Raw genomic sequence first — 115,343 nt, forward strand, 5'->3', positions numbered from 1 at the left:
AAATCCTGCGCGCCGTGCTGCGTGCCGCTCACCTCCTGACCGTGGATAGCCAACCATGACCGACACCGCACTTTCCCGCGACCAATGGCTGGCCAAGGCCGGCGTCTTGTTGATCGTCGATGAGGTACTGCCGCCATCCGGCCCGGTGGCCAAGGGCGGCACGCCGACCGTGAAGCCCAAGGAGTTGGGGCTGTTTATCGCGGTCAACGATGACGGCTTGGTCTACGCGTTCAACGGCCATGTGGATTTGGGCACCGGCATTCGCACCTCGCTGGCGCAGATCGTTGCCGAGGAACTGGACCTGAACATGGATCAGGTCAAGATGGTCCTGGGCGACACCGAGCGCGCGCCGAACCAGGGCGCGACCATTGCCAGCGCGACCTTGCAGATTTCCGCGATCCCGCTGCGTAACGCGGCCGCCGAGGCGCGGCGCTTTTTGCTCGCGCGGGCGGCAGGGCGCTGGGGTGTGAGCACTGGCAGCCTCAAGGTCGAGGCCGGCATTATCCAGGCGGCAGACGGACGCACCACCACCTACGGCGAGCTGGTCAGCGGCCAACATGATCAGCTGCGCATCAGCGGCGATGCGCCGTTAAAAGCCATCGAGGATTACCGCCTGGTCGGCAAGGGCGCCGCGCGCGTGGACATCCCCGGCAAAGCCACCGGCGAGCTGACTTACGTGCACGACATGCGTGTGCCGGGCATGCTCCACGGCCGCGTGGTGCGCCCGCCGTATGCCGGTTTGGACTGCGGGGATTTTGTCGGCAATAGCCTGTTGAGTGTGGACGAGGCGTCCATCGCGCATATCCCCGGGATTGTCGCGGTGGTGGTGATCCGCGATTTTGTCGGCGTGGTCGCGCTGCGCGAAGAGCAGGCGATCAAGGCCGCCCATGAGTTGCAGGTGCAGTGGAAACCCTGGAACAACGCCTTGCCGGACATGAGTGACGTCGAGCAGGCCATCCGCGACAACCCTCGCGTGCGCCGCACGGTGCTGGACCAGGGCGATGTCGACGCCGCACTGGCGGCTGCCGCCCAGCGTATGCCGCGCAGTTACCTGTGGCCCTATCAAATGCATGGCTCGATTGGCCCTTCCTGCGGCGTGGCGGATTACTCGCCAGCCGGCAGTCGTGTGTGGTCAGGCAGCCAGAACCCGCACCTGCTGCGTGCTGATCTTGCGTGGCTGCTGGAGTGCGATGAAACCCTGATCGACGTAATCCGCATGGAAGCCGCCGGCTGTTACGGGCGCAATTGCGCGGATGACGTCTGCGCGGATGCCTTGCTGTTATCCCGCGCCGTGGGCAAACCGGTGCGGGTGCAACTGACCCGCGAACAGGAACACCTGTGGGAGCCCAAGGGCACCGCGCAGCTGATGGATGTTGACGGCGGCCTCAACGCCGACGGCAGCATCGCCGCCTACGATTTTGAAACCAGCTACCCGTCCAACGGCGCGCCGACCCTGGCGTTGTTGCTCACCGGCCGCGTCGAGCCGGTGGCAGCGATGTTCGAGATGGGCGACCGCACCTCGATCCCGCCCTACGATATCGACAACATGCGCGTGACCATCAACGACATGGCGCCCATCGTGCGCGCCTCGTGGATGCGCGGCGTGTCAGCGTTGCCCAACACCTTTGCGCATGAATCCTATATCGACGAACTGGCCTTCGCGGCGGGTGTCGACCCGGTGGAATACCGCCTGCGCTACCTCAAGGACGAGCGCGCCATCGACCTGGTGAAATCCACCGCCGAACGGGCGAAATGGTCACCGCGCACGGCGCCGATGCAAACCGCTAACGAAGACCATCTGCTGCGTGGGCGCGGCTTTGCCTACGCGCGCTACATCCACAGCAAGTTCCCTGGCTTCGGCGCGGCGTGGGCGGCCTGGGTGGCGGATGTGGCCATCGACAAACACACCGGCGACGTGTCGGTGACGAGGGTGGTGATCGGCCACGATTCGGGGATGATGATTAACCCGGCCGGCGTGCAGCATCAGATTCATGGCAATGTGATCCAGTCCACCAGCCGCGTGCTGAAGGAGCGCGTGACCTTTGAAGAGTCCACGGTGGCGAGCAAGGAGTGGGGCGGTTATCCGATCCTGACGTTCCCCGAAGTGCCGCAGATCGACGTGCTGATGATGCCTCGCCAGGACCAGCCGCCGATGGGCGCCGGTGAGTCGGCCTCGGTGCCGAGCGCGGCGGCGATTGCCAATGCGATCTACGACGCCACCGGCATTCGCTTTCGCGAGTTGCCGATCACCCCGGAGCGGGTGTTGGCGGCGCTGAATGCCGGCACGCTGGGCGAGCCGGCCAAGTCGCCGCACAAACGCAAGAAGTGGTGGTTCGGTGCGCTATTCGCAACGTTGGGCGCCGTGCTGGCCACGGCCTGGCCGTTCCACAATGAAATCGCGCCAATTGCGCCACCCAGCGCCGGCACCTGGTCCAAGGCCACGCTGGAGCGCGGGCGTTTGCTGGCGGCGGTGGGCGACTGCGCGGTGTGCCATACGGCGCCGGGCGGTGCCACCAATGCCGGTGGCTTGGCTATGCAAACGCCGTTCGGCACGCTGTACAGCAGCAATATCACCCCGGATGTGCAGACCGGCATCGGTGCCTGGTCGTACCCGGCGTTCGAGCGGGCGATGCGCGACGGGATTGGGCGTGACGGGCGTAATTTGTACCCGGCGTTTCCCTATACGGCGTTTCGCAATATCAATGAGGCGGACATGCAGGCGCTGTATGCCTACCTGATGTCGCAGGCGCCGGTGAGCCAGGCGCCGACGCCGAATGCGATGCGCTTCCCGTTTAATATCCGGCCGTTGATGGCGGGGTGGAATGCGCTGAATTTAAGGCGCGGTGAAATCACGCCGCAGCCTGAACGCAGTGAGCAGTGGAATCGCGGTAATTATCTGGTCAATGGCCTGGGGCACTGCGCGGCATGCCATTCGCCACGCAACCTGATGGGCGCGGAGAAGGGCGGTAAAGCCTTCCTGGCCGGCGGCATGGTTGATGGCTGGGAAGCACCGGCATTGACGGGTTTGTCCAAGGCGCCGACGCCCTGGACCGAAGACCAGCTGTTCACCTATTTGAGCACCGGCTACTCCGACGCCCATGGCGTGGCGGCAGGCCCGATGGGGCCGGTGGTGAGTGAACTGGCGAAGTTGCCCAAGGCGGATATCCGCGCGATGGCGGTGTACCTGGCGTCGCTCAACGGCGAGGCGACGGCTGAGGCGCAAACCGTGGCGGCAGCGACGGTGCCCAATCCGAATGGCCGACGCGTATTCGAAGGCTCTTGCAAGGCCTGTCACGCCGACGGCCTGGGGCCGAAACTGTTTGGGGTCAGCCCGTCATTGGCGACCAATACCAATGTGCACAGCGATCAGCCGGATAATTTGATCAAGGTGATTTTGCAAGGCATCAGCAACCCGGCGACCCAGGATCTGGGGTATATGCCAGGGTTCAAGGACAGTTTTTCGAATACGCAGGTGGCGGATTTGGTTGCGTACTTGCGCGGGCAATTTGCGCCGAATGCGCCGCAGTGGAAGGGCTTGGAGCAGAAGGTGGCGCACTTGCGGGCCAACCCGGGCACCCACTGATATTCCAAAACCGGTGAAGATCAAATGTGGGATTAGAGCCGGTTTCTACAGTGAGTTAGGGGAGACCCCCCTCAGCACCAGGTCAGTGATAAACCCCAGCCAATCCTGCTGCTGCCCTTTGTCCGTCAGGTCTTCACCCAGAAACGAACTGAGCGTATGCCGGTTGGAGTTATAGAAGTAGCACAGCGAAGCGATCATCAAGTACACGTGCTTGAGGTCGATGTCCTGGCGAAACACGCCCTGGGCCTGGCCGGCCTCAATAATCGGTTTCAACACGCCGACCGCTTCGCCCGACAATCGGCGCATCTCGCCGGACTGTTGGGCATGTTTACCTTGGTGCAGGTTCTCGATGCTCAGGATCGCCACGAATTCCGGGTGCTTGACGTAGTAATTCCAGATAAACGCGACCAAATCCTGCAACGCCTGCACGGGCGCCTCCAGGTTCAGCTTGAGCTTGCTTTCGGCTTTGTTGAACTGCTCGTAGATGTGTTCCAGCACGCAGATGAACAGGTGTTCCTTGCTGCCGAAATAGTAATAAAGCATGCGGTCGTTGGAGTCGGCTTCCTTGGAGATGCTGTCGACGCGCCCACCGGAATAGCCGTCGCGGGTGAACACCTTGACCGCCGCCTGCAAGATGCGCGCACGCGTCTGGTCGGCCTGTTGAGCCCGAATGCCGGTCTTCTTGATCACCATTTCCACGCGCCTTGCAGCCAGTCTGGGCGCGAAATATAGCATGGACATTTTCTCGGCCGTTCTGTGACCGACAAGTTCTGTAACAAAAACGCCATTGCGCTGGGGGGTGGATCCAAGTCGGGCTATTTTGGTGCGTCTTAATAACTAGAGTAGCCATGGATGAAATACCAACCTTTGAGCCGTACCTTAATCGCGACCGCCCTGGTGTTGACGGTCAGCGGTGTACACGCCGCGTCCCAGGCCCCGGTGGCCGGTGAAAACGGCATGGTCGTTACCGCCCAGCACTTGGCCACTCATGTGGGTGTGGACGTGCTCAAGGCCGGTGGTAACGCGGTGGATGCGGCCGTGGCCGTGGGCTACGCGCTGGCCGTGGTCTACCCGGCAGCCGGTAACCTCGGCGGCGGCGGTTTCATGACCGTGCAGTTGGCGGACGGGCGCAAGACCTTCCTCGATTTCCGCGAAAAAGCCCCACTGGCGGCGACCGCCGATATGTACCTGGACAAAGACGGCAAGGTCATCGACGGCCTCAGTGCCAAGGGCCACCTGGCGGTCGGCGTGCCCGGCACGGTGTCCGGCATGGAAACCGCGCTGAGTAAATACGGCACCCTCAAGCGCGCCCAAGTGATTGCCCCGGCGATCAAGCTGGCGGAAAACGGCTTCGAATTGGAGCAGGGCGATATCGACTTGCTGCACACCGCCACCGGCGAGTTTGAAAAAGACAAAGACCTGCGCGGGATCTTCCTGCACAACGGCCAACCGCTGCAGGTCGGCCAGAAACTGGTGCAGAAAGACCTGGCCAAGACCCTCAAGGAAATCTCCGCCAAGGGCACCGACGGCTTTTATAAAGGTTGGGTCGCCAAGGCATTGGTGGATTCCAGCCAGGCCGGCAAGGGCATCATCACCCAGGCTGACCTCGACAAGTACAAGACCCGTGAACTGGCGCCCATCGAGTGCGACTACCGTGGCTACCACGTGGTCTCGGCACCACCGCCAAGCTCGGGCGGCGTGGTGATCTGCCAGATCATGAACATCCTTGAAGGCTACCCGATGGCCGACCTCGGCTATCACTCGGCGCAAGGCCTGCACTACCAGATCGAAGCGATGCGCCATGCTTATGTGGATCGTAACAGCTACCTCGGCGACCCGGACTTTGTGAAGAACCCGATCGCCCACCTGCTGGACAAGGACTACGCCGCCAAGCTGCGCGCCGCCATCGAACCGCAAAAGGCCGGTGATTCCCAGGCGATCAAACCGGGTGTGTCGCCCCATGAAGGCAACAACACCACGCATTACTCCATCGTCGACAAGTGGGGCAACGCGGTATCGGTCACCTACACCCTCAACGACTGGTTCGGTGCCGGCGTGATGGCGAGCAAGACCGGGGTGATCCTCAACGATGAAATGGACGACTTCACCGTCAAGGTCGGCGTGCCGAACATGTACGGCCTGGTCCAGGGCGAAGCCAACGCCATCGCACCCGGCAAGGCGCCGCTGTCGTCGATGAGCCCGACCATCGTGACCAAGGACGGCAAGGCCGTAATGGTCGTCGGCACGCCAGGTGGCAGCCGGATTATCACCGCCACCTTGCTGACCATCCTGAATGTCATCGACTACAAGATGAACATCCAGGAAGCCGTCGACGCGCCGCGTTTCCACCAGCAGTGGATGCCGGAAACCACTAACCTTGAGACCTTCGCGGTCAGCCCCGACACCCAGAAAATTCTGGAAAGCTGGGGCCACAAGTTTGCCGGTCCGCAGGACGCCAATCACCTGGCTGCGATCCTGGTGGGCGCGCCGTCTTTGGGTGGCAAGCCGGTGGGCAACAACCGTTTCTACGGGGCTAACGACCCGCGTCGCAACACCGGGTTGTCGCTGGGTTACTGAGGCGTGAGGTGGTGATGCAGGTGGGCCAGGGACAGCGCCAGGCTGTCATGGGATAACTGGGTGGCGGCGCCTTCGGCACTGTCCCTGGCTGCCGGCATCACACGTTCGAACATGTGGTTTTCATAGGCCTGTACTGCCGCTGAGCAGTCAGGTGTCTCAAGCAGGTGCCGCGCCAGTTCGGCGGCATCGAGCATCGCCGCATTCACACCTTCGCCGCCAAACGGCGACATCAGGTGCGCGGCATCCCCAATCAACGTCAACCCTTGGCGGTGGTGCCAGCGATGGCCCACCGGCAAGGCGTGGATGTGCCTGGCCTGGACGGTGGTGTTGGCCGCGTCAAATAACGCGAGGATGTCCGGGTGCCAGCCTTGGAACTGAGCTTTGAGCGCAGCCAGGCTGAGGTGGTCAGCTGCCCAATCGGTCGGTACCCGGAAGATCGCATAGCCGCGCAGGTGCGCATTGGCATTGCGCTGCACGGTGATCGCCTTCGCGCCACCTTCTACGTCCAGCTTGCCGCGCCCGACCAATTTGGCGATGTGCGGGTGCTGCCGGTCGACATCATCAATGCCGAATTCGATAAACGTCAGCCCGCTGTACTGCGGCAGGTAGGGCGACAGCAGCGGGCGGACTTTGGACCAGGCGCCATCGGCGCCGACCACGAGGTCGAACGGGCCATGAGTGATGCTGTTTTCATGCAGCGTCCAGCGGGCATTCCCGGCGGGGCGAATGGCGTCGATGCCGACGCCCCAGTGCACGCAGCCTTCGGGCAGCGCATCCAGCAGGATCTGGCGCAGGGCGGTGCGGTCGACTTCCGGGCGATCACCGGTTTCGGGGTTTGGGTCTTCGAACAGCAGGCGCCCGTGTTGATCCATCAGCCGCGAGCCTTGGTCTTCATAGCGGGCGATTTGCTGGAAGGCCTCTTTCAGGCCGGCGTGCTGCAGCGCCAGCTGGCCGGATTCGACATGCAGGTCCAGCGTGCCGCCCTGGGGCCGTTCCAGTGGCCCGCGTTCGCGTTCGAACACGCTGACGGCCAACCCGTGACGCTGGAGGATTCGCGCCAAGGTCAAGCCGCCGGGGCCGGCGCCGACAATGGCGATACGCAGTGAGGTGGGCATGGAGGTTGTCCTTGGCGATATGTATAGGAGCCTATATAGTTAGTGCATAGGCTCCTATGGAAAGTCAACGACAGCATGAATGAACACGTAATCTCACCCAACCCGATGCAACAGATCGGCCTCGCCAATCGCGGTTTTATCCGCCTTTACGAGGGCCAGCTGCGCGCACTCGGCTTTGCCGTGGCACAAATTCCGGTCCTGGTCGCGCTCAAACACAGCGATGGCTTGCCCCAGGCCGAACTGGTGCGCATCGCCCGCGTGGAGCAATCGAGCATGGCGCAACTGCTCGGGCGCATGGAGCGTGATGGCATGATCCAGCGCATGGTCGACCCGACGGACAAGCGCAGCCGCTTGATCACCCTCACCGACGCCGTGCGCGAACGCATGCCTGCGGCCTATGCCGTGATGGTGCAGGGCACAGCGCAGGCGTTGGAGGGGTTCAGTGCCGAGGATGAGGCGACGTTACTGGGGTTGTTGCTACGGGTGAATGCCAACCTGGAGCGCGCCAGCGAAACCGCGTTGGCGTGAGTGTGGGGGCGTCGATAACCCAGCAATGATTGACAAGGCCTCGGCCTGATTACCGGCCCAGCATCAAGCAAGCAGTTGCGTCACCGCTGCAAAGGCCTTGGCGCGGCGCTCTTGCCAGTTACCGCGAATCACCACGGCGGACTGTTGATGCTGTTCGATCCAGTCCAGGCTGCCCTGGAAAAACGCCCGGCGATCCGCCAGTTCGGGTTGGCAACGCTGGCCGTCGGCGGTCCACTCCACATCTTCCGGCGACAAAAGCAGGTGCAGGTCGTAATGCCGGGCCAGCAGTTCATCGTCCAGCCACGCTGGGTAGTCGCCGAACAGGGTCTGGCTCCACAGCTTGTTGGTCAGCAGGTGGGTGTCGAGGACGAGCAAGTCGGGCTGCTCGGCGCGGGCGGCGTCTTCCCAGGCCAATTGGCCACGGGCGATCGCCGGGATATCCGCCAAGGTGGTGTCGCGCTGGTGATGGTCGATGAAATACCGCACGTATTCGCCGACCATCAGCCCGCCGAAGTGCGCGTGCAGTTCGGCTGCCAGCCAGCTTTTGCCGCTGGACTCGGGGCCGGCCAGTACCACGACTTTCATGCGTGCAACGCCGGGTCGGCGCGCCATTCACGCCAGCCTTGCACGGCGATCACGGTGAACAGGGCGTAGAGCGCGGCGGTGAGGTACAGGCCTTTGTAGAGGAACAGCCCGACGAAGATCACATCCACGGCGATCCACAGCGGCCAGCACTGCACGCGTTTTTGCGCCATCCACATTTGCGCCACCAGGCTGAAGCCGGTGAGGGCGGCGTCGAGCCACGGTTGGGCGGCGTCGGTCCAGTGCGCCATGGCGGCGCCGAGCAGCAGGCTGAATACGGCGCCGACGAACAGGCTGGTCATGATCGCAGGCCAGCCGAGGCTGGTGACCTGACGGCCTTGCTTGACGGCACCGGCGCGGGTCCATTGCCACCAGCCGTAGAGTTGCAGCGCGGCGTAGACCACTTGCAGGAGCATGTCGGAGTAGAGTTTTACGTCAAAGAACACCCAGGTGTAGAGCAACACCATGACCAGGCCGATGGGCCAGCACCAGGGGTTTTGTTTGACCGTCAGCCAGACAGCGATCACCCCCAGGGCGGCGGCGAACAATTCAAGCCCGGACATGGCGGTTCCTTGGGAGAGTGGGAGAGGGCGGTGATTGTAACCAAAGGTCGGGAATCTTCAATCGGTGATGGGGTGGGTTTGTTAGGTGGATTGAGTACATATCCATTTCTGCGGTAACGGCCACTTAGGGTTCCGCTTTTACAGCGGCTCACTTTTTGAAGGACCAAAAAGTAAGCAAAAAGTCCTCGCCCCACCACTCGGCACCTCGCCTAGGCTCGGTGTGCCCGAACGAAGGCTTGAATCCGTGGGCCGCCGCAATGGGCCATCCCTGGCCCAGTGCGGCTAACCCGGCGTCCTGCCGGGTTACCCACGGATTCAAGCCTGCGTTCGGCCAGCGTGGTTGATGGGGCGATCCCAGATCAAGATCAAGATCTACAGCACGGCGGCCTAGTAGCCGACCTGAGTGGTAGAAGCAAAAGCACAGCAAGAGCAGGGCAAAAGCCCATCTACCTGATGTACTGAGATCCAAAATGTGGGAGCGGGCTTGCTCGCGAATGCGGTGGGTCAGTGACACATGAGCTGGCTGATACACCGCCTTCGCGAGCAAGCCCGCTCCCACATTTGATTGAGTTTAGCTTCAATGAACAGGTCGGCTGTCAGGCCGCCGTGCTCTTGCTTTTGATCTTGCTTTTGATCTTGATCTTAGGCGCCCCGTTAAACCACGCTGGCCGAACGCAGGCTTTGGAGCGGGGGTAAACCGGCAGGACGCCGGTTTAGCCGCGCTGGGCCAAGGATGGCCCATCGCGGCGGCCCCCGCTCCAAAGCCGGAGTGAGGGCACACCGAGCCTAGGCGAGGTGCCGAGTGGTGGGGCAAGAGCCCTTTTGGTTACTTTTGGGGCTCTTTTCCAAAAGTGACCCGCCGTAAGGGCGGAACCCATATCCGCCATCACCCAAATAACGGATATGTACTCTACCCTCTAAAAAACAGCAGCTAAACCTTGAACTGCCGCAGCAACCCACCCAACTGCTCACTCAACCCACGCAAATGCTCACTCGCCACGCTCGACTGCTCCGCCGCCAACGCAGTGCTGTGGGACAAACCGGCCGCCTGGGTGACGTTCTGGTTGATGTCCTCCACCACATGCGCCTGTTGCAACGTCGCGCTGGCAATCGACGCATTCAGCCCGTTGAGGTTGCGCAGCGCCTGCCCAATGGCAGTGAGGCTAGCACCGGCCTGGCCGGCCTGTTCAATCGTCAGTTGCGAGGCGCTATGGCTGTCGCTGATCACCTTGACCGCCGCTTCCGAGTGCCCTTGCAGACGCTCAATCATCACCTGGATCTCAGCGGTGGATTTCTGCGTACGCTGAGCCAGCAATCGCACCTCATCGGCAACCACAGCAAAACCACGCCCCTGTTCCCCGGCGCGCGCAGCTTCAATCGCGGCGTTAAGCGCCAGCAAGTTAGTCTGGTCGGCAATCGATCGAATCACCTCCAGCACGCCACCAATCTGTGTGCTTTCGCTGGACAGGGTGCGGATCACTTCCACGGCCTGGTTGATGGTGCTGGAGAGCTGGTCGATCTGCTGCAAGCTGCCGTCGATATTCACCTGGCCCTGCTGCGCCTGGGCCTGGGCATCGCGCATTTCGCTGGCGGCGTGTTCGGCGTTTTTCGCCACGTCCTGCACACCGTAGGTCACTTCGTTGATGGCCGTCGCCACCAGCTCCATCTGCTGCGACTGTTGCTGGCTGCGGTCATGGGCCTGGCTGGCGTTGTTGCCCAGCTCCGTCGACGACTGGCCCAAGGCGTTGGCGCACACTTGCAGTTGGCCGACCACCTGGCGCAGCTTGGCGGTAAAGCTGTTGAAGTGCTGGGACAACTGGGTGACTTCGTCACGCCCGTGGGTGTCGAGGCTGCGCGTCAGGTCGCTTTCGCCACTGGCGATATTGGCCATGGCGTTCACCGCCGCCTGCAACGGGTGCACGATGCTGCGGGCGATCAACAGGACCAGCACGGCCATCACCAGCGCAATGCCCAGGCCGATCAGCGAGGCGTTCCACACCTGGCCTTTGAACTCGGCCTGCACGTCATCCACGTACACGCCGGAGCCGATGATCCAGCCCCAGGGTTCGAACAGTTGGATGTAGGAGGTTTTCTCCACCGGCGCTTCGGCACCCGGCTTTGGCCAGCGATAGTTGACGATGCCGGCGCCCTTGGCCTTGGCCAGGATCACGAACTCGTTGAACACCGCAAAACCGTCCGGGTCACGAATCGCCGAGAGGTTCTGGCCATCGAGCTTGGGGTTGGCCGCGTGCATGATCATCACGGGCGTCAGGTCGTTGATCCAGAAATAATCGTCGTGGTCGTAGCGCAAGCCACGCACGGCGCTGAGGGCCTGCTTTTGCGCGACCTCGCGGGTCAGCACGCCGGTTTTCTCGAGGTTCTGGTAATAGGCCAGCACGCCACTGGCAGTCTGCACCACGTGTTGGGTCTGCAAGCGCTTGGCCTGGTAGAGGTCGCCATGGATCTGCTTGAGCATCAACAGCCCCAAGGTCAGCAGCATCAACACGGCGACTATCAGGATCAGCCAAAGACGGCGGCTGATCGACATGTTGCGCAAACTGTTCATCGTCCTGTCACTCCCTGCTTTTTATAATTGTGTGCTGCATCGACAATTCCGGCTTGTCTGATAGGCTTTCGGCCTGTAATCGAAAAACCTGAGTACTCCCTGATTTTTCACGAAATTTTTGCAGGCCGATGTTGAAAATCAGCCGCGCAAAATTGAGTGCGCTTGCGTCAGTGAACATTAAAAAGACAGTCAAGGCATGCCACAGCGCATGACCTTTGGGGGAAGCATGGATTTTTGGACCGCCATACAGGCATTGATTCTAGGCGTTGTGGAGGGGCTGACCGAGTTCCTGCCGATTTCCAGCACCGGCCACCAAATCATCGTCGCCGACTTGATCGGCTTCGGCGGCGAACGTTTTGAAGCGTTTAACATCATCATTCAATTGGGCGCGATCCTGGCCGTGGTCTGGGAGTTTCGGCGCAAGATCCTCGACGTGGTCATCGGCTTGCCGACCCAGCGCAATGCTCAGCGTTTCACCGTCAACCTGATGATCGCGGTGCTGCCGGCTATCGTGCTGGGGGTGATTTTTGCCGACCTGATCAAACATTACCTGTTCAACCCGATCACCGTGGCCACCGCGCTGGTGGTGGGCGGGGTCATCATGTTGTGGGCCGAGCGCCGACAACATGCGGTGCACGCGCAAAGCGTGGACGAGATCACCTGGAAAGACGCGCTGAAGGTCGGCCTGGCCCAATGCCTGGCGATGATCCCAGGCACCTCGCGCTCCGGCGCCACCATCATCGGTGGCCTGTTGTTCGGCCTGTCACGCAAGACTGCCACCGAATTTTCGTTCTTCCTGGCCATGCCCACCATGGTCGGCGCGGCCGTGTACTCGGGCTACAAGTACCGTCACCTGTTCCAGCCGGATGATCTGCCGGTGTTTGCCATCGGCTTTGTCACCTCGTTTATCTTCGCGATGATTGCGGTCAAGGCCTTGCTCAAGTTCATCGCCAGCCACAGCTATGCGGCGTTTGCCTGGTATCGCATCGCCTTCGGCCTGGTGATCCTGGCGACCTGGCAGTTCGGCTGGATCGACTGGTCGGCGGTCAAGCCATGAACATTCAGCACCCGCGCCTGAAGGCGCTGATCTTTGTATTGCTGTGCGCCGCGCCGCTGCTGGGGGCGGCACTGGTGTGGCATCGCGGTGAGACGGTGATTCCGCTGGCGGCCTATGGCGTGGTCAGCGTGATGGCGTTTTTGCTGTACTGGGGCGACAAGCGCAAGGCGCAATCAGACGGCCCGCGCGTGCGCGAAAACATCCTCCACGCCGTCGAGCTGGCGGGCGGCTGGCCGGGGGCGTTGATCGCCCAGCAAGTGTTCCGGCACAAGACGCGCAAAGTGTCGTACCAAGTGCTGTTCTGGGTGATTGTGTTGCTGCACGAGGTGTTCTGGATGGATCAGTTGTTTCTCGGCGGCACGCTCGTTTCAATCCTCTAGCCGCAAGCCGATCTGCGTGCGCTTGGGCAGCTTGCTCACCACCAACTGGTGCGAGCGTTGCAACAGCCCGCGCAGTTCCTCGGCGCCCAGCGGGTAGGGCGTGTTCATGATGACCCACTGCGCGCGCGCCAGGTACGGCGCCGGGTGAATGCCGGGGCGGTCCACATGGCCGAGGAACAACGCCTTGTCGACCTTGAACGCCAACGACTCGCCCCGCAGGTTCTGCAGGGCGAACATCTTGTTGCCGGCAATCGAAAAGACGCGCACGCCGCCCCATTTATAGTCTTCCCGCGCGCCGGGCAGGCTCAGGCAGAAGGCGGCGACTTGGGCTTCAGTCATGTTCATAGCAAGCGGTCTCCGCAGCCCTTGAAGGCTTCTTCCAGGTAGTCGATCCAGGCTCGAATGGCCGGCAGCACGCCGCGCCGGTGCGGGTAGACTGCCTGCAGCCAGCCACCCGGCGATGACCATTGCGGCAGCAGTTGCACCAACTGGCCGCTGGCCAATTCTTCTTCGCAATACATCATCGGCAGCACGGTAAAGCCCAGGCCTTTTATGGCGCAGGCTTTGCGCACGATGAAGTCGTCGATGCCCAGGCGCGCTTCCAGTGCCAGGTCTTCGCTCTTGCCTTGTGGGTCGATCAGGCGCAGGTGCACCAGGCGGTCGGCCTCCAGGGCGCCCAGTACCGGCAATTGCTTGAGGTCGTCGAGGGTGTTGATGTGCCGCTCGCGGATGAATTCCGGGCTGGCCACCAGGAGGGTCTGCGCCTGTCGCAGGCGCTTGGTCACCAGCAGCGGGTCTTCATCGCCCGACTCGCGCACGCGCAGGGCCACGTCGATGCCTTCGGCGACCAGGTCGACGCGGCGGTTGACCAAGGTCATCTCCAGCTGCACCAGTGGGTGAGCGGCGAGAAACCCCGCGACCATGTCCGGCAGCATGTGCTGGGCCATGCCCACCGGGCAGCTGACCCGCAGTCGCCCGCGCGGTTCGCTGGACATGCTGGCTACGGCCTCGTCGGCCATTTCCGCTTCCAGCAGCATGGCCTGGCAATGGCGCAAGTAGCGCTCGCCGACGGCGGTCAGGGTCAATTGGCGTGTGGTGCGTTGCAACAGGCGTGCGCCGAGGCGTTCTTCCAGCTCGGCAATACGCCGTGACAGCCGCGACTTGGGAATCCCCAGCAGCCTGCCCGCCGCCGCAAAGCCGCCGGCTTCGACGACTTTGGCGAAATAGTAGAGGTCATTGAGGTCTTGCATGGGCAACCTATTGTCCTGTCAGTGGGACGAATCATCCGCGTCTGGCGAGGGCAAATCCACTACAAAAAAAGCGAGCACCTTATGGGCACTCGCTTTGGCAGTGGTTAAGCGCTTAGAACTGTGCGCCGGCCATCAGCACATACTTCACATGCACATACTCTTCGATCCCGTAATAGCTGCCTTCGCGGCCATAACCGGACTGCTTGATGCCGCCAAACGGAATCGACGCAGTGCCCACCGAACCCGAGTTGAGAATCACCATGCCAGCTTCCAGCTGGCGCGACAGACGCAACGAACGCCCCAGGGCGCTGGTGTAGGCGTAGGCAACCAGGCCGAACTCGGTCTGGTTGGCGCGGGCAATCACTTCCTGTTCATCCTTGAACGAATAAATGGCGAACACCGGGCCGAAAATTTCTTCGGTGGCCAGCGGTGAGTCGTCCTGCAAACCGGTCAATACGGTCGGCTCGTAGAACAGCCCACCTTTGGCGTGGGGCTTGCCGCCCATCAGCACCTTGGCGCCGGCGGCCCTGGCGTCTTCGACCAGGCGCACGACTTTGTCGAAGCCCAGTTGATTGACCAGCGGCCCGACCACAAAGTCTTCGCGCAGGCCTTGATCCACGTCGATCTTGGCGACGGCGGCCTTCACGCGTTTGATGAAGTCTTCAAGGATGCTGTGCTGCACAAAGATGCGGTTCGGCGAGATGCACACCTGGCCGGAGTTGCGCAGCTTGGCACTGACCAAGCCCTTGACCGCCTCATCGAGGTTGGCGTCCTGAAACACGATAAACGGCGCGTTGCCGCCCAGCTCCAGGGTCATTTTCTTGAGGGTGGCCGCGCATTGCGCCGCGAGCAATTTGCCCACGCCGGTGGAGCCGGTAAAGGTGATTTTGCGAATGCGTGGGTCACCGGTGAAGATCAGGCCGATTTCCTTGGGGTCGCCGACCACCACTTCCAGCACGCCGGGTTCGATACCGGCCTTGCGTGCGTATTCCAGCAGCTTGAAGGCGGTCAGCGGCGTGTCTTCGGCAGGCTTGATCACCATGGTGCAGCCGGCTGCCAGGGCCGTGGCGACTTTGCGCGTGATCATCATGAAAGGGAAGTTCCACGGCGTGATCGCCGCGACCGGGCCGATGGCTTCCTTGGTCACCACCACGTTGGCGTTGCGGTCGTGGGTGGGAATGGTGTCGCCATACACGCGCTTGGCTTCTTCGGCGTACCACTCGATAAAGCCCAGGCCGTAGTCGATTTCGCCACGGGCTTCGGTCAGGCACTTGCCGTTTTCGCGGCACAGCAGCTCGGCGAAGGCTTCCTTGTCGGCCTTCACCGCGTCGTGCCAGCGGCGCAGGATCTCGCTGCGCTCCTTGGCCAGCCTGGAGGACCATTCAGGGAAGGCCGCGCAGGTGCGGTCGACCGCCGCCTTGACCTCGGCTGAGGTGTTCTTGGCAACGCGGCCGATTTCTTCGCCGGTGGCGGGGTTGTAGACGATAAGCATGAGGCAATCTCCGGGGGCTGAATGGGCTGTTTCAGGCTACGGAAACGCGCGCCGGGAGCGAATATCCATTCCAATGTGCTGATTGCCTATTCCTATGAGCGCGTAGCCACGGCGACGTTTGCGCAGTAACGTGCGGTTTTCCCCAGGAGCCTTGCAGCATGGGCCGCACGCAACGAATCATCGAGTTGATGGGCAGCTTGGCGCCTGTCGAAGGCTATAACCTGACCGCGCTGGACGACGTGCGCTTCCTGCGTTCGAATCGGCCTTTGCACCGGGTGCCGGTGCTCTACGACCCAGGCATTGTGATTGTCTGCCAGGGGCGCAAGCGCGGTTACCTGGGCGACGAGATTTACCTGTATGACGCCCAGCACTACCTGGTGGTGTCGGTGCCGGTGCCCTTCACCATGGAGACCGAGGCCACTGAAGAAGAACCCATGCTGGCGGTGTACCTGCGACTGGATTTCACCCTGGCGGCCGAGTTGATGCTGGCATTGGACGACTTCCCCGCGTCTGTCGAGGCCAAGCCCCGAGGCATGTATTCATCGCCCATGGATGACAAGCTCAGTGAGTCGCTGCTGCGTTTTCTGGAGGCCATGAATACGCCGATGGAGGCGCACATCCTCGGCCCGTCGCTGGTGCGCGAGATGTACTACCGGATCATCACGGGCGAGCAGGGCGGTTCGATGCGCGCCGCGCTCAACCGTCAGGGCCAGTTCGGCAAGGTGGCACGGGCGATTCGCAAGATTCACGGCTGCTACCACCAGCACCTGGACGTGGAGGAACTGGCACGGGAGGCGATGATGAGCGTACCGAGTTTTCATGCGCACTTTCGCACGGTCACCGACACCTCGCCGATGCAATACCTCAAGTCCACGCGCCTGCACCAGGCGCGTTTGTTGATGCTGCGCAACGACATCACAGCTGCCACGGCGTGTGCTCAGGTGGGCTATGAAAGCGCCTCGCAGTTCAGCCGAGAGTTCAAGCGCCTGTTCGGGCGCACGCCGCAGCAAGAGATTCAGTGGATGAAACGCACGTACGCGTTGCCTGCGCCTACGGCGGCGTCGATTTATGTGTCGTCGCATTGAACAGGGTCAGCAGCAATGCCAACCCTGCAAACGCCGCACCGGTCAGCGCCTGGCCTTGCCAGCCATGGTGCTCCGAAGCGAATGCACCGGCGGCCGAACCCAAGGCGCCGCCGATAAAGTAGACCACCATGAACACCGTGTTCAGGCGGCTGGTGGCTGACGGTTCCAGCGCCAGTACGCGGGTCTGGTTGGCCAACTGGTTGGTGCGGTTGCCGAGGTCGAGAAAGGTCGCCGCGATCAGGATCGACCACCACCAGCCGCTGAGGCCCAGGGTGTAGATCAGCACAAACGCTACCAGCACCGTGGCGATGCCGGCGCGCTCCAGCAAACGCCCATGGCGCCGGGTTTGTTGGCCGATGGTCGATGCGCAGAGGATGCCGACGATGGCCGACAGGCCCAGCAGCCCCGCCTGGGCGCTGGAAAACCCATACGGCGGCAACGCCAACAAGGCCGCCATCGAGCCCCAGAACACATTCAACGCGCCGAACACCAACGCACCTTTTATGGCCGATTGGCGCAAGGTCGGGTACTGGCGGGCCAGGCCCCACAGGGATTTGAGCAAGGCGCCATACGCCAGTTTGCTGGTCGAGATCGACACCGGCATGCGCGTCAGGATCGCCATAAACAGCAGCACATCCAGCGCCGCCGCCACGGCAAACATGCCGCGCCAGCCCAGCCAGCCGCTGACCACGCCGCTGACGGTCCGGGCCAGCAAACCACCGGCCGACAAGCCGCTGACCATCAAGCCGAGCACCGCGCCTTTCTGTTCAACGGTACTCAGGTCCGAAGCGGCAGGGATGATCACCTGCGCACTGATGCCCGACAGCCCCAGCAGCACGCTCGCCACCAGCAGCCAGGTATACGACGGCGCCGTGGCCGAGGCCAACAGAGCAAAGAAGTTAATGCACAGCACGGCCAGGATCAGCGTGCGCCGGCTGATGCGGTCGCCCAGCGGCACGAACAGCAGCAGGCCGCTGGCGTAGCCCAATTGCGTGAGCATCGCGATTTGCCCGACATGCGCGGTGGATACCTCGAAGGTGTTGGCAATCAGCGGCAGCATGGCTTGGTTGTAGTAAATCGTGGCGACCGAAAACCCGCAGCAGATGGCGAGGATAAGGGTCAGCCCCTTGGTGAGGGCGGGCGTGTGTGGGTGCATGGCGTGGCCGGTGGCTGCAGGAACTGCCGGCGAGAATGAAGTGAAGCGTGGGGGAAATCCAGTGCCGCAGAGGATTGGGCAATACGCATGTTGGATTGGGTTTTCGTCCATAAATAGATTGTCCTGCCGGCAGGACGAACAATCACATCTGAGCTGTCTAGTCGACTATTGGCTTCATGTGTAGGATTAACCTCACTCGGTCGCCTCATCGCGATCCTCACTTGGAGATTCCGCATGAAACTGTTGCATATCGATTCCAGCATCCTCGGCGACAACTCGGCTTCGCGTCAGCTCAGTGCTGGTGTGGTCAAGGCCTGGCAAGCGGCGGAGCCGGGTGTGGAAGTGACTTACCGTGACCTGGCAAGCGAAGGCATCAGCCACTTTTCCGGCTTGACCCTGGGCGCCCTGGGCACCGCTGCCGAATTGCGCGACGCCATGCAACAGCACGAGGCTGAACTGAGTGCTTCGTCGCTGGCCGAATTCATCGCGGCTGACGCCGTAGTCATTGGTGCGCCGATGTACAACTTCTCGGTGCCTTCGCAGCTCAAGGCCTGGATCGACCGCATCGCCGTGGCCGGCCAGACGTTCCGTTACACCGAAGCCGGCCCTGAAGGCCTGTGCGGTGGCAAAAAACTGATCATCGTGTCCACCGCCGGCGGCCTGCACGCCGGCCAGGCAAGCAACGTCGGCCACGAAGACTATTTGAAGCTGGTGTTTGGCTTCCTGGGCATCACCGACATCGAGTTCGTCCGCGCCCAAGGCCTGGCCTACGGTGAAGAAGTGCGCAGCAAGGCCCTGAGCGACGCCAACGTCGTCATCAACGAACAATTGTTCGCCTCCGCGTAAGGCTTGTGTAAATTTCGCCTTTGCCCGGTTCCAATCTGAAACCGGGCGCCTAAACTCTGTATTGTGGTCGCCTGAAAACGACCGGAGTACGGAGTTTTTTCGTTTGCCCGCTGTCACTACCTTGGCCCAGGTTATGCACGTATGGGTTTATCAACCGGTGCGAGCGCCTTGAACCATGGACTTTTCATATAGACATGCCGCTGGTGTTAAACGTGGCCGCGCAGCAAAGGTGGACATCCCCATGATGCGTCTTTGTGCTGTTTTGGTTCTCTCCCTGCTCGGTGGCCTGATTTCAGTGCACGCCGCCCCAGCGCCGCACCCGCATTGGAGTGTGGGCTTCCATCGCATGACCTTTCTCGACCCGCTGGATTCGCAGCCGATGAAGGCCATCGCGTTTTATCCGTCGACCGACGATGAACACACTACCCAGCTGGGCCCCTATCACGTCGCCGCCAGCGAAGACTCCAAGGTCGCCATTGGCCGCTTTCCGATGCTGATGCTGTCCCACGGCAACACCGGCACACCGCTGGCCCTGCACGATTTGGCGACGTCCCTGGCGCGCAAGGGGTTTGTGGTGGTGGCGGTGCTGCACCCTGGCGACAACTACAAGGATCACAGCCGCCTGGGCACCGTGAGCAACCTGTATGGGCGGCCGATCCAGATCTCCGAAGCGATTACCGCCACCCTCGGCGACCCGATGCTGTCGCCGTTCGTCAACGTTGATCAGGTGGGCGTGATCGGCTACTCGGCCGGTGGCGAAACCGCGTTGATCCTGGCCGGCGCCAAGCCGGACTTTGACCGCCTGCGCCGCTATTGCCAGGAGCGTCCGGAAGATCGCGATGCCTGCACCACCAAAGGTGAGCTGGTGGTCGACCGTGACGACCTGCAACCCCAGGCCGACCCGCGTATTCATTCGTTGATGCTGATGGCGCCGTTGAGCTTGATGTTCGGCCGCCACACCCTGGCCGATGTGCATGTGCCGGTGCTGCTGTACAGCGGCGATGGCGACAAATTGGTCGCCGTGGACAAGAACGCCGCCGCCCTGGCACGCAAACTGCCGGAACCACCGGACTTCAAACTGTTGGCGGGGGCAGGGCACTTCGTGTTCATGGCGCCGTGTGACAGCGACCAATTGGTGGCGATGCCCGCTATTTGCACCGACGCCGACGGTGTTGACCGTGAAGGCATCCACCGCGACCTGATTTCAGAGGCGGGACGTTTCTTCTCCCACACCCTGGGCCAATCGACCCGAGCCGGTTTACAGACCGCCGATCAGTAAGCGCGGCGCTTGAGTAGCACGGTCAGGGCCAGCGCCGTGACCGACAGCAGCGCGGCGCAAAAGAAGATCCAGCCGTAGCCCAGGTTCAGGGCCACGGCGCCCATCAATGGCCCGGCGATTGCCAGGGCCAGATCAAAAAACACCGCATACGCACTCAACCCTGCGCCACGGCTGCTATTGGGTACCTGTTTGATGGCCTCGACGCCCAGCGCCGGGTACACCAGCGACAAGCCGAACCCGGTGAGCCCGGCGCCAATCAAGGCCACACCTGTTGAGGGCGCCAGCCACAGCAGCGTCAGGCCCAGGGTTTCGATGGTCATGCAGGCAATCGCCGCCGTGAACCCGCCAAAACGGCTTATGGCCGAGATAAACACCAGGCGCGACAGGATAAAACACAGGCCAAACACCGTGAGGCAGTACGCCGCGCCGGCCCAGCCGCGATTGAGGTAATACAGGGTGATGAAGGTGGTCAGCGTGCCGTAGCCAATCGACGCCAGGCACAGGCTGGTGCCAAACGGCGCGATACGCCCGAACACCGCCCAAAACGGCAGCCGCTCGCCGCGTACCACCGGCACCGAGGGCTTGTTGCGGATCAGCACCAGGCCCAACGTCGCCAACACGGTGAGGGCGATGCCGAGGCTGGTGTAGCCATAGTTGGCGACCATCACCACGCCCAGCGGCGCGCCGATGGCGATGGCGCCGTAGGAGGCGATGCCGTTCCACGAAATCGAGCGCGCCGTGTGCTCGGCGCCGACCGCGCCCATGCACCAGCTGATGGTGCCCACGCCGATCAAGCCTTGGGCCACACCCAGCAGCAGCCGGCCGACGATCAGGATGCCCAGGCTCAAGGCGGGCAGGCTTTCGAACAAGGTGGCGAAAAACGTCAGCACGCCACTGACCAGAATTCCGGCCAGGCCCAGCACGATGGCGCGCTTGGTGCCGACGTTGTCGGACATACGCCCGGCCATCGGGCGGCTGAGCAGGGTGGCCAGGTACTGCGAACCGATGGTGACCCCGGCGACCACGGCGCTGAAGCCCAACTGCTCATGCACATAGCCTGGAATGACCGCAATCGGCAGGCCGATGCAGATGAAAGCGATGAAGGTGTAGAAGACGATGGAGACGATCTGCAGGGTGATCGACAGGGAGCTGGGGGCGGCGGCAGGCATGGTCACTCGTTCGCGGGCGGGCGGTGACGGCATGATGGCAAGGGCGCGGGGGAAAAGGAAGCAGGCTAACTAGTTTGTTTGAGGGCTGGGTTTATTGTGGCGAGCGGGCTTGCCCCGCGTTGGGCTGCGCAGCAGCCCCAATAAAAAACACCGCGTTCTGCCAGGCAAAACGCGGTGTCTGATTTCAGGGCCGCTTCGCAGCCCAACGCAGGGCAAGCCTGCTCGCCACAACAAGCCAGCTCACAGGGCAAGCCTGCTCGCTACAGTGGCGTTACTTAGAACACCACGCCTTGGCTGCGCAGGTAGTCGTCATAGGTGCCGCTGAAGTCAATCACGCCGTTGGCGCTCAACTCGATGATGCGGGTGGCCAGGGACGATACGAACTCGCGGTCGTGGCTGACGAAGATCAGCGTGCCCGGGTAGTTTTCCAGCGCCAGGTTCAGCGCTTCGATGGATTCCATGTCCAAGTGGTTGGTCGGTTCGTCCATGATCAGCACGTTCGGCTTTTGCAGGATCAGCTTGCCGAACAGCATGCGGCCTTGCTCACCGCCGGAAATAACCTTGACCGACTTGAGGATCTCGTCGTTGGAGAACAGCATGCGGCCCAAGGTGCCGCGAATCATTTGTTCGCCCTGAGTCCACTGACCCATCCAGTCGAACAGGGTGACGTCGTCTTCGAAGTCGTGTGCGTGGTCCTGAGCGTAGTAGCCCAGTTCGGCGGCGTCGGTCCACTTGATGCTGCCGGCGTCCGGGGTCAATTCATTGACCAGGGTGCGCAGCAGGGTGGTCTTGCCGATACCGTTCGGGCCGATGATCGCAACACGCTCGCCGGCTTCAACCTGGAAGCTGAAGTCTTTGAACAGTGGCTTGCCGTCGAAACCCTTGGCCATTTTTTCCACCATCACTGCCTGGCGGTGCAGCTTCTTGTTCTGATCGAAACGGATGAACGGGCTCACGCGGCTCGAAGGCTTGACCTCGGCCAGCTGGATCTTGTCGATCGCCTTGGCGCGGGAGGTGGCCTGCTTGGCTTTCGAGGCGTTGGCCGAAAAGCGGCTGACGAACGATTGCAGTTCGGAGATCTGCGCCTTCTTCTTGGCGTTGTCCGACAGCAGTTGCTCGCGGGACTGGGTCGCCACGGTCATGTACTCGTCGTAGTTGCCCGGGAACAGGCGCAGCTCGCCGTAGTCCAGGTCAGCCATGTGGGTGCACACGCTGTTCAGGAAGTGACGGTCGTGAGAGATGATGATCATCAGGCTGGAACGCTGGGTCAGGATGTTTTCCAGCCAGCGAATGGTGTTGATGTCCAAGTGGTTGGTCGGTTCGTCGAGCAACAGCACTTCAGGGTCGGAGAACAGCGCCTGGGCCAGCAACACCCGCAGTTTCCAGCCTGGGGAGACTTCGCTCATCGGGCCGAAGTGCTGTTCCAGCGGAATACCCAGGCCCAGCAGCAGCTCACCGGCACGGGATTCGGCGGTGTAGCCGTCCATTTCGGCGAATTCGGTTTCCAGCTCGGCCACGGCCATGCCGTCGTCTTCGCTCATTTCCGGCAGCGAGTAGATGCGGTCGCGTTCAGCCTTGACCTTCCACAGCTCTTCGTGGCCCATGATCACGGTGTCGAGCACGGTGAATTCTTCGTAGGCGAACTGGTCCTGGCGCAGCTTACCCAGGCGTACGTTCGGCTCCAGCATGACCTGGCCGCCGGACGGATCGAGGTCGCCGCCGAGGATTTTCATGAAGGTCGACTTGCCGCAACCGTTGGCACCGATCAAACCATAACGGTTGCCGGCGCCGAATTTGACCGAGACATTCTCGAAGAGCGGCTTGGCGCCGAACTGCATGGTGATGTTAGCTGTGGAGATCAATTACTTTACCTATCAATGGGTTGCGAGCGTGGCGGCAGGAGCCTTCAGGCATGCGTCAACAGCGACATCAAGGCGCGAAACCCGGTCGCTGAGCAGAAAATTTTGGATGTGTGTTGGAATTTGGCGCGCATTGTCGCATATGTCAGGTGACAGTTGTAATGCGTGCGAACGATGGTTTTGCCAATGTCTCCGGCATGGCCAGCCATAACAGCGCCAAAGCCAGCGCCGCAACGGCGGCCAGGGTCAGGAAGGCCGCGTTGTAACCGGCCTGTTGCACCACGAATCCGGCCAGGCTGGTGCTCAGCGCCGCACCCAGGCCAAACACCGTGGACAGTGCGCCCAGGCTGACATTGAAGCGGCCCGTACCTTGGGTCAGGTCCTTGACGATCACCGGGAACAGCGCGCCGAAAATCCCCGCGCCGATACCGTCAAGCATCTGCACGGCCACCAGCCAATAAGGGTCGCTGGACAAGGTGTACAACACGCCGCGCAGCGGCAAAATCATGAAGCCAGCCAGCAACAGTGGTTTGCGCCCCCATACGTCGGCTTTGCTGCCCACCAGCCAGGCCATCGGCACCATCACCAATTGCGCCGCGACAATGCACGCCGAGGTCAGCGGCGTGGCCATTTGCAGGTTGATCTGCGACAGCTTCTGGCTGACCAGCGGCAGCATCGCGGCATTCGCCAAGTGGAACAGCGCGCAGCAAATGGCGAACAGCAACAGCGGGCGGTTGGCCAGCAACACTTTCATGCCGGAAGGTTGTTCATGCTCGCTGCTGTGGGCCGGGTCGAAGCCGCGCGCGACTTCGTGGTCAATCGCCGAGGCCGACACACAACTGACCGCGACGATACTGGCCAGCGCCATAAACGCCATCAGGTAAAACACCACTACCGGGCCGAACAGGTAGGCCAGGCCGCCCGCCAGCAGCGCGGCCACGGCGTTGCCGGCGTGGTTGAAGGTTTCATTGCGCCCGGTGCGGCGGGTGAAGGCGCGCGGCCCGGTGATCCCAAGGGAGATGGCCGAAATCGCCGGGGCAAACACCGACGCGGCGACCGCACTGGCCGCCTGGGTCACTGCCACCCAACTGAATGAGCTGACAAACGGCAGCACCAGGCAACTGACGGTCACCAGGATGGCGGCTACCGCGATCACTGCACGCTTGCTGCGCGTGCGGTCGATCAATGCGCCCGCTGGGCCTTGGGTGAGCAACGCGGCGATGCCGGCCAGGGTCATGACCACGCCGATGCTGGCCGGGTCCCATTTATGCACAGCCAGCAGGTAGATCGCCAAGTAGGGGCCGAGGCCGTCACGCACATCCGCCAGGAAGAAATTCAGGCTGTCCAGGGACAAGGTATTGCGCAGGTCGGAGTGATTGGCCACGGCGATATCTTCGGCAAGGGTATTCAGGGGCTGAACACTCATTGGCTTAGTGACCTGCGGGCCTGGCTGGAAGTTTCGCGCCCCGGAAGGTTTCATCCGAGCGGTACTTGGATTATTTTCCATAGCCCGCTGTACTGACTCTCTGGAGACGCAATGGACATGCCCTCAGCCCAACAGGCTATCGCCAGCAACAAAGACGCCTGGGATGCATCCGCCAAACTGCACAAAGACACCGCTAACTGGAAAGCACTGCTGGAATCGGTGGCGCTTGCCGACTTTTCACGCCTGGACCCCACCATTACCGCACTGCTGCAAGAGGTCGGCGTGGCCGGCAAGGACGTGGTGCAACTGGGCTGCAACAACGGGCGTGAAAGCCTGTCGCTGTTCAGCCTGGGCGCGCGCTCCGTGGTGGGCGTGGATCAATCCCGCGCCTTCCTTCAGCAAGCACAGGAACTGGCTGAAGTTTCGCCCCACAACCCCGAATTTATTGAGGCCGACATTTATCAACTGCCCGAGCGTGTGCACGGGCGCTTTGATATTGCCTTGGTGACCATTGGCGTATTGGGCTGGATGCCGGATGTGGCGGCGTTTATGCACCATGTGGCAAGCACGCTCAAGCCCGGTGGCACCTTGGTGATTTACGAAACCCACCCGTTCCTGGAGGTGTTCGACCCGCTGGCCGCCAACCCGCTTTTGCCCGCCACGTCGTACTTCCAGCGCGACCCCTTGGTGTTGCAGGAGTCAATTGTCTACGAGGGGCTGGATGAAATTCCCGGACCTACGTCCTATTGGTATGTGCATACCCTGGGCAGTGTGGTGAGTGGGGCGATTGCGGCGCACTTGCAGATTGAACATCTGCAGGAATACCCGCATTGCAACCGTGAGGAACTGTACGAGCAGTATGAGCACCAGCCGGCCCAGCTACCGCTATGTTTCACCCTGACCGCGACCAAGCGCCACACCTGAGCAGGGTTTGCGCGCGCAAAAAAAGGCCCGCCAGGAGAGGCGGGCCAAGTGATTCACTGGAGTAGGTAGGCCTCACCCTATAGGCCAGAAAGTGAAGGCCGTGTGAAAACCGTGTCGCACATTCGGATGCTCCCGAATCAACCCCTGCGTACAAACGTGCGCATGGTTTGCCCAGGCCCGGTGCTGAACACTGTCGGGCGGGGCATGCCTTCATCGGCGGCAATAAACACAAAATCATCGCCTTCAAGGCGGTAGCTGGCGGGCAAGGGCTTGCCGGCGTCTTCGCCTATCGCGTCAACCCAGGTAATGCTCTTGGGCGTGGTGGTGCTGTCGAGGGTAAATCGGCCGGCCAGCAGCAACTCGTCGTCTGTCGTGCGCACTTCAAAGCAGTCGCCGGTGATGGTGGTCAGGGCACCTGGAGCTGTGTGGGCATCAACCGGGTTGAGTACGCCGCTGTCTTCGAGCGCGGTTTGCTCCCAACTGCCTTGAAGTGCCTGGTAATCGCTGTTTGAAAGGGATGACATACAAAATCCATTTTGCTGAAGGAAAGTTCTTGCAGTGCAGCATGGCGCGCCTGGCAAGACAAGTGCGGGTGTTGATCCAGCACAATGAGTGGACAGCTTTTCACAATTCTTAATTAACCTTTGGTTACAAACTGTGGCTAAATAACTGCCAATGGTCATGAACCGGTGCTCCCATCGCCGGTCGTGCCGCGTATTTGTGAATTGTGATTTCAGGCGCTGCTTATTCAATCCTCGGCCGTTGTGGGCACGCAGGAGCAGCCTGTTCTCTCTACTGACGTGTGACGAATCCCTTGAAACTCATCATTGTTGCTCTCTACGTTGCCTCCATCGCGTATGTTCACCTGCGTGGTCGGGTGCGACACAAGCTGGGTCGCCAGCTTAGTGACCACTCGACGTTCCTGGCGCCGATCAACTGTTTCCTCTACTTATTCTCCAAGCAGCCAAGCCGCCCGTTCCTGTCGCCTGCCGACTTTCCTGACCTGAGCCCATTGCAGGAGCACTGGGAGGAAATCCGCCAGGAAGGCCAGAACCTGATGCGCATGGGCGAGATCAAGCGCTCGGAGCAGTACAACGATGTGGGTTTCAACTCGTTCTTCAAGTCTGGCTGGAAGCGCTTTTACCTCAAGTGGTACGGCGACAGCCACCCGTCGGCGATGAAGCTCTGCCCGCGCACTACCGAGTTGGTGCAAAGCATCGGCTCGATCAAGGCGGCGATGTTCGCCGAGTTGCCACCGGGCTCCAAGCTGGTGCGCCACCGCGACCCGTACGCGGGTTCCTACCGTTATCACTTGGGCCTGGACACGCCTAACGATCCTGGCTGCTATATCAATGTGGATGGCGAAAGTTACTACTGGCGCGACGGCGAGCCGGTGATGTTTGATGAGACATACATTCACTACGCGGAAAACACCACGCAGCAGAACCGCATCATCCTGTTCTGCGATATCGAACGGCCGATGAAGTACAGCTGGGCGGCGGCGTTCAACCGCTGGTTCAGCCGTAACGTGATGGCCGCGGCGGGGTCGCCGAACGATGATGGCGACAAGACCGGCGGCCTGAACCGTGCGTTTACCCGCCTGTACAAGATTCGCTTGCGTGGCAAGGAGCTGAAAAAGCGCAATCGTGCACGTTACTACCTGGAAAAGTGGGCGATTTTTGCAGGTTTGGCGCTGATCTTCATCCTCATCTAAAGCCCTCTTGGGCGCGATTTACTGCGGTGGTGTCGCGCCCAGCTTGTCCCACATCTTCTTGCTGATCTTCTGCCGGTTGGCATAACCGGCCCACGGGTCGTCTTTCAACGTGTCCAAACGCTCGTGCAGGTTGGCGACTGTCCACTGCTGCGCGCCGCGCAAGCCTTTTAATTCGTCCCGACTGACCGGCACTGACACCGGCAGGCCAGGTCGCGCCCGTACCGAGTAGGCCGCCACCGTGCTGGCGCCTCGGGCGTTACGCAGGTAGTCGATAAAGATCTTGCCCACGCGGTTCTTGCGGCCGGAAGTGGCGGTAAAACGTTCGGGCAACTGCACGGCCATGAATTGCGCGATGGCTTTGGCGAACGCCTTCACCGTGTCCCAGCCATCCCGGCGCCCCAATGGCACGACCAGGTGCAGACCTTTGCCGCCGCTGGTTTTTACGAACGCCTCCAGACCCAACTCGTCGAGCACCGACAATGTCAGTTGCGCCGCCTCCAGCATGGCTTTCCACGGCAGCGCCGGGTCCGGGTCGAGGTCGAGCACAAACAGGTCGGGCGTTTCGATTTTGTCCGAGGTCGCGCCCCAGGTGTGCAGCTCGACGGTGCCCATCTGCACGGCGCCGATCAACGCTTTGCTGGTGTCAATCTCCAGCAGGCGCGCATGACCCGGGTCCAGTGCCTGGTCCAACTGCTTGATATGGGGAATGGCCAGGTGCTCGGAATGTTTTTGGAAGAACTGTTCGCCTTCAATGCCTTCCGGCGCGCGCAGCAACGACACAGGCCGATGGCGCAGAAACGGCAGAAGCCACGCGCTGATGCTGGCGTAGAAGTCGGCCAGTTGCTGTTTTTGCGTGCCGCTTTGTGCGTCGATCACGCGGTCCGGGTGGGTGATGGTCACGCCGCTGCCAGCCTTTTTCGCGGGCGCCGGCTGTGTGAAAGATTTGGCTTTGCGCGGCAGCTCATGAATGATCTGCGCCACCGGTTTGTCGCTGCGCAGCGCAATAAATGAGGCCTGGCGTACCACGCCTTCACGGGTCCATTCGGCGAAATTCACTTCACCCACCAGCTTCGGTTCAACCCAGTGCACGCCGCGCGCCTGGGTGCTGGTCAGTGGTTTTTGCAGCGGCGAGGTCTTGCGTTCCAGGGGCGCGAGTTGCGCGTAGATGTTCTTCAGCGCCGCCTGATCAAAGCCGGTGCCGACGCGCCCGGCATACACCAGCCCGGAATCGTCATTGACCGCCAGAAGCAGCGCGCCAAAACCACTGCGCGAACCTTGCGGACGTGTGTAGCCGACAATCACGAACTCCTGGCGCAAGCGACATTTGAGCTTGATCCAGTCGGCATTGCGACTGGACACATAGTGGCTGCCGACGCGCTTGCCGATCACGCCTTCCAGCGCCAGGTCGCAGGCACTTTCGAAGATGTCACGCTGGTTGGCAGCGAAGGCTTCGGAGAAACGCAGCAATTTACTGCGGCTACCCGACAACGCCGCCTTGAGCGCGGCGCGGCGTTCTTCCACGGGGGTTTTGCGTTGATCCTGGCCGTCGAGAAACGGCGCATCGAACAGGTAATACACGATGTCCAGGCTGCGGCCGATATCGAAGGCATTTTGCAGCGCCTGGAAGTCCGGCAAGCCATCGCCGTTAAGGCTGACCACTTCGCCGTCCAGCCAGCTGTCTTTGAGCTTGAGCGCTTGCAGGGCCTTGACCTGGCGCGGCAGGCGGTCGGTCCAGTCATGGCCGTTGCGCGTGAACAGGCGCACTTCACCGTCGCGAATACGCGCGAGCATGCGGTAGCCGTCGAATTTGATTTCGTACTGCCAGTCGCCGTCGGGGGCGCGGTCGACCAGGGTCGCCAGTTGCGGGGTGAGCTGGTCGGGGAGGGCGGTTGCGGTTTTCTGGCGTTTCGCGGGCTTTTTCGGTTTGCCGACCGAAGCGTCGCTGAGCACGCTTTTGGGCTGGTCCTGGACAATGTCGTAATCGCTGGCGGGCCGGGCTTGCTGATCCTTTTCCTTGATCAGTAACCACTGCTCCTTATCGCCGCTGCCCTTCAGGCGCGTGCGGACCAAGGCCCAGTCGCCGGAAAGTTTTTCGCCGACCAAGGTGAATTTGAGTTTACCGGCCGCATAGGCCTTGTGCGGGTCGTCATGGGGTTGCCAGACGCCACGGTCCCACACGATTACATCGCCGGCGCCGTATTGCCCGGCAGGAATACTGCCCTCGAAGTTGCCATAACTGAGCGGATGGTCTTCCACGTGCACGGCCAGGCGTTTCTGGGCCGGGTCCAGGCTCGGGCCTTTGGGCACGGCCCAGCTTTTGAGTACGCCGTCGAGTTCCAGGCGGAAGTCATAGTGCAGGTTGCGCGCGTCGTGCTTTTGAATCACGAAGGACAATGCCGAGGCTTTGCGCTTGCCGGCAGGCGCGCTGCCGGCGGGCTCGGCGGTGATCTCGAAGTCGCGTTTGCGGTTGTATTCGCTCAGGGGCTTTGCCATGTCGATCTCCAGCAAATGGCAGGCTCAAGAGGCCTTTTTGGTGGACTTTTTCGCCGCAGGCTTTTTCGTCGTGCTTTTGGTCGCGGGCTTGCCGGCCAGGCTGCGTTTGAGCAGCTCGGTGAGGTCGATAACGTCCGCCGATTTGCGCTCCTCGCTGCCTTCCTGGCTTTCCACATCTTCGATTTTGCCGGCCTTGGCCTTTTTCGCCACCAGCGCCATGATCTTCTCCTGGAAGCTGTCGCGGTACTCGTCGGGCTGCCAGTCGGCGCTCATGTCTTCGACCAGGCGCTTGGCCATGTCCAGCTCGCCTTTGGCCAGGCTGGGTTTGGTCACGTCAGCGCCTAGTTCAAGCTCGTCGAGGCTGCGCACTTCGGCGGGCCAGCGCAGCATCACCAGCACCAGCGCCGAGTCCAGCGGCATCAATGCGGCCAAGTGCTGCTTGGTGTGCAGCACCACATTGGCCAGCGCGACCTTGGCGGTTTTTTTCAGGGTTTCGCGCAGCAGCGCGTAGACCTTGCCGCCGCGTTTGTCGGGCGCCAGGAAGTAGGGCGTATCGATATTTTGCAGCGGGATCTGGTCGGCGGCGACAAAGGCGATGATTTCGATGGTCTGGGTCGATTTGGGGTGGGCAGAGCGAATTTCGTCTTCGCTCAGCACCACGTAGCGGCCTTTCTCGAAGGCCACGCCTTTGACGATGTTCTCTTTGGTGACTTCCTTGCCGGTGGTCTTATTGATGCGCTTGTAGCCTACGGGGTCCATGCTGCGTTTGTCCAGCCAGTCGAAATCAACGCCTTGAGAGGACGTGGCCGACACCAGCGATACCGGGATATGGACCAAGCCGAAACTGATGGCGCCTTTCCAGATTGCCCTTGGCATAGCTGCGATTCCTTGAAAAGAGACTGTGTGCTGGTGACTCGCAGGCGTGCGCAAAAGTTTCGATGGGCAGATGCGCGGACAGATCGTGTTACACCTGATGAGAAAGTATTTAGTGTCGAAAGCCGAACCCAAGGCGTAGCGTGTTATCGAAAGCTCGTACAACTCGCCCCAGAGAGGCTTTGTGATGAACAGCTGTGTGCGTTATCTCACCGTACTCGCGTTGGGCCTGGCACTCGCGCCATTGGCCCAGGCGCAGAACCTGCCCGGCACCTACGACACCAATAACAGCCCTATTCATCGGGCCAACCCCAACAGCATGCAGGGCACACAGCCCAATGCGCCGGCTGTTCGCGGTATTCAAACCGGGCCGACCAGCCCCGCGCCGACCGTCGAAAACGGCGGCATAGGCAATCGCTATCCCACGCGCAACGCCGCGCCGAGCGTTCCTGCGACCGACACTAAAGCCCCCACTTACGATGCCAACGGCAATCGCCGGTAAGGATTCTGTCTTATGTTTCTACGCAAAACCCTGCTAGCCGCTATTTGCGCAACCACGCTACTGCCACTCGTTGCGGCGCACGCCGCCGATGCCCAGCAATTCCCCAGTGAACAAGGCAGCATCACCGCCACCCCGATCGCCAAAGGCCTGGATCACCCTTGGGCGGTGGCGTTTCTGCCGGACAAACAAGGCTTCCTGGTGACCGAACGCCCAGGCCACCTGCGTTTTGTCAGCCCGGACGGCAAGCTCTCCGCTCCACTGACCGGCGTGCCGCAGGTGTGGGCCAAAGGGCAGGGCGGTTTGCTCGATGTGGTGCTGTCGCCAGATTTCAAAGAGGACCGCATGGTCTACCTGTCGTACGCCGAAGGCGGCGGCGAGGGTGGCAAAGCCGGCACCGCCGTCGGGCGTGGGCGCTTGGCCGATGACTTGAGCGGCTTGAAGGACTTCAAGGTGATCCTGCGCCAGGAACCCAAGCTCTCCACCGGCAATCACTTTGGCTCGCGCCTGGCCTTCGACCGTGACGGCTACCTGTTCGTGACCCTGGGTGAAAACAACGACCGCCCGACGGCCCAGGACCTGGACAAGCTGCAAGGTAAAGTGGTGCGCATTTTCCCGGACGGCCGTGTGCCGGATGACAACCCCTTCGTCGGCCAGCAGGGCGTACGCCCCGAGATCTGGTCCTACGGCCAACGCAACCCGCAGGGGCTGGCGCTGAACCCGTGGAGCGGCACGATTTGGGAGAACGAACATGGGCCGCGTGGCGGCGATGAAATCAATATCATCGAGCGCGGCAAGAACTACGGCTGGCCGCTGGCGACCCATGGCATCAATTATTCGCTGACGCCGATTCCCGAGGCCAAGGGCAAGACGGTGGAAGGCACCGTACCGCCGCATCACGTGTGGGAGAAATCCCCGGGCATCAGCGGCATGGCATTTTATGACGCCGACCGCTTCAAGGCGTGGCAGCACAACCTGTTTATCGGCGCGCTGGCCAGCCAGGAGTTGATTCGCTTGCAGTTCGATGGCGACAAGGTGATTCATGAAGAGCGCTTGCTGGGAGGTTTGAAAGCGCGGATTCGCGATGTGCGGCAGGGGCCGGATGGCTTTTTGTACGTGCTGACCGATGAGGATAACGGCGTGTTGTATCGGGTGGGGTTGAATCAGGACTAAAGGTAGCTATGACCTGCTGGTGTGGGAGCTGGCTTGCCTGCGATGCAGACGACTCGGTCCATCAGGTTCACCGAGGCGATGCTATCGCAGGCAAGCCAGCTCCCACAGAGGTCTTAGAGACCCAGCTCGGAAAGCCCCGGATGATCATCCGGGCGCCGCCCCAGCGGCCAGTGGAACTTGCGCTCGCTTTCCTGGATCGGCAGGTCGTTGATGCAGGCAAAGCGGTTGGCCATCAGGCCATTCTCGTCGAACTCCCAGTTCTCATTGCCGTAGGAACGGAACCAGTTGCCGGAGTCGTCATGCCATTCATAGGCATAACGCACGGCGATGCGGTTACCGGTGAATGCCCACAACTCCTTGATCAACCGATAGTCCAGCTCCTTGGCCCATTTACGGGTCAGAAACCCCTTGGCCTCTTCCCGGTTATGCGCGAACTCGGCGCGGTTTCGCCACTGCGTGTCCAGCGTATACGCCAGGGACACGCGTTGCGGGTCGCGGGAGTTCCAGCCGTCTTCGGCCAGGCGAACTTTCTCGATGGCCGACTCGCGAGTAAACGGTGGCAGGGGCGGGCGTACTTCTGCGTTAGATGACATGGAGCAACTCCTGAAAGAATCAAGGCTTATCTAAGGTCGCGTGGCCTGTGCGTTCAAAGCGCCAATAACGTTCGCGCCATGCATTGCGCATTATCCGCAGCGGTTGAATCGCCCATCACCAGGGCAACGGTAATGGCGCCATCGATCAGGATCAGCAGGTGCGCGGCCTGCTGTTCGGGGTCGGGGGTGCCATGTGCTTTACACAGTTCGAGCGCGTACTCGAACAGTTTCTGTTTATGCGCCTTGGCCAACAGGCGCACCGGGTTGTGCGGGTCGCCGGTTTCGCCGCTGGTGTTGATAAACGCGCAGCCGCGAAAGTCGGCCGAGCCAAACCAGGCCTTGAGGGCGCTGAACAGCGCGAGCAGGCGCTCACCACTGCCTTCGCTGCGTTCCACTTCGCTGCGCAGCCACTGCATCCATCGCGCGTCGCGACGTTGCAGGGCGGCAATCACCAACTCATCTTTATTGGCGAAGTAGCGGTAAATACTTTTGCGCGACACCCCGGCGGTTTTCACCAGTAAGTCCATGCCGGTGGCGGCGATGCCATGGCGGTAGATCAACTTTTCGGTGACGTCGAGGATAATGTCGCGGGTGTCATTGCTGGTGATTTCGTTCATGTTGCGTACAGTAGAATGATCGTTCTCCTTGGTCAATTAACTTTTTTCCATCCAGGGCGACGAGACCTGAGCAGCCCCATGGTGTAAGCTCGGGGCCTCTTCGGATTCGACCCATTGCGAGCCTTATGCCGTCGTTCTTCAAACGCTCCCTGCTACCCAAACTGCGCGGTTTTCCACTGTCTCCCGAGGCCATCGAGGTGCTCTCCGGCGCCGCTGAGTTTCGTCGTTGCCTGCTGGAAAAGATCCCCCAGGCGACGCGGCGTATCTACATTGTGGCGCTGTACCTGCAGGAGGACGAAGCCGGCCAGGAGATCTACGACGCTTTGCACGCCGCCAAGGCGGCGCGGCCTGAACTGGATATCGTGGTGGTGGTTGACTCGTTGCGCGCGCAGCGCGGCTTGATCGGTGCCGGCAAGCAGCCGGGTAACAGCGCCTGGTATCAGGCCATGACCCAAGCCCACGCCAGCGAAGTGCCGGTGTACGGCGTGCCGGTGCAAACCCGCGAGCTGTTCGGCGTGCTGCACCTCAAGGGCTTTGTGATCGACGACAGCGTGCTGTACAGCGGCGCCAGCCTGAATAACGTGTACCTGCACAAGTTCGACAAGTACCGCTACGACCGTTATCACCTGATCCATAGCCAAGCGCTGGCGGATTCAATGCAGCACCTGGTGGAGCACGGCCTGATCACCTCCAAGGCGGTGCATCGCCTGGACCTGCCGAACCCGCCCACCACGCGCAGCTTGCGCAATGACATCGGCGACCTGCGCAGCCGCCTCAAGCACGCCGCCTACGACACCACCACCGGGCTGTTGCCCAATGGGCATATGTCGGTGAGCCCATTGCTCGGCGTCGGCAAGAACAACCCGCTGAACCGGGTGATCCTGGAGCTGATTGCCAGTGCCCAGCATCAACTGACCATCTGCACGCCGTACTTCAACCTGCCGCTGCCGGTGACCCGGGAAATCAACCGCGCCCTGGCACGCGGCGTGAAGGTCGACATCGTCGTCGGCGACAAGACCGCCAACGACTTCTACATCCCGCCCAGCGAGCCGTTCAAGGTGATCGCGGCGTTGCCCTATTTGTATGAAATCAGCCTGCGCCGCTTCGCCAAGCGCCATCAGCCGATGATCGAAAGCGGCCAGCTGAACCTGCACCTGTGGCGCGACGGCGACAACACCTATCACCTCAAAGGCATGTGGGTCGACCAGCGCTACACCTTGCTCACCGGCAACAACCTCAACCCGCGTGCGTTCCGACTCGACCTGGAAAACGCCTTGCTGATCGATGACCCGCAAGGCCAGTGGCTGGCACCACGGCGCACCGAGCTGGCGCAGATTTTCGAGCACACCACGCGCATCGAGCGTTACCAGCAATTGCAGACGTTGGTGGATTACCCGGCGGCAGTCGGCAAGTTTCTGCGACGGGTCAGCCGGGTGCGCATTGAGCGGTTGCTTTACCGAATTCTGTAAAAAGTACAGATTTCGTACGAATAACCGTCCGACAACCTTCACAGATTAGCGAGTTTGCCGGGTTTCATGGCGGGCTCAGGTTCGTACAGTTCCTCTCGACAGTTCTTAGGGACAAGAACTCTTACCACTCATTGGTACAGAGGAACTAGAAATGTCGAATATCTCGCCAAGCCATCAGGCCCCTAGGTTCACGCCAGCGTTACTGGCGTTCTCACCCATCCCCGTCGCCAATCCTGCACCCGATACGGTTGTTCGCAGCAAGCGCAGCCTTGCAGCTCAGGCATCCGACGGGCAGACCTTTAACTGGACGCTCCAACCCTTGGCCACGCCCACGGCTGAGGCGTCGTCAAGCGCCGACCGCTGGCTGCAGACTGCACTGGGTGGCTCGCCTTTGCGCAGCGCGGCAGACAGAAAAGTGCAGGTCCCACCCGACGCCACTGTTTTCCCGGTTTACGACGCCTACCGGAGCGCGATCAATACGCCTGAAATTCAAGCCTGGTTGCGCAGCAAAGGCATTGCGCCGTCGACGCTGGTGGTCAAGCACGGCTCGGTCAGTGGCAGCGTAACCCGTGACGGTGTGTCCAGCGTTCACACATTTACCACCGGCGATGCATCCGGTTGGTGGCAAGTCAGTGCAAGGCTACGTGCCGCTGCGCAGGCGCTTGACCCTGACGACCAGGGCTTGCCGTACGTCAACGATGACAGCGATAGTTTTTCGCGCGACACACTCCTGCGCTGGTATGGCGTGAAACCACCTGCCGGCGCGGGTGACCTGAGCCGGGCCCAGCATGAGTTATCGACGCTCGACTGGTCCACGCTGGCGCCCCTCAAAAAGGCTGAACTTGAGGGCCGGGCGCAAACGGCCCGGCGCGCCATCGGGGCTTTGGATGAGCGTGCTTACCTGGCTGATATCCTGAAACAACATCTCGCAGGCAAGCCAGACGACGAGCCGGTGGCGCTTGACGGCCTGGAAGTGCAGGTCAGCAGTACCTCGACGTTGGCCCGCAACGTCAACGGCAAGGTTGCACTCGACGCCGCCCTGCAGTCCCATGGGCAGCCGCTGCCCAAGACCGCAGGTGAGTTGCGTAACGCCATCCGTTGGCTCACGGCCGCATTGCCGCCGCCGCCGGCCCAGGGCAACTATTCCCATCTGTTAGCGTACACATGGGCACCCGGCAAACTGTCTGCCGCCGATAAGGCTGCTGTGGCCCATCTGAGCCATGACGACGATGACAATGATGAAGGCGAGTCGAGCGGGCTCAACCTCCTGCGTTTGCTCGAGGTTGACGGCATCCTGGGTGCAAACACCCCTGAAGCATTGCGTACTCAAGCGGATGATTTTCTCGAGCGGATACTTCGAAACCCCGAGGCGTTGTTTTGGGGCGATCTTCTCGCCCAGGATCGCGATTTTCTTGGCGAGAACGGTACGTCACACTTGTCGGACGCTGAGCGTGCGCAATGGATAATCGCCGCCATCAAGCTGCAATTTGATCCTGATGCCCCTGGGCGCAAGGGTTCTATCGCCGGCTATGACCTTTATCAGCCTGGCAACAGCGGGCGAACCCTGGCCGAGGTGCGTACGGATGTCGAAAACCACCTCAAGCAAAAAAATCCACTGCTCGATCCCAGGGCCGCGCCATTGGTGGCCCATCTATTTCTGGCGAGCGCGGCGCCTGAGTTTCTGCTGCCCGGCACGCCAGCGACCCTGCGCATAGGCTCCACCGAGTGGGCGGATTTGCGCCTTGCCGTCACCTTGGCCGAGCGCCAGGGCGGCGCGGGCTGTTCGCGCTCCATGAGTTATCAGGAAATCATCGCCCTCAGTCGGTTGGATCCGCGCACCCCGGAAGAAGCGGCGGTGCTGGACAACTACGGGGTCGACGTCTTGCTTGATTGGGGCCTGATGCGCGGGCTCTACGCCAAGCCGGCGGACGACCGCTACACACCCGAGCACTATCAGCAAGCCACTGCAGCCTTCAACGCCGAACGCGCGCAAATGCTGCAAGCCCTCGAGCTATTGAGCGCAGCGATGCCGACCCGAGAAGACCTGGCGATCGCGAACCTGCAAAAAGAAATGCCAGGCCTTAGCGCTCAGCAGATAAAAGCCTCGAGGGTGTTCATCGCCGACCCGGAAACACGTCGCAAAATGAGTCATCTGGAGCCGAAGATGCGTTCTTTGGTCGAGACGTACATGACCGGCGACCTGACCAAGGATCGCTGGATGCTGTTGGGCCCCGGGGAGGACGCGCCGCAACCTGCACGCAAGAAAACCCCGTATGCGCCTGAGCCCGTACTGAGCCCGGCCCAACAAGCGGCTGTTGATGCAAACGTGCAGGCCTTGAATGCCAAGATCGCCAACTTGCCGGATGTGCAGGCCCAGGTACCCGTTGAAGTCGACCGCTACCTGGCCAATCTCATGCAGGGGTTGAGCAGCACCACGGCACGAATGATTGCGAACCTGTCATTGCCTGTTCGTCAGGCCCTGCAGTATGGCGAGGTCAAACTGTTCGCCCTGCGCGAGCAAACCGATGAAGTCCTCGTACTCGACGAAACGCCCGGTCACGTCGAAGCGCGACGAGGACGCAAAGGTACCTTGGTAGAGTGCACATTCCAGGGCGTGACGCGTTTTCTTGAAGTGTTTGCGGACAAGTTTCTGATCGTTGAACGTGACGACTTGGTCGCGCCGTTAACGCTGGGGGGCACGCTTGAGGATCATAGGAAAACCTATGGCCGTTGGGCGCCATCAGACGTACAAAAACTGATTGGCAGGGAACAGCCCTATGATTTCAACGCCTACAGTTCCGACGCCAAGCCTGCGCCGGGGGTGAAATCCAAGGGCATCATTATCGACCCATTGGGCGACGCACTGCCTGCCGATCCATCTGCGGCGCAAGGTGACAGCGCTGTTCCGGTCCCCAACAGTTTTTCCTCGGAGCGAACGCAGGCGATCGTCAGACGCATCATGTACGGCAACTTCGTCCATCACCGTGACACGGTAGTAAAGCTCGCCCAGGGCGAGTTGCCGCTGGAGCAACAGCGCGAAATGTTGCGGCAAAACGACCGGATATTGCTCGGCATGATCCCCTTTGTCGGGGCAATCATGGAGCTGGCCAAGGGCAACATCGTTGAGGGTACGCGAGGGCTGATCCTCGATACGGTCGGCGCTTTTGTAGGCGGCGCAGGGTCAGCCACGGGGGCTTTGATCAAATCCACAAAAGTCGTTGCGCCTTTCGGTGCCAAGGCTTTTCGTGTTCTGGAAAAGGGCATCGTCGTCGTCAGTGGTTTTTTGAATCCGCTGGATGGCGCGGCGGACCTGCTGCACGGCGCTGCCAAAGGTGTCATCGCGTTGCCCAAACTGCTGAACAAGGCACCGAGGCCCTTGTTGTTGAGCACGCTGGGAGCCGTGGAGGAAAAGTTGCGCCTGTGCCTTGGCGTGCACAGCGGATTGTTGAATCGTTCGCCCGCCGCTCATGGCGGTAGCAGGCAGCCCGCGACTCAGGCGGTGAACAACCATTCGGTAACGGTTGACGCAGTGCCGGTCGATGACAAGTTGTATGCGGCCAACCCCCGCAACGGCTTGCCCATCGGTACGCCCCTGGACGGGGTTCAACCGCTGGGCGCAAAGGCAGCGTAGCAACACCACCCGCGCCCCCTTGGGGCGCGGGTGTGCCGGCTGCCTTAGCTTGGATAATTTCCCTCGATACATTGAGAAACCCCCTACGCCTTAACCTGGAGTTTCTTAATACTTTCGTAATTGACTGTTTTTACGGACAAAAACTCTCATCACTCCAACCGGTAGAGAGACATTTGCAATGTTGCCAATCCCTGCAAACGGTAATGTCACGTTTTTTGGTCAGCCTTTAAGTCCTCGAGTACCGCAACCGCCCCTGCACCGCCCTGATGAAGCTGCCGCGTCTACGGCTCCCGCTGTCAACCCGCGTCCCGATCGCTCCCAACCTTTCAATCCCCCATCTTTGCGCCAGTTGCGGCTCCAGGAGCAGGCCGGCCGGCCCAAACGTGATACCGCCGCTCAAGGCACAGACGTGCCCGCCACCGGTCCAAAAGAAAGGCGTCGATACCCCGCCAGGGCCGACGCTGAAAAGGCCGATACCAAGCTGCAGAAAAACCTGGCCCAGTGGCTGAAAACCGGCAAGCCGAACGAAAACGTCATTCCTGAAAAGTCATCCGTGGCGCCTTTCATCGCTATGTACAACCAGGCGCTGAATGAGCCCTCTGTACAAGCCTGGTTCAGCGCTCAAGGGTTGATACCCGCAACCATACGGGTGTTCAGTGATTGCGTGGTGGGCACGGTGATGCGCGAGGGTAAAGCAATCACCCAGCGTTTTTCTACCACCGATGGCTCAGGCTGGGGGCAAGTCAGCCACACGATCAATGCGTTGCAAAAAGTGCTGTCGCCGAGTGATCTGGGGCTTCCCGGCACCCCGGATTTCGTTTCAAGCGGGCGCGATGTGTTATTGGATTTTTACGGCGTAAAACCCCCCCTGAATGAAAAGGCCGCGCCGAAATTGGCCAGGCATCTTAGACAGGAGGGCTGGCCCACGATTGCCCAAACGGCGCGCGATGGCTGGGAGGGCCAGTTCAACGCGCTGCTCCAGCATCGTCACGACAGCGCCGTACGCACGCGTCTGGTCGAACAGTTTCAATCGCAGTTCACGACGGAACCCAATGAGAACGTGATTGAGCTGGATAATCAGGCCGTCGCCGTCGAGCCTGGGTCCAGCCTTGATCGGCGCAGTCATAAAGCACGCCAGTTGTTTCTCGAATTCCTGGCATCTGCGACATTCCAGGCCTTTGTGAAGAAAGCCGGTTTTGAGCTTCCCGGCAGCGAGTTCAGGATGAGTGAATTCAGGCTGTCGGAGGGCGAACTGCAGATGCGCAATCTCGCCGGTGAATGGGTTTCCCTGCAGGACAAGTTCGACGATGAGGTCGAGCGCGCGTCCAGAGTCGACGACCCCCAGGGGCATGCCGCCCGCAAGATGAATGCGGATTTCGACCAGTTAGTGAAAATGAGCGAAAAAACCGGCAATGCGCTGTACAACACGCGCACTTATGACGCGCGTCAGACTCTGGCGTTTTACACACCTGACACGCCGAAAACCGTCGGCCAGCTACGCGCAACCCTGGGATGGCTCGGCAATCAATTGCCAGCCCCTGCGCCGGCAGGTGACTACGCCAGCATGACGCCTTACGGGGAAGATCAGGGAGGCTTGTCCGAGCAGGCCCTTCAAGCGCTGAAAGGTCAGTCGGCGCAGGTCATGACTGCCTTCAAGGACTTTTCCAGGGCGCCCTCAGGGTTCCAGTCCTACCCGGACCCCGACCGTCAGCTCGCTGAATTTTTTGATTCGCCGCAGGCCGTCGCGCTCGCCGACCGCATCGCCAAGTCCCTCAAGCTGTTTGCCGTGGCCGATGGTCAGGCGCTGCCAAGGGCCGAGCGCCATCAACTCTTAGCGACAGCACTCAAGCTCAATGTGGATGCGCCTGTGCCAGGCCTTCGAGGGAGCGTGGCCGGTTACTCGCTGTATCAGCCGGACAATATGGGCCGTACGCTTAAAGAAGTGCGACAGAGTGTCGAGCAGCATTTGGAGGGCAAGGGCGTCGACGCTAAGGTCTCGGCCCTGATGGCCCACCTGTTCATGGCTCAGTCGGCACCCGAGATGCTGGTCAAGAGAGACCCGGCCATCGCCGCCGATGCTGCGCAGGCGTTCAATCAGGACCCGGAAAACATCAAGGTCGGTTCCACCGGCTGGATGAACCTGCGCCTGGGGTGTGCAATCGCGGGCGATTCGCGCGTGAACTTCACGCAAGCGCTGGCACTGGCACGCCAGGACATTACCGGGCCTGAACAGGAAGCGTTGCTCAAAGAGCTGGGCGTGCAATCACTGTTGGACTGGGGGGTGATGTCGGGGGTTTTTCCCGCGAGTTCAGATGGCAAATACTCGCCGGGTGACTACGAGGCCGCGGCCACAGCCTTTACCACGCGCGAAAACCAGACGCGTGAGGCCTTTGCCACGTTATTGAGCGAGCCGCCCACCCAGGCAAGCCTGCTGGTCGAACAGCTGGCGATACTGTTCCCGGAAATGACCAAGGAGGAAATTCGCAACATCACGCTGGATGGGTACCCCCCGACAAGCATTGCTGCGGCTGCTTTCGAGAAAAGGTCATATAACCTCAAATCGAAAATGTTGATCGACGTGATTCTGATGAATCAAAGCGAAAATAAGCCGGCGCTGGGCACACTTGAGAAATGGACGGACGGCGCGTTTATACACCCCAAAGTGTCTCTTGCCGAGTTCAGAGAGCGCATCAAGCAATTACCCAGAATCGAGCCGTTGGTGGCGCCAGCTGTCGACACGTACATCGCGGCCACCCGAGTAGCCCAGGCCAGCGCATTGAAGCTGATGTTCACGCAATTGACCCTGGCGCAGCGCATGGCGTTGGAGAGGTCGCCGCAAATCGAGTGCTTTACCTTAAGGGCGCCGACTGGCGACGATTTGAAGCAGGATAACGGGCCAGAATCGAACGTTGCAAAAAGCGAAGGCAGGCATGGCGTCTTGATACGTTACGAAACCGGTGAGGCCAAGCCTAAATATGGTTACTGGGGGATTTACCCCAACTCAATGACGATGGGCGAGATAAAAGGCTTGCCCGACGATTTGAAACTGGGTGGCGAGATACGCGATGGCACTAAACCCCATGTCAAAATTCCTGGAATAAACCTGATCATTAATGAGGTCGCTACCCACTTCCACCGAGGCAGCGTACTGCCCATTGATTTCGAGGCCTTTCACAAGGGAGTGGCCCCGCGGCCCGGCGTATCGTCGGAGGTGATCGTTGAAAAGCTCGGGGAACCGTTGAAGCGGCCCGCGGCGCATACTCACCATCGCATCCCCAACACCTTTACATCTTCCATAACATCCCAGTTAGTGGACCGGTTGCTGGAGCATAGTTTTGATGACAATCGCGCGGGTCGGATTGCATTCGCCAACGAGCCGTCAGACCTGCACAAGCGGACTTATCCCTTTAAGCCGGGCAAATATTTTACCGCCGAAAATGCCCGCATGTTGCTCAACCTTATCCCGTTCGTGGGGGCGATTGCCGACTTGGTGGAGGGCAATACATGGGCGGGCGTCAAGGGCTTGCTGATAGATATTGGATCTTTTCTCATCACCGGTGGGCTGGCTGGCGCAAAGACGTTTGCCAAGGGCCTGACAATGCTGGTGCCTTTCAGCAGCAAGCCATTCACCCTGGCTGGGCTCAAAGGTGGGGCATCCTTTATTCGCGGGCTGTTCAATCCATTGGAAAACATCCCTGACTTGCTGCGGGCAGGGCCCCGTGGCATTAAGGCGCTGGGTAAGGTCACTAACGGCGTACCGGTTCACCTCGGGTCCAATGTCTACGTGACGACCAAGCTTTTCGAGCAGTGGCGCTGGACTGCGGGCGCGTGGGATACATCGTTTTCAGGAGGCGCACGCACAATTAACCAGTTCCCGGGCGCCCGCAAAGGTTTCAGCGGGACCAAGGAGGTCGTGGCGGTGCAGAAAAATGGCTCGTGGTACGCGATCAACCCGGCAAGCCAACAACCGGATCGCACGCCGTTGGAGCACTTCAAACCCCAACCGGCTGCTTGAACCCCGGCATTCGGCCGCTTAGTGCGGCCGAATGCCGGGGCGTTGCCTCAGTTCAAGCCCAACTTGCCACGCAGGGTCGACAGGTCTTCAGCCAAGGTATTAACCGGGCCTACCAGGGCCTTACGGTCGTTTTCCTTCACTTTGTCGTAAGTCTCAAAGCCGCCATCCTTGGTTTTGTACTTGGCCAGGATTTTGTCCACGGCGGCGAAGTTCTTGTCGACTTTAGCCAGGAAGGCCTTGTCTTGTTTCTCGATCTGGCCACGGAACAGGTCGACGATTTTCTTCGCGCCGTCGATGTTGCCCTGGAAGTCATACAGGTCAGTGTGGCTGTAGCGGTCTTCTTCACCGGAGATCTTGGTGGCGGCAACTTCTTCCAGCAGTGCGGCGGCACCGCCGACGACTTTTTCTGGCGGGAAGGTCAGGCCGTCAACCCGGGTTTTCAGGTCGTTGACGTCGGTGTTGAGCTTGGCGGTCAGGGTTTCCAGGCCTTTGGTGGTGTTCTGCGAGAACAGCACGTACTCGATGCGGTGGAAGCCGGTGAAGTCTTCGGCGGTCACGCCTTTTTCGTGGTCGTCGACGCGCGAGTCGATGGAGGCGTCGAGGTCGCTGAACAGCTCGGCGATCGGCTCGATGGACTCATAGTGCACGCGGGTCGGCGCGTAGAGCTTTTTGGCGGTGGCCAGGTCGCCTTTGTTGATCGCATCGGTAAACGCCTGGGTCTGGGTGACCAGCTCACCGATTTCTTCGGTGACGTAGATCTTGTAGTCCGACACCGGGCCTACCAGGTCCAGCGGCGCGGTAGCGGCGAACGCTGCCAGCGGCGAAAGGGTCATTAACAACGACAACGCGATAGTCGACTTCTTCATGGGACGTTTTCCGCTCTGGTTTATTTTAAGTGTTGGCAGTGGTTTGAGGGTGCGTTGCGGCGAGCAGCGTGCGCCCAATGAAATCCTTGGGCCCGGTGACCCCCGGCAAGGTGAAGAAGTACCCGCCGCCGACCGGCTTGAGGTATTCCTCCAGGGGCTCGCCGTTGAGCCGGGTTTGCACGCTGATAAAGCCTTTCTCCAGGTCAGCCTGGTAGCAGATGAACAACAGCCCCATGTCCAGCTGACCGTTTTTGTTGACGCCGTTGGAGTAGTTGAACGGCCGACGCAGGATCAGGTTGGCCTGAGTCTGCGGGGTGCGCGGGTTGGCCAGGCGGATGTGCGCGTCGAGCTTGGTCAACTTGCCTTCCGGGTCCTTGCTGTAATCGGGCACCTGGGTTTCTTTGTCGCCATCCATCGGTGCGCCAGTGGGTTTGACGCGCCCGATGATGCTTTCCTGCTCTTGCAGCGGCGTACGGTCCCAACGCTCGACGAAGTTGCGAATGATGCGCACGGCCTGGTAGCTGCCATTGGCGGCCCACGCCGGTTCGTCGCTGCCCGGTTGTACCCACACAATCTGGTCCATGGCCTTGTCGTCGTTGGAGTTCGGGTTGGCCGAACCGTCACGAAAACCGAGGAAGTTACGCGCGCTCTGCGCCGGCTCGCCAGGTTTGGCGGGTGCTTGCGGCGGTACGCTGCCTTCCTGTTTCCAACGCACCAGCAACAGGTCCGGCAGGTTTTTCACGATGTCGCGCAGGGCATGGATATTGGTGTCCGGGGTGTTCGAGCTGAACTGCAGGCTCAGGTCGCCGTGGCACTGCGCCGGTTCCAGCGCGTCGTTGGGGAAGCCGACCATGCGGCTCAGGCGCTTGGGCTTGACGGCGGCGAGGCCGAAGCGCTCATCGAACAGCGACTCGCCGACGGAGACGGTGATGGTCAGGTTATCCGGGGTGACCACCGGGCCGAGAATCCCGGAATCGGTGGGCGGCAGTTTCGGGTCGACTTGCGGCACGGTGCCGCCGGTCATCAGGAACGCGATACGCTCGTTCAGGGTGCGGAACAGGCGCTCCAGGTCTTCACGGTCGCTGGCGAGTACGTCAAATGCGACGACCATGCCGCAGGCCGGGCGCGGGGTGACGATGCCGGTCTGGTGTTTGCCGAAAAAGTCGTGGTGGTCCTGGGTCTTGTCACTGCGCGGTGCGGTAGTGACTTGCTCGGCCGCAGCGGCCATCGCCGGGCAGGTCAGGGTACTGCCGGCAATCGCGGCGCCGGTGGCCGCCATGCCCAGCAGGACACGGCGGCGGGTAGCGGAAAAATGTTCTGAATCACTCATGTAGTAGGTCGTCTTCACTGCAGGCCGGAAAGGCCAAGGGCGGGGTCGATTCCATCGAGTGCAACGGCCAGAGCCTTGGCCTTGTCGGCGATCTGCTTGCGCTGATCGGCCGTGACGCTGTCGTAGCGGCTGTACTGGCCGTCGACTTTCAAACCATTGAGCTGGGTATCGAAGGCGGCGAGGGCGCTGTCGATTTTCGGCAGCAGGTCTGCTGCGGATTTGGTCAGCAGCGGACGCATCAGCTCGACGACTTTGTGGGCGGCTTCCAGGTTGGCGGCAAAGCCATTCAAGTCGATATGGCTGTAGCGTTCCTCTTCACCGCTGGCGGCGCGTACATCCGCCAGGCTGTTGAGGTTGCGTACCACAATGCTCACCAGTTGCTCCGGTGGCAGCGACTGCGCGAGCAACTGTTGCTTGAGCGTGGTCACATCGCTGACCAGGCGCTGGGCAATCGGGTTCAGGCCCTCCAGGCTGTGTTGCTGGAACAGGCTGTATTCGAGGCGGTGGAAGCCGCTGAAGGCCGGGTCCTGCTCGCGTTTTTCGAAGTAATCGGCGCGGGCGTTAATCGCGTTATCCAGCTCGGCCAGGCGTTGCGACGCCGGCGCCAGACGCTGGTAGGCCTCACGGGCCGGCACATACAGCGCCTGCGCCTGGGCCAGGTCGCCCGCTTCAATGGCTTGCTGCAGGGCCGTCACGGCCTTGACCAGTGCGCTGCCTTGGCCGCTCAGGTACACGCGAAATTCCGACAGCGGGCCGATAAACGCCACCATCGACGGCTTGGCCTTGGCCTGGGCGTCGGACTCAGCCGTCGGCGTGACATGCAACGTGCCGCGCGGGTTGCTCAGCAGCCCGCAGGTGATTGCATAGTCGCCGGGCAACAGGTTGGCGTTGATCACCTGGCTCAAACCCGGCGCGATGTTTTCGCGTTCTTCGATCACCAGCACGCCGTCGAGGATTTCCCACTCCACCGCGCGGTCGGAGCGGTTGATGATGCGAAAACTCGCGCGCCCGGCAGGTACCGTAATTTCGTTGGGCTCACAGGCGTGACCATGGATCGTCACGGCGATTTCATTGTGGTTGGTCTGGCGCTTGGCAGCGGCCAATTGCGAGGCGTAATAGAACAGCGCACCGGCGCCGATCATCACGACCACCGAGCCCGCCACCGCCCAGCGCAAGGCGCGGGAAGGCGGAGCCGGTTGAAGGGTTGGGTTGGACAAGGGACGGTCCTTACTGGCTGGAAACGGAAGAGGTGTTGGCGACAGGCTTGGGTGGGGCCGACGGCAGGAAGAACATCACCAGCGCCACCACCAGGTAAATCAGGTAAGCGCCGAGGGTGCTGACGGTCGGCGCATCCTGATAGCCGAACATCCCGGCCAGCACCGAGCCCAACGGGCCATCCATCGGCAGCGTCGCGCTGAAATCGAACAACACGGTTTGCAGGTGGTTCCACACCCCGGCTTCGTGCAGGGCTTGCACCGAGTTGGCGAGAATGCCGGCGGCCACCACCAGGATGAACAGGCCGGTCCAGCGGAAGAACGCACCCAGGTTCAGGCGCATGCTGCCGGTGTAGATCAGGAAACCGACAATGATCGCCAGGATCAGGCCGAGCAGGGCGCCAATCGGCGCGCCGGGGCCTTCGCTCTGCTGGAACACCGCGAGCAGGAAGAACACGGTTTCCAGGCCTTCGCGGGCGACGGCGAAAAACACCATGGCGATCAGCGCGATCACCTGGTGCCTGGAGCCGGCCAACGCGTGGTCGAGGGATTCGTGCAGGGCATGCTTGATGGAACGCGCGACTTTGCGCATCCAGAACACCATGGAACTGAGAATGCCGACGGCCACCAGGCCGACCACACCTTCGAACAGCTCTTGTTGTTTTTGCGGGAATTCGGCGCTGACCAGCTCCAGGCCGCCGCCCACCAGCAAGGCCAGGGCAGCGGCGAGGAACACGCCGATCCAGACGGCGGGCATCCATTGGCCGCGGCCGGTCTGTTGCAGGTAACTGGCGATGATGCCAACGATCAATGCTGCTTCAATGCCTTCGCGCAGCATGATTAGAAAGGGAACGAGCATTCGGCACCGCATCAAGACTGGATAGGATGCTAATTTGTAACATAATGATACTCATTACTAAACAGGCAATGTTGACCTTTGCTGAACTGCGGCTGAACGGTGGTGGCGAATCGCAACCGCCCTTATGATGCACCCCATCTTTTGCAGCATTGAATAGCCCGATTCCCATGGCGGAAAAAGACACCATCTCTATCCATCTTGTGCGCGAAGCCTTGCTGCAAAGCTGCGCGCCCGGCGCGGCCACGGTGGAGGCGTTGAGCAAGGTCGGGATAGACCCGGCGTTGCTCGAGCAGCCCGACGCCCGCGTGCCCGCCACGGCCTACGCACGCCTGTGGCGCTTGCTGGCGCGGCGCATGGACGACGAGTTTTTTGGCATGGACCCGCGCGCACTCAAGTCCGGCAGCCTGGCGTTCCTGTGTCGCACCGCGATGGCACAACCGAGCCTGGGCGCCAGCCTGGAAACCGGCCTGGGGTTTTTATCGCTGATGCTTGAGCAGATGCCCGCTCAACTGGTGCGCCAACAGAGCCTGGCGGAAATCGTCTTGCTCGAACCCGAATCTAAACGCGCGTTTACCTATTTCACCTATTGGATGATCGTCCACGGCGTTGCCTGCTGGCTGGCGGGGCGGCGTATCCCGATCCTGGCGATTGAGCTGCGCTGCGCGCAGCCGGATTTCTGCGATGACTACCGGGTGATGTTTTCCGACAACCTGCGCTTTGACCGGCCGCGCACCCGCATGATTTTTTCCGCCGACTGCCTGGACCTGCCGATCAAACGCAGCCCGGAAGAACTCAAGCGCTTTCTCGCGCATGCGCCGGCCAACATCCTGGTCAAATACCGCGACCCTGACAGCCTCGCCACGCGCATCAAACACGACCTGCGCCAGATGTCGCCCGACCTGTGGCCCGAAACCGACGGCCTGGCGGCCAGCCTGTGTATTTCCGCCTCGACCCTGCGCCGCCGCCTGGCAGATGAGGGGCAGACTTATCAAGGGCTCAAGGACAGTGTGCGCAAGGAACTGGCAATTGTCTGGCTGGCTGAGCCACAGGTCAGTTTTGCCGAAATCGCCGGGCGGTTGGGGTTTGCCGACACCAGTTCATTTTACAAGGCGTTTCGCAAGTGGTCGGGGTCCAATCCCGGGCATTACCGTAGTTTGATCCTGAATGAGGCGAGTTGAAGCGTAGGTTTCTGTGGGAGCAGGCTTGCCTGCGATGGCATCGGCGGAGTGCCTGATAGTGCAAGGTGCGTACATCGCAGGCCCGCCAGCGCCCCCATCAACCCGTGGCGGGCAGCACACACAATGCGCAGTGCCGGTCATCGGGTGTACACGCCGGGTCGGCCATAGCTTGCTTGTAAGCCGACGGATCAAGCAGCGCGGTGTAGCAAATCAGATGGTGATTACACAGCGGGTTGTCCTGTACCGCAAAACTTGAACAATCGGCGGGGATTGTCTTGGCCTGCTGCAGCGCGTAGTAGACAGAGAAATGCAGCACGTCACACTTCGGTACGGTCGGTACAACGTCGCGTGCGTCGTTGAAGAGGTCGTAGTTGCTGACCTGAGTTTCGAAGAACTCCACAAATGTTTTGTTGCCGGTCTTGGGTGAGGCGAACAGGCAGGCGCTCGCCTTGCAGCCTTGCAGGTTGAGGTCGAGGGTCAGGTAGGTTGCCAGCGCCGATCCCAGGCTATGACCCAACACCATCGGCGGATTGGCCGCCGTCAGCTGGCGGATGCCGAGCGCCAGCGGCACCGGCGGTGCACCGTCCAGGCCATGGAACTGCATCGTGCTATAGATTTCCCAAAAGCCCTGATCCACCAGGCCTGCTTTCGGGTTGGGGTGGTTCATCATCAGGAAGTCGAGGTCGTCGCCCCATTCCTGCGCACCGTCCGTGCCGCGTATCGCCACCACACACTGGTCCTGGCCCTCGACGGTACGCTGGGCCACATAGCCGTAGCAGACTTGACTGCGCTGGTCGTCAGAGGCGCCGATCATCGTCGAGCGCAATCCAAGGCCAGACACCCAAATGTCATCTGAACCTGAAATAAACCCAACCACATCCCATCCCGTTGCCTTTATTCGTGGGTCGATCTGCGGCGGGATCTGACGCGGGTTGATGTCGCACATGTCCCATGCATACATCACCAGTAATGCGTAGGGTGCAGCAGTCATTCGATCCATCGGGTGCTCCTTGTGAAGTCATCACTGCGAATGATTGAAGCATAGCCACGGTATTAAGCTTGGCGCACGCGGCATAAAAAAGGTTCGCCAGCGGCTGTGGCTTTATCGCGTGTCCCAGAGCCTCTTCATATTAACTCTCCAGAAGGGCGTAGCTTTTATATGTGCCATTCGCCACTACCGAAGGTACTTCGTATACAGAAGTGGCGATGCGGCAGGACAAACTACAGCCACCACGTGGCATGCCTGTGCTTGGGTCCGAGTTTAATTTTTCGAGGCCCCTGGAGGGGGGGGTATCGCAACTCCGCTGCAACAACCAGCGTGTCGGGGCGGTTGGTGTAAACATAACTATTGTTAATGCTATTGCAGCAATATTTGCAGCTATGCCCAGAGAGTCGGAATATTGTCCATTCCAGGGATCAGGGCTTCGAATTGAGGTGATAGTGCATTACGTTGGTTTTTAGTTCCATTACTCTCTAAAAAATCCAGCGAAATTCAAAATAAATATATAAACCTGTCAATATTCACAGGTTACATACAAAAATCAATTGATACACTCAAGTCGCAACAATCAATACATCCATCATTCAAGGAGATTGACATGTCACATCCAATAAATGGAGATTACATCAATGGTGGCCTCAATACTGCGACTATAACCCTTCGCATTTCCAGGCATGATGAAGCCAGTGGTAGATTCAGCGGGACATTATTTGAAAACCAGTTCACCCCCCATCCAACCACCCACTCTATAAATGGAGGGTTCCGCTTCAATAGAGACACACGTTCTACAGAGTTTAGCTTCGAAACGCCTACAGATACCTGGGTTTTGCTATCACCTAATTTAGAGAGTGCGGATCAATTCTCGAAAATGAATGCAACCCGTACTCCAAAAAACCAATCGAAACCCCCTCAAAACGTTTTCCTATATAAAGCAGATGACGGGTCCAATTTTTAGGTTCTTGACGGATTACCGGGAAGCATAGAAACAAGAACGCCGATTTGATTGATGATGTTCGTGCGAGCAAACACATCTAAAAAACCGGCGTTCTTATGCACGATATTAATACGCTCCTTCCCTTTTGGTAGGGCTTTTCTATTGTTACGATTAAACCTGACGGTGATGCCGCGACCAAATGAGGCGCGGGGCTAAAAATTGGCTGGATGCGACCAATCCCAAGGAGCGCTTTACATCACAAGTAGGCTTTGAGCTGTAAGTGTTGAAAGAAATAGGCTTGTACTGAGTAGTCTGTTTCCCAAAGTAAGAAATGCCGCCAAATCTACCTGGCGGCAGCAGGACATATAAAAGATAGCTCTCTATATTCCGACGCCATCTTCGTTCGATCAGGAATGCATGGATGGCACGGTATCGCTACGCAACGTTGTTTAAATTGCTGAGGGGCTTCTGATGCCTCAGCCTTATGCGTTTATCAACGACCGGCAACAGACGTCGGTAGAACTCAAGGCCAGCTTGCGCTTGAGTAAACACGCCGAAGCCAAGTTCGATGTCCTTAATGCCCATATACGCAATGTTGTGGTATTGCCAGGGCAACTGGTGATCATGGGTGATGATTCCACTGCCGCCTGTACGCTGGAAGAATCCCGCCTGATGCAAGCCGCCTGGACAATACGGCATGAGGTAATGGCCGAAGGTGGGGATGCCTTTGTACTGCACAACTATGACCTGCTACAAAAAATACTCGGTTATGCGTCACTTGGGGTCGGCTCAGCCGGTGATGCCTGGAGCCGACATCTGCAAGACATTGGTAAAACGCTTGAAGAGATTGATGCCTTGCACAAACAATCCCTGCGACAAGGCGGTGGGGTAACGCGGGACGACTTCCTGGCTCGCCGCCAAACCCTGTTCGCCAAACTGGAGGCACAGATGCGCGGGTTCGCCCGTTATGGCACGGGTTTGCGCCAGGAAGGTTCGATCAAGAAAATGCTGGGTATTTCCACTCGCAGTTATCTGCATACAGGGGAAATCAGTCGCTATGCCGAGAGGATTTCGCACATTGTCAGGACGGCAAAAGTGCTTAAGGCGGGAACGCCGTTAGGGATTGCGTTGAGCACGACGTCCACTGCGCTTGAGATCAAGGAAGCTTGCTCGACGGGGAGGGAAGAACAGTGCAAGAAGGCGAAGTATGTGGAGGTGAGCAAGCTGGGGGGCGGCGTTTTTGGCGGTCTAGGAGGTGGTGCGATCGGGTCAAGTTTGTGTCTTGCCATACTGTTGCCTGCTACCGGTCCGGGTTCACTGGCTTGTCTATTAATCGGTGGCGCTGCGGGGGGCTTAGCAGGAGGACAGCTTGGCGGCCTTGGAGGGCAAATAGTGGGTGAAATACTCTATGAATATTGAAGACTTCCTGAGCCCACTTATCATTTTATGGTCTGGGTTGGCTTTGTTTTTTTCGCTCATTGTTGTCCTGATGGTCTATGTTTTTTTGGCCTATCGCCGACTGGAATACATGGAGCGTCTTCTAGATAAGTGCAGTTTCATAACGTTTCATTCCCAGTTTTGGGACAACTCACCGCGAGGAAGAATGATGCGGCTCAATGCGGTTGCAGTTGCTGTGTTATTGCCGAAGCGGTGCCTGAAGCGCGGTCTCATTGACTGGCAGCAAGTTCAGGAATTTCCTCGCATTTTTAAAAGACTTTTCCAAGGTATGTTCTTCGTCGGCCTGTTTTTCTTCGTTTGCGGCGCCTTTATCTGGCTACGTAAATGAAGTACTGCTCGGCAACAAGCCGTTCCTCAACCGCCAAACAAAAAAAGCCCCGCGACCGAATGGGGCGCGGGGCTAAAAATTGGCTGGATGCGACCAACCAAAGGAGCTCTTTACATCACTTGCTGCTGGCGACGACCGTGTCCGGCTGCCAGCCGCCACCGAGGGCCTTGTAGATCGCGACAATCCCGCGATACAGGTCCACTTCGGCCTGGGCCTGGGAGTCTTCAGCGGCCAGACGCTCACGTTGCGCGTCGAGCAGCACGAGGAAATCCACCGTGCCTTCGCGATAACGGATCGCCGCCAGGTCGGCAGCCGCGCGACTGGACTCACTTTGACGGATCAGCGAGACCAGGCGCTGCTGGCGTTTGCCGTAATCACTGAAAGCATTTTCCGATTCTTCCAGCGCCAGCAGCACTTGCTGCTCGTAGGTTGCCAGGGCGCCATCGGCCTCGGCATTTGCCCCGCGCAAGCGTGCACGCACGCTGCCCAGGTCGAATGCAGCCCAGGTAATGCTTGGGCCCAGGGACCAGGCATTGGCTGCAGCCGAACCGATTTGCGAGCCGCGCCCGGCGGTAAAGCCGAGGAAGCCGCTGAGGCTGACCCGCGGGAACAGGTCGGCCTTGGCCACGCCGATCCGCGCGGTGGCGGCGGCCAGCTTGCGTTCGGCGCTGAGGATGTCCGGGCGACGTTGCAGCAGTTGCCCTGGGTCGCCGATTGGCAACGCCTTGGCAATCGCCGGCAGGTCTTTGGGGCTCAGGTCCACGCTCAGCTTGTCGGGGCGCTGGCCGAGGAGGGTGGCGATGCGGTTGCGCTCGCGCACTTGCTCGGCTTGCAGTTGCGGCACGCTGGCTTCAACGGCGGCCAGGCGCGCATCGGCGCGTTCCACATCGAGCTGGTCGCCGACGCCGGCATCGCGCAGGCTGACGGTGATGGTGCGCGACTCCTGTTGGTTCTTCAGGTTGTCCAGGGCGATACGTTCACGCAATTGCGCACCGCGCAGTTGACCGTAGGCATCCACCAGTTCGGCAATCATAGTGACTTGCAGTTGGTACAGGTCGGCTTCGGCGACCTGTTGGTCAGCGTCGCTGGCCTCCAGGTTGCGGCGGATACGCCCGAACAAATCCACTTCCCAGGCCATGTCCAGGCCCAGGTCGTAGCGTTCGCTGTTGACGCGCTTGGTGGTCTGGCCGGGAATCTGGCCTTTGCCCACGTCGCTGCTGGCCCGGCTGGTCACCACCGGCATGATGTCGTTGGCGGCGTCATCGCGAATCGCACGTGCCGCGCGCAGGCGGGCAAAAGCGACGCGCAAGTCACGGTTACCGTTCAACGACTGGGTCACCAGTTGGTTGAGGGTCGGGTCCTCGAACTGCTGCCACCAGATGCCTTCGTATTTGGCATGGTCATAACTTTTGGTGTCGGCGGCGGCCGTGATATTAGCCGCCTCAAGCTTCTCGGTTTTATAGTCCGGGCCCACGGCACAGGCGCTCAGCGCCAGTACCAGCAAGCTCGGCAGAAATACTTTCACGCTCATTGCTGTGTCTCCAGCTTCAAGGCCTTGGCCGCTTTGCGCGCTTCGCCGCGCTCCACATGGCGACGGATCAGTACGTAGAACACTGGCGTCAGCAACAGACCGAAGAAGGTCACGCCGATCATCCCGGAGAACACCGCCACGCCCATTGCATGGCGCATCTCGGCACCGGCACCGCTGGACAACACCAGTGGCACCACACCCATGATGAAGGCGAACGAGGTCATCAGGATCGGCCGCAGACGCAGACGGCAGGCTTCCAGTACCGCAGCCAGCGGATCGAGGCCTTCCTGCTGTTTGTCCTTGGCGAACTCGACAATCAGAATAGCGTTCTTGCACGCCAGGCCCACCAGTACGATCAAGCCAATCTGAGTGAAGATGTTGTTGTCGCCGCCCGAAATAATCACCCCGGTAATGGCCGACAGCAGCGTCATCGGTACGATCAGAATCACCGCCAGCGGCAGGCTCCAGCTTTCGTATTGGGCGGCCAGTACCAGGAACGCCAGCAGTACGCAGAGCGGGAACACGAACAGTGCGGTGTTACCCGAGAGGATTTGCTGATAGGTCAGGTCGGTCCACTCGTAGGTCATGCCGTTGGGCAGTTCTTCTTTCAACAGTTTTTCAATCGCCGCCTGCGCCTGGCCGGAGCTGTAGCCCGGTGCAGCGTTGCCGTTGATTTCAGCGGTGATAAAGCCGTTGTAGTGCATCACGCGGTCCGGGCCCGAGGTGTCGCTGACCTTGATGAAGGTCGCCAACGGGATCATCTCGCCTTTGTTGTTACGCACTTTCAGCTGGCCGATCTGGTCTTCATCCTGGCGGAACTGTTGCTCAGCTTGCACGTTGACCTGGTAAGTACGCCCGAAGCGGTTGAAGTCGTTGGCATACAACGAACCCAGGTAGATCTGCAGGGTGTCGAAGATGTCGCTGACAGCCACGCCGTGGGTCTTGGCTTTTTCGCGGTCGATGGCAGCATCAACCTGCGGCACGTTGACCGTGTAGCTGGTGAACAGGCCAAACAGCTCCGGCGTGGTGCGGCTCTTGGTGATGATGTTCTGCACTTCTTTGTACAGCTCGTCATAGCCCAGGTTGCCACGGTCTTCGATCTGCAGGCGGAACCCGCCAATTGTGCCCAGGCCCTGTACCGGCGGCGGTGGGAAGATCGCCATGTAGGCTTCTTCGATGCTGCTGTACTTGCCGTTCAGTGCACCGGCAATCGCACCGGCGGACATGCTCGGGTCTTTACGCTCGTCGAACGGTTTCAAGGTCACGAACACGATGCCGCTGTTCGGGCTGTTGGTGAAACCGTTGATCGACAGGCCCGGGAACGCTACGGCGCTTTCCACGCCTGGCTGTTTCAGCGCGATGTCGGACATGCGTTTGATCACGTCTTCGGTGCGGTCCAGGCTCGCGGCGTCGGGCAATTGCGCGAAGGCCACCAGGTATTGCTTGTCCTGGGCCGGTACGAAACCGGTCGGCGTGTGGGCAAAGCCCAGCCAGGTCAGGACCATCAGGCCGGCGTACAGGAACAGCGCGATACCGCTGCCGCGAATCACCCGGCGTACGGTGCCGACATAGCCATGGCTGGCTTTCTCGAAGAAGCGGTTGAATGGACGGAACAACCAGCCACCCAAGAGTTTGTCGAGCACCTTGGAGAAGCGATCCTTCGGCGCGTCATGGCTGCGCAGCAACACGGCGGCCAGGGCAGGCGACAAGGTCAGCGAGTTGAAGGCCGAGATCACCGTGGAAATCGCAATGGTCAAGGCGAACTGCTTATAGAACTGCCCGGTCAAGCCACTGATAAAGGCCGCTGGGATGAACACCGCACACAGTACCAACGCGGTGGCGATGATCGGGCCGGTCACTTCGCTCATGGCCTTTTCAGTGGCCGGGAACGGTTCCAGTCCCAACTCGATGTTGCGCTCGACGTTCTCCACCACCACGATGGCGTCGTCCACCACGATACCGATGGCCAGTACCAGACCGAACAGCGACAAGGCGTTGAGCGAGAAGCCAAACAGGTGCATCACCGCAAACGTACCGATCAACGATACCGGCACCGCCACCAACGGAATGATCGAGGCGCGCCAGGTTTGCAGGAACAGGATCACCACCAGCACCACGAGGATCAGTGCTTCGAACAGGGTGTGAACCACCGCTTCGATGGAGCCACGCACGAAGATAGTCGGGTCATAGACGATGCTGTAGTCCATGCCTTGCGGGAAGCTCTGTTTCAGCTCTTCCATCTTGGCGCGCACTTCGTTGGAAATCTCGATGGCATTGGAGCCTGGGCGCTGGAAGATCGGGATCGCCACGGCCGGCTGGTTGTTCAGCAACGAGCGCAGGGCGTATTGGCTGGAACCCAGCTCAACCCGTGCGATGTCTTTAAGGCGCGTGATTTCACCGTTTTCGCCGGAGCGAATGATGATGTTCTCGAACTCTTCTTCAGTGACCAGACGGCCCTGAGTGTTCACCGACAGCTGGAAGCTGGTGGCATTCGGTGCAGGTTGCGCACCCAAGGCACCGGCGGCCACTTGTCGGTTCTGCTCACGGATCGCATTGACCACATCGGTGGCGGTCAGGTTGCGCGAAGCGGTTTTGTTCGGGTCCAGCCACACACGCAGGGAGTAGTCGCCCATGCCGAACAGCTGCACGTCACCCACACCGCCCAAACGTGCCAGCTCATCCTTCACATTGAGCAAGGCGTAGTTGGACAGGTAGAGCATGTCGTAACGCTGATCCGGGGAGGTCAAGTGCACCACCATGGTCAGGTCGGGGGAGGCCTTGTCCACGGTGATACCGATGCGCGTCACTTCCTCAGGCAGTTTTGGCTGAGTCCGGGTCACACGGTTTTGCACCTGCACCTGCGCGTTGTCCAGGTCGGTGCCCAGGGCGAAGGTGATGGTCAGGGTCAGCTTGCCGTCGGCGGTCGACTGCGAGGACATGTACAGCATGTTCTCGACGCCGGTGATCGCTTGCTCCAGCGGCGCGGCTACGGTTTCACCGATGACTTTAGGGTTGGCGCCCGGGAAGTTGGCGCGTACCACCACGGTGGGTGGCACGACTTCCGGGTATTCGCTGATCGGCAACTGGAACAGCGAGATCGCGCCGGCGATCAGGATCAACAGCGACAGCACCGCTGCGAAGATCGGCCGCGAAATGAAGAACTTGGAAAAATTCATCTTGAGTTGTATCCCTTAACCGCGTGGAGTCGCGACGCTGGCAACTTTGGGCGCGGCTTTATCCGGCGCCACTTGTTCCAGGTTGCTGGCTTCAAGCGCTTGTCGTTGTTGTGCCAAGGCGGCGAGGGTTTCCTTGCTGGCCATCGGGATGGTTTCCGGCGCAACCGGCGAGCCTGGGCGAATACGCTGCAAGCCCTTCACGACGATGGTGTCGTCCTTGTTCAAACCGCTGCGCACGATGCGCAAGCCTTCGATCTTTGGCCCAAGCTCCACTGAGCGATACGCCGGCTTGTCGCCGTCCATCACCAGCACGAACTTCTTGCCCAGGTCAGTGCCGACCGCTTCGTCGTTGATCAACACGGCGGAGTAGGTACCGCTGCCGACCAGCTTCAAGCGCGCATACAGGCCAGGCGTGTATTCGCCCTTGCTGTTATCGAACACGGCGCGACCACGGATGGTGCCGGTGGCCGGGTTGACCTGGTTGTCGACAAAGTTCATCTGGCCCAGGTGCGGGTTGCCGGTTTCGTTGGACAGGCCCAGGTACACCGGGGTGGTTGCGCCGCGACGGCCTTCGCGCGCCAGTTGGGTGTACTTGAGGTACACGCGCTCATCGGCGTCGAAGTAGGCGTAGACCTTGTCGGTGGAGACCACGCTGGTCAGCGCGGTGACGTCGGCGGTGACCAGATTGCCGGCGGTGATTTCCGCACGGCTGACGCGGCCGCTGATCGGCGAGGTCACGCGGGTAAAGCTCAGGTTCAACTTGGCCAGGTCCAGCTGCGCTTGAATGCCGGCAACAGCGGCGCGGGCTTCCTGGGCGGCGGTGGTGCGCGAGTCGGCCAGTTCGGCGGAGATCGCATTGCTTTGACGCAGGCGGTCGCCACGTTGCGCTTCGTTATCGCTACGGGTGGCGGCGGCTTTGGTTTGAGCCAGCTGGGCTTCGAGGCGGCGCACTTCAGCCTGGAACGGGCGGGGGTCGATCTGGAACAGCACGTCGCCTTTCTTCACCAAGGCGCCTTCGGTGAAGGCCACCTGGTCGATCTGGCCGGACACGCGCGGACGAATCTGCACGGTTTCCGGGGCTTCCAGGCGGCCGGTGAATTCATCCCACTCGTTGACCGGTTGTTCAAGCACCTTGGCCACGCTGATTTTCGCAGGAGGCATGGCGGCCGCTTGTTCCGGGGTCTTGCCGCATGCGCTCATCACCACCACGGCCAAAATCGCCAAGGGGAAGCGCAAATGTTTGAGTGACTGTTCCATGAGGTGCATCCGCCAATGTATTTGAGATGGGCGGATCATGCGCGGCGAGGTGCTATGTCACGAATCGAATGAAACAAAGGTAACTATCATTCGGAATGATATAAGCGCGGGATTAGCCCTCTAGGATGCGGGTTTCGTTAGGGAGCTATCAATAGGAGTGATGACAAAAGACTGTTGCGCGGGCTGTAAGGAACGCCCGCGCGGTTTTTCAGTCCAGCAGGCGGCTGACCTCACGCAAGCGCACGTCATTCAAGTTGCCGGTGGAGGCCAGCAGGTTAAGTTGCGCCATCAGGATCGCATAACGCTGCTGCGCCACACGCTGCTGAGTGTCGGTGACTTTCTGCTGGGCATCCAGCACATCATTATTAATCCGCGAGCCGGCTTCAAACCCGTGCGTCACCGACGTCAGGTTGACCTGGCTGGATTTGAGCGCCTGCTTGAGCGCCTGGTATTGGCTCATGCCACTGGTGACTTGCAGGTACGCCTGGCGCGCCATCAGCCCGGCGTTGCGGCGTGCGTCTTCGACCTCATCCTGAGCCTTGCTCTGCAGCGCGTGGGCTTCACGCACGCGGCTGCTGGTGCGGCCACCGCCATACAGCGGCACGCTGAGTTTGACCCCGACCACCGTCTGGTTATAGCGGTTCTCCGGCAGCGTGACGTCGTACACATCGCCGCCCACCGAGGCGAAGCGGCCGTGGGCGGCGATCAGGTCGAGGGTCGGCAAGTGCCCGGCCTGTTCCTTGTCGATGTCCATTTCGGCCAGGCGCTGGGCGATCTGCGCGCGCTGCACGGCGAGGTTGCCTTGCTGCGCGGTATTGGCCCAATCGCCGATGGCGGCGGGCACCGGGGCGCTGAACTGCGGCTCCTTGCCCGACCACGGGCGTGCCTGGGCGGCGGTCAATTGGGTGAGGGCTTCGGTGGCGATATCCAGCGCGCCGCGTGCGGCAATCTGCTCGGCAAACGCCTGGTCGTACTTGGCTTGCACCTGTTCGAGCGCGTTGGCAGTGGTGGCGCCGTCGGCCAGCAAGCGCCGGCTGCGGTCCTGGCTTTCCCGCAGGGTTTGCAGTTGCTGGGTGCGGGTGTTCAACAGCTCCTGGTTGAGCAACACATCAAAGTAGGCGCGGGCCACGCGCAGCATCAAGTCCTGGCGCGCTTGTTCGGTCTGCACCTCGCTGGCACTGATCAGCAGTTTGCTCTGGTCATGGGCGATCACGTTCTGCCAGCGCAACAGCGGCTGAGTGAGCACCACGGCGTAGGCGTTGGTGTTGTTGCGGTTGCGGTGGTAATCGTTGGAATCCTCGGCATCGACCCAGGCCGCGCCGCCGGTGACGGACAGGTCCGGCAACAGGTTGGCGCGGCTTTGCGGTTCTTTCTCCGCCGTGGCCAACTGCTGGGCCTGGGCGGCGGCGAACTTCATGTCGTGGCTCAGTGCTTTCTGGTACAGCTGGTACAAGTCCTCTGCCGACGCGAGGGCCGGGCAGCAGGCGAGGGCGAGCCCACACAGTGAGGTGAGCAAGGGGGTGTGTGTCAGATGCAGCCCTGGAATACGCAAGGGTAGGTCTCCACAAAAAAATTATCGGCTGAGGGTGCTTCTGCGCATCATCAGCACCATGGGTATGCCGATGGCCATGACCGCGCCCAAGGTGCCGAACAGCATGCTGAAGGCGAGCATTTGCGCCTGTTCGCGCGCTTGCAGATAAGGCATCAAGGCCAACGCTTGTTGATGGCTGGCCAGGCCCAGGGACAGGAACAGCGGGTTGGATTCCACGCCGCCCCAGCCATTGGCGATCAGGCTGGATTCGGTCACGTGCTCGGAGAGCAAGCGATAGCGTTCCCACGAGAACCGCGTGAGCAAGGTGGCAGCGATGGCGATGCCGACGCTGCCGCCCAGCTGGCGCATCAGGTTGAGCACGCCCGAGGCGCCGGAGATCAGCGTCAGCGGCAGCCGGCGCATGGCCAGGTTGGTCAGCGGCACGAAGATCATGCCCAGGCCCAGGCCACGAATCACCAGCGGCCAGTACAGCGTGTCCGGGTTGCTGTCGAGGGTGAACTGGGTGTGCAGGAACATCGCGTAGCAGTACATGACGATGCCCAAGGTCACGAACACGCGCTCGTCGATCTTGTTTTCCTGGGACAGCTTGCCGATCACCAAGGTGCTGATGGCGCTGGCCACCGCGCCGGGGAAAATCACCAGCCCGCTCTGGTAGGCGCTTTGCGCCAACAACGTCTGCAAGAACAGCGGCACCATGAATAAGGTGCTGTACAGCCCGAAACCCACGCAAAACGCGCAGATGCAGCCCATCAGGAACTCGCGGTTGTGAAACAGCGCAACGTTGACGATTGGGTTGGCCGCACGCCGTTCCCACCAGAAAAACCCCACCAGGCTGAAGCTGCTGAGCAACAGGCAGGCCACCGTCCAGTTGGACTCCATCCAGTCCCAATGCTCGCCGCGTTCCAGCAGGATCTGCAGGCTGCCAACCCCCAGGGCCAACAGGCAGAAACCGCTGTAGTCGACGCTGCTGGGTTTTTGCTCGTTGACCGAATCGCCGATGCACAACCAGCACAGCAACAGCGCCACGGCCCCGATGGGCACGTTGATCAAAAAGATCCAATGCCATGACAAGGTGTCGATCAGGTAGCCACCGACCGTCGGCCCCAAGGTCGGCCCCATCATCACGCCGACGCCGTACAGCGCCATGCCGCTGCTGACCTTTTCCTTGGGGAACACGTCGTAGATGATCGCCTGGGAGATCCCCAGCAACCCGCCGCCCGCCAGGCCTTGCAGCACGCGAAAGGCCACCAGTTGCCACAGCTCGGCGGAAAACGCGCAGCCCACCGACGCCAGCACAAACACCGCGGTGGACACCAGGTAGTAGCGGCGCCGCCCAAACCAGGCGGACAACCAGCCGCTGACCGGCAGGATCACCACGTTGGCCACCACGTAACCGGTGGAGACCCACGAGATCTCATCCACCGACGCCCCATAGGTGCCCATCAGGCTGGGAATGGCGACGTTGACGATGGTCACGTCGAGCAACTCCATCATCGATACCAGCGTCACCGTGAACGCAATCAGGTACGGCGACCTCATAACGTCTGGCTGCCGCTGCGTGGCGTGGCGACTTCGACGAAGGCGCTCATGCCGGGGCTCAACAAGGGCTTGTAGTCAGCCGGCACGTCGGTGAGGGCGATCCGCACCTGGACGCGCTGCACCACCTTGGTGAAGTTGCCCGTGGCGTTTTCCTGCGGCAGCAACGAGAACTTGGCCCCGGTGGCCGGGGCCAGGCTTTCGACCACGCCGTCGAAGGCCTGGCCAGGGAACGCGTCCACGGTGACCTTGGCGTGCTGGCCGACGCGCACGCGGCCGACTTGGGTTTCCTTGAAGTTGGCGGTAATCCACAGCGGCTCGGTGGCGATCAGGCTCAAGAGCTTCTGGCCGGCGACCACGAACTGGCCGGGCTCCACCTCTTTTTTCGACACGATGCTGCGCACCGGCGCGGTCTGGCGGGCGTCGTGCAGCTTGATCCGGGCCTGCTCCAACTCGGCTTGCGCCGCCGCGATGCGGTAGTCCTGCACCTTGAGTTCGGCCTTGTTGGCCAAGGTGCTTTGCGCCGCCGCCTGGGCGTTACTGCGCGCGGCTTCCTGGGCATGGCTCAGCGCGTCGAAACGCGCCTTGGCCAGTTCCAGGTCCTGGGTGCTCAACACACCTTGGGCGCCGAGGCGACGGGCGCGCTGGTAGTCATTGCGCGCCTGCTCAAGGTTAGCGCTCGATTGCGCCAGGGCCGCCTGCGCAGCTTGGCGCATGGCGACCGCGCCGAGGATCTGGCTGTCCAGCGCCCCCGGGCTGCCGCTGCGCCCGGCGGCGGCGAGCAGGGCTTGCCATTGTGCTTCGCGCTGCTGCACCTGGTATTGGTATTCGCTGTCGCGTATCTGAAACAGCAAGTCGCCGCTTTCCACGGTGACGTTGTCCATCACCGGCACGCTCATCACCACGCCTGACAGCTTGGCCCGCACCGGAATAATCACCCCATCCAGCTCCGCGTTGTCGGTGCTGACGTAGGCGCTGGAGTACTGCCAGCGCTGCCAGCCGAGCAGCAGCAACCCCCCGACCACGACAGTGCACAGAGTGAGTTTGATTAGCTTGCCTTTGGTCATGTCTTGCTCCCTGTGTTCATGCGCGGCTCAGAAACTGTGTGCAACCCGGCGCACAGGGCGTTCCGTGGTGTGTTGGGCTTTCTCCTGGAGGAAATGGTGCACGCCGTCCCACAGGTCGATGCGGGAGTTGATCGCGGTCCTGGCGCTGTCGATCATGTGTTGGTGTTGCTCGGGCGTGGTGACGATTTCGCCGATGATGCGTTTGGCGGCCGGGCCATGCTCGTCGCCGTCCATTTCGATGTGGCGCTTGAGGTAATAGGTGAGCATCGGCACTTCGGTCTCACTCACCGACCATTGCGAGAGCAGGCGCCCGAACATGTCGGGAATGATGTCTTCACGGCCAAAAAAGAAGTACGCCAGCACCGCTTCGGTAGAGCCGTGTTGGGCGACATCGAGGGTCTGGCACATGAACACCTTGGCCGCCAGCGGGATCTCGCGATCGTTGAGCGCCTTGGCCAGCGGCACCTTGGCCTGGATCGCGGCGAGGAAGCGCCGGAACACCGAGCTGTCGGCGCCGATTTCATCCATGGCGGTGAGGTACAGGTCCAGGTGGCTGATAAACCCGCCGCCCGGGTGTTCGTCGGTTTCTTCACCCACCACGATTTCATTGATCAAGCGCGCAGCGGTGATGTGCACCGGCGGCACCCACGGCAGCTCGACGCAGGTGAGGTCGCGCTGGATGCGCTTGAGCAAGGTCATGAAATCCCACACGGCGAACACGTGGAATTCCATCAAGGTGCGTACGTCTTCAACGGTGCGGATGTTGGCAAACAGCGGGTGGCCGAATAACTGCGCGCGTTCGGCTTCAATGTGGCTATCAATTTCAAACGGCATACATGCTCCTGCAGCCTGTAGTTTCAGGCGGTCAATCCATTGGGAAATTTAGGGTGTGTGTTCAGTCGTTCACCGTGTCTCCACGGTAAGGGTGGCGGCGGGTGGCGTACTTGAAGGACGCAACGAAGTTTTTTTCCAGCAGGTGCTGCCGGTCGGCGTACCAGCCGGCGTCGAGCAGTTGCCGGTGCACCTTGGGCAGGCGCCAGCACGGCACGGCAGGGTAAAAGTGATGCTCCAGGTGAAAGTTCGCGCCGGCATGCATGAAGGTGCACAGGCGCGACGTGCGCGAACGCGCGGGCGGCTGTTCATCGTCTGCGCTGAAGGCATGTTCCTGGTAAGCATTAAAGGCCGACACCAGAAACGCCACCGCTAGGCTCAGGCCAAACCCCAGCAGCAACCCGTCGACCTGCCACAAGGCCAGCGCGTACACACCGAGCCAACCCAGCTGGCAGGCGATATTGCAGCGCGCCAAGTGTTGAACCTGCGCCGCGCTCAAAGGCAGCGGCGAGGGGCTGATCAGCGGGCCGAACGCCAGGCGCAAGGTGGCTTGCAGGTAGTTCGAGGTGGCGAGCAAACGTGACAGCGCGATGCGGCTCAGCAAGGTGCGATAGCGCGAGAAGTGCCGGTAATCCGGGTCGTTTGCGCTGTTGCTGAAGCGGTGGTGCTGCCAGTGGTCGACGAAGTAACCGGTCACGCAAAACCCCGGCAGCATCGAACTGGTGAAGATGCCCAGGTAACAGCTGTGCATCGGGTTACGGCTCAGGTTGAAGTGAAAGCCTTCATGCCCAAGGATCGCTTGCAGAAACATCCCGTATCCGGCCATCACCCAGAGTGGCGCGCACAGCAGCACCACCCACAGGCTGGACGTTGTGTTCGCCACCCACACAAACAGCGCGAGTGGCAGCAGGTACAGGCACAGGGCGTAACCGATGATCAACAAAGACTCGCCCGTGTGCGCCTTGAACAACGCGCGGTCGAGGCGAACCTGGGGCTTGGCGTGCAGTTGTCTGGCCATTGGCTGCGCGTTACTCGATCAGTTCAGGTTTGAGCGCCAGGTGCCCACCGCGTGTCAGCGTGCGCAGGCGCAAGGCGATAAAGGCGTCGACCACACTCGGCGCAATGCGCGCGGTGTACATGGCCAGGGTGCCCATGAAGGTCAGGCCACGGTTGCGCAGGCCGTCTTTGCGGCAGGCGCGCACCAGGCCGTCGGCGGCGGCATCGAGCTTTTCTTCCAGCGACAGCAAGGTCTTGTCGCCCCACATGAAGGTCACCAGGCGCTTGACCGACAGGCCCACGCGCTGGGCGGGCAAATGGATCGCGGTGTCGATGAACCCCGGGTACACCGTGACCACATCGAGCTGCCCGCGATACTGCATGCGCAGCACGTCGGAATACGCACTCAGCGCGCGTTTGCTGGCGGCATACGCGGCCACATACGGCGCATTGACCAGGGCGAACAGCGACGACACATTCACCACCTTGCCGCGTTTGCGCAGCAGTCCCGGCAAGAAGCCGGCGACCAGTTGCCACGGCGCGAACAGGTTTACGTCCACCGCGCGGGTGACTTCGTCCGTCACGCCGGTTTCGCCACGCTCCAGGGTCAGGGTGCCGGCGTTATTGACCAGAATGTCGATGTCACCGAAGTCAGTGCTGATGGCAGTGATCACCTGGGCCAACGCCCTGCGGTCACACAGGTCGACTTGATAAAACCCGTCGAGCAGCCCCAGTTCCTGCGGTTCCAGGATGTCCAGGCCGATCACCGTGGCGCCTTGCCCCTTGAGCTTGTGCGCGGCGGCATGGCCCAGGCCACGTGCACAGCCGCTGATGACAATGGTTTTTCCGAGCAGGTTCATGGTTTCACTCCGGCGATGCTGAAGGTGGATTGGGACAAGTAGCAGTCGAGGTTGGTCGCCATCGAGATCTTCGCCGGCGGGTGAAATTGCAGGCCACGGCAGGCCATCAACCAATTCGAACTCTGGTTGCTGGTGATAAACGCCATGCCCCCGAGCATCGCGTGGGCTTCGTCCGACAGCTGGTTGAGCAGTTGTTCGATGCCATAGCGCACCAGCAACAGGCGGGCGAGCACGGTGTGCAGGTCGTGCGGGTTGCGTTCCACATCCAGCGCCGCGCCTTCCAAGGCGGTGATCGCCAATTGCAGGTGGGCGGCCAGGTCGACGCGGTGATGGGCAGTCCAGCGCGCGGCGTCGGTCACGGTTTCGATCAGACCGGCACAGGTACCCACGTAGGATGCGCAAATCAACAGCTCGAACCAGATGAAACCCACGGTTTGCACATCGCCCAGCAGGTGCTTGTAACCGGCGGAAAACACCATGCGCTCCGGCACGAACACTTCGTTGAGGCGCACTTCGATGCTTTCGGCAGCGGCCAGCGCGCTGTTTTGCCAGAACGGTGCCCGGCTGATGCCCGGCGCGTTCGCGGGAATCAGCGCCACCATCAACTCTTCGCCGTCCACGCCCTGGCGGGAGTAGCTGGCGGTGAGCAAGTCCATCGACTGGCCGAGGCAGCAAGGCTTTTTGCTGCCGCTGAGCAGCACGCCTTCCGGGGTCTGTACTGCCTGCATGTTCGAGTCGAGGATGCCGGCGCCCGCGTTGCCCTCGGCAAAGCCCGAGGACAGCAACAAGCGGTTCTGCGCGACGGCGGCCAGCAACAGGCCTTCGGCGCCGCCGCCGTTTTGGGTCAGCGCCAACAGGCTGGCCACCGAGAATTGATGCATGGTGCTGGCCACGGCCAGCGACGGCGAGCGCGCGCCCAGGGCGATCTGCACATGCACCGCATCGAGGATGCCCGCGCCCAGGCCGCCGCCGGCGCGGTTGACCAACAGCCCGACCGGGCCGTGTTGCTTGAACAGGGCGACGACGTCGCTGTGCGGTGCTTCACGTTCGGCGAAGGCAATGTCCGCCAGACGCGCGTCAAAACCTGGGGCGTAGTTGTGCAGCACTGCACGTGAGCGGTTCAACAGAGACAGGGTCATGGCTGGGGCCTCACATAGCTTGTGGGAAACAACCCGGTGATGATCGAGTTAATGTTGTCGCGAATGGCGGTCTTGGCCACGGGGTCGAGCATGTCGGCGAGCATCGGCAGGCCCAGGTCAAAGCGTGACTTGAAGGTGATGATCGAGTCCTTGCCGTCCGGCAGCACTTGCCAGGTGCCCGAGAAATGGTCGACATCGCCGGCCAGTTGTTCGAAATGGATCTCTCGGGTCTCGGCGTTGAACGTATCGCGCTCTTGCCACTTGAGAATGCCGCTGTGGAAGTTGACTTCCCAGGAGGTGAACGACACCTGGTCGCTGACCTTTTTGATGGTGATATTGCGCACCGATTCGCACAGCTCGACGTAGTTGCTGAAGTCGCTGATCACGGCAAAGACTTCATCAGCGCAGGCGTGTGGAATGTGCGCCTGGATATTGACTTCCTGCATGGGGTAACTCCAAAAATCAAAGGGTGGAAACTGAAGTGGTGAGCGCCTGGGCGAACCCCTCGATCAACCAGTTGCAGTCCTGGGCGTTCAGCAGCGGCGACGGCGTCAGCCGCACGACCCGGTGATCATTGAGCGAGTGGCAAACGATGATTTGCTGCTCGATCAGCGCCATGACCATGTTTGCGGCAATCGAGGCGTCGCTGAACTCGAAGCCCAGCAGCAAGCCCGCGCTGCGCAGCTTCACGCACTCGGTCAGGCCCATCTGTTGCAGCAAGGCGCTGAAACGCGCATGCAGGTCCTGGCCCATCAGCCGGGCGCGCTGCACCAGGTCTTCCTGCACCATCACTTGCAACGTGGCCTGCACGGCCGCCATGGCCAGCGGGTTGGCACCAAAGGTCGAGGTGTGCACCGTGGGGTTGCGGTTGAACGGCGCATAGACCGCCGCGCTGGCAACCATGGCACTCACCGGTACGCAGCCGCCGGACAGGCTTTTGCCCACCAGCATGATGTCGGGCACCACCTGCTCCTGGTCGCAGGCCCACCAATGGCCGGTGCGGCCCAGGCCGGACTGGATTTCATCGATGATCAGCAGCGCGCCGTATTGGTCGCACAGCTCGCGGACACGCGTCAGGTAACCGGGCGGTGGCAGGATCACGCCGGCTTCGGCCTGGATCGGCTCGAGAATCACACAGGCTTTGTCCGGCGACGCCAGCAGTTGCTGTTCCAGCGCATCACTGTCGCCGAAGGGCACGAACGCGCTTTCACTGAGCAGGCCACTGAACGGCTCGCGGTAGCTTTCGCGGCCGGTCACGGCCAAGGCGCCGAGGGTCTTGCCGTGGAAACCGCCAAGCGTCGACAGCGTGCGACGGCAGCCATTAAGGCGCGCCAGTTTCAACCCGGCTTCAGTGGCTTCGGCGCCCGAGTTGCAAAAGAACACATAGTCCAGGTTGCCGGGGCAGCGGGAGGCCAGGGCCTGAGCGGCCAAGGCCTGTTGCGGGTTGAGCAACAATTTGCTGGCCAGTGCGTTCTGCTGCAGCTGCCGGGTCACGGCTTCCACCACGACCGGGTGGCCGTGGCCGAGGAAGAACACCCCATAGCCGCCGGCATCCAGGTACTGGCGCCCTCTGTTGTCATAGATGTAGACGCCCTGGCTGGACTGCTCGATGGGCAGGTTCATCAGCGAGGCCAGGCGGGCGTAGCCCGAATTCACATGCTGGCGGAAATACTGGTCAATCTGTTCGGCGTCGCTTGCGGGGTCGATAAGAAGCGGGTTCATGCCACGGAGGCCTCAGCAAAGGGCGGCGCCGGCTGTTTGAGCATCCGCGTCAGGGCACCCAGCTTGGGCGCCAGGTGATTGAGCGACAGCAGCAATTCGCGGCTGACATCCCGTGCGTTGAACGCCGCTTCGCCGAGCAACTCGGGCAACGAGGTAGGCAGCGGTGTGCGCAGGCAGGCATAGCGGCACAGTTGATTGGCGCGGCCCAGGGCGGCCTGGATATTGCCGGTCAGCGCCGGCAGAAACACCGGGCGGATCAGGCGTTCATAAATATCCGGCGCCATGCAGCGTGGCCGCGTGAACGCTTTGCCCTGGGCTTCCATGGATTGGCACATCAGGTCCAGCAGGCCGGTCAGGTCCAGGGCTTGCGGGCCGCTGGTGAGGAAGTAGTCCTTGCCGATCAAACGCTGGCGCAAGGCATTGGCTATCGCCCGTGCGGCGACGTCGCGAGCGATCAGGTCGATATAGCCGGCAGGCGGGCAGGGCACGATCGGCAGCACGCCGGACATCATCAGGCCCATGGTCATGTGAAAACCCTGGAAGTTGGGCATATGCCCACTGCCCGAATCGCCGATGATGATCGAGGGGCGAAAGATCGACACGTCAATGCCGGCCGAGCGCACCAGGGTTTCGGCCTGACGCTTGGCCACTTCGTACGGGGTTTGTGCCTGCACGCCTTCGTAGTAATCGCATGGGTGAGTGAAGGCGGTGCTGATGTGGTAAAGCGGCACTTTGGCCTGCTGGACAAAGTTCACGACGTTCTCGGTGCCGAGGTAATTCACCGAGAAAATCTGGTCGACATCGCCATCCATACGGGTGACGGCCGCAGCGTGAATCACCCAGTCGACGCGCTTGAGCAGCGCTTCATAATCGGCGGCGTCCAAGCCTAGCCGAGGGCGGCAGATATCGCCTTTGAGGACTTCGACCTGCGGGTGGCGAATGCGACTTTTACGCGCCAGGCAGACCAGGTGAAAATCCTGCGCCAGGCACTCGATCAGGGACTCACCGAGCACACCTGATCCTCCCGTGAGAAGGACGGTTAATTTTTGCGGTTCTGACATGTAGGACGCTTCCTGCGGACTCATCGAAAGAATTAACGTTGCGTTTCGCCGAATCCCAGGCACGGATGCCCCTGGCGAACACTCTGTATTCACGTGCGGTGGCGTTGAAGTGCTTTGGGGGAAGGCAATCAGCGCTTAACGTTTCAGCGAATAAGATCCAATCGATATTGGCGTTTTGACATCACTGCGTCTTGAACGAAACGCTTGTCTTGCGCAAAACCTTGGCAGCGGTGCGGGGCGTCATGCCAAACATGCGGCGCATCATGCGCGCCAGGTGGGCCTGGTCGGAGAAGCCGCCATCGGCGGCGGCGTCCGACAAGCTGGCGCCAGCCGCCAGGGACTTGGAGGCGCGCTCGAGTTTGTTCCAGATGATCCATTGCGACAGCGAAACGCCCATCTGGTGCGTGGCCACGCAGCGCAAGCGCGGGCTCGACAGGCCGACCGCGTTGGCGGCGCGGCTGACGGAACCAGGACCGTCGCGGTCCTGGCGCAGGAGGTTCAAGGCCTTGTACAGGCGCTGATCGATGGGCGGCGTCATTGCCAGCAACCGCGCGAGCGCCTCGACAAACTGCGCCAGGGAGCTGGTGCGGCGGAAACACTCGAGCATCTCCTCACTGGCCAGGGCGATGCCATTGTGATGAAGCAAGGCTTTGAGGTCGCGGCCCAGTGGCGTGTCGGGGTTGATGTAGACAAAGGCCACCGGGTGAATGTCGGCCACCGCGCGGTGCTCGACATTGGGGCCGATGATCACCCCGGCCGCGCGGATCAGCTGGCCGGGCAATTCCAGCTTCACGGGTTGGTGCACGCCGATGCACAGCTGAATGGCGACATGGGAGTGGGCAGTATTTTGATCCGCGCGGCCAATGTAGCCCGCCCATGAATCACCAAAGGTAACGCTGCCGTCCCACATGTAAGGTCTTCCTGACTCAGAGGGTGAGTGTTGCGTGTGCAGGGTAGGCCTGCACAGGTCTGGATTCAAGCACCGGGCGTGCCGTCACCGCTGTAGCGCCGCGCGCATCCCCGCCAGCTTGATGCAGGTTTCGTCGTATTCGCTGGCAGGGTCGGAGTGTTCGACGATGCCGCAGCCGGCGAACAGCCGGGCCTGGTTAGCGTTTAATAGCGCACTGCGCAGGCCGACGATAAATTCGCCATTGCCGTGGGCGTCCAGCCAACCCAGCGGCGCCGCGTACCAGCCACGATCAAAGCCTTCGAACTGGCGAATATGCGCCAATGCCTGCTGGCGTTCGTGGCCGCCCACGGCGGGCGTGGGGTGCAGAATCGAGACCATCTTGAGCAAACTGCAGCCTGGCTGCAGCGGGCCTTCGATCAGCGTCGCCAGGTGCTGCACGCGGCTCAGGCGCTTGATATGCGGCGTGGGCGGCATATGCAACGCCTGCACCCAGGGCGCGAGGTCGCGTTGAATGATCTGCACCACCACCGCGTGTTCGTGCCGGTTCTTTTCGCAGTCGAGCAGGGCTTGCGCCAGTTGCGCATCCTGTTCAGGGTTGGGGTCGCGCCGCGCAGTGCCGGCCAGCGCCAGGGTTTGCAGGCGACCGTTGTGCAGCTTGGCCAGGCGTTCCGGCGAGGCACCGATAAAGCACGCCTGATCACGCCGGAAGGCAAACAGATAGGCGCTGGGGTCGTTGCTCGCGAGCGCGCTCAACGTGCGCCCGGCACTTACGGGCTGGGTGTATTCGCTGAGCACTTCGCGCGCCAGCACCACCTTTTTCAACGGGGTGTCGCGCAGCACGTCCAGGGCGTGGGCGATTTTGCTTTCCCAGCAGGCACGCGGCAGGCCTTGGTCACGAATGTGTTGCAGTGCCACGCTCGGGTGCGGGCCGGACACGTAACGGTCCATCAGCGCGTTCCATTGATTCAACACCTGCTCGCAGCATTGTTGCGCCTTATCGCCGGGCGCGATCCGTTGCTGGCACAGTAGCCAGCAACTCTCGGCATCGCGCACCAGCAGCAGCGTCATCAACAGCAGTGACGCATCGCCAAAACCTTGCCAGGCGCCGCTGGCCTTGACCTCAGGATCAAACCGGAAGCCGCCGCAGACCGTCGGCGCCAATGGGCCGTGGCTGACCGCGTGTTCCAGCCAACGCTGCCATTGCGCGTCCACCGCGGCAAAACGCTGCGCGCCAACGCCGCTGAGTTCGGCGGCCACGCCCCAGCCGAACAGGCTCTTGTGGTCTTCCGGCGCGCGCCAGAACAGGCACTCGGCGCCGGGTCTGTCGACGCTGCAAAACAGCTCCAGCAGGTCCAGCGGGGCGAGTTTGATCGAGTAGCTGGCCAGCACCGCTTCGCCGTGTTCGACGGCCCGCTCGCGCGCCTGTTCAAACACCGCCGCCAGGCCTTGGGCATGGGCCTCCAACGAAGGAAAGGCCCTCATGCTGGCGTTCTCGTTGCGCGCCAATGCAGCACTTGCTGGCCGATGTACCAATGGATGATCTGGGCGAACAGGGTTTCCATAAAGTGCGGGTCCAGGCCGGCGTGTTCGGCCCATTCGCGGCGTTGCGGCAGCATCTGCGCCACGCGCTCGGGCGCGGCGATGCTGCTTTCGGTCGGTTTGAAGCGCGCAGCGGCTTTGACGTAAGCCATGCGTTGACGCATGAGTTCGATGATCTGGTGGTCCAGTGAATCGATGGCGTGACGGATGTCCGGCAGGCCATCACAGGCGTCGGGTGCTTTCATCAACAGGTTTCCTTGGGGGCAGGCGTGAGGGTCAGCAGCGTGGTGGCGATGGCGGCGAGCAGCGCCTGGCGCTGCTCGATCAGGTAAAAGTGTTCGCCGGGCCAGCGCTGCAGGTGCAGTGGCTGGTGGCTGGCGGCTTGCCAGGCCTGGGCTTCATCCAGTTCGATTTCCGGGTCGTGTTCGGGGTAGAACACCTCGATGCGGCTGTTCAGGGGCCGCGGTTGTGGGCAGGCGTAGGTTTCAACGATGCGGTAGTCATTGCGCAGGCCAGGCAGGAACAGGTCGCACAGCGCCGGGTCGTCCAGCAGCGGGTTGGGCCGGTCGGACAAACGTCGCACGTCGTCGAGCAAGGCCGCGTCCGGCCCCAGGTGCAGCTGCCCGCCGCGCTGGCGATGCGGCGCCGGGTGGGCGGACACGAACAGATGGTCGACGGCGATAGCGCGCTGCTCCAGGCGCGCGGCCACTTCATAGCCCACCACCGCGCCGAGGCTATGGCCGAACAGCGCCAGTGGCCGGTCGGCGAAATCCGCCAGCGCGTGGGCGGCGCCGTCGGCGAGGCGCTGCATGTCGGTCAGGCAGGGCTCGCTGAAGCGGTCTTCGCGGCCCGGGTACTGGATGGCCAACAGGTCGATGTCGGCGGGCAGGGCATTGACCCAGTCGCGAAAGAAACTCGCACTGCCGCCGGCATGCGCGAAACACACCAGGCGCCAGCGCGGCATGGGCGTCAGCCGGTAAGCGCGTACCCAGCGGTTCACGAGGCGGCTCGCTGCAGCCAGGCCTGGCGCAGGCGTTCACGCAAGTCCTTGCGGCTGACTTTGCCCACCCCGGTGTGCGGGAAGTGCGCAACAAACTCGATGCGGTCCGGCACCTTGAACGCGGCCAAACCCTGGCCACGCAAATGCTGCTTGAGCGCAAACGCCGACGGCGCTGGCTCGCGGGCGACGATAAACGCGCAGGTCGATTCGCCAAGCACCGCATCCGGCATCGCCACCAGCGCCGCGTCGTGCACTTGGGGATGGCTGATCAGCAGATTTTCCACTTCTTCAGCGGCGACCTTTTCACCGCCACGGTTGATCTGGTCCTTGTCGCGGCCTTCAACCACCAGGTAACCGTCGCTGGTACGTCGCACCCGGTCACCGCTGCAATAAAAGCCGTCGGCAGTGAACGCCTTGGCATTGTGTTCGGGCAGGCGGTAGTAGCCGCGAATGGTGTACGGCCCGCGCACTTGCAGCTCGCCGACTTCGCCGTCAGGCACCGGCTGGCCGTGTTCATCGACAATTCGAATCTCATCGTCGGCACTCAGCGGGCGGCCCTGGGTATGCAGCAGCAGATCCGCGTGGTCATCCAGGCGGGTAAAACACAGCAAACCCTCGGCCATGCCCAGCACTTGTTGCAAGGTGCAGCCCAGTGTCGGCGTAACGCGCGCGGCTGCGGTGCTGAGCAGTTTTGCGCCGCCCACCTGCAGCAGGCGCAGGCTCGACAGGTCGGCCTGGCGCTGGGCCTGGGCGTCCAGCCACAGCATCGCCAGCGGCGGCACCAGCGCGGTGACGGTGACGCGTTGTTCGTTGATCAGTGCAAAGCAGGTTTCAGGGTCAGAGCGGCGTGTACACACCACGCGCCCACCGGCCAACAAGGTGCCGATAACACCTGGGCAGCACAGCGTGAAGTTATGCGCCATGGGCAGCGCGGTGAGGTACACCGTGTGTGCATCCAGGCCGCAGACCGCGCTGCTGGCGCGCACGTTATAGAGGTATTCGGCATGGCGCCGCGGGATCAGCTTGGGCGTGCCGGTGGTGCCGCCCGAAAGCTGGAAACACGCCACTGCGTCAGCGTGACCGGCGTCCTGCTCCAATGGCTCACTGTTGTACAACGCCTTCAGCGCGGTGAATTCCTCGGCATCGCCGTCGATCACCACCTGGCGCAGGTGTGGATTGGCTTCGGCCAACTGGCGCGCCATCTGACGGCAATCGAAACCGTCGAGCTGGTCGCAGCCGATGTAGGTCGAGGCCTGGGCAAAGCTGCAAAAGCCGCCGATCTCGTGTTGACGGTGGGCGGGCAGGGCGAGGATCGGCCGCGCACCGAGCCGGAACAACGCAAAGCACACTTCGATAAACGCGCTGCCGTTGGGCAAATGCACCACCACGTTATCGCCCGCCGCAACACCCAGGGCACGCAAGCCGCCGGCCAGGCGCCGGCAACGCTGCGTCAGGTTGCGGTAGTTGAGGTGCAACTCGCCGTCGGTGATGGCGATTGCCGATGGGCTGCGTGCGGCCACCGCATCCAGCGCTTGGGCGAAAGTCTGGTCTTGCCAGTAACCGGCTTGGCGGTAGCGTTCGGCGAACGCGGCGGGCCAGTCGGGCTCGTCGCCACAGGTGTCTGAATCGCGTGCGCAGGTGTGAGATGACATGGAATCCCCTATTTGTAGAAATAATTGGCTACAAATGCCCAAATGAGATCTATTATCATTGTCTTTCGTCGAGCGCTTCTCAACGCCAAGGCTTTCGGACCTGTGACTTTTTCATTAGATGAAATACACAGCGGCTTTAAACAGGGAGGTTTACGGTTTAAAAGCCTCCTCCTCATTCAGGTCAGGCCCCGCGTAATGGCCTTAAGGATCAAGGGAAAACCCAATGACTATTACGATCATCGCCCCCAGCCACCAAGAGACGCAGGCCGAACCCAAGGGCAATCAACCCGGCACGGTTTACCTGGAACCGCACATGACACTGGTCACCGGCACGTTGTGGTCAGAGAGTGAGAATTGGGTCGAAGACCCGCTGGAGCGCGGCCTCAAGCTGATCCTGGTGCAGAGTGGCGAGCTTTCGTGCCGCATCCCCGGGCACAGCGAGCAATCGATCAAGGGCCCCAGCCTGTGCACCATCGTCAATGACGGCGATTTCACCTCGTCGCAGATCTACGGCACCTCCACGCCGCTGCGTTACACCATCGTGCAATTGGACCTCGAATCCCTCGACCGCCACCTGGGCATGGCCCCGCGCAAACTGTTGGCCAGCAGCGGCGGCGACCCGTACATGATGGTGCGCCCGGCGCCGCGCGCGATGCAGGCGCTGGCCACACAGATTGCGACCTGCCCGATGCAGGGCCCGAGCCGCTCGTTGTACCTGGGCGGCAAGGCGTTGGAATTGACCGCGTTGAGCGCGCAGTTCCTGCTCGGTGAGCGCGGGCAGCCGGAGCAGAAGCTGCGCATCACCTCTTCGGATGTGGAGCGTGTACACGCCGCGCGCGACCGCCTGGTGCGTTCGCTGCTGGAGCCGCCAAGCCTGAACGCGCTGGCCAGCCACGTCGGCATGAGCCCGCGCAAACTCACCGCGGGGTTTCGCAAGGTCTTCGGCACCAGCGTGTTCGGCTATTTGCACGAGCATCGCCTCAACGAAGCCCACCGCATGCTCAGCGACGAGGAAAGCAACGTCTCCACCGTCGCTTATGGCGTGGGCTTCAGCCCGGCGCATTTCTCCATCGCCTTCCGTAAACGCTACGGCGTATCGCCCAGCGAAATCCGCTGAGGGCAGGGGTGTGTCTCTGAATCGAATGAAAAGGCCCGTGCATCTAAAGCCCTGAGCGCTTTCTGAAAACCTGCTTGCGATAGAGTTCCAATTGAGAATGGCTTCCATCTTGGTGAGCCAGGGACTTTATCTAGACGGGTCACAGGAAGCTTTTCATGAGCGAGCTGACAACAGCAGACACCTCCTTATTGCGCACATGGCTGATCGAACACCTTGCCCAGTTGCTGGGCGCTACCGTGGCGGAAATCGACAGCCTGGGCGATGAGGAAAACCTCCTCGGTTGCGGGTTGGATTCCATCCGCCTGATGTACCTGCAGGAGCGTTTGCGCAGCCACGGCTTGCACCTCGACTTTGCTCAACTCAGTGCGCAACCGTGCCTGGCAGCCTGGCTTGGCTTACTGCACGGCCAGGTCCCGCAGAGCGTGGTCAGCGAGGCAGCGCCGTTGCTGGCGCCGGATGACAGCTTCGAACTCAGCGCCGTGCAGCAAGCGTACTGGCTGGGGCGCGGGCCGGCGGAAGTGCTGGGCAATATCAGTTGCCATGCGTGGCTGGAATTCGACTGCCAGGGCATCGACCCGCAACGCCTGGAAGCGGCGGTGAAGTGTGTGCAGGCGCGCCACCCGATGTTGCGTGCCAGTTTCAACGAAGGCCGCCAGCGGATTCTTACGGCCACCGACCTGCCGGTGTTCGATCATCAGGATTGGCGCCAGCACTCGCAAGCCGCCGCGCAAGAGGCCTGGCGCGCATTGCGTGACTGGCGCTCGCATGAATGCCTGGCGGTCGAAGCCGGGCAGGTGATGCTGGTCGGCCTGGTGCAGTTGCCCGGTGGCCGTGACCGCGTGTGGCTGAGTGTCGACCTGCTGGCGGTTGATGTGGAAAGCCTGCGCCTGTTGATGGCGCAACTCGGCCAGGCGTATCAGGCACCGGCCACGCTTGCGCCGCCACCTGCTGTGCATTTTGCCGACTACCTGAGCCGCCGTCGCCAGCGCCGTGCCGATGCGTATGAGCGTGACCGTCAGCACTGGTGCCAGCGCCTGGCGCAGTTACCGGACGGCCCCGCGTTGCCGCTGGCCTGCGCGCCCGAGTCGATTAGCACGCCACGCTTCAGCCGCCAGGCCTTCGTGCTCAGCACGGCGGAAGCCGAACGCCTGCAACGCCAGGCGACCGCCCACGGGCTGACCTTGCCCAGCGTGTTCGCCACGGCCTTCAACGCGGTCTTGGCGCGTTGGAGCGAGCAGGTGAATTTCCTCCTTAACGTGCCGTTGTTCGACCGCCACGATGACCAGCAGGCCATTGACCAGGTGATCGCCGACTTCACCACCTTGCTGCTGGTGGCCTGCGAAGACGCGCCGCATTTGCCCTTTGCCGAAGGCGCCCGGCGCTTCCAGCGCGACCTGCACGCGACCATCGACCACGCCGCGTTTCCCGCGCTGGAAGTGCTGCGCGAGGCCCGTCGCCAGGGCCATCCGCGCTCGGCGCCGGTGGTGTTTTCCTGCAACCTGAGTGACGCAAGTTTTGTACCCGCGAGCTTTCGCGAGGTGTTCGGCGACCTGCACGACATGCTCTCGCAAACCCCGCAAGTGTGGCTCGATCACCAGCTGTACCGGGTCGAAGACGGCGTGCTGCTGGCCTGGGACAGCATCGCCGAGCTGTTCCCGCACGGTGTGCTGGAGGCCATGTTCAGCGCCTATATCGAACTGGTGCAACGCCTCGCCGACAGTGACTGGAACCAGCCACAGCCGGTGCTGCTGCCGCTGGCCCAGCAAGCGCTGCGCGACCGCCAGAACAGCGTGCCGTCGCTGGCTGCGGGGCGTGGTTTGCTCGACGACTTTTTCCGCCAAAGCACCCAACAGCCCGACGCGGTGGCGTTGATCTGTGGCACCCAACAGTGGACGTATGAGGCACTCGCAAACCAAGCCCTGCGCGTGGCTGCTGGCTTGCTGGACGCGGGAATGCGCCCCGGCGAAGCCGTGGAAGTCTGTCTGCCGCGCGGGCCTGGGCAGGTTGCCGCGGTGTTCGGCGTACTCGCGGCCGGTGGCTGCTACGTGCCGGTGGACACCGCCCAACCGCACGCACGGCGCAGCCTGATCGAGTCGGCGGCGGGCATCAGCCGCGTGATCGCCGAGCAGCCGCCGGCGGATCCTGCATTGCAATGGCTTGATCCGACTCAACTGGAACACTGCGCGCCATTGGCGGCAGCGAAAAAAAGCTCGCCACACACCAGTGCGTACGTGATCTACACCTCCGGCTCAACCGCCATTCCCAAAGGCGTTGAGGTCAGCCACGCGGCGGCGATCAATACCATCGACGCGCTGCAAGCCGAGCTGCACGTCACGCCGGACGATTGCCTGCTGGCGGTCTCGGCGCTGGATTTCGACTTGTCGGTCTATGACCTGTTCGGCGTGCTGGGGCAGGGCGCGCGCCTGGTGTTGTTGCAGCCTGAAGAGACCCGCGACGCCATGCGCTGGGCGCAACTGATCCGCCAGCACCGCGTGAGCCTGTGGAATTCGGCCCCGGCATTGCTGGAAATGGCCTTGGGCATCGGCGCTGAACAGTGTCAGTACCAGAGCCTGCGGGCGGTGTTGCTGTCGGGCGACTGGATCGCCCTGGACCTCGCCGCGCGCCTGCGTCGCCACGCCACGTCAGCCTGCCGGGTCTATGGCCTGGGCGGCGCGACTGAGGCGGGTATCTGGTCGAACCTGCAACTTATCGATGAGGTGCCCGAGCATTGGCCTTCGATTCCCTATGGCAAGCCGTTGGCCGGCCAGGCCTATCGCGTAGTCGACGCCTGCGGGCGGGATGTACCGGACCAGGTGATCGGCCAACTGCTGATCGGCGGCGCGAGCCTGGCCCGCGGTTATCGCAATGATCCTGTGCTCACCGCCCAGCGTTTTCGCAGTGATGAGCGCGGGCGCTGGTATCACACCGGCGATCGCGGGCGCTTCTGGCAGGACGGCACGCTGGAGTTCCTCGGGCGTATGGACCAGCAGGTCAAGGTGCGCGGGCAGCGTATCGAACTCGGCGAAATCGAGGCGGCGCTGACGGCACATCCGCTGATCGAAAGCGCCTGTGCAGCCGTACTGAATGGCAGCCTGGGCGCCGCCGTGGTGTTCAAGTCGTTGGAGGCTCCGGTGCCGGTTTTGCCAGCCGCGGCGATGCTCGATGACAGCCTGGCAGCCGAAAGCCGCGTCACCGCCGAGCTGCTGCAACGCCTGCTGCAAGACCCGCCGCCCACGCCGTTGCTTAGCACCTGGCGCGAGTGGCTGGCCAACTATGTCGAGTCCATCAGCCTTCATGATGCATTGGCGCAATTGGGCTGGCGCGAAGCCGATCTGCACAGCATGGTCGGTGCCTTGCAGGTGCTGCTGCGCACGGAGGGCGGCACCTCTCAAGTGTTGTTTGACCCGTTGCTGGCGCCACAGGCCATGGCGCTCAATCTGCCCGCAGGCCGCCAAGTGCTGGACGCCATGAACCGCGCGCTGCAACACAGCGGTACAGCGCTGAACGTCGCCGTGCTGGATGTGCGCGGCGGGCAGTTGCTCGACCAGTGGCTCAACCACCTGGGCTCACGCGACCTGCAGCTGACCCTGTTCGAGACCAGCCCCGGCCTGCTCGCCGCCAGCGTGGGCAAGCGCCAGCGCGTGGCGGGCCAACTGCTGGTGGACGGCGTGCTGCCCGCTGAGCATTGGTCCCGGTACGACGTAGTGATCAGCTTCGCGGCCCTGCACAGCTATGCGCAGCCGTCCGACGGCCTGAGCCTGGCCCAGGCGCTGCTCAAACCCCAGGGCCGTTTGATAGTGGCTGACGTGCTGCGTGACTCGCCGTTGCGGCTGGTCAGTGCGGCGCTGCTGGACGGGCGCACACCGCTGCTGCCAGGTGCCGACGCAGTCGTGCGCTTGCTCGGTGAAAGCGGCTTCAGCCACCTGGAATGCCTGTGGCAAAACCCTGCGATGCTGTTGATGAGTGCCCAGGCTGCCGACCAAGCCTTGAGCAGTGAACGCCTCAACCACTGGCTGCAACAACGCCTGCCGCAGGCGATGCGCCCCGAACATCTGTGGTGCGTGCCGCGCTTTGCCTTGAACGCCAACGGCAAGATCGACCGCACGCGCCTGCAAGCCAGCCTCGGCGACGCGTTGCAACGCAGCCAACCCTGCTGCGACGAAGACGCGGAACTGAGCCCCGAACTGCAGGCGCTGGCGACCTGTTGGGAAACCATACTGGGCCGCTCGGTGCACAGCGCCCAAGCGAGTTTCTTCAGCCTCGGCGGCGACAGCCTGTTGGCCACGCGCTTGCTGGCCACTGTACGTGAACAGCTGGGCGTGAGCCTGCGCATGGGCGACTTTTACCTGCAACCGACCCTCGCCGGCATGGCCGCGCTGCTGGTGCGTAACACCGATGTGGCGGTCGAGGAGGGCGTGTTATGAGCCTGGATGATTTGCTGCACATCTGCCGTGAACGCCAGATTGAACTCTGGGCCACCGAAGGCAAGCTGCATTTTCGTGCCCCCGAAGGCGCGTTGGACTCAGCCCTGGCCGAACGCATTCGTGCCCAGCGCGAAGCACTGATGGTGCACCTCTCGCCCCAGGATTGGCGCGCGCAGCCGGAACAGGCGCTGCAGCCCTTCGCCCTCAGCGCGGTGCAGGGCGCCTACGTGCTGGGGCGTAACCCGGCGTTCGACTATGGCGGCAACGCCTGTCACTTGTATGTCGAATACCCGTGGCCGGCGAATGTCGACACCGCGCAACTGACCCAGGCCTGGAACGCCTTGGTGCAACGCCACCCGATGCTGCGCGCGGTGGTGCAGGACAACAGCCGCCAATGCGTGCAAGCCCAGGTGCCCTGGCAATCGCTGCCGGTGCATGACCTGCGCGAGGCCACGCCCGAGGCATTCGACGCTCACCTGCAGGCGCTGCGCACACGCCTGGACCATGCCTGCCATGCCCTTGATCAATGGCCGATTCTGCTGCCCGAAGTGAGCCTGGGCCGCGAGCAAGCGATTTTGCATTGCTCGGTGGATTTCACCTTGCTCGACTACGCCAGCCTGCAACTGTTGCTGGTCGAACTGACCCAGCGTTACCTCGAACCGACGCGCCATTGGCCCGCGCTCGAAGCGACTTTCCGCGACTACCTTGAGCACGAACGCAGCGCGCGCAACAGCGCCGCCTGGCACAGCGACAAAGCCTGGTGGCTGGCCCGCCTGGACAGCCTGCCGGGGCGCCCGGACCTGCCGCTGAGTGAGCATGCCGGTTTGGGCTCCACGCGCTTCCAGCACCACCATGGCGTGTTGAGCAGTGCGCGATGGAACGCGCTGTGTTCCCTCGCCAGTGCCCAGGGCCTGAGCGCAGCGGGCGTGACCCTGGCCGCCTTTGCCGAGGTCATCGGGCGTTGGAGCCAAAGCCCGGACTTTTGCCTGAACCTCACCGTGCTCAACCGGCCAAACCTGCACCCGCAGCTGGGCCAGGTGATCGGTGACTTCACCGCCTTGAGCCTGCTTGCCGTGCACGGCGCCGACGGTGCGAGTTTTGTCCAGCGCGCGCGGCGTATCGGTGCGCAGCTGTTCGATGACCTCGACCACAGCCGCTTTACCGGCGTTGAGGTGTTGCGTGAACTGGCCCGCCTGCAAGGGCGTGGCGCCGACCTGATGCCGGTGGTGTTCACCAGTGGCATCGGCAGCGTCGAACGCTTGCTCGGCGATGCCGGGCGCCTGTTGCAACCGCCCAGCTACATGATCAGCCAGACGCCGCAGGTGTGGATCGACTGCCAGGTCAGCGACCAGTACGGCGGTTTGCAGATTGGCTGGGACGTACGCGTCGGCGTGCTGCCCGACGGCATGGCCGCGCAGATGTTCGACGCCTATGTCGACCTGCTGCAACGCCTGGCCGCCGACCCGCAGGTGTGGCAGGCGCGTGGCGATATCGTGTTGCCGGCGCAACGGGCCAATCCGCAGGTCGAGGCCATTGCCCCGGCGCGCAATATCGCTGCCGGTTTCGCCCAACGGGCACTGCGCACGCCCGACGCTGCGGTGATCAGCGACCGCGATGGCCGCTACAGTTATCGCCAGGTCGCCCAACACGCCGCTGCCGTGCGCGCAGCCCTTGAAGCGCTCGGCGTTGCACGCGGCGAGCGGGTGGCGGTGATGCTGCCCAAGAGCGCCTGGCAACTGATGGCGGTGCTGGGTATTACCCAAATGGGCGCGGCCTATGTACCGGTGGACATTCGCCAGCCGGCCCTGCGCCGTGAAGCGATCCTGCGTGACGCCGGGATTGCAGCAGTGATCACCCTGCAAGCGCAGGCATTGCCGGATACGCTTGAGCTGCCGCGCGTTGCCATCAACAGCCTCTACGCCGACCCGCATTGGCCAACCCGCGAGCCGCTGGCGGTGGCCGCCGAGGAACTGGCCTACATCATCTACACCTCCGGTTCCACCGGCACGCCCAAGGGCGTAATGCTCAGCCACGGCGCGGTGGTCAATACCCTCGATGACATCAACCAGCGTTACGCAGTCAACGCCGACGACTGTGTACTGGGCCTGGCGGAATTGAGTTTCGACCTGTCGGTGTACGACTTTTTCGGCGCCACTGCTGTCGGCGCGCAGGTGGTGCTGCCTGATCCGGAGCGCGGCGCCGACCCTTCGCACTGGGCGCAATTGATGCTGGAACACAGCATCACGTTGTGGAACTCGGTGCCGGCCCAAGGGCAGATGCTGGTGGATTACCTGGAGACCGAACCGGCGGCGATTCCGGGGCCGCGTTGCGTGATGTGGTCGGGCGACTGGATTCCCACCACGTTGCCCACGCGCTGGTGGCAACGCTGGCCCGACAGCCAGTTGTTCAGCCTGGGCGGCGCCACTGAAGCGGCGATCTGGTCGGTGGAGCATCCGATTCGCCCGCCGGATACGGCGTTGCCGAGCATTCCCTATGGCCGCGCCCTCAAGCACCAGACCCTGGAAGTGCTCGACAGCCTAGGCCGCCAATGCCCGGTGGGCGTGCGCGGCGAGATTCATATCGGCGGCCTTGGCCTGGCCCTGGGCTACGCCGAAGACCCGCAACGCAGCGCCGAGCGGTTTATCACCCATGCCAGCGGGCGTCGCCTGTACCGCACCGGCGACCAGGGGCGCTACCTGAGCGAAGACGGTTTGATCGAGTTTCTGGGGCGCCAGGATGATCAGGTGAAGATTCGCGGTCACCGTATCGAACTTGCGGAAATCGACGCCGCCTGGCTGGCCCATCCGCAGCTGGCCGCAAGCACCACGGTATTGCTTGGCGAGCGTCACGAGCGCTCGCTGTGCAGCTTCGTGACGTTGCAAACCCACGCGCCGGACCCGCAGCGTGTGCGCGACGAACTACGTGAGGTGACGGCCCAGGCGCGCCACAGCCTTGCGCAAGCAGATTTTGGCGAGCGTGCCGACATCGAAGCGGCACTGGCCGCGTTGGACCACGCGGCAGATGCCTCGCTGCTGCACTGGCTGGCGGGCAGCGGTTTGCTGAACCCGGGGCAAGCCATCGCATTCGCGCCGTTGTGCGCCGCGTTGAACCTCGCACCCGGCCAGCATCGCCTGTTGCGACACTGGCTGGCGTTGCTGGTCGACAGTGGCCACCTGCAAGCCGACGGTGACGGCTGGCGCTGCCTGGCAACAGACTTCGATCAAGATCATGCCTGGTCACAGTTTGCCCGGTTGGCGCCGCCAGGCCTGTGGCCGGTGGAACTGGTGGATTACCTGCGCGACAGTGCGACCCGTTTGCCCGAACAACTCGACGGGCGCCTGAGCCCGGCGAGCCTGATGTTCCCGCAAGGTTCGGCGCATATCGCCGAAGCCATGTACAGCCGTGGCCTGCACGCCCAGGTGCTGCACCGGGCGATGGCTGAGGCGGTGAGCGCGATTGTGTCGCGCCAGGGCCAACGCCGCTGGCGCATCCTCGAAGTGGGCGCGGGCACTGGCGCGGCGAGTGCGTTGATCATCCCGGCGCTGGCGCCATTGGTGGCCGCCGGGGTGCAGATCGACTATGTGTTTTCCGACGTGTCGAGTTACTTCCTCAATGCGGCGCGCGAGCGTTTTGCGGCGTACCCGTGGGTACGCTTCATGCCGTTCGACATGAACAAACCGGCCTGCGAACAAGGCTTGGCGGCCGCTTCACTGGACCTGCTGCTGAGTTCCGGCGCCTTGAACAATGCGTTGGATACGCCGCGCCTGCTCGCCGGTTTGCGCCAATTGCTGCAGGCCGATGCCTGGCTGGTGGTGCAGGAACTGACGCGTGAACACCGCGAAATCAGTATCAGCCAAAGCCTGATGATGGAAACGCCCGAGGATGTGCGTGCCAGCAACCACCAGCTGTTTGTGCACACCGATCAATGGCTGGCGTGGCTGAACAGTGAGGCGGGCGATCAGGCTGAATCGTTGGCGGGTGCCGACAGCGTGTTGAACCTGCTGGGTTATGACGTGCTGGTCGCACGCCTGAAAACCGATCGGCCATTGCTGAGTGCTGAGGCCTTGCTGGCCTTTATTGCCGAGCGGTTGCCGCGTTATATGGTGCCGGCGCAGGTGCGGGTACTCGACCGCTTGCCGGTTACGGCCAATGGCAAGATCGACCGGCGCGCGCTCACCACGCAGGCGGAGCAACGCCCACTGCAACCGGTACACCGCGCAAACACCGAGGTGGCGGATGAGTTGGTGCAGCGCTTGATCGCGCAGTGGGAGCGCGTGCTCGATTGCAGCGGGTTGTCGGCGGATCAGGACTTCTTTGCCGCCGGTGGCGACTCGCTGTTGATCGCGCAGTTGATCGCCGGCCTGCGCGAGCACGAACCCTTGGCCCAGGCGCAACCTTTCGACCGCTTGCTGCGCTGGGCCCTCAGCCAACCGACGCCCCATGGCCTGGCCCAGCGCTTGCGCAGCGAGTCGAGCAGCGAGTCGAGCCATGCAACACCGGTGGCCGCGCCCCCGCTGGATACGCGCCGCGCGCCACTGGGCGGGCGCGGGCGCGTGGATGCGTTGACGCAACTGAACGGCGGCGCAGGCACCGCGCGCGTGCTGGTACACGAAGGGCTCGGCACGCTGTTGCCGTATCGCGGGCTGATCGCTGAATTGGCCGGCAGTGGTCCTTTGCTGGGACTGGCGGTGCACAACAGCGACGACTACCTGAGCCTGCCAGCGGAGCATGTCAACGCAACCCTCGGCAAACGCTACGCGCAAGCCCTGTGGGACAGCGGCCGACGCAGCTTCGACTTGCTCGGTTATTGCTCCGGCGGGCTGGTGGCCCTGGAATTGGCCAAGGCCCTGCTGCAATTGGGCGCCGAGGTGCGTCAGCTGGACATCGTCTCCAGCTACCGCATTCCGTATGTCGTCGACGATGAAGTGCTGATGCTCTACAGCTTTGCCGCCACGTTGGGGCTCGACGGCGAAGCACTCGGCCTGCCGACGGCTGAGCAACTGCAAGCGCCAACGGCCCTCAACCTGGATGTGGCGTTACTCAAATCTCGTGTACTGGCGGCGGCCCAGGGCATTGCCGATGAACAGCTGTATCGGGTGTTCGCCCATTCCGTGCACGCCAGTCACTACAGCGATGGCGCGCCGTATGTGGGGGCCATCCGCCTGTTTGTGCCGAGTGTCGCCAACCCAATGATCCCCGATCACCAGGCCAGTTTGCAGGCGTGGTGGCAGGCCGCATCGCTGGCGCCACTGACTGTGCACACCCTGCGTGGCAATCACTTCGACTGCTTGAACGCCGGGCTGAGTGATTATTTGCTGGAGAAACGCTCATGACATTGCCATTGAAAACCTTGGTGGTCGGCTCGCGCTTTGGCCAGTTCTATGCGGCCGGTGTGGCCGCCGCCGAGCAGCTGGAATTGGTCGGCGTGCTGGGGCAGGGCAGTCGTCGTTCCCAGGCCTTGGCGCGCTACCTGGAAGTGCCGAGTTTGCAAGCGCTGGAACAGGTGCCTGCCGATACGCGCCTGGCGTGCGTCGCGGTGGGCGGTGCGGCACGCGGCGAACAAGGCCCGGCCTTGGCGCAGGCGCTGATGGAACGCGGCATGGACGTGCTGATCGAACACCCGCTGCTGCCCCAGGAGCTGCATGAACTGCTGCGCACCGCGAACCGCCTGCAACGGCGTTGCCTGCTCAATAGCTTCTACCCGCAACTGCCCTGCGTGGCGCGGTTTATCGCGCTGGCGCGGCAACTGCATCGCCAACAGGGCATTCGCCATGTCGACGCCCAGTGCGCGGTGCAAGTCAGCTACGCAACGCTGGACGTGCTGGCGGCGCTGTTGGAAGCGGTGGGGCCGTGGTCGCTGGATTGTGTCGCGCCGGCGCTGTCGGCCTGGCGCGATATCAGCCTGGTGATGGCGCAGGTGCCGGTGTCGCTGCGTGTGCTCAACGAACTGGCGGCCAATGATGACGGGCGCATGCAGATGCTGCTGCGCATCAGCATCGCCACCGACAGCGGCACACTGCTGTTGGCATCGCCCCACGGCCCGCTGTTGTGGCTGCCCGCTGTGCGCGCGCCGGTGGAGGATGCCGACGGCGTGTTTGACCTGTTCGGGCCGCTGGCGAGTGAGCCCTTGCCGTGCGCCGAAGTGCTGGAAGCTGCCGCGTCGGATTGGGCCCAGGTGTACCGCAAGGTCTGGCCGACTGCAGCGGCGAATGCCTTGCAACCGTTGATCACTGGTGTGGGGCTGGCGCGACTGCAGCAGCGCAGCGTGGAGGTCGTCGGGCTGTGGCAACAGGTCACGGCCGCGCTCGGGTTCCCGCAGCAGCCACCCGTGACATTGCCTGCGGCCAGCCTGGCCCAAGCTTTGGAGGCCGCTCAATGAGCCAGTTGAGTGAAATGCTGCGCCCGTTTCGTCGGCGCCTGGGGTTGGCGATTGGGTTGCAGGCGGTTGCCGGGATCTGTTCGTTGCTGCCGCTGATTGCCCTCGCGCAATTGGCCGACAGCCTGCGCCAGGCACCGCCGCTGGCGCCTTCGGCCATGGCCTGGGTGGCGCTGGCGGTGGGCGCGTCGGCGCTGTGGTTGTGTGGCCAAACCTTGGCGCTGCACCTCACCCATCAGGTGGATGCCGACCTGTGCGACCGCTTGCGCGTGCGCCTGGCCGAGCATCTGCAACGCCTGCCGTTGGGTTGGTTTGCACGGTTGGGGCCAGACGGCGTGACCCGTTATGCCGAGCAGGATGTACGGGCGCTGCACCAGTTGGTCGGGCATGCGCCGACGGATCTGGTCAACCTGCTGCTGATTCCCCTGGCCACCTTCGCGTACCTGCTGTGGAGCCACAGCGGCCTGGCGCTGTGGTGCCTGTTGCCATTGGCCTTAGGAGTGCTCGGCTATTGGCGTTTGGGCTCGGCGCATTATCGCGACGATGTCGAGCAGCGCAACGGCGCGATCCAGCGCCTGTTCAGCGACTACAGCGAATTCGCCGGCAACCTTGGCCTGGTGCGGCAATTCCCGGACGCGGGTATTCATCGCAACGTGCAGGAGGCGGTACAGCAGTTTGATCAGCGCTTCAGCCATTGGGTAAGCCGCGCCGGGCACCTGGCCGCCTTGATCCAGGTGCTGCTGAGTGCCCCGTGGCTGTTGGCCTGGGTGGTTGTCGGCGCGTTGTGGGTCGGTGACGTCGGGGCTGCGCAGATCTGCGCGTTTTTGCTGCTGGTGCGCGCCATGGCGGCGCCTGTTCTGGCCATGGGGCACGGCTTCGATGCGTTGAACAACGCGCGTGAAAGTGCCCGGCGTTTGCAGGCGGTACTGAACACGCCGCCGCTGGCCGAACCCGACGCGCCGCACGTACCTCGGGACGCCAGCGTGGAGATGCTCGAGGTGAATTTCTCCCACGCTGACGTGCCGATACTCAGGTCAATCAACCTGCGCCTGGAGCCCGGCACCACGACTGCGCTGGTAGGGCCGTCGGGTGCGGGCAAAAGTACCCTGGCCGGGTTGATTGCACGCTTTATGGACGTGGACAGCGGGCAAGTTCGCGTGGGCGGGGTGGATGTGCGCCAGATCGCCAGCCGTGAGTTGCAGCAGCAGTTGGCGCTGGTGTTCCAGCAGGCCGGCGCGTTGCGCCTGTCGTTGGCGCAGAACATCGCGCTGTATCAACCCGAGGCCAGCGAAGCGCAGATTCGCGCCGCCGCCAAGGCGGCCTGCCTGGACAGCTGGATCATGGGCTTGCCCAAGGGCTACGCCAGCGTGGTCGACGAGGATGTGCGGCTGTCCGGCGGTGAAGTGCAGCGCCTGGCGATTGCCCGCGCGCTGCTGTCGCGTGCGCCGATCATGCTGCTCGACGAGCCGACGTCCGCCACCGACCCGCAAACCGAACGCGCACTGCGTGCCGCCTTGCAGGACGACGCGGCCGGGCGCACGCGGCTGATCGTCGCCCATCGCCTGCACAGCATCCGCCATGCCGAGCAAATCCTGGTGCTGTGTGAAGGGCGCATCGTGCAGCGCGGGCGGCATGCCGAGTTGTTGGCCGTGGACGGCGTGTACCGGCAGCTGTGGAACGAGCAAACCTCGAACGCTGAACAACTGGAGCCTGTGTCATGAGTTTTTTTTCGCCGTTACGGCATTTGCCCGAGCTGGCCCGGCGCGCACTGCGCGGGGCGTTGCTGTGGATGCTGCTGGCCGCTGTACTCGATGGTTTGGCGGGCCTGGCCCTGGTGCCGTTGATTCTGGCCTGGTTCGAAGGCTCGCCATTGCAGCCGAGCGTGCTGCTGTTGCTGGGGCTGACGCTGCTGCAGGTGCTGGTCAGTTACGTCGCGCAGCGCCGCGGTTACCTGGCCGGCGCGGGGTTGGCGGCGGGCCTGGTCGCGCAGTTGGTGCAGCACCTGCCGCGCTTGCCGTTGACCCGCCGTGGCCAGCTTGAAGGGTTGGTGCGCGGGCCGGTGTTCAACAGCATGGGCATTCCCGCGCATTTGCTCGCGCCGCTGACGACGGCGCTGGTGACGCCGACGGTGGTGGTGCTCGGGCTGTTCTTCATTGAACCGCGCCTGGCGCTGGTGTTGGCGTTGGCGTATCTGCCGCTGTTCGGCCTGTTGCGTTGGGCCGGGCGGCGCAGCCTGGGCCTGGAGCAACAGCGCCAGGCCGTGGATCGCCACGCCGCGCAGTTGTTGCAAACCTTCGCGCAACAGCAGGCGTTGATTCGCAGCGCCGGCGACGCCAGCCAGGGCCAGTTGGCACTGCGGGATGCCTTGCATGAGCAACACCAGGCCACGCGCCGTCTCAATCGCCGCGCCTTGCCCGCAGGCCTGGGGTTTGCCACGGCGGTGCAGATGGTGTTTTCGCTGGTGCTGGCCGGTGGCGTGTTCGCAGTGGCGGCGGGGCATTTGCCCGGTGCGCTGCTGGTGGCGGTGCTGGTGTTGCTGGTGCGCTTTATCGAGCCGCTGTCGCAACTGGCTTACCTGGATCAGGCCTTGCGCATGGCGTGGCAGGCGCTGTCGCAAGTGCTGGCGGTGTTGGCGGCGCCGACCTTGCACAGCCCACAGCCCGGAGAACAGCCGCAGGATGCGAGCCTGCAAGGGAACGGCTTGAACAGCTTCGGCGAGGGTGGCGAACACCTGCTCAAGGACCTGGACGTGCAATGCGCGCCCGGCACGTTTACCGCGATTGTCGGCCCCTCGGGCGCGGGCAAAAGCACCTTGCTGGCGCTGCTCGGCCGGGGCATGGACCCGCAGACCGGCGAAGTACACCTGGGCCATGTCGACATTCGCCAGTTAAGCGAACACACCCTGGCCCAGCACATGACCCAGGTGTTCCAGGACAGCGGCCTGTTTGCCGGCAGCCTGTTGTGGAACGTGAGCATGGCGCGGCCACACGCCACGCCCGCGCAATTGCAGCACGCGGCGCGGGAGACCGCCTTGGATGATGTGCTCACCAGCCTGCCGGACGGCTGGCACAGTGAAGTGGGGCCGGGCGGCGCCTTGCTCTCCGGCGGCCAGCGCCAGCGCGTCGGCCTGGCGCGTGCGCTGTTGTCGCCGGCACCGATTCTGCTGCTCGACGAACCCACCGCCAGCCTTGATGCGCACAGTGAAGCACGGGTCAATCGCAGCCTGCAGGCACTGCACGGCAAGCGCACGTTGGTGTTGGTGTCGCACAACCCGACACTGGTGCGCGACGCCGATCAGATCCTCGTGCTGGAACACGGCAGTCTGAGCGGCTGCGGCAGTCATGAGCATTTGCTGGCGACACATCCGTGGTATGCGCGGTTTGCTGAGCAACACCACGGGTGATTGAGTGCCGGGCATCAATTGAAAAAGTCCCTAAATCGAAAAGTCGGCTGCTTCGTTTAAACGATACTAATGCGAATTATTATCGATAAATGGGGCGGGGCAATGTCACACCGGGGAGCAACACAGGCGGGGCGGGGGTTCACACGTAACGGCGCACAGTGGGGGATTGTGCTGGTATTGGGCTTGAGCCCATTGGCACAGGCGCTGGCCGCCGTGCAGTTGGGCAATGTCGAGATTGCCGGCGAGGACACTTCCGGCGATGTGACGTCGCCGGGCGTGACCACCCTCGGCAAGCTGCCGCTCAAGCTGCGGGAAACCCCGCAGTCGGTGAGCGTGATCGATCACGAGCGTATCGAGCAGCAAAACCTGTTCAGCCTCGATGAAGTCATGCAGCAGGCCACCGGCGTGACGGTGCAACCCTTCCAACTGCTGACCACCGCGTATTACGTGCGTGGCTTCAAGATCAACTCCTTTGAACTCGACGGCGTGCCGGCGATGCTCGGTGAGACGGCCGGCTCGCCGCAAGACATGGCGGTGTACGAGCGCGTCGAGATCCTGCGCGGTTCCAACGGTTTGTTGCACGGCAGCGGCAACCCGGCGGCCACGGTCAACCTGGTGCGCAAGCGCCCGCAAAAGGAATTTACCGCCAGCACCACCCTCAGCGGCGGCAGTTGGGACCGCTACCGGGGCGAAGTCGATGTGGGCGGGCCGCTGACGCCCACCGGCAATGTGCGCGGGCGAATGGTGGCGGCGTATGAAGACCGCGACTATTTCTTTGACGTCGGCAAGCAAGACACGCAGTTGCTTTATGGCGTCACCGAGTTCGACCTCAGCCCCGACACGCTGCTGACCTTGGGCGCGCAGTACCAGACCATCGACCAAATCACCAACATGGCCGGCGTGCCGATGGCCAAGGACGGTTCGAGCCTGAACCTGCCGCGCTCCACCTACCTGGATGTGGATTGGGACCGCTTCAAGTGGACCACACGCCGGGTGTTCGGCTCCCTGGAGCAGCAACTCGATCACGACTGGAAAGCCAAGGTTGCCGCCGAGTATCAAGACGCCGACTCCAGCCTGCGCTATGCCGGGGCCTACGGCGCCATCGACCCGCTGACCGGCGACGGTGGGCATTTGATGGGCGCGGCGTATAAATTCAACAGCACCCAGAAGAGCGTGGATGCGTCGGTCAATGGGCCGTATTCGCTGTTCGGCCGCAGCCATGAATTACTCCTGGGCACCAACTACAGCCAGGGCGAAACCGAGCAGCACACGGCGCAATTCACCACGCCACTGAATGTGCCGGTGAATGTGTACCGCTGGGACCCGAGCAGCGTGCCCAAGCCCGGCATCGGCGCCTACACCTCGCCGGGCTCGACCACCACCACGTCCAAGGGCGTCTACGCGCTGACCCGCTACAAACTGCTCGACCCGTTGACCCTGGTGATCGGCGGCCGCGCCAGTTGGTGGGACCAGGACGCACCGACTAGCCATTTCACCCCCGGCCGGGAAATTACGCCGTATGGCGGCCTGATCTGGGACTTCGCGCAGAACTGGTCGTGGTACGCCAGCTACGCCGAGGTGTATCAGCCGCAGACCGGGCAAACCTGGAGTGGTGACCTGCTCAAGCCGGTTGAGGGCAAAACCTACGAAACCGGGATCAAGGGCGAGCTGGTCGACGGCCGCTTGAATGTGTCGCTGGCAGTGTTCCGCATTGACCTGGAAAACAACCCGCAGGTCGACCCCGAACACCCGAGCGCGGGGCCAAATACCTATTACATCAGCGGCGGCAAGGTGCGCAGCCAGGGCTTCGAGCTGGAAAGCACCGGCTACATCACGCCGCAGTGGAACGTCTCTGCGGGCTACACCTACACCACCACCGAATACCTCAAGGACACCAACAACGCCTCCGGCGAGCGCTATGCCGAATTTACCCCACGGCACATGGCGCGGGTCTGGACCCAATACGAACTGCCGTGGCAGGAACATCGCTGGAGCGTCGGCGCCGGTGTACAGGCGCAAAGTGATTACTCCACGCAATCCGGCGCGGTGACCCTGGAGCAGGGCGGTTATGCTTTGCTCAATGCGCGGGTCGCCTACCGCATCGACGACCATTGGACGGCCTCGGTCAACGGCAATAACCTGGCGGACCGCAAGTACTACCAGAGCCTGTCCAACGTTAACTGGAACAACCGCTACGGCGAGCCGCGCAGCCTCAACATGACCTTGCGAGGCACGTTCTGATGGCCACGCCGGCCCTCGGCCCCTGGCCGCTGCGCATCGGCCTGGCGCTGGCGGGCAGCCTGCTCAGCAGCCTGCAACTGGCGGTGCTGCTCGCGCGGCATTATCCGTGGGGCGGCGGGCTGGAGCGGCTGTATGCCGGGGTGTTCCTTGGCCTTGGGTTTCTGGTGACGGTGCTGCTGTGGTCGTTGCTGGCGCCGGACCGCAAGCGCGTGGTGTACCGCTCCAGCGCCTGGCTGCTGCTGTTTACACCGTGGTTGTTATGGGATGGGCAGTGGTCATGATGGGCGCACCGAGGGCGCTGGTGCAGCGCGTGCATGCCGGGGTCGGCGGCGTGTTTGGCGTGGTGCTGTTTGTGATCCTGCTGAGCGGCGCGTGGAGCATGGCCCATGAAGATTTGCGCGCCTGGTTTCGCGGCCCGTCGGCGCTGGCGCAAGGGCCGGCATTGCCGCTGTCGCAGTGGCTGGCAATCGCCCGTGAACAGGGCTTGGCCCTGGGTGAATTGCGTATCCGCCTGGCGGATAGCGGCCACTCGGTGGTTGAGCTGTGCGGGTCGCCCACCGACTGCAGCGGCGCACTGGACCCGGCCAATGGTCGTGAACTGGCGTCGGGCGATGCGGCCGACATCCTCTTCAACCTGCACAAAAGTTTGTTTATCGGCTTCCCCGGACGGGTGCTGATCAGCCTGCTCGGCGTGGTGCTGTTGCTGATGATTTGGGCCGGTAGCGCGTTGCACAGCGGGCGCCTGCAAGACCTCAAGCGTTTGCGCCGGGACCGTGGCGCGCGGGTGTTTGCCCATGACCTGCACACCTTGATCGGCCGCTGGTGCGGGCCCTGGCTGCTGTTGTTCGGCGTGACCGGCGCGTTGTCGGGTTTGGGGGCGCTGGGCTCGCTGGGCCTGGCTGGGCAAGCGTTTCCCGGTGCGCCGCAACAGGCCTTTATGCAGTTGCTGGGTACGCCGCCGCCCATCAGCCCACAGGCAGGTACGACGCAGGTTGATCTCGATCAACTGCTGCGCCGGGACGCCGTGGCGCATCCGGGTTTTGCCGCGCAAAACGTCGCCTTGCACCACTGGGGCGAGCCGGGCGCCTGGGTTGAAGTCAGCGGCATCCAGCAAGGCTTGCCCAGCACCGCCGTATTTGAACGCCACGCTTATCGCGCCAGTGACGGCGAAGCCGTGGGCACCCGCAGCGCCAGTGGGCGCGGCGTGTGGTTGCAGGCATTTATTGCGGTGCAGCCGCTGCACTTTGCCGACTACCGCTGGGTGCCTTATGCCGGGCCGTTATTGCGCGCGGTGCATTTCGCCATGGCCTTGGCGGCGGCGGTGTTGGTGCTCAGCGGTTTGTACCTGTGGCTGGAGCGCCGCCGCCTCAAGGCTGGCGCCGGTTGGCAGGTGTTGTTGCGCCTGGTGGTGGGTGGGGGCGGCGGCTTGCTGGCGGCCACGGCTGTGTTGCTGTGCGCCGGGGCGCTGGGTTTCGGCAACCTGGCGTGGTGGTTCTGGGGCAGTTGGCTCGCCAGCCTGCTGCTTGTGTGTGCCATGCCGCCGCGCCGTCAACCGTTGCACCTGTTGTTGGCGGTGGCCGGCCTGGCCTTCGTCGCGGCGGCTGTGTTGCACCTGGCGGGGAGCTTCAGGCACGGCAGCTTAGCGCTATGGCCTGTCGATCTTGTGTTGCTGCTGTGCGGCGCCAGTGCCTTGAGGGCGCTACGCCAATTGATTTCTTTTACGCGTGCGGCACGAGGTGCCGCCGCCAATGTTGCCTGAGGGGATATTCGTATGTTGGAGCTGCTGAAACATTGGCGCATGGTGCTGACCTTCGCGCTGTTGTACCTGTCCCAGGGCATTTGCTTCGGCATCGCCATGGACGCCTTGCCGACCCTGCTGCGCCATGACGGCGCCGCGCTCCACGCACTGGCGTTCCTGCCCTTGGTGGGGCTGCCGTGGGTGATCAAATTCATTTGGGCGCCGCAGGTCGATAACCATTGGAGCCCACGGCTGGGACGGCGGCGCAGTTGGATCATTCCGATGCAGATGCTGGTGCTGCTGTGCATCGCCACCCTGGCAACCATCGGCCTGAGCGTGGACACCGCCGGCGTGGCAGTCGGCCTCCTGATTGTGGCGTCGCTGGCCAGTGCCACGCAGGACATCGCCACCGACGGCATGGCCGCCGAGTACTTCGCCGACAGCATGCTCGCGCGGATCAATGCGATTCAGGTGGGTGGCACCATGGTCGGCTTTTTTGTCGGCGGCGCCGGCACCTTGCTGCTCAGCGGCTACCTGGGGCAAACCACAGCATTCACGCTGCTGGCGCTGGTGCCGTTGCTGAGCCTGGTGTGCGTGGGCTGGTTGCACGTGGCACCGGCCAAACCTAAACAGCCGGATGTGGCGCATGCCTCGTTGTGGCGGTTTATCAAACGGCCGAAGGCGCTGTCGCTGGTGCTGCTGGCGTTGCTGTCGGCGATGACCTCGGTCTCGGGGTTCGGCTTGTCCAAACTGTTCCTCAATGACGCCGGCTGGTCCCTGCAAGCGATTGGGCAGTTGGGAATAAGCGGCGGCGTGGTCACCATCGTGTTCGGCTGCGGCGGCGGCGCGTGGTTGATCCGTGTACTGGGCCTGTGGCCGACCTTCATGCTGGCGGTCGGCATGGCCGGCGTGGCCGCAATGACCTGGTTGATGCAAGCCAGCGGCCTGCTGGCCACGCAAACCGCGCTGATCTGGCTGGCCGTGGGCCTGGGCTCATTCGCGACCGGCGCAACTTCGGTGGTGATCATGACGGCGTCCATGGCCTTCGCCGCTCAAAGTGATCAGGCCGGTACGGATATGACTGCGGTGCAGAGCACGCGTGATCTGGGCGAGATGCTGTCCTCGACTTTGCTGGTTGGGTTGACGGCACAGGCGGGGTATAGCGGTGGGTTTGTGGCCGGGATCGTCATGGCGGCGTTGGCGTTGTGGATGGCGTTGAACTTGTCGCGGCAGAGGACGGCAGAAAGCCTGGCGAGCTGAATTTTATTAACTAATTGATATATATGGAGATAGTGCAGCCTGCCTGAAAACCGTGTGTATTGGGTTCGATACAAAGCCGTACATTTAATTGACGCCATCAAAACGCCACCCTAAGATCGCCCAAAAACTAATGGCACAAAGCCATGTAGAGGGATCTGGAAATGTGGCGTTTTTTTTGTCGGGCCAGTCTGGGCCTGCTCTCCGCTTTTCTTTGCCTGAGCCCTGCCGGGCTCGCGCCTTGTACCTCCTTTGAAACGACCGGGCGCCCTTACGGAACGTGAAGCGCCGATCAAATTCCGCCTGGCTTTCTTTCTTTAAATTTTTGACCGCCCTTGGGCATCGAGACACGACATGGATGTTCGTCAGTTCGCCTTCCTCGCGCGCCAGCCTTCTGCTGCCGTAAAAAGCCGTTCCCACTTCCAGGGGCTGCCTAAACGTGGGTTAGCGTTGATCCTGGCCAACGCCATGTTCTGGCAGCCGCTGCTGGCCCAGGCCGACGGCATCGTGGTGAGTGCGCCGGGCACGGGCCTGGCGCAAGCGGGCAATGGCGTGCCGATCGTCAACATCGCCGCGCCGAACGCCAACGGGCTGTCGCACAACCAATTCCATGACTACAACGTCGGTGCCAACGGCGTCATTCTCAACAACGCCACCGGGCGTACTCAGTCGACTCAGCTGGGCGGGATCATCGTCGGCAACCCGAATTTCCAAGGCACCGCCGCGAACATCATCCTCAATGAAGTCAATGGCGGCAGCCCGAGCCAATTGCGCGGTTATACGGAAGTGGCGGGGCAGTCGGCGCATGTGATCGTGGCCAACCCGTATGGCATCAGCTGCAACGGCTGCGGCTTTATCAATACCCCGCAGGCCACGCTCACCACCGGTAAAGCGGTGATCGAAAACGGCCAGATCAGCCGTTATCAAGTCGATAAAGGCACTGTCGCCATCGAAGGCGCCGGTCTGAACGCGAGCAACGTCGACAAGTTCGAAATCATCACCCGCGCGACCACCATCAACGCGCAGATCCAGGCAAAAAAACTCACCATCGTCGCCGGTCGCAACGACGTCGACGCCCGCACCTTGAACGCCACGGCACGTGCAGCGGACGGCAGCCAGGCGCCGGATTTGGCGATTGATTCCTCGGCGCTGGGCGGCATGTATGTGGGCGCGGTAAAGCTGGTGGGCACCGAAGCGGGTGTGGGTGTGCGGCTGTCGGGGGACATGGTCGCTGGCGGCGATATTCAGATTGATGCCGCTGGCAACGTAGTCATGGGCCAGACCTCGGCCGGTAGGGCGGTTAACGTCAAGGCGCAGAGTGTCGAGGCTAAAGGCGCAGTCTACGCGGGCACTGATTTGGCGATCAAAACCCAGGGCGCATTGACCAACCAGCAAACCCTCGCCGCAAAAGACAGCATCACCCTGGACGCCGGTGGCCGGCTGACCAACAACGGCATCATCGAAGCCGGCGTCAACGCCGACAACACCCGCAACACCCAAGGCGACGTACGCCTGACTGCGCAGTCCCTCGACAACACCGGCAAGACCGTGATCGCCAGCCGCGACCTCATCGTCACCACCGGCGAACTCGCCAACCAGGGCGGCACGTTGAGCGCCCAACGCGATGCGCAATTCAAAGCCACATCCCTGGACAACCAGAACCAAGGCCGCATCCTCAGCGCTGGCAGCCTCGGCATCAACGCCGACCAACTGCTCAACAGCCAAGGCGGCCTGGTCACCAGCACCGCCAACCTCACGGCAGGTATCGGCCAACTGATCAACCGTAACGGCGAGCTGTCGAGCCAGGCGCAGGTCACGCTGCAACTGGCGGCCCTGGATAACGTCGCCGGGCTGGTGTCGGCGGGGCAGTCGTTGAGCCTGAATGCCACGGGGTTAGTGAATAACCAGAGCGGCCGGATTGCCGCGCGTCAGGCGCTGCAGGTGGTTTCCGACAGCCTGGATAATCGCAGTGGCGAGCTTGTGGCTACCGATATCGGCTTGGCAACCGGCACGCTGGACAATGGCGGCGGCAGGCTGCAAGGCGACCGTACGCTGGCGATCTCCAGCGGCGCACTGAGCAACAGGGGCGGTACGTTGGCTGCCGGCATCCGGTTGGACGCCACCACAGCCAGTTTGGATAACACCGATGGCAAGCTGACCAGCGACGGCGCCTTGACCGCCGTTATCGCCGGACAGTTGCTCAACCAGACCGGCCTGTTTGCCGCCAAAGGCGATGCACGCCTCACCCTCGGCAGCCTCGATAACCGCCAGGGCAATCTCGCCGCCAACACCCTCAACCTGCAAGTGAATGGCCCGCTCAACAACAGCCACGGCACCCTGCGCGGTGAAGCCCGGCTGGATTTGACGGCCGGCCAGGTCGATAACAGCGCGGGCGGGCGCATCAGCGCCGGCACAACGCTGAATGCCAGCGTAGCAAGCCTTGATCAGCACGAGGATGGCCGGCTCTTTGGCCAAGGCGATGTCAGCCTCGACCTCAATGGCGGGCACCTCAACAACCGCGGCGGCGTGATCAATGCGCCGGGCCAATTGCTGTTGAGCAACCTCAACAGCGTCGATAACAGAGGCGGCGAAGTCTCCAGCAGCCAGGCCTTTACCCTGGCCGCCGACACCCTGAACAACGGCAACGCCAAGCTGTTGAGCGAACAGGCATTGACCGTGCGCATCGCCCAGGCGCTCGACAATACTCAGGGCCTGGTCTCGGCCAAAGCCCTGGATATCCATGCCGGCAGCCTGAACAACAATGGCGGCACACTCAGCGCTGGTGACGGCCTGCTCGCGCAAATCGACGCGGCGCTGGATAACCGCAACGGCAAAGTGTTGGCGCGCTCGGCGTCGGTCAGCAGCGGTTCATTGGACAATCGCCAAGGCCTGCTGCAAGGCGACGCCACCCTCAACCTCAACAGCCTCGGCCTGCTCGATAACCGCCAGGGCACGCTGTTCGCCGGCCAAGCGTTTGATCTGACCGCCGGCAGCCTGGACAACAGCGGCGGCAAGTTGACCAGCGACGGCCGCCTGACTGCACTGATCAGTGCGCAATTGCTCAACCAAACCGGCCTGTTAAGTGCAGTGGGCCAACTGCAAATCAGCGCCGCCAGCCTCGATAACAGCGCCAAGGGCAACCTCTACAGCCAGGCGGGCGTGAGCCTCGACCTGAACCATGGCCACTTGAATAACCAGGGCGGCTTGATCCACGCGCCGGGTGCGTTGCTGCTGAGCAACCTCAACAGCGTTGATAACAGCGGTGGGGAAATCTCCAGCGCCCAGGCGCTGGATTTCAGCGCTGCGAGCCTCGACAACCGCGGCGGCAAATTGCTCAGTGAGCAAGGGTTATTGGTGCGTATTGATCAGGTGTTGGAAAACACCAAGGGCCTGGTTTCGGCCGCCGCAGTGGATGTCAAAGCCAACAGCCTCACCAACGTTCAAGGCCGGCTCAGTGCGCGCGATGCTGTAGCGGTGCAAGTCGCTACGTTGCTGGACAATCATCAAGGTGAAATCCTCGGTACCCTAACGTCGCTGACCCAGGCTTCGCTGGATAACGACAACGGCTTGATCCTCGGCGATAAACAGTTGCTCCTGAGTAGCACAGGTGCAACAAGCAACCGCAATGGCCGCGTTGTCAGTGGGCAAGCCTTGAGCGTGAACACGACCAGCTTCGACAACAGCGGGGGCACCTTGACCAGCGTCGACACGTTGAACGCGCTGATCAGTGGGCAGTTGCTCAACCAGGCCGGACTGATTGCGGGCGGCGGCCAATTGCAGCTGGCGGCTGCCGGCCTGGAGAACCGGAGCAAGGGACGTATCACCGGTAAAGGCGACCTGCTGCTGACTATCGGGCAGTTCGATAACCGTGGTGGCAGCGTCGCGGCGGTAGGGCAGTTGCAGGTCAAAGGCACGTCACTGGACAACAGCGGCACGGGCCTGCTCAATTCCGGCAAGTCGATGACCCTGGCGGTCGACAGCCTGGATAACCGCGACGGTGAAGTCTCCAGCGTCTCTGATCTGGTGTTCAACGGCGGCCAGTTTGATAACAGCGCGGGCGGCCGCTTGCTGGCCAATGGTGATATTCAGCTGACCCTTGAGCGCCTGAATAACCAGCTCAAAGGCATTATTTCCGGGCAGCAGTCGATTACGTTTAACGCCGGGCAATTGGATAACAGCAGCGAAGGCAGTGTTTACGCCAAGCGGGACGTGAGCATGGTGCTTGGCGATCAACTGAATAATCAGCAAGGCACACTGCGCAGCGATGGCGGCTTGAGCCTGGCGTCTGCCGGCGTAAACAACGATGGCGGGCGGATCAGCAGCGCGGCCGCCCTGGCACTGACTTCTCAAGGCGTCGTCAGCAATCAAAACGGTCAACTGCTCAGTGCCACTACGCTGACCCTGGACATGAAGGGGGCAGCGCTGAACAACGCGCGCGGCCTGATTAACACGCCGGGCACGCTGGTGCTGAAGAATCTCTCATCCGTTGGCAACCAGAAAGGCGAAATCTCCAGCGCACACGCCTTCACCCTGGCCGCACAAAGTCTGGATAACAGCGACGGCAAGCTGCTTAGCGACCAAGCCTTAGCGGTTAACGTTGAACAGGCGCTGGTCAACGCCAAAGGCGAAATCACCGCAGCAGGCCTCGATGCTCAAGCAGGCAGGCTGGATAACAGTGGCGGGGTACTCGGCAGTTCCAAGGACTTGAGCCTGGCCGTGGTGGGGGCGTTGCTCAACACCGATGGCGAGGTATCCAGTGCCGGTGTCAGTGTGATTGATGCGATGACCCTGAGTAACCGCAATGGTCAGGTCATGAGCGATGTCAGTCTCGACCTGACCACGCGCGGCGCATTGGTCAATCAGGGCGGTACGCTCGGTGCCGGCAAGCGCCTGCAACTGGCAGCTGCAAGCCTTGATAACAGTCAGTCCGGCAGCGTGCTCAGCGATGGCAGCCTGACGGTAAACGTCGAGGGTCGGCTGGACAACCAGGCCAAAGGTAGCCTGCTATCCAAAGGTGCCATGGCTGTTCAAGCGGGTAGTCTGGACAACCGTGGCGGTGTATTCAGCAGCAAACAGGCGCAGACCCTCGTCGCGCAATCGCTGGATAACCAGGCTGGACTGGTGAGTGCCGTGGGTCCGTTGCACCTGACACTGGACACCGCGAATAACAGCAAAGGCCGTATTGCCAGCCAGGCCGATCTGGACGCCGCCATCGGCGTCTTGAACCAGCAAGGTGGCGAGCTGGCTGCCCAGGGCAACCTGACACTCAGCGCCAACACGCTGGATAACCGTGAGGGTGGCCTGGTAGGCGCTTTAAAAACGCTGAAGCTGACGGTAGAACAGGTCGATAACCGTGCCGGGGAAATTTCCGGCCAGCTCGACACCCAGCTCAGCGGCCAGCGCCTGGACAACAGTGGCGGTAAAGTGCTGGGCGGCACGGCGTTGCAACTGGCGATCGTCGATGTCATCAACCAGGCCAAGGGCTTGGTGTTCGCCAAGGACCTGCGCCTCAAGGGTTCGAGCCTGGACAACACCGAAGGGACATTGGCAGGTCAACAGTCGTTGGCGGTGCAATTGGCCGCCGGTCTGGACAACACGCGCGGCAAGATGAGCAGCGAAGGCCGCTTGCAACTGCAGGGCCAGTCCATCGATAACACGGGCGGGCGTGTTTCCAGCGCTGGCGACCTGACAATCAGCAGCGCCGGCAAACTGCTCAATACCGGTGGTGTGATCGAGTCTGCGCAGGCATTCAACCTGAACAGTGCCAACCTGGACAACTCACAGCAAGGTCTGCTCAAGAGCCAGGACGCCGCGATGCTAAGTACCGGCCAATTCAACAACGGCTCGGGTGGTCGCGTGATCAGCGCTGGCAGCCTCGACCTCAAGGCGACTGCGCTCAACAACGGCGGGCGGATTGCCAGCGGCACGACCCTGAATGCGAACCTCACAGGGCTGACACAGGAAAGCGGCAGCGAGTTGTTCAGCAGCACCGAACTGAACCTTGATATGAATCAGGGAGAGTTGAACAACGCAGGTCTGATTAATGCGCCGGTCCTTGTGTTGAAAAACCTCGGCGATGTGAACAATCGTCACGGTGAAATTTCCAGCCGTAACGCCTTCATACTGGCTGCGCGCAGCCTGGACAACAGCCAGGGCAAGCTGCTCAGTAATCAGGCGTTGGAGCTGCGCATCGATCAGGCCTTGGCCAACGTAAAAGGCAGTATCAGCGCCGGCAAGCTCACCACCCGCAGCGCAACACTCGACAACACGGATGGCTTGATCAGCAGCCGTGACAGCTTGTCGATCAAGGCCGATGGCCTGCTCGACAACCAGCGCGGCAGCCTGATCGGTGACGGTGCGGTGTTGCTGACAGCTGCAACGCTGGACAACCGCAAAGGCGATATGGCCGGCAAGGCCGAGGTCACCGTCAGCACTAACCGTATCGACAACAGCCAAGGCAAGCTGGTCAGCACAGGCGCCCTGCAGGTCACGGGCGCCAACCTCGATAACCGCGGTGGTTTGGTCGGTGCGACAAAAGCGCTGAAACTGGAGGTGACGGACATTGATAACCGCACGGGTGAGCTGACCAGCAATGCCGACCTGGTGATCAATGGGCAGCGTCTGGATAACAGCGACGGCGGGCAGGTGTTTGCAGTCAACCATCTGAATCTGACGGTCGACCAAGTGATCAACCGTGTACGTGGCCAATTGAACGCTTCGGGTCTGACGCTGACAGGCTCTGCGCTGGACAACAGCGGCGGCAAGCTCCTCAGCCAACAAGCCTTGGCGCTGGACTTGACGGGCGATTTGACTAACCGTCTGGGGCTGTTGAGCAGTGAAGGCTCGCTCAACGTGAAGGCCAACAGTCTCGACAACACTCAGGGCAGCCTCTCCAGCGCGCAGGGGCTGGACGTTGCTGTGACGGGCAACGTGAACAATCAGAGCGGCGAGGTGGTTACCGACGGCGGCCTGGTGTTGCGCAGTGCGAGTTTGGGCAACCAGCAAGGTAGCATCAGCGGCAAACAAGCGGTGTCAGTGACGACCGGTGCGCTGAATAACCAAGGCGGGCGCTTGAACAGCGCTGACACCTTGACCCTCGCCACCGGGCAACTGACTAACGGCGGCAGCATTGGCAGCGTCAAGGCGCTATCCGCCAGTGTGACGGGCCTGGACCAGCAGGGCGGCAAACTGTTCAGCCAGGCCGGGTTGAGCCTTGATCTGAAGCAGGGCGTACTGGACAACAACGCCGGGCTGATCAACGCCGTCGGGCCTCTGGCGTTGAACAACCTTTCTCGCGTCGACAATCAGGCTGGGGAAATTTCCAGCGAGCAAGCCTTCACGCTGGCAGCGCAAAGCCTGGAGAACAGTAATGGCAAGCTGCTGAGTAACCAGACGTTGACGCTGCGTATCAACCAGGCTCTGGCTAACGTCAAGGGCTTGATCGGCGCAGCCGGTCTGGACCTGCACGCAGGCTCCGTGGATACCCGTGGCGGTACGCTCACCAGCCGCGGGGACCTGCTGCTGACCAGTGATGGCCTGTTGAATAACCAGGGCCAGGGCCTGATCAGTGCGGCGCGTGAACTGAATCTGCACAGCACTGACATCAACAATCAGAACGGCAGCCTCCTGGGCGGCGCCCGCGTAGTGCTCAACACCGGCTTCATGGATAACTCGAACAAAGGCTTGATCAATAGCCAAGGCGCGCTCGATCTCACCGCCGGCAACCTGCTAACCGGCAGCGGCGGTGAAGTATCGGCTAAGGGCAGCATGGGCTTGAAGCTCAACGGACTGTCGCTGGCGGGTGGCCAAATCGTGGGCGCGCAGGACCTGACGCTTGACTTGAACAACGCCGATCTTGATAACCGTAACGGCCTGATCGCGGCTAAAGGGCCATTAGCGCTCAACCGCGTGCGCGCAATCAATAACCAGAACGGCGAGCTTTCCACTCAGCAGAACCTTTCTCTGAACCTGAACAGCCTGGATAACACCGGCGGTAAATTGATCAGCAGTCAGGTGCTGTCAGTCAGTGCGGCCACGCTGCTTAACCAGAATGGCTTGATTTCCGGCTGGCAGGGCTTGAACGTCAGTGGCAACAGCCTCGATAACCGTAACAACGGCACGCTGTCGAGCCGCAACGGCACGTTGGATGTGCGCCTCGACGGCGCGCTGCTGAACACAGGCGCCGGTGCACTGGTAAGCCATGGGCAGTTGGGCCTTAACGTTGCCAGCCTCGACAACCGGGGCGGAATCCTCTCCAGCGCAGCGGGACAAAACCTGACGGTCACCAGCCAGTTGAACAATGGCAGCGCAGGACTGATTGACAGTGGGGCTGAACTGGAGGTACGGGCGGCGAGCCTGGACAACCAAGGCGGCACGATCAACGCGCAACAAGCCATGACGATCAGCGCCTCAGACCTCAACAACAGCGGCGGCAGCGTAGCCGGTAACGGTCGATTGACCCTTGACCTGCTGGGTTCGCTCAACAACGCTAACGGCAAACTCGCCAGCGCGGGCGCGTTGTTGTTACAGCGCGCAGCGCATGTGAATAATCAGGGCGGACAGATTGCCAGCCAACGTCTGCTAACCCTGCTGGCAGGCGGTATCGACAATAGCCAGCACGGCACCATCGCCGGCCAGGAGCAGGTGGCGGTCACCACCACCGGTGTGTTGCAAAACAACGCCGACGGGTTGATTTACAGCCAGGGTTCCGACGTTTACGTCAAGGCTGCGGGCTTGCTCAATAATCAAGGCGCGGTGCAAGGCCAGAGTGGCCTGAACCTCGACATCAATGCACAGATTGATAACCAGGACGGCAAGCTCCTGGCGCAAACCGGCGACACGGTTATCAAAGCCAACGCGCTCGACAACCAGGGTGGCACGCTTGCCAGCCTGACCGGCTTGGTGGACGCCACAGTGAGCGATCGTTTGCTCAACGGCGACGCGCAGGGCAAGGGTGGGGTCGTGCAAGGCCAGCGAGTGAACCTCAGCGCCGGCACCCTCGACAATCAGCGCGGCCATATCGCCGCTCAGGCTGGCGACGCCGCCATCAATGCGAACCACGTTCTCAATGCTTATGGCGGCGTGTACGCCAAAGAGGGACTGATGGTACGTGGCAACGGGTTGGATAACAGCTCCGGGCAAATCGCGGCCAAACGCATTGACCTTGGCCTCAGTGGGCAATTGAGCAACCAGTCCGGGATTATTGAAAGTGACGGTCCATTAGCGGTTCAAGCCAGTGACCTGATCAACCAGGGTGGCAAGTTGCGGGCGTTGGGGCGTGAGGGCAAGACCCAGTTCCAGATCGGCAACCAGTTCGATAACCGCAGTGGCGTCATAGAAACGGCCAACACCGATCTCTCACTGATAGCCAATACCTTCCAGAACTCCGGTGGCCAACTGCTGCATACCGGCGAGGGCGACTTTGATATCTCCCTGCCCAATGTGACGGGTGCCGGCGGCAGCATTGTCACCCGTGGCGGCCTGACCTTGAATGCAGATACCTGGACTAACAGCAGCGTTATCCAGGCCGGGCGCCTCAAGGTGAACGTCAACACCTTTACCCAGACAGAAAGCGGCCAACTACTGGCCTCATCACGACTGGAAGGCAACGGCAGTCACTGGATCAATAACGGTTTGATTGCCAGTGACGGTAGCTTGTCGTTGCAGTTAAACGGCGGCTACGAGGGCAATGGCCGGCTCAGCAGTGTGGGGCAGATGGACCTCACGGCTGCGCAATGGTCAGTGGCTCAATCGGCGAGCATCGCCGGTGGCGGTAGCACGCGCATGGCTGTTGCAGGAGCCCTGGCGAACGCGGGCAGGATCACGTCTTCTGCGGACATGACCCTCACCGCAGGGTCGATCAATAACGCCGGCACCTTGGGCAGTACCGGCAACCTGCGCCTGACTACCGCAAACCTTTTGAACCAAAATGGATTGATCTTCAGCGGCAGCGACATGGCGTTGCGCACGGATGTGTTCACCAACCGTTTTGCAGATGTATATGGTTTGGGGAATGTGAGCATTGCCAAGGATGACAATAATGGCCAGGCCACCTCGATCAACAATATTTCGGCGACGATAGAAAGCGGCGGTGACTTGAGCCTGGCTGCCGGGCTTATCGAAAACCGCAAGGATGTGTTCCGCACCTCGGGCGGCCTTGTTTCGAGTTACATCGGCGTGCAGTGCTACAGCTGCGCATCGACCACCCAAACGGGCGATAGCTACCTGGTGTGGGCGCAGAATTTCAAGTCGCAGGTGCTCGAGGACTCAGCGTCCGCCAGCATGACCGCCGGGCGCAATTTCCTGGTGACAGGCGGTGACCTGGTCAACAAGGCTTCAACCTTGAGCGCCGGTAACAACCTCTCCTTTGCCTTGCAGAATTTCACCAACGAGGGCGCGTCGGTGGGTGATTACACCCTTAGGCGTTCTTATGACTTCGGCACGCTGAACCCGCACAGCGTGCCCAAATTCATGCAAACGGTGATGAACTACAACCGTACGCATGACCCTCTTTACAACGCCAAAGCGCCTTCCGTTCATACGTGGAACAAAGACGGTGTTGAAGATTACAAACGCATCGGTTTTGAGGGCGGACGGGACGCTCAGCGTTTTTTTACCACCTACGGAACATTACGCATCCAGACCAAAGGTGACGCTGTTGATCCAAGTATCGGCGCGGTGGATGGCCCTTGGGAAATGCTCGGTGCGCGCCCGTTCAACAGCACCACCACGGGCTCTTCCAGTTCGATTAACGCCGTGGTTCAGGCGGGCGGTGCCGTCAGCATCAATGCCGCGCAAAACCTCACCAACAGCGTCGTTCGCCAGAACGTCGCCGTGACCGGCAATGGCCCGCGTGGAGCGGCCAACGCGGTCACTGGCAACACCGCCGTCATGGTCACGATCAATCGCGAGTTGCCCCCAGGTCTTGCGCAGCAGCAGGTCAACCCCGTTGCATTACCAGGATTCAGCCTGCCGAACGGGAAAAACGGCTTGTTCCGCCTCAGCGGCCAGGCCGCCAATGAGGGGCTTGTGAGCCAGGGCAACAGCGGCGCGCCAGGCTGGACCTTGAGCGGCGCAAGCATCGGCTTGGCCGAGCGCCAACAAACACTGCCAACGACCGAGGGTCGCACGCTGCAGCTGGCTGATGCGGTGCAAACGGCCGTGGGTGTGCATCAGGTCACCCTGGCCGCTCGTGAAGCAAGCGGTATCAATGGCAATGCCAGCACGATCAACGTGGCAGGGAATACTGCCGGTGGTACTTGGCAGCCCGGCCGCACCACGGGTTCCGACATGACGCATATTGACGACATCAATGGTCAAACCCCGACGGTCAACATTCAGCGCCCGAACCTCGACTTGTCTGGGCTGACGCCTGGCGAACGGGATACCACGACACCCGTTTCGGGCACGGCCCGACCTGGACCGAACGTCCCAGGCCTGGCGACCGGAAACCGAAATACGTCAGTTGGGCTCAACACTGCAGGAGCGCTCAATATCCCAGGCCTGATGCCCTTGGCCCAGGATGTGGTAACGGCGCCTGGCCGCCAGACGGTCAATCGTGTTCAGGGTTTACCCGACCGCAGCGTTGTTTCGCAGCCGCATAAATACCTGATCGAGACCAACCCGGCACTCACTGACCTTAAGCAATTCATGAGTTCGGATTACCTGCTTTCCGGTCTCGGCTACAACCCCGATGAGAGCGCCAAGCGCCTTGGCGATGGCCTCTACGAGCAGCGTCTGATCCAGCAAGCGGTGGTCGCGCGCACGGGCCAACGCTTTATCGATGGCCAGACCTCGGACGAAGGCGTGTTTCGCTACTTGATGGACAACGCCATCCGCAGCAAGCAGACCTTGGACCTGTCCGTGGGTGTATCGCTGACAGGTGCACAAGTGGCGGCGCTGACGCACGACATCGTGTGGCTGGAAGAGCATGAGGTGGCCGGTGAGAAAGTCCTGGTGCCTGTGCTTTATCTGGCCAATGCCGACCAGCGCCTGGCATCGAACGGCGCGTTGATTGCAGGGCAGGACGTCACGTTAATCGCAGGCAAGGACCTGACCAATGCCGGTACGTTGCGGGCCAGCAATAACCTTTCTGCGACGGCAGGCAATGACCTGACCAACAGTGGCCGGATCGAGGCCGGCAATCGGCTTGACCTGTTGGCGGGTAACAACATCGTCAACCAATCGGGTGGGGTAATCGCCGGGCGTGACGTCACGCTGACCGCGACCAAGGGCGATGTCATCAATGAACGCAGCCTGACAGGGCTGGGCATGGGCGAGGCTAATCGTAGCTACTATGGGGACTCGGCCCGGGTTGAAGCGGCCAATGATCTCACCATTAAGGCCGCGCGTGATGTGATCAACAGCGGCAGCGTGCTCAAGAGCGGCGCGGACACGGTTATCAACGCCGGGCGCGATATCAACATCGTCGCGACCGAAGCGCGTGATTCCGGCAACGGCGGTATGTACGCGCACTCCTCATCGGTTACGCAGAGCAGTTCGAGCGTCGGTGCCGGGCGCGATATACAAATGACGGCAGGGCGAGACCTTAATGCTATCGCCAGTGCAATCGATGCCAAGCGTGATGTCACCATGGCGGCCAGGGAAGACATGAATATCGCCTCTGCGGCGAATGAGGATCACCTGCTGGCGAAGAGCAAGAAAAAGACGGTTCAGGAAGATCATGTCAGCCAAGTTGGCACGACGATCAGCGCCGGGGGTGATGTCATCCTGAGTGCAGGGCAGAATATGGCGCTGATTTCCAGCCGTGTCAGTGCAGGTGATGAGGCGTATCTGGTAGCGGGCGAGCGGCTTGATGTATTAGCCGCCCAAAACAGTGATTATTCGTTGTACGACTATAAGAAAAAGGGTAGCTGGGGCAGTAAGAAGACTCAGCATGATGAAGTGACCAAGGTCGTCAATGTGGGGAGTGAGGTCAAGGCGGGAGGTGACGTTATATTGATGAGTGGCAGCGACCAGTACTATCAGGCTGCCAAGCTGGCGAGTGGTGAAGACCTGACGCTGGAAAGCGGCGGTTCGATTACTTTTGACGGGGTGAAAGACCTGCACCAGGAAAGCCATTCCAAAAGCAAGTCGAGCCTTTCCTGGAATAGCATGAGCGGAAAAGGCAATACCGACGAAACCTTCAAGCAGACGCAGATGGCTGCCAAGGGTGACATCGTGATCAAAGCCGTGGATGGCCTGCACATAGATGTCAAGCAGGTGAACCAACAAACGGTCAGCCAGGCCATTGATGCAATGGTACATGCAGACCCGCAAATGGCTTGGCTCAAAGACGCTGAAAAACGTGGGGATGTGGATTGGAAGCTGATTCAGGAGACGCACGAGTCCTATAAGTACAGCAGCTCCAGCCTTGGTCAGGGGGCGATGCTGGCGATCATTATTATTGTAACGGCACTCACCGCCGGGGCTGCGAGCGGGGCAATAGGCACGACCTTTGCGGGCGCGGGTTCAGCCGGGTCCGGTACAGCCATGGCCGCAGCCACTACGACCTCTCAAGCCTTGGCCACTGGCGCCTATACCGCCGCAGGATGGGGCAACGCCATGGCCACCGCGGCTGTTACCTCGGTAGCCAGCAGCGGTGCGGTCAGTGTGATCAATAACAAGGGTGACTTGGGGGCTACGTTTAAAGACATCACTTCTTCGAATGCCCTCAAAGGCTATGTGACGGGAGCATTGACTGCGGGTCTTACACGTGGGGTTCTGGACGACGCCTTTGGCATAACCGGCAAGAACGTCATTTCCCCTACCCACGGCTTCAATTTGAGTACATTGGAGGGAATGGCCGGGTTTACCAAATACTCGCTCGCCGAGGGCTTGCTGCAGGGAAGTGTCAACTCTCTGGTTAATGGGGGCAGTATCAAAGACAGCCTCGCGTCTGCGCTGCTCAGCCAGGCAGGCAATACCGCAATGGCGGCGGGTTTCAACTGGGTCGGTGACACGGTCAAGTACGATGATGGCAGTCCTCAAAAGGTACTCGCTCATGCGTTGATGGGCGGCTTGCTTTCACGGGCTACGGGAAGTGATTTCAAGACAGGGGCTGTGGCTGCTGCACTCAATGAAGCATTAATCGAGGACTTGTCGAATAGCCTGGGCGCGGATAAAGGTGCTGAGAAAGTGATCTCACAACTGCTCGGCATCGTGGCTGCCAGTGCGGTTAAAGGCGACGTGAGTAAAGGCGCACAGATTGCCGGCAGTGCAACGACATTCAATCGGCAATTGCACCCCACCGAACGCCAGCTGGCAAAAAGTCTTGCAGCGAAAAGTGGCGGTAAGTACACCGTAGAGCAGATTGAAGAGCAGCTCAGAATTTCCACTGTGAAGGACACTTCTATCACGCCAACCCATGATTACATTGCCGGGAAAGAGGGAATGTATGACACCGGAGGCAACTGGAAGCTCCTGGGGGACGGGCTGTATGTGCAGAACTTCGCGCCCGCCGACCGGGACGTTATCGCGTTTATCAAGGCGAACACGGATATCTATTCTTGGACCATGACGGCAGAAACGGGTTTTGACTCGTATGCGAAGCTGGGCGAGGGCACGACGCAAACTCGATCAGGTGTGAGGGATCGGCTCACGGGTTATGCACTCGATGAAAAGGGTGGCTACAGGGTGCCGGTCAGTGTCGATGGTGAATACTTTGCACCTCGGTACTTCTCCTGTGGCACTGCAGAATGCTTGGCCAGTGGGGCCAATCTTGACTATTCCGATTTGAATACACTGCGCTGGATCAAGGCGGTGGATCAAAAGTCACTTGATACCTTGAGCTGGTCGTTGGGCGTAGCGTCAGTACCCGCAGGAGGCAGTGTTCAGGTAGGTTTGGCGACCGCCTCTATGGTGACTTCGTTATTGCATTCTTACCTGAAGGATGATCTTTTGTCGGGGCTTGAAAGTAATGCGCTAAGTACCGGTTTTGAGAAGTTCGCCGAGAAGGCGGGTATGCCGGCAGCTGTGGCGTCCAGGGTGTCAAATGTTTTAGGCGCCATGAAAGTTTGGGATCAGATAGTCGAGCATGGGAATGAATTTTTTCAAGGAAAAAAATGATGTTGCCGCTCCTGAGTAAATACCGGCATCTTTTGTTGCTTGTGCTTGTATTGATAGCCTTTGCGAATGGTTTTTGGCGGTTTAATGGTAATGTCGAACGCTTTTTCGCGATGGTCGTCGGGCAGTTGTGGTTTGTACAAGGGATGTACTGCTATGTGAGTGGTAGAACAATCAGTATCGCCCCAGCGAGTGTGGGCAGAAATGCCAGTCCGCTATCAAGAGCGGCGGTCGCAACGGTTGCACTGGTGTGCTACGTGGTTATCCTGTTTTTGCCTTTTAATTACCGCGTGTGAGACCTCCGAAAAAGTTTCAGGTTTTCGTGCAGTCTTGGCGCTGATTTCCCGCACATCGGCGGGAATGTCGAGCAGCAGCCAACGGTAAAATCCTACCGAAGCGCTCAATGTGTGCTCACCCCGCCTCTTGAGCCGTTTCCTTGCCTGAAAGAGCAACCCCCAACCCGTAAAGCAACCCACCGGCGATGATAAACAGCGCCAACATGTAGAAAATGTAGTGAGCCGGCTGCGTCGCCAGCACGATTCCACACAGCACTGGCCCTAACGCAGCGCCGACATTGCTCAAGTTCTGCGCCGCGTAATACATCCCTCTCAGATGACTCGGTGCAATGTTGTCGATGAACATGTATTCGGCCGGGAAGACGATGATTTCGCCCAGGGTAAAAATCGCCATGGAAACCATCCACAGCACCAACGTGGTCGACAGGGCGAAGCCGCCGAGCCCGACGATAAACAGGCTGAGCCCACCGGCCAGCCACAGGTTCAGGTGTCGACGGGAAATGCGTTTGCCAATGCTGTATTGCAGGCTGATGACCATCAGGGCATTGGTCGCCACTACGCTGCTGATAATTCGATAGGCCGCGTGGGGCGTGGTGGTCACAATCAAATACTGCGAGAGGTACGCGGTGAATTGGCCGAATACCACCGCACTCAACACCCCGCCGAGGGTGAAGCACACCAGGCGGTAATCGCGCAGCAGCAGTGTGCCGACGGCCAGGAATGGCGCGGGTTTATGCTTTGCTTCGCCAGCCACCAAGCCTCGGTCGCCCCACACGAAGTAGACAAAAAAGAACCCGGCACCCAGACCCGCCGAGAGTAAAAACGGCAGGCTGATGTCGAGGGCGGCTACGCCTTCGCCGAGAAACGGGCCGATGGCATAGCCGATATTGGTCAGCGTGTATTTGATCGAAAACACTTCGCTGCGCTGGTCCACAGGCAGCAGGCTGCCAAACCCGGCTTTCACGGTGATATCGATGACCGCATACGCCAGGTTGATCGACACCAGGCACAGGTAGAACAGCCACAGCGCGGATGCGCCATACGCGCCGAGAAACCCCAGCGCGAACACGCCGCAGCAGGTGAGGATCAGCCGGTAACTGGAGATTCGGTCGACCAGAAAGCCGCCATACAGGCTCAACAGCGAGCCGATGATCAGCGTGCTGCCGATCACCAGGCCGATATCGGCGATGCTCAAGCCAAAGTTGCCCGACAAGTAAATCACCAAATAGGGCAGGGTGATTGCGCGCGCGAGGGTTAATACCAGTGACGCAGACAGCAGCAGGTTAAGGGTGGCGGGGTAGGTTTTCAGCGTGGCGAGCATTCGGGCCTCATCGTCCATTCATAAGGTGCAAGTCACACAGCTTACTGGTGAGGTGAATTCTGATTTAGGATGCTTTCTATCGAATGAAAGGAACTGAATTCATGAATAAGGAACGTCAATGTTTGCCTCCGAACGCTTGAAGGGTATCGATGTGTTTGTTTGCGTCGCGGAGAGCGGCAGCTTCGCGGCGGCGGCCGAGAAGATGCACCTGACGGCCTCTGCCATCAGTAAAAGCATCGCCAGGCTGGAAAAACGCCTGGGCGCGCGACTGTTTCAACGTACGACGCGCAGATTGGCGCTGACCGACGCCGGCACGGCGTTCCTGCGCACCTGCAGCGGGGTGTTGGCCGACCTTGAAGAAGCCGAGTTGTCACTGCACAGCGAAAGCACTGAGCCGCGTGGGCGAGTGCGCATTGATTTACCGGGCGCATTCGGACGCGTGCAGGTATTGCCGATCCTGCTGCAATGGATGAAGGACTATCCGTTGGTGATACCGCACATCACGTTCTCTGACGGCCTTATCGAGCCGTTTCAGGCTGGCGTCGACATCGTGGTGCGTATCGGCGGTGCGGATGCCTGGCCGGAGACGGTTGGGCACAGGCTGCTCACGCGCGAGCGGCATGTGTTTTGCGCATCGCCAGCGTACCTGGCTCGCCATGGCACACCGTTGTCGGAGGGCGACCTTGAACAGCATCAGTGCATTGCCTATGGCTGGGTTGATGGGCGCATCAGCCCCTGGCGCTACACCGGTGAGCAGGGCGAGACGCTGCGCAGGCCAGTCGCGCCGCAGCTGGTGGTGGGCAATGGTGAAGGGCTGGTGATGGCCGCGCTGGCAGACTGCGGAATCGTCCAATTGCCCTCGTGGCTGATCGAGCAGCAACTGCAACAAGGGACATTGGTGGAAGTGCTGCCGCACCTGGCGACTGAAGGGTTTGAGATCACCTTGGCCTGGGTTAAAAGTCGCCAGGTGTTGCCCAAGCTACGCGTGGTGCTTGAGGCATTGGTGGCGCGACTCGGCGCGTTTGAATGATTCGGGGGACGTGCTATCGCCTGGCGAGCGCCGGAACAACCGGGCAAATGGAGAATTGCGGGGCGCAAAAAGATAAGGGCCTGCATGAGGTTAATCATGCAAGCCCTTGATATCTATGGTGCCCGAAGCCGGAATCGAACCGGCACGCCCTTACGAGCGGGGGATTTTAAGTCCCATGCGTCTACCAGTTTCGCCATTCGGGCGGCAGCGCGGTGCAGCAGGGTTGGGAATATATAGACCCAGGCGCTTGGATGCAAGGTGAAAGCATGAGTTTGTCGCATTCAATAAAATCCGAAAAATCTTGCAGGATCAGTGATCTACATGGGGAACCTGCCGCTGTGGCGAGGTTTTTGATACGGGGTGAAACGCTCCTGCCAGGAACTGACGCGGGTGTGAAATAGAGTGCGGTTTCACTTTCAAGCCAGGCCCCGTTATGAAATTTGCCTCTGTCCGTCTCGTCACCCAGCAGTTTGAGCAACTCGTCCAGTTCTATCAAAACCTCTCGGACATCGCGCCCCGGCATTTGGCGGAAGGCTTCGCCGAGGTGCACTTCGAGGGTGTCGTTCTGGCGATCAGCGATGAGCGTTTGATCCGCCTGCATAACCACGGGCTGGCAGTCGCGGCGAGCAATCGGTCGGCGATCCTGGAGTTTCAAGTGTTGGATGTGGCGGCTGTTGCCAGCCGGGTCAGCAGCACGAACGTGGTGATGCCCGCGACGAAGATGCCGTGGGGTAATACGTCCGCGCTGCTCCAGGATCCCGATGAGAACCTGGTGAATATCTTTTCAAAAGCCGAATAGCTCAGACAAACGCCTGCCCGCTGAACCCGCGTGGCAAACGCTGCAACCCAGGCAGGTCGGTGAGGCGTTGTGTCCACGCACTGCGCCAGTCGATGGAGGTGTGGGTCTTGGTTTTGCGCGCGGAGCGGCGAGCGGCATTGCGCTGGGTGCGGCGCGCTTCTTTATAGGCTTCGGTATTGCGGCAGGTACGGCATTTGACTCGGTTCAGCTCGGTGCTGGAGGTGAGGTTGGTGCCGTGGTGGCCGCAGGCCAAATGGCCGGCGACCTTGAAGTGAGTGACCATGTAAGCGTCTCCTTCTTATGGGGGTACGCGCCTCCAACAGCAGCGGTGGCGCGAGCAGGGCGGGGCAATTAACCCCGGCGCCTTATGGTTACGACCCCAGGCGCGGCGCAGCGTTCGGTTTTGCCCCCGCGCGGGTTCACGCTACCCTGTGCGGTCACAAGTATAAAAAAGGAATCTATGATGAGCCTCGAAACCCTGCCGCTGGAAGGCAGTTGCCGCTGTAACCGGGTGCGTTTCAGTGTCAGCCTGCCGCCGGTGATCACCATGGCGTGCCATTGCAGCGGCTGCCAGAAAATGACCTCCAGCGCGTTCTCCCTCAGCGTCCTGATTCCCGCCAGTGGCTTCACCGTCACCCAGGGCTGCCCGGTGATTGGCGGTTTGCACGGCGTGGACCGGCATTATTGCTGCCCGCACTGCATGAGCTGGCTGTTTACGCGCCCCCATGGCATCGACGAGTTCGTCAATGTGCGCGCAACCTTGCTGGATAACGCCCACGACTACGTGCCGTTCATGGAAACCTGGACCAGCGAAAAGCTGCCGTGGGCCTCCACGCCCGCCGTCGAAAGTTTCGCGCAATTACCCGAACCGCAAGACTTCCCGCGCTTGATGCAGGCCTACGCCGCGTTCAACGCGCGCTGAACTCAGTCGATCAGCGCCAGCAGGTCGGTATCGCCCACATCCACGCCCGCCTGGGTCAGCAACGTGGTTGCCTGGCCCCGGTGGTGGGTCTGGTGGTTGAAGAAATGCACCAGCAGGCCGAAGAACGGCTTGTTGTGCGCGACACCGCGCATGTTTTGGTAGCTGAGGTGATGATCCAGGTCGGGCTCGCGCAGGCTCTGGGCCCAGTCGATGATGAGTTGATCCAGCCAGGCGCGATGGGTCGACAGCTCGCGGATGTCGGCAAACGCCAGCTGCTTGAGGTCGACGGGTGTGGTGATAGCGCTTAAGGGCGCCAGCGCCGAAAAGCCTGCCGGGTGCTGGGCAAAGCGCTTGAGCCAGACGGTATCACCGAGCGCCAGGTGATTGAGGGTGCCGAGAATCGAGCCGAAGAACGCCTGGCGGTCCGCCGCCAGTTCGGCGTCTGTCAGTTTGCCGGCGGCGGCGTAGACCTTGCGGTTCATCCACTGGTTGTAGTTGGCCATCAACGCGATGTGTTCGATGCGGTTCACGTGGTTTCTCTCTCAATGGCGCGATGTCGCCATCATAAAGCGTGCCCGCCCGGCGGTCATGGTGTTCCCACGGCAGCGGGCTATGGTTGTTGAACGCCATTATTGCGCCCTGGGAGGGTGAAACCATGAATACCAGCGATCTACTCGAACAGCTGTTGCGCGCCGGGCAGAAAGGCGGCGCGGCCTCAGGCGGTGGCCTGGGCGGGCTGCTCGGCGGCTTATTGAAAGGCACCGGCAGCGGCAACGCCTCGGCGGGCGGCGGTTTGGGTGGGTTACTCGGCGGCCTCGGCGGTTTGTTGGGCGGCGCACCCAGCGGTGGTACGACGCAGGCGCGCTCCGGTGGGATGAACTACGCGGCGCTGGCCTCGTTGGGGATGGCGGCGTTTCAGGCGTATCAGGCCTGGCAACGCCAGCAGGCAACTGCGCCGCAGCAAGCCATCCAGACGGTGGATCAGTTGGACGGCGCCGAAGCGCAAGCCCATAGCCATGCGTTGTTGCGTGCGCTGATCGCTGCGGCCAAGGCAGATGGCAACATCGATGCGCAGGAGCAACAGATGATTTCCGCCGAGATGGCTCGCCACACCGATGACCCGCAGTTGCAGCAGTGGATCGCTGCCGAGGCCGTCAAGCCTCTGTATGCGGCGGATTTTGCCGAGTATGCAAGTGACCCGGCGCTGGCGTCGGAGATCTACCTGGCCAGCGTGCTACTGGTGAACGACCAACAGGATGCGGAGCGCAAATACCTGGATGAACTGGCAGGGCAGTTGCAGATTGACCCGCAGTTGCAACTGAACCTGGAGCAGCAGGCTAAAGCCTAGAGGGGCGAAGCACCACAACAGCGACCTGATGTAATGAGATCCAAATGTGGGAGCGGGCTTGCTCGCGAATGCGTTGGGCCAGTAACAAATGAGCTGACTGACCCAACGCATTCGCGAGCAAGCCCGCTCCCACAGGTTGTCCGAGGCGTTCTTTTGATCCACACCACTCAAACTAGAAACGCACCGTAGCACCGGTGGTCAGCCACTGATTCCGGTCGCCGCTCAGGCTTTGCCCAACCACCACATCCACATCGACCAGTTTGCCCACATGAAAGCGCGGCCCGGCCTGCCAGGCCTGGTCGCCGCCTTCCTGGCCGTAGCGCTCACCGATCAGCGTCAACGCGTCCGCCAGTTGATACTCGAACCCGGTCCCCCACGTCAGCCGATGATTCTGCTCACCGCCGTTATAGGCATGTGTCCAGCCACCATTGACGTTCAGGCGCAACGCTTCGACGGGTTGCCAGGTTAACGGCACATTCAGATCCGCGCCGTCGAACG

The 115,343-nt window shown here is 61.6% G+C and carries 79 protein-coding genes and 1 tRNA gene (2 of these 80 cut by a window edge); 35 read left to right on the forward strand and 45 right to left on the reverse strand.

Annotation, left to right across the window (positions count from 1 at the left end; genetic code table 11):
* Window positions 1-59: the 3' end of a (2Fe-2S)-binding protein gene (locus tag L8I05_RS05715; protein WP_242167525.1), read on the forward strand. 433 nt of this gene lie to the left of the window's left edge; only the last 59 of its 492 coding nucleotides appear in the window; its start codon lies off the left edge, out of view; its stop codon occupies window positions 57-59.
* Window positions 56-3,583, forward strand: a complete 3,528-nt coding sequence (locus L8I05_RS05720; protein WP_242167526.1) for a molybdopterin cofactor-binding domain-containing protein — start codon at window positions 56-58, stop codon at window positions 3,581-3,583. Before L8I05_RS05715 ends, L8I05_RS05720 begins: the two co-directional genes overlap by 4 nt.
* Before the next feature lie 45 nt (window positions 3,584-3,628).
* On the opposite strand, the gene L8I05_RS05725 is transcribed toward L8I05_RS05720, so the two are convergent.
* The gene (locus L8I05_RS05725) at window positions 3,629-4,276 is read right to left on the reverse strand and encodes a TetR/AcrR family transcriptional regulator (protein WP_197627977.1); all 648 of its coding nucleotides are present in this window, start codon (window positions 4,274-4,276) and stop codon (window positions 3,629-3,631) included.
* Window positions 4,277-4,435: 159 nt separating this feature from the next.
* Here L8I05_RS05725 and ggt point away from each other — a divergent pair, with 159 nt between their 5' ends.
* Window positions 4,436-6,160 carry a gamma-glutamyltransferase gene (ggt, locus tag L8I05_RS05730; protein ID WP_197627978.1) on the forward strand — a complete coding sequence of 575 codons (1,725 nt, stop codon included), beginning with the start codon at window positions 4,436-4,438 and terminating at the stop codon, window positions 6,158-6,160.
* Here ggt and L8I05_RS05735 read toward each other — a convergent pair.
* On the reverse strand, window positions 6,154-7,275 hold the full coding sequence (locus L8I05_RS05735) for an NAD(P)/FAD-dependent oxidoreductase (protein ID WP_242167527.1): 1,122 nt from the start codon (window positions 7,273-7,275) through the stop codon (window positions 6,154-6,156). The two genes, ggt and L8I05_RS05735, sit on opposite strands and share 7 nt — an antisense overlap.
* A gap of 75 nt (window positions 7,276-7,350) precedes the next feature.
* Between L8I05_RS05735 and L8I05_RS05740 the strand changes: the two genes are divergently transcribed.
* Window positions 7,351-7,803: a MarR family transcriptional regulator gene (locus L8I05_RS05740; RefSeq protein ID WP_242167528.1), complete on the forward strand. Its 453-nt coding sequence runs from the start codon at window positions 7,351-7,353 to the stop codon at window positions 7,801-7,803.
* Window positions 7,804-7,866: 63 nt separating this feature from the next.
* Here the strand turns inward: L8I05_RS05740 and L8I05_RS05745 are convergent, their stop codons facing one another.
* From L8I05_RS05745 to L8I05_RS05755, 3 genes are all read right to left on the reverse strand, one after another.
* The gene (locus tag L8I05_RS05745; RefSeq protein ID WP_242168382.1) at window positions 7,867-8,388 is read right to left on the reverse strand and encodes an AAA family ATPase; all 522 of its coding nucleotides are present in this window, start codon (window positions 8,386-8,388) and stop codon (window positions 7,867-7,869) included.
* Window positions 8,385-8,948, reverse strand: a complete 564-nt coding sequence (pnuC, locus tag L8I05_RS05750) for a nicotinamide riboside transporter PnuC (protein WP_159956868.1) — start codon at window positions 8,946-8,948, stop codon at window positions 8,385-8,387. Before pnuC ends, L8I05_RS05745 begins: the two co-directional genes overlap by 4 nt.
* Before the next feature lie 931 nt (window positions 8,949-9,879).
* Entirely contained in the window at window positions 9,880-11,514 is a 1,635-nt protein-coding gene (locus L8I05_RS05755; RefSeq protein ID WP_242167529.1) for a methyl-accepting chemotaxis protein, read from the reverse strand.
* 226 nt (window positions 11,515-11,740) lie between these two features.
* Between L8I05_RS05755 and L8I05_RS05760 the strand changes: the two genes are divergently transcribed.
* Together L8I05_RS05760 and L8I05_RS05765 are read left to right on the forward strand one after the other, a co-directional pair.
* Entirely contained in the window at window positions 11,741-12,571 is an 831-nt protein-coding gene (locus L8I05_RS05760; RefSeq protein ID WP_159956862.1) for an undecaprenyl-diphosphate phosphatase, read from the forward strand.
* Complete coding sequence (locus tag L8I05_RS05765) at window positions 12,568-12,951, forward strand: DUF1294 domain-containing protein (protein WP_242167530.1); 384 nt, start codon at window positions 12,568-12,570, stop codon at window positions 12,949-12,951. The genes L8I05_RS05760 and L8I05_RS05765 overlap by 4 nt, the downstream gene beginning before the upstream one ends.
* On the opposite strand, the gene L8I05_RS05770 is transcribed toward L8I05_RS05765, so the two are convergent.
* The 3 genes from L8I05_RS05770 to L8I05_RS05780 all read right to left on the reverse strand — a co-directional run bounded on the left by L8I05_RS05770 (window position 12,940) and on the right by L8I05_RS05780 (window position 15,693).
* On the reverse strand, window positions 12,940-13,296 hold the full coding sequence (locus L8I05_RS05770; protein ID WP_242167531.1) for an MmcQ/YjbR family DNA-binding protein: 357 nt from the start codon (window positions 13,294-13,296) through the stop codon (window positions 12,940-12,942). The two genes, L8I05_RS05765 and L8I05_RS05770, sit on opposite strands and share 12 nt — an antisense overlap.
* Window positions 13,293-14,201, reverse strand: a complete 909-nt coding sequence (locus tag L8I05_RS05775) for a LysR substrate-binding domain-containing protein (RefSeq protein WP_242167532.1) — start codon at window positions 14,199-14,201, stop codon at window positions 13,293-13,295. The genes L8I05_RS05770 and L8I05_RS05775 overlap by 4 nt, the downstream gene beginning before the upstream one ends.
* A gap of 112 nt (window positions 14,202-14,313) precedes the next feature.
* Window positions 14,314-15,693: an NAD-dependent succinate-semialdehyde dehydrogenase gene (locus tag L8I05_RS05780; protein WP_242167533.1), complete on the reverse strand. Its 1,380-nt coding sequence runs from the start codon at window positions 15,691-15,693 to the stop codon at window positions 14,314-14,316.
* Between the two features lie 158 nt (window positions 15,694-15,851).
* On the opposite strand from L8I05_RS05780, the gene L8I05_RS05785 reads away from it, so the two are divergent.
* Window positions 15,852-16,778, forward strand: a complete 927-nt coding sequence (locus L8I05_RS05785; protein ID WP_242167534.1) for an AraC family transcriptional regulator — start codon at window positions 15,852-15,854, stop codon at window positions 16,776-16,778.
* Here the strand turns inward: L8I05_RS05785 and L8I05_RS05790 are convergent.
* Window positions 16,744-17,934 carry an MFS transporter gene (locus tag L8I05_RS05790; protein ID WP_242167535.1) on the reverse strand — a complete coding sequence of 397 codons (1,191 nt, stop codon included), beginning with the start codon at window positions 17,932-17,934 and terminating at the stop codon, window positions 16,744-16,746. The two genes, L8I05_RS05785 and L8I05_RS05790, sit on opposite strands and share 35 nt — an antisense overlap.
* Window positions 17,935-18,168: 234 nt before the next feature.
* On the opposite strand from L8I05_RS05790, the gene L8I05_RS05795 reads away from it, so the two are divergent.
* Together L8I05_RS05795 and L8I05_RS05800 are read left to right on the forward strand one after the other, a co-directional pair.
* Window positions 18,169-18,780, forward strand: a complete 612-nt coding sequence (locus tag L8I05_RS05795; RefSeq protein WP_242167536.1) for an FMN-dependent NADH-azoreductase — start codon at window positions 18,169-18,171, stop codon at window positions 18,778-18,780.
* 241 nt (window positions 18,781-19,021) lie between these two features.
* Window positions 19,022-20,059, forward strand: coding sequence for a dienelactone hydrolase (locus L8I05_RS05800; RefSeq protein WP_242167537.1), 1,038 nt, complete (start codon window positions 19,022-19,024; stop codon window positions 20,057-20,059).
* Here L8I05_RS05800 and L8I05_RS05805 read toward each other — a convergent pair.
* The 3 genes from L8I05_RS05805 to L8I05_RS05815 all read right to left on the reverse strand — a co-directional run bounded on the left by L8I05_RS05805 (window position 20,053) and on the right by L8I05_RS05815 (window position 24,471).
* Window positions 20,053-21,228 carry an MFS transporter gene (locus L8I05_RS05805; RefSeq protein WP_242167538.1) on the reverse strand — a complete coding sequence of 392 codons (1,176 nt, stop codon included), beginning with the start codon at window positions 21,226-21,228 and terminating at the stop codon, window positions 20,053-20,055. The two genes, L8I05_RS05800 and L8I05_RS05805, sit on opposite strands and share 7 nt — an antisense overlap.
* A 275-nt stretch (window positions 21,229-21,503) precedes the next feature.
* A complete protein-coding gene (locus L8I05_RS05810) occupies window positions 21,504-23,090 on the reverse strand; it encodes an ABC-F family ATPase (RefSeq protein ID WP_106577981.1) in 1,587 nt (528 codons plus the stop codon).
* A gap of 142 nt (window positions 23,091-23,232) precedes the next feature.
* On the reverse strand, window positions 23,233-24,471 hold the full coding sequence (locus tag L8I05_RS05815; RefSeq protein WP_242168384.1) for an MFS transporter: 1,239 nt from the start codon (window positions 24,469-24,471) through the stop codon (window positions 23,233-23,235).
* A 153-nt stretch (window positions 24,472-24,624) separates the two neighbouring features.
* On the opposite strand from L8I05_RS05815, the gene L8I05_RS05820 reads away from it, so the two are divergent.
* Window positions 24,625-25,437: a class I SAM-dependent methyltransferase gene (locus tag L8I05_RS05820; protein WP_242167539.1), complete on the forward strand. Its 813-nt coding sequence runs from the start codon at window positions 24,625-24,627 to the stop codon at window positions 25,435-25,437.
* A 137-nt stretch (window positions 25,438-25,574) separates the two neighbouring features.
* Here L8I05_RS05820 and L8I05_RS05825 read toward each other — a convergent pair whose 3' ends face one another.
* Window positions 25,575-25,961 (reverse strand): TIGR03067 domain-containing protein, encoded by a 387-nt coding sequence (locus L8I05_RS05825; protein ID WP_242167540.1) that lies wholly within the window; start codon window positions 25,959-25,961, stop codon window positions 25,575-25,577.
* A 290-nt stretch (window positions 25,962-26,251) separates the two neighbouring features.
* Here L8I05_RS05825 and lpxO point away from each other — a divergent pair, with 290 nt between their 5' ends.
* Window positions 26,252-27,151: a lipid A hydroxylase LpxO gene (gene lpxO, locus L8I05_RS05830; RefSeq protein WP_242167541.1), complete on the forward strand. Its 900-nt coding sequence runs from the start codon at window positions 26,252-26,254 to the stop codon at window positions 27,149-27,151.
* Window positions 27,152-27,169: 18 nt separating this feature from the next.
* On the opposite strand, the gene ligD is transcribed toward lpxO, so the two are convergent.
* Both ligD and L8I05_RS05840 read right to left on the reverse strand, forming a co-directional pair.
* Entirely contained in the window at window positions 27,170-29,644 is a 2,475-nt protein-coding gene (ligD, locus tag L8I05_RS05835; protein WP_242167542.1) for a DNA ligase D, read from the reverse strand.
* 24 nt (window positions 29,645-29,668) lie between these two features.
* Window positions 29,669-30,520: a Ku protein gene (locus tag L8I05_RS05840; protein WP_159956810.1), complete on the reverse strand. Its 852-nt coding sequence runs from the start codon at window positions 30,518-30,520 to the stop codon at window positions 29,669-29,671.
* A gap of 184 nt (window positions 30,521-30,704) precedes the next feature.
* Here L8I05_RS05840 and L8I05_RS05845 point away from each other — a divergent pair, with 184 nt between their 5' ends.
* Entirely contained in the window at window positions 30,705-31,019 is a 315-nt protein-coding gene (locus tag L8I05_RS05845; protein WP_242167543.1) for a hypothetical protein, read from the forward strand.
* A gap of 12 nt (window positions 31,020-31,031) precedes the next feature.
* Window positions 31,032-32,189: a PQQ-dependent sugar dehydrogenase gene (locus tag L8I05_RS05850; RefSeq protein WP_177018882.1), complete on the forward strand. Its 1,158-nt coding sequence runs from the start codon at window positions 31,032-31,034 to the stop codon at window positions 32,187-32,189.
* A gap of 113 nt (window positions 32,190-32,302) precedes the next feature.
* Here the strand turns inward: L8I05_RS05850 and L8I05_RS05855 are convergent, their stop codons facing one another.
* Window positions 32,303-32,782 (reverse strand): nuclear transport factor 2 family protein, encoded by a 480-nt coding sequence (locus L8I05_RS05855; protein WP_197627996.1) that lies wholly within the window; start codon window positions 32,780-32,782, stop codon window positions 32,303-32,305.
* Between the two features lie 53 nt (window positions 32,783-32,835).
* Window positions 32,836-33,399 (reverse strand): TetR/AcrR family transcriptional regulator, encoded by a 564-nt coding sequence (locus L8I05_RS05860; RefSeq protein ID WP_242167544.1) that lies wholly within the window; start codon window positions 33,397-33,399, stop codon window positions 32,836-32,838.
* A 125-nt stretch (window positions 33,400-33,524) separates the two neighbouring features.
* On the opposite strand from L8I05_RS05860, the gene pssA reads away from it, so the two are divergent.
* The 3 genes from pssA to L8I05_RS05875 all read left to right on the forward strand — a co-directional run bounded on the left by pssA (window position 33,525) and on the right by L8I05_RS05875 (window position 42,514).
* Complete coding sequence (gene pssA, locus L8I05_RS05865; RefSeq protein ID WP_159956800.1) at window positions 33,525-34,868, forward strand: CDP-diacylglycerol--serine O-phosphatidyltransferase; 1,344 nt, start codon at window positions 33,525-33,527, stop codon at window positions 34,866-34,868.
* A 151-nt stretch (window positions 34,869-35,019) separates the two neighbouring features.
* Window positions 35,020-38,499, forward strand: a complete 3,480-nt coding sequence (locus L8I05_RS05870; protein WP_242167545.1) for a hypothetical protein — start codon at window positions 35,020-35,022, stop codon at window positions 38,497-38,499.
* Window positions 38,500-38,677: 178 nt separating this feature from the next.
* Window positions 38,678-42,514 (forward strand): hypothetical protein, encoded by a 3,837-nt coding sequence (locus L8I05_RS05875; RefSeq protein ID WP_242167546.1) that lies wholly within the window; start codon window positions 38,678-38,680, stop codon window positions 42,512-42,514.
* Window positions 42,515-42,561: 47 nt separating this feature from the next.
* Here the strand turns inward: L8I05_RS05875 and efeO (L8I05_RS05880) are convergent, their stop codons facing one another.
* From efeO (L8I05_RS05880) to efeU, 4 genes are read right to left on the reverse strand one after another with little or no spacing between them, the layout of a single operon-like run.
* On the reverse strand, window positions 42,562-43,380 hold the full coding sequence (gene efeO / locus L8I05_RS05880) for an iron uptake system protein EfeO (protein ID WP_177018886.1): 819 nt from the start codon (window positions 43,378-43,380) through the stop codon (window positions 42,562-42,564).
* 25 nt (window positions 43,381-43,405) lie between these two features.
* Window positions 43,406-44,710: an iron uptake transporter deferrochelatase/peroxidase subunit gene (gene efeB / locus L8I05_RS05885; RefSeq protein ID WP_242167547.1), complete on the reverse strand. Its 1,305-nt coding sequence runs from the start codon at window positions 44,708-44,710 to the stop codon at window positions 43,406-43,408.
* Window positions 44,711-44,724: 14 nt separating this feature from the next.
* On the reverse strand, window positions 44,725-45,927 hold the full coding sequence (efeO, locus tag L8I05_RS05890) for an iron uptake system protein EfeO (RefSeq protein WP_242167548.1): 1,203 nt from the start codon (window positions 45,925-45,927) through the stop codon (window positions 44,725-44,727).
* Window positions 45,928-45,937: 10 nt separating this feature from the next.
* The gene (gene efeU / locus L8I05_RS05895) at window positions 45,938-46,783 is read right to left on the reverse strand and encodes an iron uptake transporter permease EfeU (RefSeq protein ID WP_159956788.1); all 846 of its coding nucleotides are present in this window, start codon (window positions 46,781-46,783) and stop codon (window positions 45,938-45,940) included.
* Window positions 46,784-46,950: 167 nt separating this feature from the next.
* Between efeU and L8I05_RS05900 the strand changes: the two genes are divergently transcribed.
* Complete coding sequence (locus L8I05_RS05900) at window positions 46,951-47,961, forward strand: AraC family transcriptional regulator (protein ID WP_242167549.1); 1,011 nt, start codon at window positions 46,951-46,953, stop codon at window positions 47,959-47,961.
* A 97-nt stretch (window positions 47,962-48,058) separates the two neighbouring features.
* On the opposite strand, the gene L8I05_RS05905 is transcribed toward L8I05_RS05900, so the two are convergent.
* Complete coding sequence (locus L8I05_RS05905) at window positions 48,059-48,961, reverse strand: lipase family protein (protein ID WP_242167550.1); 903 nt, start codon at window positions 48,959-48,961, stop codon at window positions 48,059-48,061.
* Window positions 48,962-50,366: 1,405 nt separating this feature from the next.
* Between L8I05_RS05905 and L8I05_RS05910 the strand changes: the two genes are divergently transcribed.
* Together L8I05_RS05910 and L8I05_RS05915 are read left to right on the forward strand one after the other, a co-directional pair.
* The gene (locus L8I05_RS05910) at window positions 50,367-51,314 is read left to right on the forward strand and encodes a hypothetical protein (RefSeq protein ID WP_242167551.1); all 948 of its coding nucleotides are present in this window, start codon (window positions 50,367-50,369) and stop codon (window positions 51,312-51,314) included.
* Window positions 51,304-51,681: a hypothetical protein gene (locus L8I05_RS05915; RefSeq protein ID WP_242167552.1), complete on the forward strand. Its 378-nt coding sequence runs from the start codon at window positions 51,304-51,306 to the stop codon at window positions 51,679-51,681. The genes L8I05_RS05910 and L8I05_RS05915 overlap by 11 nt, the downstream gene beginning before the upstream one ends.
* Window positions 51,682-51,796: 115 nt before the next feature.
* On the opposite strand, the gene L8I05_RS05920 is transcribed toward L8I05_RS05915, so the two are convergent.
* The 18 genes from L8I05_RS05920 to L8I05_RS06005 form a co-directional block, all read right to left on the reverse strand.
* A complete protein-coding gene (locus L8I05_RS05920; protein ID WP_242167553.1) occupies window positions 51,797-53,212 on the reverse strand; it encodes a TolC family protein in 1,416 nt (471 codons plus the stop codon).
* Complete coding sequence (locus L8I05_RS05925) at window positions 53,209-56,388, reverse strand: efflux RND transporter permease subunit (protein WP_242167554.1); 3,180 nt, start codon at window positions 56,386-56,388, stop codon at window positions 53,209-53,211. The genes L8I05_RS05920 and L8I05_RS05925 overlap by 4 nt, the downstream gene beginning before the upstream one ends.
* Window positions 56,389-56,403: 15 nt before the next feature.
* Window positions 56,404-57,645 (reverse strand): multidrug efflux RND transporter periplasmic adaptor subunit MexE, encoded by a 1,242-nt coding sequence (mexE, locus tag L8I05_RS05930; protein ID WP_177018892.1) that lies wholly within the window; start codon window positions 57,643-57,645, stop codon window positions 56,404-56,406.
* A 208-nt stretch (window positions 57,646-57,853) separates the two neighbouring features.
* Window positions 57,854-59,197, reverse strand: a complete 1,344-nt coding sequence (locus L8I05_RS05935) for a TolC family outer membrane protein (RefSeq protein ID WP_242167555.1) — start codon at window positions 59,195-59,197, stop codon at window positions 57,854-57,856.
* A 21-nt stretch (window positions 59,198-59,218) separates the two neighbouring features.
* Window positions 59,219-60,736 carry a DHA2 family efflux MFS transporter permease subunit gene (locus tag L8I05_RS05940; RefSeq protein ID WP_159956770.1) on the reverse strand — a complete coding sequence of 506 codons (1,518 nt, stop codon included), beginning with the start codon at window positions 60,734-60,736 and terminating at the stop codon, window positions 59,219-59,221.
* Window positions 60,733-61,800 carry an HlyD family secretion protein gene (locus tag L8I05_RS05945; protein ID WP_177018895.1) on the reverse strand — a complete coding sequence of 356 codons (1,068 nt, stop codon included), beginning with the start codon at window positions 61,798-61,800 and terminating at the stop codon, window positions 60,733-60,735. Before L8I05_RS05945 ends, L8I05_RS05940 begins: the two co-directional genes overlap by 4 nt.
* 27 nt (window positions 61,801-61,827) lie before the next feature.
* The gene (locus L8I05_RS05950; protein WP_242167556.1) at window positions 61,828-62,634 is read right to left on the reverse strand and encodes a DUF3050 domain-containing protein; all 807 of its coding nucleotides are present in this window, start codon (window positions 62,632-62,634) and stop codon (window positions 61,828-61,830) included.
* 61 nt (window positions 62,635-62,695) lie between these two features.
* Window positions 62,696-63,649: a fatty acid desaturase gene (locus L8I05_RS05955; RefSeq protein ID WP_242167557.1), complete on the reverse strand. Its 954-nt coding sequence runs from the start codon at window positions 63,647-63,649 to the stop codon at window positions 62,696-62,698.
* Window positions 63,650-63,659: 10 nt separating this feature from the next.
* Window positions 63,660-64,487 (reverse strand): SDR family NAD(P)-dependent oxidoreductase, encoded by an 828-nt coding sequence (locus L8I05_RS05960; protein WP_159956762.1) that lies wholly within the window; start codon window positions 64,485-64,487, stop codon window positions 63,660-63,662.
* Entirely contained in the window at window positions 64,484-65,626 is a 1,143-nt protein-coding gene (locus tag L8I05_RS05965) for an acyl-CoA dehydrogenase (protein WP_242167558.1), read from the reverse strand. The genes L8I05_RS05960 and L8I05_RS05965 overlap by 4 nt, the downstream gene beginning before the upstream one ends.
* Complete coding sequence (locus L8I05_RS05970) at window positions 65,623-66,072, reverse strand: SRPBCC family protein (protein WP_242167559.1); 450 nt, start codon at window positions 66,070-66,072, stop codon at window positions 65,623-65,625. Before L8I05_RS05970 ends, L8I05_RS05965 begins: the two co-directional genes overlap by 4 nt.
* Window positions 66,073-66,088: 16 nt before the next feature.
* Window positions 66,089-67,348: an aminotransferase class III-fold pyridoxal phosphate-dependent enzyme gene (locus L8I05_RS05975; protein ID WP_242167560.1), complete on the reverse strand. Its 1,260-nt coding sequence runs from the start codon at window positions 67,346-67,348 to the stop codon at window positions 66,089-66,091.
* Window positions 67,345-68,409 (reverse strand): SDR family oxidoreductase, encoded by a 1,065-nt coding sequence (locus tag L8I05_RS05980; RefSeq protein ID WP_277933996.1) that lies wholly within the window; start codon window positions 68,407-68,409, stop codon window positions 67,345-67,347. Before L8I05_RS05980 ends, L8I05_RS05975 begins: the two co-directional genes overlap by 4 nt.
* A gap of 181 nt (window positions 68,410-68,590) precedes the next feature.
* A complete protein-coding gene (locus L8I05_RS05985; RefSeq protein ID WP_242167562.1) occupies window positions 68,591-69,319 on the reverse strand; it encodes an AraC family transcriptional regulator in 729 nt (242 codons plus the stop codon).
* 84 nt (window positions 69,320-69,403) lie between these two features.
* A complete protein-coding gene (locus L8I05_RS05990) occupies window positions 69,404-70,801 on the reverse strand; it encodes an isochorismate synthase (RefSeq protein ID WP_242167563.1) in 1,398 nt (465 codons plus the stop codon).
* Complete coding sequence (locus L8I05_RS05995; protein ID WP_242167564.1) at window positions 70,798-71,103, reverse strand: isochorismate lyase; 306 nt, start codon at window positions 71,101-71,103, stop codon at window positions 70,798-70,800. Before L8I05_RS05995 ends, L8I05_RS05990 begins: the two co-directional genes overlap by 4 nt.
* Window positions 71,103-71,858, reverse strand: coding sequence for an alpha/beta fold hydrolase (locus L8I05_RS06000; RefSeq protein ID WP_347341215.1), 756 nt, complete (start codon window positions 71,856-71,858; stop codon window positions 71,103-71,105). Before L8I05_RS06000 ends, L8I05_RS05995 begins: the two co-directional genes overlap by 1 nt.
* Window positions 71,855-73,510 carry a (2,3-dihydroxybenzoyl)adenylate synthase gene (locus L8I05_RS06005; RefSeq protein ID WP_242167565.1) on the reverse strand — a complete coding sequence of 552 codons (1,656 nt, stop codon included), beginning with the start codon at window positions 73,508-73,510 and terminating at the stop codon, window positions 71,855-71,857. The genes L8I05_RS06000 and L8I05_RS06005 overlap by 4 nt, the downstream gene beginning before the upstream one ends.
* A 223-nt stretch (window positions 73,511-73,733) precedes the next feature.
* Between L8I05_RS06005 and L8I05_RS06010 the strand changes: the two genes are divergently transcribed.
* The 12 genes from L8I05_RS06010 to L8I05_RS06065 all read left to right on the forward strand — a co-directional run bounded on the left by L8I05_RS06010 (window position 73,734) and on the right by L8I05_RS06065 (window position 109,425).
* Window positions 73,734-74,627, forward strand: a complete 894-nt coding sequence (locus tag L8I05_RS06010; protein WP_242167566.1) for an AraC family transcriptional regulator — start codon at window positions 73,734-73,736, stop codon at window positions 74,625-74,627.
* Window positions 74,628-74,782: 155 nt separating this feature from the next.
* Window positions 74,783-79,051, forward strand: a complete 4,269-nt coding sequence (locus tag L8I05_RS06015) for an amino acid adenylation domain-containing protein (RefSeq protein WP_242167567.1) — start codon at window positions 74,783-74,785, stop codon at window positions 79,049-79,051.
* Window positions 79,048-84,384 carry a non-ribosomal peptide synthetase gene (locus L8I05_RS06020; protein WP_242167568.1) on the forward strand — a complete coding sequence of 1,779 codons (5,337 nt, stop codon included), beginning with the start codon at window positions 79,048-79,050 and terminating at the stop codon, window positions 84,382-84,384. The genes L8I05_RS06015 and L8I05_RS06020 overlap by 4 nt, the downstream gene beginning before the upstream one ends.
* Window positions 84,381-85,430, forward strand: coding sequence for a Gfo/Idh/MocA family oxidoreductase (locus L8I05_RS06025; RefSeq protein ID WP_242167569.1), 1,050 nt, complete (start codon window positions 84,381-84,383; stop codon window positions 85,428-85,430). The genes L8I05_RS06020 and L8I05_RS06025 overlap by 4 nt, the downstream gene beginning before the upstream one ends.
* Window positions 85,427-87,148 carry an ABC transporter ATP-binding protein gene (locus tag L8I05_RS06030; RefSeq protein ID WP_242167570.1) on the forward strand — a complete coding sequence of 574 codons (1,722 nt, stop codon included), beginning with the start codon at window positions 85,427-85,429 and terminating at the stop codon, window positions 87,146-87,148. The genes L8I05_RS06025 and L8I05_RS06030 overlap by 4 nt, the downstream gene beginning before the upstream one ends.
* Window positions 87,145-88,830, forward strand: coding sequence for an ABC transporter ATP-binding protein (locus L8I05_RS06035; RefSeq protein ID WP_242167571.1), 1,686 nt, complete (start codon window positions 87,145-87,147; stop codon window positions 88,828-88,830). The genes L8I05_RS06030 and L8I05_RS06035 overlap by 4 nt, the downstream gene beginning before the upstream one ends.
* A gap of 102 nt (window positions 88,831-88,932) precedes the next feature.
* The gene (locus L8I05_RS06040; protein ID WP_242167572.1) at window positions 88,933-91,071 is read left to right on the forward strand and encodes a TonB-dependent siderophore receptor; all 2,139 of its coding nucleotides are present in this window, start codon (window positions 88,933-88,935) and stop codon (window positions 91,069-91,071) included.
* Window positions 91,071-91,352: a hypothetical protein gene (locus tag L8I05_RS06045; protein WP_159956737.1), complete on the forward strand. Its 282-nt coding sequence runs from the start codon at window positions 91,071-91,073 to the stop codon at window positions 91,350-91,352. The genes L8I05_RS06040 and L8I05_RS06045 overlap by 1 nt, the downstream gene beginning before the upstream one ends.
* Window positions 91,349-92,830, forward strand: a complete 1,482-nt coding sequence (locus tag L8I05_RS06050) for a PepSY-associated TM helix domain-containing protein (RefSeq protein ID WP_242167573.1) — start codon at window positions 91,349-91,351, stop codon at window positions 92,828-92,830. Before L8I05_RS06045 ends, L8I05_RS06050 begins: the two co-directional genes overlap by 4 nt.
* Before the next feature lie 12 nt (window positions 92,831-92,842).
* On the forward strand, window positions 92,843-94,069 hold the full coding sequence (locus tag L8I05_RS06055) for a RhtX/FptX family siderophore transporter (RefSeq protein WP_242167574.1): 1,227 nt from the start codon (window positions 92,843-92,845) through the stop codon (window positions 94,067-94,069).
* Between the two features lie 351 nt (window positions 94,070-94,420).
* Window positions 94,421-109,132: a filamentous hemagglutinin N-terminal domain-containing protein gene (locus tag L8I05_RS06060; RefSeq protein ID WP_242167575.1), complete on the forward strand. Its 14,712-nt coding sequence runs from the start codon at window positions 94,421-94,423 to the stop codon at window positions 109,130-109,132.
* Window positions 109,132-109,425, forward strand: coding sequence for a hypothetical protein (locus tag L8I05_RS06065; RefSeq protein WP_242167576.1), 294 nt, complete (start codon window positions 109,132-109,134; stop codon window positions 109,423-109,425). Before L8I05_RS06060 ends, L8I05_RS06065 begins: the two co-directional genes overlap by 1 nt.
* A gap of 115 nt (window positions 109,426-109,540) precedes the next feature.
* On the opposite strand, the gene L8I05_RS06070 is transcribed toward L8I05_RS06065, so the two are convergent.
* Window positions 109,541-110,746: an MFS transporter gene (locus tag L8I05_RS06070; RefSeq protein WP_242167577.1), complete on the reverse strand. Its 1,206-nt coding sequence runs from the start codon at window positions 110,744-110,746 to the stop codon at window positions 109,541-109,543.
* A gap of 118 nt (window positions 110,747-110,864) precedes the next feature.
* Between L8I05_RS06070 and L8I05_RS06075 the strand changes: the two genes are divergently transcribed.
* Entirely contained in the window at window positions 110,865-111,776 is a 912-nt protein-coding gene (locus tag L8I05_RS06075) for a LysR family transcriptional regulator (RefSeq protein WP_242167578.1), read from the forward strand.
* Between the two features lie 116 nt (window positions 111,777-111,892).
* On the opposite strand, the gene L8I05_RS06080 is transcribed toward L8I05_RS06075, so the two are convergent.
* Window positions 111,893-111,979: transfer RNA gene (locus L8I05_RS06080), tRNA-Leu, on the reverse strand.
* A 230-nt stretch (window positions 111,980-112,209) separates the two neighbouring features.
* Between L8I05_RS06080 and L8I05_RS06085 the strand changes: the two genes are divergently transcribed.
* On the forward strand, window positions 112,210-112,575 hold the full coding sequence (locus tag L8I05_RS06085) for a VOC family protein (protein ID WP_242167579.1): 366 nt from the start codon (window positions 112,210-112,212) through the stop codon (window positions 112,573-112,575).
* 1 nt (window position 112,576) lies between these two features.
* Here L8I05_RS06085 and L8I05_RS06090 read toward each other — a convergent pair whose 3' ends face one another.
* A complete protein-coding gene (locus L8I05_RS06090) occupies window positions 112,577-112,858 on the reverse strand; it encodes a hypothetical protein (protein WP_242167580.1) in 282 nt (93 codons plus the stop codon).
* 180 nt (window positions 112,859-113,038) lie between these two features.
* On the opposite strand from L8I05_RS06090, the gene L8I05_RS06095 reads away from it, so the two are divergent.
* The gene (locus L8I05_RS06095; RefSeq protein WP_242167581.1) at window positions 113,039-113,497 is read left to right on the forward strand and encodes a GFA family protein; all 459 of its coding nucleotides are present in this window, start codon (window positions 113,039-113,041) and stop codon (window positions 113,495-113,497) included.
* A 2-nt stretch (window positions 113,498-113,499) separates the two neighbouring features.
* Here L8I05_RS06095 and L8I05_RS06100 read toward each other — a convergent pair whose 3' ends face one another.
* A complete protein-coding gene (locus L8I05_RS06100) occupies window positions 113,500-114,027 on the reverse strand; it encodes a DinB family protein (RefSeq protein ID WP_242167582.1) in 528 nt (175 codons plus the stop codon).
* Between the two features lie 125 nt (window positions 114,028-114,152).
* On the opposite strand from L8I05_RS06100, the gene L8I05_RS06105 reads away from it, so the two are divergent.
* The gene (locus tag L8I05_RS06105) at window positions 114,153-114,845 is read left to right on the forward strand and encodes a DUF533 domain-containing protein (RefSeq protein ID WP_242167583.1); all 693 of its coding nucleotides are present in this window, start codon (window positions 114,153-114,155) and stop codon (window positions 114,843-114,845) included.
* A gap of 172 nt (window positions 114,846-115,017) precedes the next feature.
* Here the strand turns inward: L8I05_RS06105 and L8I05_RS06110 are convergent, their stop codons facing one another.
* A protein-coding gene (locus tag L8I05_RS06110) for a hypothetical protein (RefSeq protein WP_242167584.1) crosses the window boundary here: on the reverse strand, window positions 115,018-115,343 show its 3' end. Its footprint extends 496 nt past the window's final position; only the last 326 of its 822 coding nucleotides appear in the window; the start codon falls outside the window, past its right edge; the stop codon is at window positions 115,018-115,020.

The organism is Pseudomonas sp. MONT-RG-20F-20-E-7-02 (genome assembly GCF_022662395.1).
In the GTDB taxonomy this organism is placed as follows: Bacteria; Pseudomonadota; Gammaproteobacteria; order Pseudomonadales; family Pseudomonadaceae; genus Aquipseudomonas.

Coding starts and splice junctions, on each gene's coding strand:
- L8I05_RS05720 (WP_242167526.1), top strand. CDS start 56: ATGACCGACACCGCACTTTCCCGCGACCAATGGCTGGCCAAGGCCGGC.
- L8I05_RS05725 (WP_197627977.1), bottom strand. CDS start 4,276: ATGGTGATCAAGAAGACCGGCATTCGGGCTCAACAGGCCGACCAGACG.
- ggt (WP_197627978.1), top strand. CDS start 4,436: ATGAAATACCAACCTTTGAGCCGTACCTTAATCGCGACCGCCCTGGTG.
- L8I05_RS05735 (WP_242167527.1), bottom strand. CDS start 7,275: ATGCCCACCTCACTGCGTATCGCCATTGTCGGCGCCGGCCCCGGCGGC.
- L8I05_RS05740 (WP_242167528.1), top strand. CDS start 7,351: ATGAATGAACACGTAATCTCACCCAACCCGATGCAACAGATCGGCCTC.
- L8I05_RS05745 (WP_242168382.1), bottom strand. CDS start 8,388: ATGAAAGTCGTGGTACTGGCCGGCCCCGAGTCCAGCGGCAAAAGCTGG.
- pnuC (WP_159956868.1), bottom strand. CDS start 8,948: ATGTCCGGGCTTGAATTGTTCGCCGCCGCCCTGGGGGTGATCGCTGTC.
- L8I05_RS05755 (WP_242167529.1), bottom strand. CDS start 11,514: ATGAACAGTTTGCGCAACATGTCGATCAGCCGCCGTCTTTGGCTGATC.
- L8I05_RS05760 (WP_159956862.1), top strand. CDS start 11,741: ATGGATTTTTGGACCGCCATACAGGCATTGATTCTAGGCGTTGTGGAG.
- L8I05_RS05765 (WP_242167530.1), top strand. CDS start 12,568: ATGAACATTCAGCACCCGCGCCTGAAGGCGCTGATCTTTGTATTGCTG.
- L8I05_RS05770 (WP_242167531.1), bottom strand. CDS start 13,296: ATGAACATGACTGAAGCCCAAGTCGCCGCCTTCTGCCTGAGCCTGCCC.
- L8I05_RS05775 (WP_242167532.1), bottom strand. CDS start 14,201: ATGCAAGACCTCAATGACCTCTACTATTTCGCCAAAGTCGTCGAAGCC.
- L8I05_RS05780 (WP_242167533.1), bottom strand. CDS start 15,693: ATGCTTATCGTCTACAACCCCGCCACCGGCGAAGAAATCGGCCGCGTT.
- L8I05_RS05785 (WP_242167534.1), top strand. CDS start 15,852: ATGGGCCGCACGCAACGAATCATCGAGTTGATGGGCAGCTTGGCGCCT.
- L8I05_RS05790 (WP_242167535.1), bottom strand. CDS start 17,934: ATGCACCCACACACGCCCGCCCTCACCAAGGGGCTGACCCTTATCCTC.
- L8I05_RS05795 (WP_242167536.1), top strand. CDS start 18,169: ATGAAACTGTTGCATATCGATTCCAGCATCCTCGGCGACAACTCGGCT.
- L8I05_RS05800 (WP_242167537.1), top strand. CDS start 19,022: ATGATGCGTCTTTGTGCTGTTTTGGTTCTCTCCCTGCTCGGTGGCCTG.
- L8I05_RS05805 (WP_242167538.1), bottom strand. CDS start 21,228: ATGCCTGCCGCCGCCCCCAGCTCCCTGTCGATCACCCTGCAGATCGTC.
- L8I05_RS05820 (WP_242167539.1), top strand. CDS start 24,625: ATGGACATGCCCTCAGCCCAACAGGCTATCGCCAGCAACAAAGACGCC.
- L8I05_RS05825 (WP_242167540.1), bottom strand. CDS start 25,961: ATGTCATCCCTTTCAAACAGCGATTACCAGGCACTTCAAGGCAGTTGG.
- ligD (WP_242167542.1), bottom strand. CDS start 29,644: ATGGCAAAGCCCCTGAGCGAATACAACCGCAAACGCGACTTCGAGATC.
- L8I05_RS05840 (WP_159956810.1), bottom strand. CDS start 30,520: ATGCCAAGGGCAATCTGGAAAGGCGCCATCAGTTTCGGCTTGGTCCAT.
- L8I05_RS05845 (WP_242167543.1), top strand. CDS start 30,705: ATGAACAGCTGTGTGCGTTATCTCACCGTACTCGCGTTGGGCCTGGCA.
- L8I05_RS05850 (WP_177018882.1), top strand. CDS start 31,032: ATGTTTCTACGCAAAACCCTGCTAGCCGCTATTTGCGCAACCACGCTA.
- L8I05_RS05855 (WP_197627996.1), bottom strand. CDS start 32,782: ATGTCATCTAACGCAGAAGTACGCCCGCCCCTGCCACCGTTTACTCGC.
- L8I05_RS05860 (WP_242167544.1), bottom strand. CDS start 33,399: ATGAACGAAATCACCAGCAATGACACCCGCGACATTATCCTCGACGTC.
- pssA (WP_159956800.1), top strand. CDS start 33,525: ATGCCGTCGTTCTTCAAACGCTCCCTGCTACCCAAACTGCGCGGTTTT.
- L8I05_RS05870 (WP_242167545.1), top strand. CDS start 35,020: ATGTCGAATATCTCGCCAAGCCATCAGGCCCCTAGGTTCACGCCAGCG.
- L8I05_RS05875 (WP_242167546.1), top strand. CDS start 38,678: ATGTTGCCAATCCCTGCAAACGGTAATGTCACGTTTTTTGGTCAGCCT.
- efeO (WP_177018886.1), bottom strand. CDS start 43,380: ATGAAGAAGTCGACTATCGCGTTGTCGTTGTTAATGACCCTTTCGCCG.
- efeB (WP_242167547.1), bottom strand. CDS start 44,710: ATGAGTGATTCAGAACATTTTTCCGCTACCCGCCGCCGTGTCCTGCTG.
- efeU (WP_159956788.1), bottom strand. CDS start 46,783: ATGCTCGTTCCCTTTCTAATCATGCTGCGCGAAGGCATTGAAGCAGCA.
- L8I05_RS05900 (WP_242167549.1), top strand. CDS start 46,951: ATGGCGGAAAAAGACACCATCTCTATCCATCTTGTGCGCGAAGCCTTG.
- L8I05_RS05905 (WP_242167550.1), bottom strand. CDS start 48,961: ATGGATCGAATGACTGCTGCACCCTACGCATTACTGGTGATGTATGCA.
- L8I05_RS05910 (WP_242167551.1), top strand. CDS start 50,367: ATGCCTCAGCCTTATGCGTTTATCAACGACCGGCAACAGACGTCGGTA.
- L8I05_RS05915 (WP_242167552.1), top strand. CDS start 51,304: ATGAATATTGAAGACTTCCTGAGCCCACTTATCATTTTATGGTCTGGG.
- L8I05_RS05920 (WP_242167553.1), bottom strand. CDS start 53,212: ATGAGCGTGAAAGTATTTCTGCCGAGCTTGCTGGTACTGGCGCTGAGC.
- L8I05_RS05925 (WP_242167554.1), bottom strand. CDS start 56,388: ATGAATTTTTCCAAGTTCTTCATTTCGCGGCCGATCTTCGCAGCGGTG.
- mexE (WP_177018892.1), bottom strand. CDS start 57,645: ATGGAACAGTCACTCAAACATTTGCGCTTCCCCTTGGCGATTTTGGCC.
- L8I05_RS05940 (WP_159956770.1), bottom strand. CDS start 60,736: ATGAGGTCGCCGTACCTGATTGCGTTCACGGTGACGCTGGTATCGATG.
- L8I05_RS05945 (WP_177018895.1), bottom strand. CDS start 61,800: ATGACCAAAGGCAAGCTAATCAAACTCACTCTGTGCACTGTCGTGGTC.
- L8I05_RS05950 (WP_242167556.1), bottom strand. CDS start 62,634: ATGCCGTTTGAAATTGATAGCCACATTGAAGCCGAACGCGCGCAGTTA.
- L8I05_RS05955 (WP_242167557.1), bottom strand. CDS start 63,649: ATGGCCAGACAACTGCACGCCAAGCCCCAGGTTCGCCTCGACCGCGCG.
- L8I05_RS05960 (WP_159956762.1), bottom strand. CDS start 64,487: ATGAACCTGCTCGGAAAAACCATTGTCATCAGCGGCTGTGCACGTGGC.
- L8I05_RS05965 (WP_242167558.1), bottom strand. CDS start 65,626: ATGACCCTGTCTCTGTTGAACCGCTCACGTGCAGTGCTGCACAACTAC.
- L8I05_RS05970 (WP_242167559.1), bottom strand. CDS start 66,072: ATGCAGGAAGTCAATATCCAGGCGCACATTCCACACGCCTGCGCTGAT.
- L8I05_RS05975 (WP_242167560.1), bottom strand. CDS start 67,348: ATGAACCCGCTTCTTATCGACCCCGCAAGCGACGCCGAACAGATTGAC.
- L8I05_RS05980 (WP_277933996.1), bottom strand. CDS start 68,409: ATGTCAGAACCGCAAAAATTAACCGTCCTTCTCACGGGAGGATCAGGT.
- L8I05_RS05985 (WP_242167562.1), bottom strand. CDS start 69,319: ATGTGGGACGGCAGCGTTACCTTTGGTGATTCATGGGCGGGCTACATT.
- L8I05_RS05990 (WP_242167563.1), bottom strand. CDS start 70,801: ATGAGGGCCTTTCCTTCGTTGGAGGCCCATGCCCAAGGCCTGGCGGCG.
- L8I05_RS05995 (WP_242167564.1), bottom strand. CDS start 71,103: ATGAAAGCACCCGACGCCTGTGATGGCCTGCCGGACATCCGTCACGCC.
- L8I05_RS06005 (WP_242167565.1), bottom strand. CDS start 73,510: ATGTCATCTCACACCTGCGCACGCGATTCAGACACCTGTGGCGACGAG.
- L8I05_RS06010 (WP_242167566.1), top strand. CDS start 73,734: ATGACTATTACGATCATCGCCCCCAGCCACCAAGAGACGCAGGCCGAA.
- L8I05_RS06015 (WP_242167567.1), top strand. CDS start 74,783: ATGAGCGAGCTGACAACAGCAGACACCTCCTTATTGCGCACATGGCTG.
- L8I05_RS06020 (WP_242167568.1), top strand. CDS start 79,048: ATGAGCCTGGATGATTTGCTGCACATCTGCCGTGAACGCCAGATTGAA.
- L8I05_RS06025 (WP_242167569.1), top strand. CDS start 84,381: ATGACATTGCCATTGAAAACCTTGGTGGTCGGCTCGCGCTTTGGCCAG.
- L8I05_RS06030 (WP_242167570.1), top strand. CDS start 85,427: ATGAGCCAGTTGAGTGAAATGCTGCGCCCGTTTCGTCGGCGCCTGGGG.
- L8I05_RS06035 (WP_242167571.1), top strand. CDS start 87,145: ATGAGTTTTTTTTCGCCGTTACGGCATTTGCCCGAGCTGGCCCGGCGC.
- L8I05_RS06040 (WP_242167572.1), top strand. CDS start 88,933: ATGTCACACCGGGGAGCAACACAGGCGGGGCGGGGGTTCACACGTAAC.
- L8I05_RS06045 (WP_159956737.1), top strand. CDS start 91,071: ATGGCCACGCCGGCCCTCGGCCCCTGGCCGCTGCGCATCGGCCTGGCG.
- L8I05_RS06050 (WP_242167573.1), top strand. CDS start 91,349: ATGATGGGCGCACCGAGGGCGCTGGTGCAGCGCGTGCATGCCGGGGTC.
- L8I05_RS06055 (WP_242167574.1), top strand. CDS start 92,843: ATGTTGGAGCTGCTGAAACATTGGCGCATGGTGCTGACCTTCGCGCTG.
- L8I05_RS06060 (WP_242167575.1), top strand. CDS start 94,421: ATGGATGTTCGTCAGTTCGCCTTCCTCGCGCGCCAGCCTTCTGCTGCC.
- L8I05_RS06065 (WP_242167576.1), top strand. CDS start 109,132: ATGTTGCCGCTCCTGAGTAAATACCGGCATCTTTTGTTGCTTGTGCTT.
- L8I05_RS06070 (WP_242167577.1), bottom strand. CDS start 110,746: ATGCTCGCCACGCTGAAAACCTACCCCGCCACCCTTAACCTGCTGCTG.
- L8I05_RS06075 (WP_242167578.1), top strand. CDS start 110,865: ATGTTTGCCTCCGAACGCTTGAAGGGTATCGATGTGTTTGTTTGCGTC.
- L8I05_RS06085 (WP_242167579.1), top strand. CDS start 112,210: ATGAAATTTGCCTCTGTCCGTCTCGTCACCCAGCAGTTTGAGCAACTC.
- L8I05_RS06090 (WP_242167580.1), bottom strand. CDS start 112,858: ATGGTCACTCACTTCAAGGTCGCCGGCCATTTGGCCTGCGGCCACCAC.
- L8I05_RS06095 (WP_242167581.1), top strand. CDS start 113,039: ATGAGCCTCGAAACCCTGCCGCTGGAAGGCAGTTGCCGCTGTAACCGG.
- L8I05_RS06105 (WP_242167583.1), top strand. CDS start 114,153: ATGAATACCAGCGATCTACTCGAACAGCTGTTGCGCGCCGGGCAGAAA.